This window comes from Chenggangzhangella methanolivorans, assembly GCF_019797865.1.
GTDB classification, from domain to species: Bacteria; Pseudomonadota; Alphaproteobacteria; order Rhizobiales; family Methylopilaceae; genus Methylopila; species Methylopila methanolivorans.
Genome location: NZ_CP081869.1, coordinates 3,433,211 through 3,544,982, shown reverse-complemented (window position 1 = coordinate 3,544,982; position 111,772 = coordinate 3,433,211). Strand labels below are relative to the sequence as shown.

The 111,772-nt window shown below is 70.1% G+C and carries 101 protein-coding genes, 1 tRNA gene and 18 pseudogenes (2 of these 120 cut by a window edge); 46 read left to right on the top strand and 74 right to left on the bottom strand.

Annotation, left to right across the window (positions count from 1 at the left end):
- The 8 genes and pseudogenes from K6K41_RS18600 to coxB all read right to left on the bottom strand — a co-directional run.
- Positions 1-634: the 5' portion of an SURF1 family protein gene (locus tag K6K41_RS18600; RefSeq protein WP_261401740.1), read on the bottom strand. 89 nt of this gene lie to the left of the window's left edge; the window shows 634 of its 723 coding nt (coding positions 1-634); its start codon is at positions 632-634; its stop codon lies off the left edge, out of view.
- The gene (locus tag K6K41_RS18595; RefSeq protein WP_315855233.1) at positions 631-903 is read right to left on the bottom strand and encodes a DUF983 domain-containing protein; all 273 of its coding nucleotides are present in this window, start codon (positions 901-903) and stop codon (positions 631-633) included. The genes K6K41_RS18600 and K6K41_RS18595 overlap by 4 nt, the downstream gene beginning before the upstream one ends.
- A 200-nt stretch (positions 904-1,103) precedes the next feature.
- Positions 1,104-1,924 (bottom strand): annotated as a pseudogene (locus K6K41_RS18590) (cytochrome c oxidase subunit 3); the annotation flags it as partial.
- Positions 1,925-1,998: 74 nt separating this feature from the next.
- On the bottom strand, positions 1,999-2,592 hold the full coding sequence (locus K6K41_RS18585; protein ID WP_378145187.1) for a cytochrome c oxidase assembly protein: 594 nt from the start codon (positions 2,590-2,592) through the stop codon (positions 1,999-2,001).
- A complete protein-coding gene (locus K6K41_RS18580) occupies positions 2,589-2,759 on the bottom strand; it encodes a hypothetical protein (RefSeq protein ID WP_261401738.1) in 171 nt (56 codons plus the stop codon). The genes K6K41_RS18585 and K6K41_RS18580 overlap by 4 nt, the downstream gene beginning before the upstream one ends.
- 5 nt (positions 2,760-2,764) lie before the next feature.
- Positions 2,765-3,727, bottom strand: a complete 963-nt coding sequence (locus K6K41_RS18575; RefSeq protein WP_378145189.1) for a heme o synthase — start codon at positions 3,725-3,727, stop codon at positions 2,765-2,767.
- Between the two features lie 101 nt (positions 3,728-3,828).
- On the bottom strand, positions 3,829-5,433 hold the full coding sequence (gene ctaD / locus K6K41_RS18570) for a cytochrome c oxidase subunit I (RefSeq protein ID WP_261401737.1): 1,605 nt from the start codon (positions 5,431-5,433) through the stop codon (positions 3,829-3,831).
- Positions 5,434-5,471: 38 nt separating this feature from the next.
- The gene (coxB, locus tag K6K41_RS18565) at positions 5,472-6,335 is read right to left on the bottom strand and encodes a cytochrome c oxidase subunit II (RefSeq protein ID WP_261401736.1); all 864 of its coding nucleotides are present in this window, start codon (positions 6,333-6,335) and stop codon (positions 5,472-5,474) included.
- Positions 6,336-6,738: 403 nt separating this feature from the next.
- On the opposite strand from coxB, the gene K6K41_RS18560 reads away from it, so the two are divergent.
- Entirely contained in the window at positions 6,739-7,242 is a 504-nt protein-coding gene (locus K6K41_RS18560; RefSeq protein WP_315855060.1) for an invasion associated locus B family protein, read from the top strand.
- On the opposite strand, the gene K6K41_RS18555 is transcribed toward K6K41_RS18560, so the two are convergent.
- The 3 genes and pseudogenes from K6K41_RS18555 to K6K41_RS18545 form a co-directional block, all read right to left on the bottom strand.
- Positions 7,239-8,057 (bottom strand): aminotransferase class IV, encoded by an 819-nt coding sequence (locus K6K41_RS18555; protein ID WP_261401735.1) that lies wholly within the window; start codon positions 8,055-8,057, stop codon positions 7,239-7,241. The two genes, K6K41_RS18560 and K6K41_RS18555, sit on opposite strands and share 4 nt — an antisense overlap.
- Complete coding sequence (locus K6K41_RS18550) at positions 8,045-8,638, bottom strand: anthranilate synthase component II (protein ID WP_261401734.1); 594 nt, start codon at positions 8,636-8,638, stop codon at positions 8,045-8,047. Before K6K41_RS18550 ends, K6K41_RS18555 begins: the two co-directional genes overlap by 13 nt.
- Positions 8,639-8,743: 105 nt before the next feature.
- Positions 8,744-10,134 (bottom strand): annotated as a pseudogene (locus tag K6K41_RS18545) (anthranilate synthase component I family protein).
- Positions 10,135-10,281: 147 nt separating this feature from the next.
- On the opposite strand from K6K41_RS18545, the gene K6K41_RS18540 reads away from it, so the two are divergent.
- The 4 genes from K6K41_RS18540 (at position 10,282) to K6K41_RS18525 (ending at position 13,032) form a co-directional block, all read left to right on the top strand.
- Positions 10,282-11,106, top strand: coding sequence for a cation:proton antiporter domain-containing protein (locus K6K41_RS18540; RefSeq protein WP_261401733.1), 825 nt, complete (start codon positions 10,282-10,284; stop codon positions 11,104-11,106).
- A gap of 14 nt (positions 11,107-11,120) precedes the next feature.
- Complete coding sequence (locus K6K41_RS18535) at positions 11,121-11,342, top strand: hypothetical protein (RefSeq protein ID WP_428978533.1); 222 nt, start codon at positions 11,121-11,123, stop codon at positions 11,340-11,342.
- Positions 11,309-12,118, top strand: a complete 810-nt coding sequence (locus tag K6K41_RS18530) for an NAD-binding protein (RefSeq protein WP_261405780.1) — start codon at positions 11,309-11,311, stop codon at positions 12,116-12,118. The genes K6K41_RS18535 and K6K41_RS18530 overlap by 34 nt, the downstream gene beginning before the upstream one ends.
- 98 nt (positions 12,119-12,216) lie before the next feature.
- On the top strand, positions 12,217-13,032 hold the full coding sequence (locus K6K41_RS18525; protein ID WP_261401732.1) for a DUF937 domain-containing protein: 816 nt from the start codon (positions 12,217-12,219) through the stop codon (positions 13,030-13,032).
- A 66-nt stretch (positions 13,033-13,098) separates the two neighbouring features.
- Here K6K41_RS18525 and K6K41_RS18520 read toward each other — a convergent pair whose 3' ends face one another.
- Positions 13,099-13,380, bottom strand: coding sequence for a DUF1127 domain-containing protein (locus K6K41_RS18520; protein WP_261401731.1), 282 nt, complete (start codon positions 13,378-13,380; stop codon positions 13,099-13,101).
- A gap of 179 nt (positions 13,381-13,559) precedes the next feature.
- Between K6K41_RS18520 and K6K41_RS18515 the strand changes: the two genes are divergently transcribed.
- Positions 13,560-14,450, top strand: coding sequence for a LysR substrate-binding domain-containing protein (locus K6K41_RS18515; RefSeq protein ID WP_261401730.1), 891 nt, complete (start codon positions 13,560-13,562; stop codon positions 14,448-14,450).
- Between the two features lie 57 nt (positions 14,451-14,507).
- On the opposite strand, the gene ilvA is transcribed toward K6K41_RS18515, so the two are convergent.
- Together ilvA and K6K41_RS18505 are read right to left on the bottom strand one after the other, a co-directional pair.
- Positions 14,508-16,022: a threonine ammonia-lyase, biosynthetic gene (gene ilvA / locus K6K41_RS18510; protein ID WP_261401729.1), complete on the bottom strand. Its 1,515-nt coding sequence runs from the start codon at positions 16,020-16,022 to the stop codon at positions 14,508-14,510.
- A gap of 101 nt (positions 16,023-16,123) precedes the next feature.
- A complete protein-coding gene (locus K6K41_RS18505) occupies positions 16,124-16,636 on the bottom strand; it encodes a hypothetical protein (protein ID WP_261401728.1) in 513 nt (170 codons plus the stop codon).
- Positions 16,637-16,761: 125 nt separating this feature from the next.
- Between K6K41_RS18505 and dmeF the strand changes: the two are divergent.
- Positions 16,762-17,732, top strand: a pseudogene (dmeF, locus tag K6K41_RS18500) (CDF family Co(II)/Ni(II) efflux transporter DmeF).
- Between the two features lie 164 nt (positions 17,733-17,896).
- Here the strand turns inward: dmeF and K6K41_RS18495 are convergent.
- The 5 genes and pseudogenes from K6K41_RS18495 to K6K41_RS18475 form a co-directional block, all read right to left on the bottom strand.
- Positions 17,897-19,267 (bottom strand): glutamate--cysteine ligase, encoded by a 1,371-nt coding sequence (locus K6K41_RS18495; RefSeq protein WP_261401727.1) that lies wholly within the window; start codon positions 19,265-19,267, stop codon positions 17,897-17,899.
- Positions 19,268-19,503: 236 nt separating this feature from the next.
- The gene (locus tag K6K41_RS18490) at positions 19,504-20,151 is read right to left on the bottom strand and encodes a L,D-transpeptidase (protein WP_261405779.1); all 648 of its coding nucleotides are present in this window, start codon (positions 20,149-20,151) and stop codon (positions 19,504-19,506) included.
- A gap of 169 nt (positions 20,152-20,320) precedes the next feature.
- Positions 20,321-21,078: pseudogene (locus K6K41_RS18485) on the bottom strand (L,D-transpeptidase).
- A 206-nt stretch (positions 21,079-21,284) separates the two neighbouring features.
- A complete protein-coding gene (locus K6K41_RS18480; protein ID WP_261401726.1) occupies positions 21,285-22,034 on the bottom strand; it encodes a 16S rRNA (uracil(1498)-N(3))-methyltransferase in 750 nt (249 codons plus the stop codon).
- A gap of 42 nt (positions 22,035-22,076) precedes the next feature.
- On the bottom strand, positions 22,077-22,256 hold the full coding sequence (locus K6K41_RS18475; protein ID WP_261401725.1) for a hypothetical protein: 180 nt from the start codon (positions 22,254-22,256) through the stop codon (positions 22,077-22,079).
- A 217-nt stretch (positions 22,257-22,473) separates the two neighbouring features.
- On the opposite strand from K6K41_RS18475, the gene K6K41_RS18470 reads away from it, so the two are divergent.
- Entirely contained in the window at positions 22,474-23,244 is a 771-nt protein-coding gene (locus K6K41_RS18470; RefSeq protein ID WP_261401724.1) for a hypothetical protein, read from the top strand.
- Positions 23,245-23,399: 155 nt separating this feature from the next.
- Here the strand turns inward: K6K41_RS18470 and K6K41_RS18465 are convergent, their stop codons facing one another.
- The 4 genes from K6K41_RS18465 to K6K41_RS18450 form a co-directional block, all read right to left on the bottom strand.
- Positions 23,400-24,215 (bottom strand): DsbA family protein, encoded by an 816-nt coding sequence (locus tag K6K41_RS18465; RefSeq protein ID WP_428978532.1) that lies wholly within the window; start codon positions 24,213-24,215, stop codon positions 23,400-23,402.
- Complete coding sequence (locus K6K41_RS18460; protein WP_261401722.1) at positions 24,212-24,802, bottom strand: hypothetical protein; 591 nt, start codon at positions 24,800-24,802, stop codon at positions 24,212-24,214. The genes K6K41_RS18465 and K6K41_RS18460 overlap by 4 nt, the downstream gene beginning before the upstream one ends.
- Positions 24,803-24,864: 62 nt before the next feature.
- Positions 24,865-25,329, bottom strand: a complete 465-nt coding sequence (locus K6K41_RS18455; RefSeq protein ID WP_261401721.1) for a hypothetical protein — start codon at positions 25,327-25,329, stop codon at positions 24,865-24,867.
- A 391-nt stretch (positions 25,330-25,720) separates the two neighbouring features.
- Positions 25,721-26,821, bottom strand: coding sequence for a response regulator (locus K6K41_RS18450; RefSeq protein ID WP_261401720.1), 1,101 nt, complete (start codon positions 26,819-26,821; stop codon positions 25,721-25,723).
- A 183-nt stretch (positions 26,822-27,004) separates the two neighbouring features.
- Here K6K41_RS18450 and K6K41_RS18445 point away from each other — a divergent pair, with 183 nt between their 5' ends.
- From K6K41_RS18445 to K6K41_RS18420, 6 genes and pseudogenes are all read left to right on the top strand, one after another.
- A complete protein-coding gene (locus K6K41_RS18445) occupies positions 27,005-27,940 on the top strand; it encodes an AEC family transporter (RefSeq protein ID WP_261401719.1) in 936 nt (311 codons plus the stop codon).
- Positions 27,941-27,960: 20 nt separating this feature from the next.
- Positions 27,961-28,722, top strand: a pseudogene (locus K6K41_RS18440) (alpha/beta hydrolase).
- 91 nt (positions 28,723-28,813) lie between these two features.
- Positions 28,814-28,951 carry a hypothetical protein gene (locus K6K41_RS18435; RefSeq protein ID WP_261401718.1) on the top strand — a complete coding sequence of 46 codons (138 nt, stop codon included), beginning with the start codon at positions 28,814-28,816 and terminating at the stop codon, positions 28,949-28,951.
- Positions 28,948-29,475, top strand: a complete 528-nt coding sequence (locus K6K41_RS18430; RefSeq protein ID WP_261401717.1) for a M48 family metallopeptidase — start codon at positions 28,948-28,950, stop codon at positions 29,473-29,475. Before K6K41_RS18435 ends, K6K41_RS18430 begins: the two co-directional genes overlap by 4 nt.
- Positions 29,472-29,582 (top strand): YgjP-like metallopeptidase domain-containing protein, encoded by a 111-nt coding sequence (locus tag K6K41_RS18425; protein ID WP_261401716.1) that lies wholly within the window; start codon positions 29,472-29,474, stop codon positions 29,580-29,582. Before K6K41_RS18430 ends, K6K41_RS18425 begins: the two co-directional genes overlap by 4 nt.
- A gap of 14 nt (positions 29,583-29,596) precedes the next feature.
- Positions 29,597-30,309 (top strand): annotated as a pseudogene (locus K6K41_RS18420) (type 1 glutamine amidotransferase).
- Between the two features lie 123 nt (positions 30,310-30,432).
- Here K6K41_RS18420 and phoB read toward each other — a convergent pair.
- The 12 genes and pseudogenes from phoB to K6K41_RS18360 all read right to left on the bottom strand — a co-directional run bounded on the left by phoB (position 30,433) and on the right by K6K41_RS18360 (position 38,604).
- Positions 30,433-31,153 (bottom strand): annotated as a pseudogene (gene phoB / locus K6K41_RS18415) (phosphate regulon transcriptional regulator PhoB).
- Positions 31,154-31,197: 44 nt separating this feature from the next.
- Positions 31,198-31,908: a phosphate signaling complex protein PhoU gene (gene phoU, locus K6K41_RS18410; RefSeq protein WP_261401715.1), complete on the bottom strand. Its 711-nt coding sequence runs from the start codon at positions 31,906-31,908 to the stop codon at positions 31,198-31,200.
- 17 nt (positions 31,909-31,925) lie between these two features.
- On the bottom strand, positions 31,926-32,708 hold the full coding sequence (gene pstB / locus K6K41_RS18405; protein WP_378146056.1) for a phosphate ABC transporter ATP-binding protein PstB: 783 nt from the start codon (positions 32,706-32,708) through the stop codon (positions 31,926-31,928).
- 63 nt (positions 32,709-32,771) lie between these two features.
- A pseudogene (gene pstA / locus K6K41_RS18400) lies at positions 32,772-33,575 on the bottom strand (phosphate ABC transporter permease PstA); the annotation flags it as partial.
- Positions 33,576-33,684: 109 nt separating this feature from the next.
- The gene (locus K6K41_RS18395) at positions 33,685-33,981 is read right to left on the bottom strand and encodes a hypothetical protein (RefSeq protein WP_261401713.1); all 297 of its coding nucleotides are present in this window, start codon (positions 33,979-33,981) and stop codon (positions 33,685-33,687) included.
- A pseudogene (locus K6K41_RS18390) lies at positions 33,978-34,568 on the bottom strand (DUF3333 domain-containing protein). Before K6K41_RS18390 ends, K6K41_RS18395 begins: the two are co-directional and overlap by 4 nt.
- A gap of 37 nt (positions 34,569-34,605) precedes the next feature.
- Complete coding sequence (gene pstC / locus K6K41_RS18385) at positions 34,606-35,988, bottom strand: phosphate ABC transporter permease subunit PstC (protein WP_261401712.1); 1,383 nt, start codon at positions 35,986-35,988, stop codon at positions 34,606-34,608.
- Between the two features lie 329 nt (positions 35,989-36,317).
- Positions 36,318-36,674, bottom strand: coding sequence for a hypothetical protein (locus K6K41_RS18380; protein WP_261401711.1), 357 nt, complete (start codon positions 36,672-36,674; stop codon positions 36,318-36,320).
- Entirely contained in the window at positions 36,620-36,916 is a 297-nt protein-coding gene (locus tag K6K41_RS18375) for a substrate-binding domain-containing protein (protein ID WP_261405778.1), read from the bottom strand. The genes K6K41_RS18380 and K6K41_RS18375 overlap by 55 nt, the downstream gene beginning before the upstream one ends.
- A complete protein-coding gene (locus K6K41_RS31020; protein WP_261401710.1) occupies positions 36,874-37,182 on the bottom strand; it encodes a substrate-binding domain-containing protein in 309 nt (102 codons plus the stop codon). The genes K6K41_RS18375 and K6K41_RS31020 overlap by 43 nt, the downstream gene beginning before the upstream one ends.
- A gap of 184 nt (positions 37,183-37,366) precedes the next feature.
- Complete coding sequence (locus K6K41_RS18365) at positions 37,367-37,948, bottom strand: ATP-binding protein (RefSeq protein WP_261401709.1); 582 nt, start codon at positions 37,946-37,948, stop codon at positions 37,367-37,369.
- Positions 37,915-38,604: a histidine kinase dimerization/phospho-acceptor domain-containing protein gene (locus tag K6K41_RS18360; RefSeq protein ID WP_261401708.1), complete on the bottom strand. Its 690-nt coding sequence runs from the start codon at positions 38,602-38,604 to the stop codon at positions 37,915-37,917. The genes K6K41_RS18365 and K6K41_RS18360 overlap by 34 nt, the downstream gene beginning before the upstream one ends.
- 147 nt (positions 38,605-38,751) lie before the next feature.
- Here K6K41_RS18360 and ppk2 point away from each other — a divergent pair, with 147 nt between their 5' ends.
- On the top strand, positions 38,752-39,771 hold the full coding sequence (ppk2, locus tag K6K41_RS18355) for a polyphosphate kinase 2 (protein ID WP_261401707.1): 1,020 nt from the start codon (positions 38,752-38,754) through the stop codon (positions 39,769-39,771).
- A 22-nt stretch (positions 39,772-39,793) separates the two neighbouring features.
- Here ppk2 and K6K41_RS29630 read toward each other — a convergent pair whose 3' ends face one another.
- From K6K41_RS29630 to K6K41_RS18320, 8 genes are all read right to left on the bottom strand, one after another.
- Positions 39,794-40,066, bottom strand: a complete 273-nt coding sequence (locus K6K41_RS29630) for an NAD-binding protein (RefSeq protein ID WP_315855058.1) — start codon at positions 40,064-40,066, stop codon at positions 39,794-39,796.
- Positions 40,063-40,674 carry an NAD(P)-dependent oxidoreductase gene (locus tag K6K41_RS18350; RefSeq protein ID WP_315855057.1) on the bottom strand — a complete coding sequence of 204 codons (612 nt, stop codon included), beginning with the start codon at positions 40,672-40,674 and terminating at the stop codon, positions 40,063-40,065. The genes K6K41_RS29630 and K6K41_RS18350 overlap by 4 nt, the downstream gene beginning before the upstream one ends.
- Positions 40,675-40,705: 31 nt before the next feature.
- On the bottom strand, positions 40,706-42,727 hold the full coding sequence (locus K6K41_RS18345; RefSeq protein WP_261401706.1) for a cation:proton antiporter domain-containing protein: 2,022 nt from the start codon (positions 42,725-42,727) through the stop codon (positions 40,706-40,708).
- A 146-nt stretch (positions 42,728-42,873) separates the two neighbouring features.
- Positions 42,874-43,572, bottom strand: a complete 699-nt coding sequence (locus K6K41_RS18340; RefSeq protein ID WP_261401705.1) for a hypothetical protein — start codon at positions 43,570-43,572, stop codon at positions 42,874-42,876.
- Positions 43,491-44,231, bottom strand: a complete 741-nt coding sequence (locus tag K6K41_RS18335) for a M48 family metalloprotease (RefSeq protein ID WP_261401704.1) — start codon at positions 44,229-44,231, stop codon at positions 43,491-43,493. The genes K6K41_RS18340 and K6K41_RS18335 overlap by 82 nt, the downstream gene beginning before the upstream one ends.
- A gap of 118 nt (positions 44,232-44,349) precedes the next feature.
- Entirely contained in the window at positions 44,350-44,550 is a 201-nt protein-coding gene (locus K6K41_RS18330; protein WP_261401703.1) for a hypothetical protein, read from the bottom strand.
- The gene (locus K6K41_RS18325; protein WP_261401702.1) at positions 44,529-45,017 is read right to left on the bottom strand and encodes a thermonuclease family protein; all 489 of its coding nucleotides are present in this window, start codon (positions 45,015-45,017) and stop codon (positions 44,529-44,531) included. Before K6K41_RS18325 ends, K6K41_RS18330 begins: the two co-directional genes overlap by 22 nt.
- A 262-nt stretch (positions 45,018-45,279) precedes the next feature.
- The gene (locus K6K41_RS18320) at positions 45,280-46,167 is read right to left on the bottom strand and encodes a cation diffusion facilitator family transporter (RefSeq protein WP_261401701.1); all 888 of its coding nucleotides are present in this window, start codon (positions 46,165-46,167) and stop codon (positions 45,280-45,282) included.
- Between the two features lie 212 nt (positions 46,168-46,379).
- On the opposite strand from K6K41_RS18320, the gene K6K41_RS18315 reads away from it, so the two are divergent.
- Positions 46,380-46,456: transfer RNA gene (locus K6K41_RS18315), tRNA-Arg, on the top strand.
- A 42-nt stretch (positions 46,457-46,498) separates the two neighbouring features.
- Here K6K41_RS18315 and K6K41_RS18310 read toward each other — a convergent pair.
- The 5 genes from K6K41_RS18310 to K6K41_RS18290 form a co-directional block, all read right to left on the bottom strand.
- Positions 46,499-47,347, bottom strand: a complete 849-nt coding sequence (locus K6K41_RS18310; RefSeq protein WP_261401700.1) for a sugar phosphate isomerase/epimerase family protein — start codon at positions 47,345-47,347, stop codon at positions 46,499-46,501.
- The gene (locus tag K6K41_RS18305; protein WP_261401699.1) at positions 47,344-48,645 is read right to left on the bottom strand and encodes a DUF6005 family protein; all 1,302 of its coding nucleotides are present in this window, start codon (positions 48,643-48,645) and stop codon (positions 47,344-47,346) included. The genes K6K41_RS18310 and K6K41_RS18305 overlap by 4 nt, the downstream gene beginning before the upstream one ends.
- The gene (locus tag K6K41_RS18300) at positions 48,642-50,216 is read right to left on the bottom strand and encodes an AMP-binding protein (protein WP_261401698.1); all 1,575 of its coding nucleotides are present in this window, start codon (positions 50,214-50,216) and stop codon (positions 48,642-48,644) included. The genes K6K41_RS18305 and K6K41_RS18300 overlap by 4 nt, the downstream gene beginning before the upstream one ends.
- 121 nt (positions 50,217-50,337) lie before the next feature.
- The gene (locus K6K41_RS18295) at positions 50,338-51,606 is read right to left on the bottom strand and encodes an IucA/IucC family protein (RefSeq protein WP_261401697.1); all 1,269 of its coding nucleotides are present in this window, start codon (positions 51,604-51,606) and stop codon (positions 50,338-50,340) included.
- 1 nt (position 51,607) lies between these two features.
- Entirely contained in the window at positions 51,608-53,428 is a 1,821-nt protein-coding gene (locus K6K41_RS18290; RefSeq protein WP_261401696.1) for an IucA/IucC family protein, read from the bottom strand.
- Positions 53,429-53,838: 410 nt separating this feature from the next.
- Between K6K41_RS18290 and K6K41_RS18285 the strand changes: the two genes are divergently transcribed.
- From K6K41_RS18285 to K6K41_RS18275, 3 genes are read left to right on the top strand one after another with little or no spacing between them, the layout of a single operon-like run.
- A complete protein-coding gene (locus tag K6K41_RS18285) occupies positions 53,839-54,432 on the top strand; it encodes a TetR/AcrR family transcriptional regulator (protein ID WP_261401695.1) in 594 nt (197 codons plus the stop codon).
- The gene (locus tag K6K41_RS18280; protein ID WP_261401694.1) at positions 54,429-55,637 is read left to right on the top strand and encodes an efflux RND transporter periplasmic adaptor subunit; all 1,209 of its coding nucleotides are present in this window, start codon (positions 54,429-54,431) and stop codon (positions 55,635-55,637) included. Before K6K41_RS18285 ends, K6K41_RS18280 begins: the two co-directional genes overlap by 4 nt.
- 10 nt (positions 55,638-55,647) lie before the next feature.
- On the top strand, positions 55,648-58,779 hold the full coding sequence (locus K6K41_RS18275) for an efflux RND transporter permease subunit (RefSeq protein WP_261401693.1): 3,132 nt from the start codon (positions 55,648-55,650) through the stop codon (positions 58,777-58,779).
- 16 nt (positions 58,780-58,795) lie between these two features.
- Here K6K41_RS18275 and K6K41_RS18270 read toward each other — a convergent pair.
- Positions 58,796-59,889: pseudogene (locus tag K6K41_RS18270) on the bottom strand (NAD(P)/FAD-dependent oxidoreductase).
- A 191-nt stretch (positions 59,890-60,080) separates the two neighbouring features.
- On the opposite strand from K6K41_RS18270, the gene K6K41_RS18265 reads away from it, so the two are divergent.
- From K6K41_RS18265 to K6K41_RS18235, 7 genes and pseudogenes are all read left to right on the top strand, one after another.
- Positions 60,081-61,247 carry a transporter substrate-binding domain-containing protein gene (locus K6K41_RS18265; protein ID WP_261401692.1) on the top strand — a complete coding sequence of 389 codons (1,167 nt, stop codon included), beginning with the start codon at positions 60,081-60,083 and terminating at the stop codon, positions 61,245-61,247.
- Positions 61,244-61,860: pseudogene (locus K6K41_RS18260) on the top strand (ANTAR domain-containing response regulator). Before K6K41_RS18265 ends, K6K41_RS18260 begins: the two are co-directional and overlap by 4 nt.
- Before the next feature lie 241 nt (positions 61,861-62,101).
- Positions 62,102-62,698: pseudogene (locus K6K41_RS18255) on the top strand (nitrilase-related carbon-nitrogen hydrolase); the annotation flags it as partial.
- A 225-nt stretch (positions 62,699-62,923) separates the two neighbouring features.
- Positions 62,924-64,077, top strand: a pseudogene (locus K6K41_RS18250) (substrate-binding protein).
- 183 nt (positions 64,078-64,260) lie between these two features.
- Positions 64,261-65,094 (top strand): branched-chain amino acid ABC transporter permease, encoded by an 834-nt coding sequence (locus tag K6K41_RS18245; protein ID WP_261401691.1) that lies wholly within the window; start codon positions 64,261-64,263, stop codon positions 65,092-65,094.
- A complete protein-coding gene (locus tag K6K41_RS18240) occupies positions 65,087-66,892 on the top strand; it encodes a branched-chain amino acid ABC transporter ATP-binding protein/permease (protein WP_261401690.1) in 1,806 nt (601 codons plus the stop codon). Before K6K41_RS18245 ends, K6K41_RS18240 begins: the two co-directional genes overlap by 8 nt.
- Positions 66,885-67,619 carry an ABC transporter ATP-binding protein gene (locus tag K6K41_RS18235; protein ID WP_261401689.1) on the top strand — a complete coding sequence of 245 codons (735 nt, stop codon included), beginning with the start codon at positions 66,885-66,887 and terminating at the stop codon, positions 67,617-67,619. The genes K6K41_RS18240 and K6K41_RS18235 overlap by 8 nt, the downstream gene beginning before the upstream one ends.
- Before the next feature lie 18 nt (positions 67,620-67,637).
- Here K6K41_RS18235 and K6K41_RS18230 read toward each other — a convergent pair whose 3' ends face one another.
- On the bottom strand, positions 67,638-68,102 hold the full coding sequence (locus K6K41_RS18230) for a hypothetical protein (RefSeq protein WP_261401688.1): 465 nt from the start codon (positions 68,100-68,102) through the stop codon (positions 67,638-67,640).
- 225 nt (positions 68,103-68,327) lie between these two features.
- Between K6K41_RS18230 and K6K41_RS18225 the strand changes: the two genes are divergently transcribed.
- From K6K41_RS18225 to K6K41_RS18215, 3 genes are all read left to right on the top strand, one after another.
- Entirely contained in the window at positions 68,328-68,573 is a 246-nt protein-coding gene (locus K6K41_RS18225) for a hypothetical protein (RefSeq protein ID WP_261401687.1), read from the top strand.
- A 171-nt stretch (positions 68,574-68,744) separates the two neighbouring features.
- Positions 68,745-69,314 carry a TetR/AcrR family transcriptional regulator gene (locus K6K41_RS18220; RefSeq protein WP_261401686.1) on the top strand — a complete coding sequence of 190 codons (570 nt, stop codon included), beginning with the start codon at positions 68,745-68,747 and terminating at the stop codon, positions 69,312-69,314.
- The gene (locus K6K41_RS18215) at positions 69,304-70,734 is read left to right on the top strand and encodes an MATE family efflux transporter (RefSeq protein WP_261401685.1); all 1,431 of its coding nucleotides are present in this window, start codon (positions 69,304-69,306) and stop codon (positions 70,732-70,734) included. Before K6K41_RS18220 ends, K6K41_RS18215 begins: the two co-directional genes overlap by 11 nt.
- Before the next feature lie 120 nt (positions 70,735-70,854).
- On the opposite strand, the gene K6K41_RS18210 is transcribed toward K6K41_RS18215, so the two are convergent.
- The 6 genes and pseudogenes from K6K41_RS18210 to K6K41_RS18185 form a co-directional block, all read right to left on the bottom strand.
- Positions 70,855-72,351, bottom strand: coding sequence for a metallophosphoesterase family protein (locus tag K6K41_RS18210; RefSeq protein ID WP_261401684.1), 1,497 nt, complete (start codon positions 72,349-72,351; stop codon positions 70,855-70,857).
- A 418-nt stretch (positions 72,352-72,769) separates the two neighbouring features.
- Positions 72,770-73,795: pseudogene (locus K6K41_RS18205) on the bottom strand (LLM class flavin-dependent oxidoreductase).
- Positions 73,796-73,956: 161 nt separating this feature from the next.
- Positions 73,957-74,707 (bottom strand): annotated as a pseudogene (locus K6K41_RS18200) (SDR family NAD(P)-dependent oxidoreductase).
- Positions 74,708-74,764: 57 nt separating this feature from the next.
- Positions 74,765-76,141: an amidase gene (locus tag K6K41_RS18195; RefSeq protein WP_261401683.1), complete on the bottom strand. Its 1,377-nt coding sequence runs from the start codon at positions 76,139-76,141 to the stop codon at positions 74,765-74,767.
- Positions 76,142-76,219: 78 nt separating this feature from the next.
- On the bottom strand, positions 76,220-76,615 hold the full coding sequence (locus K6K41_RS18190; RefSeq protein ID WP_261401682.1) for a (R)-mandelonitrile lyase: 396 nt from the start codon (positions 76,613-76,615) through the stop codon (positions 76,220-76,222).
- Between the two features lie 134 nt (positions 76,616-76,749).
- Positions 76,750-77,582: pseudogene (locus K6K41_RS18185) on the bottom strand (alpha/beta fold hydrolase).
- A 125-nt stretch (positions 77,583-77,707) separates the two neighbouring features.
- On the opposite strand from K6K41_RS18185, the pseudogene K6K41_RS18180 reads away from it, so the two are divergent.
- Positions 77,708-78,698, top strand: a pseudogene (locus K6K41_RS18180) (GlxA family transcriptional regulator).
- A 9-nt stretch (positions 78,699-78,707) separates the two neighbouring features.
- On the opposite strand, the pseudogene K6K41_RS18175 reads toward K6K41_RS18180, so the two are convergent.
- Positions 78,708-79,602, bottom strand: a pseudogene (locus tag K6K41_RS18175) (LysR family transcriptional regulator).
- A 136-nt stretch (positions 79,603-79,738) separates the two neighbouring features.
- Here K6K41_RS18175 and K6K41_RS18170 point away from each other — a divergent pair.
- On the top strand, positions 79,739-80,350 hold the full coding sequence (locus K6K41_RS18170) for a glutathione S-transferase family protein (RefSeq protein ID WP_261401681.1): 612 nt from the start codon (positions 79,739-79,741) through the stop codon (positions 80,348-80,350).
- 89 nt (positions 80,351-80,439) lie between these two features.
- The gene (locus tag K6K41_RS18165) at positions 80,440-82,485 is read left to right on the top strand and encodes a 2Fe-2S iron-sulfur cluster-binding protein (protein ID WP_261401680.1); all 2,046 of its coding nucleotides are present in this window, start codon (positions 80,440-80,442) and stop codon (positions 82,483-82,485) included.
- Here the strand turns inward: K6K41_RS18165 and K6K41_RS18160 are convergent.
- Entirely contained in the window at positions 82,377-82,931 is a 555-nt protein-coding gene (locus tag K6K41_RS18160; RefSeq protein ID WP_315855056.1) for a winged helix-turn-helix transcriptional regulator, read from the bottom strand. The genes K6K41_RS18165 and K6K41_RS18160 overlap by 109 nt on opposite strands.
- A gap of 352 nt (positions 82,932-83,283) precedes the next feature.
- On the opposite strand from K6K41_RS18160, the gene K6K41_RS18155 reads away from it, so the two are divergent.
- From K6K41_RS18155 to K6K41_RS18145, 3 genes are read left to right on the top strand one after another with little or no spacing between them, the layout of a single operon-like run.
- Complete coding sequence (locus K6K41_RS18155) at positions 83,284-83,784, top strand: (2Fe-2S)-binding protein (protein ID WP_261401679.1); 501 nt, start codon at positions 83,284-83,286, stop codon at positions 83,782-83,784.
- Positions 83,781-86,066 carry a xanthine dehydrogenase family protein molybdopterin-binding subunit gene (locus K6K41_RS18150; RefSeq protein WP_261401678.1) on the top strand — a complete coding sequence of 762 codons (2,286 nt, stop codon included), beginning with the start codon at positions 83,781-83,783 and terminating at the stop codon, positions 86,064-86,066. Before K6K41_RS18155 ends, K6K41_RS18150 begins: the two co-directional genes overlap by 4 nt.
- The gene (locus tag K6K41_RS18145) at positions 86,063-87,370 is read left to right on the top strand and encodes a cytochrome c (RefSeq protein WP_261401677.1); all 1,308 of its coding nucleotides are present in this window, start codon (positions 86,063-86,065) and stop codon (positions 87,368-87,370) included. Before K6K41_RS18150 ends, K6K41_RS18145 begins: the two co-directional genes overlap by 4 nt.
- A 67-nt stretch (positions 87,371-87,437) precedes the next feature.
- On the opposite strand, the gene K6K41_RS18140 is transcribed toward K6K41_RS18145, so the two are convergent.
- Complete coding sequence (locus K6K41_RS18140; RefSeq protein ID WP_261401676.1) at positions 87,438-88,325, bottom strand: LysR family transcriptional regulator; 888 nt, start codon at positions 88,323-88,325, stop codon at positions 87,438-87,440.
- Between the two features lie 98 nt (positions 88,326-88,423).
- On the opposite strand from K6K41_RS18140, the gene K6K41_RS18135 reads away from it, so the two are divergent.
- Both K6K41_RS18135 and K6K41_RS18130 read left to right on the top strand, forming a co-directional pair.
- On the top strand, positions 88,424-89,164 hold the full coding sequence (locus K6K41_RS18135) for an SDR family oxidoreductase (protein WP_261401675.1): 741 nt from the start codon (positions 88,424-88,426) through the stop codon (positions 89,162-89,164).
- Positions 89,165-89,205: 41 nt separating this feature from the next.
- Entirely contained in the window at positions 89,206-89,424 is a 219-nt protein-coding gene (locus K6K41_RS18130) for a tautomerase family protein (protein ID WP_261401674.1), read from the top strand.
- Positions 89,425-89,443: 19 nt separating this feature from the next.
- Here the strand turns inward: K6K41_RS18130 and K6K41_RS18125 are convergent, their stop codons facing one another.
- Complete coding sequence (locus K6K41_RS18125) at positions 89,444-89,764, bottom strand: response regulator (protein ID WP_261405777.1); 321 nt, start codon at positions 89,762-89,764, stop codon at positions 89,444-89,446.
- 71 nt (positions 89,765-89,835) lie between these two features.
- A complete protein-coding gene (locus K6K41_RS18120; RefSeq protein WP_261401673.1) occupies positions 89,836-91,455 on the bottom strand; it encodes a sensor histidine kinase in 1,620 nt (539 codons plus the stop codon).
- Positions 91,456-91,594: 139 nt separating this feature from the next.
- On the opposite strand from K6K41_RS18120, the gene K6K41_RS18115 reads away from it, so the two are divergent.
- The 3 genes from K6K41_RS18115 to K6K41_RS18105 all read left to right on the top strand — a co-directional run bounded on the left by K6K41_RS18115 (position 91,595) and on the right by K6K41_RS18105 (position 94,078).
- Positions 91,595-91,882, top strand: a complete 288-nt coding sequence (locus K6K41_RS18115) for a hypothetical protein (RefSeq protein ID WP_261401672.1) — start codon at positions 91,595-91,597, stop codon at positions 91,880-91,882.
- A gap of 127 nt (positions 91,883-92,009) precedes the next feature.
- Entirely contained in the window at positions 92,010-93,689 is a 1,680-nt protein-coding gene (locus tag K6K41_RS18110) for a caspase family protein (RefSeq protein WP_261401671.1), read from the top strand.
- A gap of 32 nt (positions 93,690-93,721) precedes the next feature.
- Complete coding sequence (locus K6K41_RS18105; protein WP_261401670.1) at positions 93,722-94,078, top strand: hypothetical protein; 357 nt, start codon at positions 93,722-93,724, stop codon at positions 94,076-94,078.
- Positions 94,079-94,094: 16 nt separating this feature from the next.
- Here the strand turns inward: K6K41_RS18105 and K6K41_RS18100 are convergent, their stop codons facing one another.
- Both K6K41_RS18100 and K6K41_RS18095 read right to left on the bottom strand, forming a co-directional pair.
- Positions 94,095-95,264 carry an alpha/beta fold hydrolase gene (locus K6K41_RS18100; protein WP_261401669.1) on the bottom strand — a complete coding sequence of 390 codons (1,170 nt, stop codon included), beginning with the start codon at positions 95,262-95,264 and terminating at the stop codon, positions 94,095-94,097.
- A 105-nt stretch (positions 95,265-95,369) separates the two neighbouring features.
- Entirely contained in the window at positions 95,370-95,921 is a 552-nt protein-coding gene (locus K6K41_RS18095) for a hypothetical protein (RefSeq protein ID WP_261401668.1), read from the bottom strand.
- Between the two features lie 80 nt (positions 95,922-96,001).
- Between K6K41_RS18095 and K6K41_RS18090 the strand changes: the two genes are divergently transcribed.
- Both K6K41_RS18090 and K6K41_RS18085 read left to right on the top strand, forming a co-directional pair.
- On the top strand, positions 96,002-97,270 hold the full coding sequence (locus tag K6K41_RS18090) for a hypothetical protein (protein ID WP_261401667.1): 1,269 nt from the start codon (positions 96,002-96,004) through the stop codon (positions 97,268-97,270).
- A gap of 179 nt (positions 97,271-97,449) precedes the next feature.
- Complete coding sequence (locus tag K6K41_RS18085; protein WP_261401666.1) at positions 97,450-99,225, top strand: sugar-transfer associated ATP-grasp domain-containing protein; 1,776 nt, start codon at positions 97,450-97,452, stop codon at positions 99,223-99,225.
- A gap of 19 nt (positions 99,226-99,244) precedes the next feature.
- On the opposite strand, the gene K6K41_RS18080 is transcribed toward K6K41_RS18085, so the two are convergent.
- From K6K41_RS18080 to K6K41_RS18055, 6 genes are all read right to left on the bottom strand, one after another.
- Positions 99,245-99,541: a hypothetical protein gene (locus tag K6K41_RS18080; RefSeq protein ID WP_261401665.1), complete on the bottom strand. Its 297-nt coding sequence runs from the start codon at positions 99,539-99,541 to the stop codon at positions 99,245-99,247.
- Positions 99,542-99,658: 117 nt separating this feature from the next.
- Entirely contained in the window at positions 99,659-100,600 is a 942-nt protein-coding gene (locus tag K6K41_RS18075; protein ID WP_261401664.1) for a hypothetical protein, read from the bottom strand.
- 32 nt (positions 100,601-100,632) lie between these two features.
- Positions 100,633-101,490, bottom strand: coding sequence for an OmpA family protein (locus K6K41_RS18070; RefSeq protein ID WP_261401663.1), 858 nt, complete (start codon positions 101,488-101,490; stop codon positions 100,633-100,635).
- A 286-nt stretch (positions 101,491-101,776) separates the two neighbouring features.
- A complete protein-coding gene (locus K6K41_RS18065) occupies positions 101,777-102,493 on the bottom strand; it encodes a trypsin-like serine peptidase (protein ID WP_261401662.1) in 717 nt (238 codons plus the stop codon).
- Between the two features lie 323 nt (positions 102,494-102,816).
- Complete coding sequence (locus tag K6K41_RS18060) at positions 102,817-103,251, bottom strand: hypothetical protein (protein ID WP_261401661.1); 435 nt, start codon at positions 103,249-103,251, stop codon at positions 102,817-102,819.
- 586 nt (positions 103,252-103,837) lie between these two features.
- Positions 103,838-104,041 carry a hypothetical protein gene (locus K6K41_RS18055; protein ID WP_261401660.1) on the bottom strand — a complete coding sequence of 68 codons (204 nt, stop codon included), beginning with the start codon at positions 104,039-104,041 and terminating at the stop codon, positions 103,838-103,840.
- A 214-nt stretch (positions 104,042-104,255) separates the two neighbouring features.
- Between K6K41_RS18055 and K6K41_RS18050 the strand changes: the two genes are divergently transcribed.
- Positions 104,256-104,441, top strand: a complete 186-nt coding sequence (locus K6K41_RS18050) for a hypothetical protein (RefSeq protein ID WP_261401659.1) — start codon at positions 104,256-104,258, stop codon at positions 104,439-104,441.
- Between the two features lie 19 nt (positions 104,442-104,460).
- Here K6K41_RS18050 and K6K41_RS18045 read toward each other — a convergent pair whose 3' ends face one another.
- Positions 104,461-104,733: a hypothetical protein gene (locus K6K41_RS18045; RefSeq protein ID WP_261401658.1), complete on the bottom strand. Its 273-nt coding sequence runs from the start codon at positions 104,731-104,733 to the stop codon at positions 104,461-104,463.
- Positions 104,730-105,545 carry a hypothetical protein gene (locus K6K41_RS18040; protein WP_261401657.1) on the bottom strand — a complete coding sequence of 272 codons (816 nt, stop codon included), beginning with the start codon at positions 105,543-105,545 and terminating at the stop codon, positions 104,730-104,732. The genes K6K41_RS18045 and K6K41_RS18040 overlap by 4 nt, the downstream gene beginning before the upstream one ends.
- 768 nt (positions 105,546-106,313) lie before the next feature.
- Between K6K41_RS18040 and K6K41_RS18035 the strand changes: the two genes are divergently transcribed.
- Positions 106,314-106,538, top strand: coding sequence for a hypothetical protein (locus K6K41_RS18035; RefSeq protein ID WP_261401656.1), 225 nt, complete (start codon positions 106,314-106,316; stop codon positions 106,536-106,538).
- The gene (locus K6K41_RS18030) at positions 106,535-108,016 is read left to right on the top strand and encodes a S8 family peptidase (protein ID WP_261401655.1); all 1,482 of its coding nucleotides are present in this window, start codon (positions 106,535-106,537) and stop codon (positions 108,014-108,016) included. The genes K6K41_RS18035 and K6K41_RS18030 overlap by 4 nt, the downstream gene beginning before the upstream one ends.
- A 291-nt stretch (positions 108,017-108,307) precedes the next feature.
- Here K6K41_RS18030 and K6K41_RS18025 read toward each other — a convergent pair whose 3' ends face one another.
- The gene (locus K6K41_RS18025) at positions 108,308-109,006 is read right to left on the bottom strand and encodes a hypothetical protein (protein WP_261401654.1); all 699 of its coding nucleotides are present in this window, start codon (positions 109,004-109,006) and stop codon (positions 108,308-108,310) included.
- Positions 109,007-109,010: 4 nt separating this feature from the next.
- Between K6K41_RS18025 and K6K41_RS18020 the strand changes: the two genes are divergently transcribed.
- A complete protein-coding gene (locus K6K41_RS18020) occupies positions 109,011-109,391 on the top strand; it encodes a hypothetical protein (protein WP_261401653.1) in 381 nt (126 codons plus the stop codon).
- Between the two features lie 458 nt (positions 109,392-109,849).
- Here K6K41_RS18020 and K6K41_RS18015 read toward each other — a convergent pair whose 3' ends face one another.
- Together K6K41_RS18015 and K6K41_RS18010 are read right to left on the bottom strand one after the other, a co-directional pair.
- Positions 109,850-110,668: a tetratricopeptide repeat protein gene (locus tag K6K41_RS18015; RefSeq protein WP_261401652.1), complete on the bottom strand. Its 819-nt coding sequence runs from the start codon at positions 110,666-110,668 to the stop codon at positions 109,850-109,852.
- A 178-nt stretch (positions 110,669-110,846) separates the two neighbouring features.
- Positions 110,847-111,772: the 3' portion of a caspase family protein gene (locus tag K6K41_RS18010; protein ID WP_261401651.1), read on the bottom strand. Its footprint extends 166 nt past the window's final position; the window shows 926 of its 1,092 coding nt (coding positions 167-1,092); its start codon lies beyond the right edge, outside the window — the gene reads right to left on this strand; it ends in the stop codon at positions 110,847-110,849.

Sequence of the window (111,772 nt, the reverse complement as noted above, 5' to 3'; positions counted from 1 at the left end):
CCATGTGCCGGTTCGGGAACGACACCCGCGTCTCGCCGGCCTGCGGCAGCGGACCTGCGCCGGCCGTCGCCTCGGCGTCGACGGTGAAGGGCGCGACGTTGTCGAGATGGAGCCCCGCGGCGATCGCCTTCGGGTCGCGCGCGAAGAACATGTCGCGCCCGGGATCGTCGGCGGGCGTGAACATGTTGCGGTCCTCCGCCTCACGGAGCGGCCCAGACACCTCGACCTCGCCCTCGGGTCGCGCCGCGCGGCCGACCGCGCCCTCGGGCGCGAAGCCGCGATTGACGATCACCAGCCCGCCGCCGGAAAGCCGCAGCGGCGTCATGAGGAAATAGCCCGGGCCCTTCAGCGGCCCGCGCGGCTCCGAGAGGTTCACGAACACCCGCGCCTCGCGCTCGTGGTCGAACGTTCCCTTGGCGCGGACGCGCCGATAGCTCCAGGCGGCGAGATCGAGCGAGGGCCAGTCGGCCGGGGGCGGCAAGGCGACGGGCTCGGCCGCCATGCGCTCGCTGACGCGCGCCACGAGTTCGGTCTTCCACGACAGCCGCGCGAGCTGCCACGAGCCGAGCCCGACCAGCAGCGCGACCGCGATCGCGGTCGCGGCGGCCGCCTTCCAGAGCCCTGCCCGCCTCATCGGTCGAGCCGCCCCTCGGCGGCGCCGTGGGCGTGCTGGAGCGCGATCAGGACGCCCTTGATGACGCGCAGAAGCGTGAGGCAGATGACGGCGACCACGGGCAACGACACGACGAGATGGGCCCAGAACGGCGGCTCATAGGCGAATTCGAACCACAGCACGAAGCCGAGCGCCAGGAAACCGGCGATCAGCATGACGAACACCGCGGGCCCGTCGCCGGAGTCGGCGAAGCCGTAGTCGAGCCCGCAGGCCTCGCAGGCCGGCGGCAGCGCGATGTAGCCGCGGAACAGCCTTCCTTTCCCGCAGGCGGGGCGCGGCGAGCGCGCCGGACAAAGCCGCCTCGCCGGCGGTGCGGTTCGGCGCGGGCTCGTTCATGCAGGCTCCGGGCTTTCAGAAACGAGACGGGGCCGCCGGCGCTGTCGCCGACGGCCCCGCCCGAAGGGTGGGGAACTCTTCGCCTCAGTGCGCGCTCGCGCCCGCGCCCCCAGACGTAGATGGCGGCGAACAGGAACAGCCACACCACGTCGACGAAGTGCCAGTACCAGGCCGCCGCCTCGAAGCGAAGTGCTGCTTGGGCGTGAAATGGCCCTTGTAGACGCGGGCGAGGCACACGATCAGGAAGATGGTGCCGACGATGACGTGGAAGCCGTGGAAGCCGGTCGCCATGTAGAACGCCGCGCCGTAGACGTGGCCCGCGAAGCCGAACGCCGCGTGGCTGTACTCGTAAGCCTGGCAGATCGAGAACAGCACGCCGAGGATGATGGTGAGCCACAGGCCCATCTTCAGCCCCTTGCGGTCGCCATGGATCAGCGCGTGATGCGCCCAGGTGATCGTGGTGCCGGAGGTCAGCAGGATCAGCGTGTTGAGCAGCGGCAGGTGCCATGGGTCGAAGGTCTGGATGCCCTTGGGGGGCCAGACGCCGCCCGTCACCTCGGTGCGCTGGAACTGGTGCACGTCGCTCGGAAACAGCGCGACGTCGAAATAGGCCCAGAACCAGGCGACGAAGAACATCACCTCGGAGGCGATGAACAGGATCATGCCGTAGCGCAGATGGATGGCGACGACCCGCGTGTGGTCGCCGCGATGCGCCTCGTTGATGACGTCGCGCCACCAGGCGATCATCGTGTAGAGCACGCCCGCGAAGCCGACGAGCGCGATGTAGGGCATGCCGCCCTTCATCCACTGAACGGCGCCGACCGCAAGCACGAAGGCCGCGATCGAGCCGACGAAGGGCCACGGGCTCGGATCGACGAGATGGTAGTCGTGGTTCTTAGCGTGGGCGTCCGCCATCGGGGCTCCCCTTCCCTCTTGTGACTTCCGCTCTCGGCCGTTTCGGCCGTGGCGGCGCGCGCGTTTCCTGTTGTTTAGCTCTTAGGGCGTTCCGGTCCCGCCGCGGAAGCCGACTTTTGGCTCTTGGCGGGGAAGAATGTGTAGGACAGCGTGATCTCGTCGACGTCGTCGAGGTCGCGGTTCTCGGCGATCGAGGGGTCGACGAAGAAGGCGACCGGCATCTCGATCTCCTCGCCCGGCTGCAGCGTCTGCTCGGTGAAGCAGAAGCACTGGAGCTTGGAGAAGTAGGCGCCGGTCTGGTTGGGCGTGACGTTGTAGGTCGCGGTGCCGGTGATCGGCTTGTCCGAGACGTTCTTGGCCTTGTACATCGCGAGCTTGGTCTCGCCGACACTGACGCTCATCGAGATCGTCTCGGGCGAGAACTTCCAGCCGAGGCCGGGCGCGACGTTGCCGTCGAAGCGCACCGTCACTTTGCGGTCGATCGCGGCGGAAGGCGCGGCGCTCGCCACCTGAGTGGTGCCGCCATAGCCGGTCACCCGGCAGAACATGTCGTAGAGCGGCACCGCGGCGAACGACAGCCCGGTCATGCCGGCGACGATGCCGACGCAGACGAGCACGACGCGCCCGTTGCGGGCTGGCCTGGGGGACACGTCCGGCCCCGCGCTCAAAGCGGCCGGTTGGCGACGTTGCCGCCCATCTTGAACACGGTCACCAGATAGAACAGCACGACGAGCACGAACAGCGCGACGGCGATCGCGACGTTGCGGGCCTTGCGGCGGCGCAGCTGCTCCTCGGTGAGGACCAGCCCCTTGTCTTCGTCGTGCGGCTCAACCATCGCCATCACATCCAGCCCGGAACGGGGCCGGTCAGCGGCGCGATCCCGACGAGCTTCTCGGCGATCAGCACGAAGAACAGCGCGAAGAGGTGGATGAGCGAGAAGCCGAACAGGCCGCCCGCGGCCTTGCGCGCGGCGTCGCCCTCGCGGACGCGATAGACTTTCACGGCGCGGCGCAGGAACTCCAGTCCGACCACGATCGCCACGGCGAGATAAAGCGGCCCGCCGAGGCCGACGAAGGCCGGCGCGACGCCAAGCGGCGCAAGCGCGATCGAATAGAGCAGGATCTGGCGACGGGTCTCGTCAGGGCCGGCCGTGATGGTGAGCATTGGCACGCCGGCGCGGGCGTAGTCGTCCGACTTGATGAGGCAGAGCGCCCAGAAGTGCGGCGGCGTCCACATGAAGATCAGCGCGACGAGCACGGCGCTCTCGAGGCCCACGGTCCCGGTCGCGGCCGCCCAGGCGACCATCGGGGGCATGGCTCCGGCGAGGCCGCCGATGACGATGTTCTGCGGCGTCCAGCGCTTCAGCCACATCGTGTAGACGACCACGTAGAAGAAGATCGTGAAGGCGAGCAGCCCGGCGGCGAGCCAGTTGGCGGTCAGGCCGAGCATCAGCACCGAGCCGACCGAGAGCGTCATGCCGAAGGCGAGCGCTTCGCCCGGCGTCACGCGGCCCGCGGGCACCGGACGGTTGGCGGTGCGGGACATGACCGCGTCGATGTCGGCGTCCCACCACATGTTGAGCGCGCCGGACGCGCCCGCGCCGACCGCGATGCACAGCAGCGCGACGGCGGCGAGCACCGGGTGGAGCCCCGCAGGCGCGGCCACGAAGCTCGTCAGCGCCGTGATGACGACGAGCGACATCACGCGCGGCTTCAGCAGCGCCAGGAAGTCCTCGACGCCAGCGAGGCTCGGGCCCGGAAGGGCCGCGGAGGCCTGCGCGCGGTTCTCTTCGATCATCGACATGGGTTTAGGACACGCTCAGTTCGGAACTGCGGCCGGCGACCTTGAGGTCAAGGTCGCCGGAATGAACCGGCGGCCGGGAGACCCGGCCGCCGCAAGCCGCCTTACTTGATGCGCGGCAGCGTCGAGAACTGGTGGAACGGCGGGGGCGAGGACAGCGTCCACTCGAGCGTGGTCGCGCCGGGGCCCCAGGGGTTGTCGCCCGCGACCCGCTTCTTCGCGAAAGCCTCAAACACGCCGTAGAGGAAGATCAGCACCGCAAAGCCCGAGATGTAGGAGCCGAACGACGAGATCATGTTCCAGCCGGCGAACGCTTCCGGATAGTCGACGTAGCGGCGCGGCATGCCCGCAAGACCAAGGAAGTGCTGCGGGAAGAACACCATGTTGACGCCGACGAAGGTGACCCAGAAGTGCAGCTTGCCGATGGTCTCGTTGTACATGTAGCCGAACATCTTCGGGAACCAGTAATACCAGCCCGAGAAGATGGCGAACACGGCGCCCAGCGACAGCACGTAGTGGAAGTGCGCCACCACGTAATAGGTGTCCTGCAGCGAGCGGTCGATGCCGGCGTTCGACAGCACGACGCCGGTGACGCCGCCGAGCGTGAACAGGAAGATGAAGCCGATCGCCCAGATCATCGGGGTGCGGAGCTGGATCGAGCCGCCCCACATGGTCGCGATCCAGGAGAAGATCTTCACGCCGGTCGGCACCGCGATCACCATCGTGGCGAACACGAAGTAGGCCTGCGTGTTCACCGAAATGCCGGTCGTGTACATGTGGTGGGCCCACACCACGAAGCCGACGACGCCGATCGCGACCATCGCGTAGGCCATGCCGAGATAGCCGAAGATCGGCTTCTTCGAGAAGGTCGAGATCACGTGGGAGATCATGCCGAAGCCCGGCAGGATCAGGATGTAGACCTCGGGGTGGCCGAAGAACCAGAACAGGTGCTGGAACAGGATCGGGTCGCCGCCGCCCTGCGGGTCGAAGAACGTCGTCCCGAAGTTGCGGTCGGTCAGCAGCATGGTGATGGCGCCGGCGAGAACCGGCAGCGACAGCAGCAGCAGGAAGGCGGTCACGAGCACCGACCAGGCGAAGAGCGGCATCTTGTGCAGCGTCATGCCCGGGGCGCGCATGTTGAAGATCGTCGTGATGAAGTTGATCGCGCCGAGGATCGACGAGGCGCCGGCGATGTGAAGCGCGAGGATCGCGTAGTCCATCGCGGGGCCGGGCTGACCGGCCTTAGAGGAGTACGGCGGATAGATGGTCCAGCCGCCCGAGACGCCGTGCGAGCCGGGCGCGCCGGGCACGAACAGCGAGATGATCAGGAGCGCGAGCGCCGGCGGCAGCAGCCAGAACGAGATGTTGTTCATGCGCGGGAACGCCATGTCGGGCGCGCCGATCATGAGGGGCACGAACCAGTTGCCGAAGCCGCCGATCATCGCCGGCATCACCATGAAGAAGATCATGATGAGGCCGTGGGAGGTGGTGAAGGCGTTGAAGGTGTTCGGGTTGGTGAAGATCTGCATGCCCGGGCTCTGCAGCTCGAGCCGGATGCCGATCGACAGCGCGCCGCCGATGATCCCCGCGCAGATCGCGAAGATCAGGTACATCGTGCCGATGTCCTTGTGGTTCGTCGAATAGACGTAGCGCCGCCAACCCGTGGGATGGTCGTGGTGGTCGTGTCCGTGAGCTGCCGCCGTGGCCATGCCGCCCTCTCCCGATCTCTGTTCTTTTTACCCGTGGCTCAGCGCGAGGCGACCGAGGCCGGCGAAGCGTCCAAGACCTTCGCAGAATCCTTGGCCTTCTCGGCCGCGGCCTGCTTCAGCACGTCCTTGGCCTTCTCGACGTCGCCCTTCGCAGCTTCGAGCCACTTCTTGTACGTCTCCTCGCTGACCACTTGGATCGCGATCGGCATGAAGGCGTGGGCGAAGCCGCAGAGCTCCGAGCACTGACCGTAATAGACGCCCTCGCGCTCGGCCTTGAACCAGGTCTGGTTCAGGCGGCCCGGGATCGCGTCCACCTTCACGCCGAAGGAGGGAATGGTGAAGGCGTGGATTACGTCCTCGGCCGTGACGTCGACCTTGACCACCTTGTTGACCGGCACGACCGCTACGTTGTCGACCGCGAGCGTGTAGGGCTGGCCGTCCTCGATCTCGTCCTTCTGCAGCATCATCTGGGTGACCGTGACCGCGTTCGCGTCCGGATAGACGACGTCCCAGTTCCACTGGCGGCCCACGACCTTGATGGTCAGGTCGGCCGGCGGCGGCGAATACTGGGCGTAGAGCAGACGGAAGGACGGCACCGCGATCACGACGAGGATCAGCACCGGAATGACGGTCCAGGCGACCTCGAGCAGGGTGTGGTGCGTGGTCTTTGACGGGACCGGGTTCTTGTCCTCGCGGAAGCGGACGACGCAATAGACGAGCAGCGCGAGCACGAAGAGCGTGATGACCGTGATGATGATCAGCACGAAATTGTGGAACGCATGCGCCTGGTGGAACACCGGCGTCACGGCCTCCTGCAGGCCGAGCTGCCACGGCGAGGGCTGACCGTAGCCGGCGAGCGCCGGAGCGGCGGCCGCGATGGTCGCCGCGGCGGCGGCGGTCATGAGCGTCAAGCGTCCGGGTCGGAACATGCTTTCAGAGCCTCTCGTCGCTTCCCCGGGGCTCGTGAGCCGGCCCCTTCCGCCGTCCCGGCGGCGTTTTCGCCGACCGTCAGGCTGTTCTTAACCGCTTGGAGCCGGCGCGCAAAACGGTTCGCGCGGCGCACCGACCCCACCCTCGGCGAAGCCTTGAAACCATAACGGTTACAAAACCACAACTTGGCCCTTCGGCTTGATCCATGCGGCATTTGCGCGCGAAAAAACCGTTCCGCGGACGCATGATCGCCGTGATTTGTGACAGGCTCGCGCGCGCCCGCCGCCAGCGGGTCCCAAGCTTGACACGGCCTTGGGCTCTGTTACGCCCGTCGCCGTCGACCGGACCTGTCGACGGAGCAGGAGACCCCCGATCTTGCGCTCATACTCTCTCGCCGCAGCCTGTCTCGCGGCCCTTGCGACCGCTTTCGCCCCGGTCGCGGCCCTCGCGCAGGGGGCCGTGAAGTCGACCCATGGCGACTGGCAGATGCGCTGCGACACGCCTCCCGGCGCCCAAGGGGAGCAGTGCGCGATCGTCCAGAGCGTCACCGCGGACGACCGGCCGAACGTCGGGCTGACTGTCATCGTGCTGAAGACCGCCGACAAGAAGAGCCGCCTTTTGCGCGTTCTCGCGCCGCTCGGCGTGCTGCTGCCGTCCGGGCTCGGCCTGCGCATCGACCAGGCCGAAGTCGGCCGCGCGGGCTTCGTCCGCTGCCTGCCGAACGGCTGCGTGGCCGAGGTCGTGCTCGAGGACCAGCTGATCAACCAGCTGAAAACCGGCAAGCAGGCGACCTTCATCATCTTCCAGACGCCCGAGGAGGGCATCGGCGTGCCGGTGTCGCTGAACGGCTTCGGCCCGGGCTTCGACGCGCTGCCCTAGTCCGGCTGCGGCGCCCCGCAGATGCGGGCGACCGCGGCCGCGACCATGCCGAAGATCGGATGGTCGGGCATGGGCCGTCCGTCGAGCTCGATCACGGGCATGACCAGCCTGACGCTGTTGGTCGAGAAGACCGCGGAAGCGCCGGCGAGCTCATCCTGCGAAAGCGGCCGCTCGACCGCGCCGAAGTCCTCGCTCAGCACGACGCCTCGGACGATTCCCGGCAGCACGCCTTCGGAGACCGGCGGCGTCACGAGCTCGCCCTCCACCACCGCGAACAGGTTCGCCATCGCGGTCGAGGCGACGCGGCCGTCGGTGTTGAGCATCAGCGCGTCGTCGGCGCCCGCGCGCCTCGCCTCGGCGAAGGCCAGAACGCTGTCAAGATAACTGAGCGTCTTGGCCCGCGAGGCGAAGGACGTCGGATTGCGGCGGACCGACGAGGTCGCGAGCCGGACGGGCGCATAGAGCGCGTCGGCCGGATAGGGCGAGGCGGCGGCGACGACGTTGGGGCGCGGGTCGGCAGGCGGCGCAAGGCCGCGCGCGCCTCCGCCGCGCGTGACCGTGTAGCGGATCACCGCATCGGAGCGGCCGATGGCGTTGAGCAGCGCCTCGATCTCCGCCACGAAGAGCGCGCGGTCGACCGGCAGGCGGATCTCCGCCGCGGCCGTCTCGAGCCGCCGCCAATGCTGGCCGAGCGCGGCCGGCCGTCCGCCGAACACCGCGATGGTCTCGAACAGCCCGTCGCCGAGCGTCAGCCCACGGTCCCCGAGATCGAAGAGCGCTGGACCCTCGACCGGCGCGCCGTTCAGACGGAGCATGTCGCCCGCGCCTCCGCGGCCGAAAGGAAGTTCTGAAGCAGGCGATGGCCGCCTTCGGTCAGGATCGATTCGGGATGGAACTGAACCCCGAAGGTCGGGTGCTCGCGATGTTCGAGCGCCATCACCTCGCCCTCCTCCGAACGCCCCGTGACGACCAGCGGCCCGTCGTAGCCCGCGTCGAAATCGACGATCAGCGAATGGTAGCGGCCGACGGAGAGTGGATTGGGCAGGCCTTCGAAGAGGCCGGCGTCGTCATGCTCGACCCTCGAGGCTCGGCCGTGCAGAGGCCGGCGGGCCCGCATGACCTGGCCGCCGAAGGCCTCGCCGATCGCCTGATGGCCAAGGCAGATCCCGAGAATCGGGATGCGGCCCGACAGCCGCCGGATGACTTCGAGCGACACGCCGGCCTGGGCCGGCGCGCAGGGGCCGGGCGAAACCACGATGGCCTCGGGCGACATCGCCTCGATCTCCTCGACCGTCGCGGCGTCGTTGCGCACCACTTCGGTCGGTCGGCCGATCTCCTCGAAATAGCGGGCGACGTTGAAGACGAAGCTGTCGTAGTTGTCGACGACGAGGATCATCGAAGCCCCCCGGCCTGCGCGAGGCGCGCCGCCGTCTCCTCGCTGTCGGCGGCGAGCGTTCCGCCGAAGGCTTCGAAGACCGCGCGGGCCTTGGTGAGGGTCTCGTCATATTCGGCGGCCGGATCGTTCGAGACCGCGCCTGGTGGTCTCGTTATTCGGCGCGCGCGTGACCGGCCTGGAACTGCGCTTGCCGTCCGCGATCGTCGCGGTGCGGATCGCGATGTTGAAGTCGGCGTCGCCCGAAAAGCCCATCCAGCCGATCGAGCCGCAATAGACCCCGCGGGCGTGGCCCTCGAGCTCTGTGATGATCTCCATCGCGCGGAGCTTCGGGGCGCCGGTGATCGATCCGCCGGGGAAGCTGGCGTTCAGAAGGTCGGCGACGCCGAGCCTGTCGCGCAGTCGGCCCGTCACCACGGAGACGAGGTGGTGCACCGAGGCGTAGGTCTCGAGCCCGCAGAGCATCGGCGCCTCCACGGTTCCCGGCCGGCACACGCGGCTGAGATCGTTGCGCAGAAGGTCCACGATCATGACGTTCTCGGCGCGGTCCTTCTCGCTGTCGAGCAGCGCCCGCGAGGCCGAGCCGTCGGCGTGCGGAATGGACCAACGCTTCGCCGTGCCCTTGATCGGCCTCGCCTCGACGCGGTCGCCGTCGACCCTGACGAAGCGCTCGGGCGAGCTCGAGCAGACCGTCATGTCGCCGAACGCGAGTAGGCCGCGAAGGGCGCGGCGTTGCGGGTTCGAAGACGCCGGTAGAACGCCCACGGATCGAAGTCCTGTGCCAGGTCGGCGAGGAACCGCTGGGCGACGTTGGCCTGGAAGATGTCGCCCGCGAGCACGTAGTCGACCGTCCGGGCGATCGCCTCGACATAGGCCGAGCGGGTGAAGTTCGAGCGGAAGACCGGCCCTGCGGGGCCGGCCGCGGCCGGCTTCGCCTCGACGGGACGGGACAACAGGTCCAGCGCCGCCGCGCGGGCCTTCGCGCGGGCATCGCGCTCGGGGCCGGCGGGCGCCGGCGCGCCGGTCGAGATCAGCCAGGCCCTTTCGGCCGCATGGTCGCAGGCCACGACCCAGTCGTAGAGCGGCAGCAGGGCGTCGGGCACGCCGAGATCGTCGACCCGGGGGGCGGGCAGCCGCTCGAGCCGCCGGCCGTACTCATAGGCGATATAGCCGATCGCGCCGCCCTGGAACGGCGGCAGATCGGGATGCCGTTCGCCGCGCTGGGCTTCGAGCGCGCCGGCGAGCGCGGCAAGCGGATCGTCCTCGACCGCGCCCCTCCGAGCGTCGCGCCGCCGGCGCCGACGTGCAGGACGTCGTACGGGTCGGCGGCGAGATAGGAGAACCGGCCAAGCGAGGCGTGCGGCATCGCGCTGTCGAGGAAGGCGACGTAGGGCAGGCCCGCGAGGCGCTCGGCGAGCGCCGCCATGTCGACGGTCGGCAGTTCCTGGACGTACATCGGTCGCAACGCGCTTGCCGCCGAACGCGGCGGCTTCATCCAGCCTACATAATCAGCCCGGGGCCCGCCGTCATGCGCGCTGGAGCCGCGGGCGCGGACGCATGGCCGCATTGGCCGCCGCGCCCTTGCGTCGCCGAGCCCCGATGGGCCAGATGCCCGCTCTCGAAATCGCGAGGCGCGCGCGAGGACCATGGAACACGGCTCTACCGGAATGTTGCTCGGCGCCCTTGTGTTTCTCGGCGCCGCCGTCCTCTCGGGGCCGCTCGCGCGGCGGCTCGGGCTCGGGGTCGCGGTCGGCTATCTGGCGGCCGGCGTCGTCATCGGGCCGTCGGGGCTGAAGCTCATCGGCGACGCGTCCTCGGTGCTGCACGTCGCCGAAATCGGCGTCGTGATGCTGCTGTTCCTGATCGGCCTCGAGCTTCGGGTGGAGCGCCTCATCGCGCTGAAGAAGCTCGTCGTCGGCTTGGGCGGGCTGCAGATCGCGCTGTCGACCGCGGCCTTCGCCGCGGCCGCATGGGCGCTCGGCGCGGAGCCGCCGGCCGCGATCGCGATCGGCGTCGCGCTCGCCTTTTCGGGCACCGCCATGGCGATCCAGATCCTGGAGGAGCGCGGCCACCTCAACCGCACCTACGGCGAGAAGACGTTCTCGACGCTGCTCGCGCAGGACATCGTGGTGGTGCCGGCGCTCGCGCTCGTGCCGATGCTGGGCGGCGGCGGCGACCACGCTGGCGGCTGGGCGGAGGCGCTCGCCGCCGCGGTCGGCGGCGCGGCCGCGATCGGCGCGATCGTGGTGGCGGGCCGCTGGCTGCTCGACCCGGTGTTCCGCCTGCTCGCCGGCGTCGGCGCCCGGGAGGTGATGACGGCGGCCGCCCTCCTTGTGGTGCTCGGCGCGGCGGAGATCGCGGCGGCGGGGCTTTCGATGGCGATGGGCGCCTTCCTCGCCGGCGTTCTGCTCGCCTCTCCTCCTATCGCCACGAGCTCGAGGCCGACGTCGAGCCGTTCCGCGGGCTCCTGATCGCGCTGTTCTTCATGGGCATCGGCATGGCGATCGACGTCGGCGTCATCGTCGACAACGTCTGGCGGCTGCTCGCCGGCGTCGTGCTCTACCTCACGATCAAGGTGGCGGTGCGGCGGCGCTCGCGCGCGCCTTCGGGGCGACGAGCGGCGACGCGCTCCGGGTCGGCGCGCTTTTGGGCGCCGCGGGCGAGTTCGCCTTCGTGCTGTTCCCGCTCGCCCAGACCAACGGACTGATCTCGGCCGAGGTCGCCAGCATGCTCTCGGCGCTCGCCGCGCTCAGCCTCGTGGCGGCGCCCGGCGTCGCGCTTCTGGCGGAACGCGTCGCCAACCGCCTTGCGCCGGCCGCCGAGACGCCGGACGAGGATTTCTCCGACGCCAAGGGCCAGGTGCTCGTCGTCGGCTTCGGCCGTGTCGGCCAGATCGCCGCGCAGGTCCTGCTCGCCGAGGGCGTCGAGACCACGCTGATCGACGCCAATCCGAGCCGCGTGGAGCAGGCCTCGCGCTTCGGTTTCAAGGTCTATTACGGCGACGGCTCGCGGCTCGACGTGCTGCGCGCGGCCGGCGCCAAGGAGGCGCGCGCCATCCTCGTCTGCGTCGACGACCGCGAGGCCACCAAACGCATCGTCGAGATGGCGAGGCAGAGCTTCCCGCTGACCGAACTCGTGGTGAAGGCCTATGACCGCGGCCATGCGCTCGAACTGATGGGCGCCGGCGTCGAGCGCGTGGTGCGCGAGACCTTCGAGAGCGCGCTCGTGCTCGGGCGTCAGGCGCTCGAGGCCGTCGGCGTCGATCCGGAGCGCGCGGCCGAGATCGAGGAGGACGTGCGCCGCCGCGACGCGCAGAAGCTCGAGATCCAGATGGTCGAGGGCGTCTACGCCGGCCGCGAGCTCACCTACACCAACAAGCCGGTCCCCGAGCCGCTGTCGCTGCCCAAGCGCAAGGGCGGCAAGATCGAGGAGCGCGTCGAGGACGACGGCCCTGCGGGGACGGCGGCCGCGCCGGCCGAGTGACGCCGTTCGTCGCGTCGGCGGTCCCGACCTTGGGCCGGGTGGCGGAGCGGCCGCGGCGCGCCTAACATCGCGTTCGGGTTCGAGCCGGGATGTTCGCGATGTTCAACATGTTCGACGTCTTCCGACAGGCGCAGGGCGGCGCGGCGTTCGACAATCTGTCGCGCGCCTACGGCGTCTCGCCCGACCAGCTGCGCGCCATGACGGCGGCGCTCACCCCCGCCTTCGCGCAGGGGTTCATGCGGCAGGCCGCGACCGACGAGGGCGCGCGGCGCTTCGCCGAGCTGTTCCGCACCGAAGACTACGCCCGGGCCTTCGAGGCGCAGGCGGCCGCGCTCGACTCCTCGACGCGCGGCGCGGGCGAGAACGCGCTCGACGCGCTGTTCGGATCGAAGGAGGTGTCGCGCGCCGTGGCCGCCCAGGCGGCGGCGGCCTCGGGCGTCCAGGCGCAGATCATCCGGCAGGTGCTCCCCGTCTTGGCCAGCATCCTGATGGGCGGCTTCATGAAAGCGGCTCAAGGAGCGGGCGCTCCGACGTCAGCCTTCGACACGCTGTTCGGCGGCGGCAAAGAGCAGGCGCAGAGCCCCTTCCCGGCCAACCCGTTCCAGGGCTGGATCGACGCCTTCAACCGCAGCGCGGAGGGCGCAGGGGGATCGGCGGCCGGATCGGGCCAGATCCCCAATCCGCTCGGCGACATGATGGGCGAAATGATGAAGTCGATGTTCGGCGCGCCTGCTCAGCCGGAAGAGCCAGAGGCGCCGCCTTACGAAGAGCCGGCCGAGCCGAAGTCCGAGACCGCGGCCGAAAATCCGTTCGACGACTTCGTCGCGACAGGCCGCGAGCTGTCGCAGCAGAACGCCGAGGCCATGAGCCAGATCTTCGACGCCTTCTTCAGCGACAAGCCGAAAAAGGCGTAAGGGGCGCGCCTCCTTCTGAAACGCGCCCCACCCTGCCTTTCCCTGCCCCAGGGAAGGACAGTCGCCTCAGCCCAAGCGGCTGCGCGCGGCCCGGCGCTCTTCAGAAATCGCCGTGAGGCGTTCTCCGGGATCGCCCCAGAGCGACCAGCGCGCCGCCTCCTCGAGATCGGCGCGGGTCACGCCGATGTCTGCGAGCATGCGGTCGTCGAGACCGCCGAGCGCCTCGATCTGCTTGCGACGGGTCATCGACACGGCGAGAGCCTTGAAGCGGCTGGCGAACCCGGCGCCCACGGCGCGGGCGACGCTCAAAAGTCCGGATTGCGTCTGGCGTTCGATCAGGACGGACATGTTCGCCTCCTTCGGCTCTCGCTTCCGCCACACCTCCAGCGCGGCGGCCGTCTGAGGGCGAACCACCGCGGCCCGCCTTCACGAAACGAGATAGATCCAGCCGATTGATCAGTGAAACGAATGTTTATAATGTCGTCCATCACCATACGTGATGCCGCCTGATCCAGGAGCCGTCGCCCATGTCCGCTCTGTTCGACGTCGACCAGCTCAAGACCTTCATCGCCATCGTGGACACCGGCTCGTTCACCCGCGCGGCCGACGCGGTGCACAAGACCCAGTCGGCCGTCTCGATGCAGATGAAGCGGCTGGAGGAGCGGGTCGGCCGCTCGATCTTCGCCCGAGACGGGCGCGGGGCGCGGCTGACCGAGGACGGCGAGCGTCTGCTCGATTACGCCCGCCGCATCGTGCACATTTCGCGCGAGGCGGTGTCGGCCTTCTCCAACGACGCGCTGACGGGCCGGGTGCGGCTCGGCGTGCCGGACGACTACGCCGAGCGCTATCTGCCGGAGATCCTCGCGCGGTTCTCGCGCTCAAACCCGCTGGTCGAGGTGACGGTCGAGTGCGAGCCCTCCGACACGCTGACCCAGTCGATCATGCGCGACGAAATCGACCTCGCGATCATCACCCATGCGAGTCGCAAGCCCGTGGGCGAGGTCATCCGTCAGGAGCCGCTGCTGTGGGTCACCTCGCAGCGCTCGCTCGCCCATGAGCAGGCGACGCTGCCGCTTGCGCTCAGCCACCCCGCCTGCGTCTGGCGCGAGGCCGCGATCTCGAAGCTCGAGGAGCTGAAGCGGCCCCACCGCGTGCTCTATTCGAGCCGCAACTTCGCGGCGGTGGGCGCGGCGGTGATGGCCGGGCTCGCCGTCACCGTTCTGCCGGAGAGCGCCATCCGTTCCGGCATGCGGGTGCTCGGACCCGCCGACGGCTTTCCGCCGCTGCCGAGCTGCAAGATCGCGCTTTTGCGCAATCCGGGCTCGGTCACCGACACGGTCGAGGCGCTCGCCGACCACATCGTGGCGAGCCTCGACAACATGACCGGCGGCTTCGAAGGCGCGCAGGCGGCGGAGTAGCGCCGCCCTTGTCCCGGGTTCGACCCGGGACCCAGAACCGACGCCGAGGCGTATTCCTCACCCCGCCCGCAAGAACGTCGCGTAAGCGGGGTTCTGGGTCTCGTCCTCATAGGGATAGCCGAGACCCTCGAGGCTCGTCTGGAAGCGCGCCCGGTCGGCGGGCGGCACCTGCAGGCCCACCAGCACGCGGCCATAGTCGGCGCCGTGATTCCGGTAGTGGAACAGCGTGATGCTCCAATCGGTCCCGACCGCCTCGAGGAAACGCAACAGCGCGCCGGGCCGCTCCGGGAACTCGCAGCGCAGGACGATCTCGTCGTCGAGCGTGATCGGCCGCCCCCCGACCATGTAGCGGACATGGAGCTTGGCCGCCTCGTTCGCGCTCATGTCGACGACGCCGTATCCGGCCGCCTCGATCGAGGCGATGAGCTCGGGCTTGTCGCGCGCGGCGTCGGCGAGCTTCACGCCGACGAACACATGGGCGGCGTCGGCGCCGGCGTAGCGGTAGTTGAACTCGGTGATGGTGCGCTGGCCGATCAGCTCGATGAAGCGGCGATAGCTGCCGCGGCGCTCGGGGATGGTGACGCCGAGCAGCACTTCGCGATCCTCGCCCACCTCGGCGCGCTCGGCGACATGGCGCAGCCGGTCGAAATTGAGGTTCGCGCCGCTGTTGATCGCGATCAGCGCGCCGGCGTCCGTTCCGCCGCGTGCCGCATAGGCCTTGAGGCCGGCGAGCGAGAGCGCGCCGGCGGGCTCGGAGAGCACGCGCGTCTCCTCGAAGATGTCCTTTACGGCCGCGCACATCGCGTCGGTGTCGACGGTGATGACCTCGTCGAGAAGTTCGCGGCAGAGGCGGAACGTCTCCTCGCCCGCCTGCCGCACCGCGACGCCGTCGGCGAAGAGGCCGACGCGCGGCAGCGTCACCCGTTCCCCGGCCTCGATCGCGGCCTTCATGGAGGCGGCGTCTTCCGGCTCGACGCCGATGACCTTCACGGAAGGCCGCAGGTATTTCACATAGGCCGCGACGCCCGCCGCAAGGCCGCCGCCGCCGATCGGCACGAACACGGCCTCGATCGGGTCCGGGTGCTGCTGAAGCGTCTCGACCGCCACCGTGCCCTGTCCGGCGATGACGTGCGGATCGTCATAGGGGTGGACGAACGTCAGCCCTTCGGCGTCCGCCATGGCGCGCGCATGCGCATAGGCGTCGTCGAAGGCGTCGCCGTGGAGCACGACCTCGCCGCCGAGCCGGCGCACGGCGTCGACCTTGATCGGCGGGGTGGTGACCGGCATCACGATCACGGCCCTCAGCCCCAGCCGAGCGGCCGAAAGCGCGACGCCTTGCGCGTGGTTGCCCGCGGAGGCGCAGATCGCGCCGGCGGCGCGCTCGGCCGCGCTCATCTGCGCCATGCGGTTGTAGGCGCCGCGGATCTTGAACGAGAAGATCGGCTGCAGGTCCTCGCGTTTCAGCAGAACCTGCCGGCCGAGCCTCGCCCCGAGCTTGACCATCGGGTCGAGGGGCGTGCGCGCCGCGACGTCGTAGACGCGGGCGTCGAGGATGTCTCGCACATAGTCCATGGGCAAAAGGCTCCGCGCGCGGCCGGGAGGACGGCGGCCGGCGCATAGCCGTTAGCCTCTCGGCGCCCGGAACTGAAGCCTTCTCGGCGCGGGGCAGCCCTTTAGGGCAGGTCGCCGACCTTGTTGACGCGCCGGTACTGCGCGCCTGCGGCGGTCGTCCAGATGGAGTTGTTGTCCGACAAGGCGCCGTCGAGCAGCTGGCAGAAATGGTCGCGCTCGAGGTCGGAGACGATCCGCATGCCCGAGAACCTGCGGACCGTGCCCTGCACCGCCCAGAGCCCCGTTCCCTGATACCAGCGCGAGCAACCGATCTGGTCGCAGACCGTGTTCCAGTAGGAGTAGAGGCCGGCCTGCGCGCCGCGCCCCTCATAGACCTCCCACAGATAGCTCACCTGGCCGGTGAAGGGATTGCGGGTCTGGCTGAACCAGATCCCGTTGATCCGCTTCATCGTTCCCGCGCTGCGGTTGTCCTCGATCTTGCGATAGCCCTTGGTGGCCGTCTTGTTGATCGAGCCGTCGGAGTTCAGGCAGAAGTCCTCGCGGGCGAGAGCCGGCGTGGACGCCACGACCGCGACGAGCGCCGCCGCGAGTCCCTTCATGATGCTGAAGCGCATGCCAAGCTCCCTTAGCGAACGGAACCGCGCCTTCTGCAGTTAGACTCGTCGAAAGACGGCGCCGAGTCCGGTAAACTGCTTACGCGCCCAGTCGTCGCCGCCCGAGACCGACCCAAAGAGCCGCCATGCACACCTCCGCCGCCGGAGCCGCGCGCTTTTCCCATCAGCACCGCTTCCTCGGGAGCGACCACGCCCGCAACGCCCGCCGCACCACGCTGGTGGTGGCGATCACCGCGGCCGCGATGGTGGTCGAAATCGTGGCCGGCTGGGCCTACGGCTCGATGGCGCTCCTCGCCGACGGCTTCCACATGGCGACCCATGCGGGCGCGATCGGGATCGCGGCGCTCGCCTACCGCATCGCCTCGCGCCGCGCCGCCGATCCGCGGCTCGCGATGGGCGCGGGCAAGGTCGGCGACCTCGCGGGCTTCGGCAACGCGGTGGTGCTGGGCGTCGTGGCGCTGATGATCGGCTGGGAGTCGCTCTCCCGCCTCGCCTCCCCGCAGCCGGTCGCCTATGGCGAGGCCATGGTGGTGGCGGTTCTGGCCTTGCGGTGAACGTCGTCTGCGCGCTTCTGCTCGGCGGACACGGGCACGGGCATGACCATTCCCACCACGGCCACGCCGGCCACGACCATGGGCATGACCACGGTCACGGCCACGCCGACCACAATCTCCGCGGGGCCTATCTCCACGTGCTCGCCGACGCGCTCACCTCGGTGGTGGCGATCGCAGGCCTTGCGGCAGGCTGGTTCCTGGGCTGGACGTGGATGGACCCCGCGGTCGGCGCGCTGGGCGCCGTGATGATCGCCTCGTGGTCCGTCTCGCTCGCTCGCGAGACCGGCCGCACGCTGGTCGACGCGCCGGCCGACGAGAGCCTCGAACTGGAAATCCGCAAGCGGCTCGAGGTCGGCGACGTCGTCGTCAGCGACCTGCACATCTGGCGCGTCGGCCCGGGCCATCTCGCAGCGATCGTGTCGCTCGTGACGCACGAGCCGCAGGAGCCCGCCGCCTACAAGGCGAAGCTCGACGGACTTTCTGGGCTTAGCCACGTCACCGTCGAGGTGAACCGCTGCCCGGGAACCGCCGCGGCCGCCTGAGGGGCGCGAGGCCCTTTGTCCCGGACTTGATCCGGGACCCAGAGCCGACGCGGTTTTCAGAAAAATCTCGCGGGCGCCGCCCGGAGCAGTCGATACGCGCCTTCCAGAACCGTCAGACGTCTCGGTTCTGGGTCCCGGATCAAGTCCGGACAAGAGAGCGGCGCTCAATAAGCCATCTTGGCGAACACGCGATCCACGTCGCGGTCCCACGAGCGCTCGTATTCGTCGAGCAGGGCCTCGGCGAGGGTGCGGCGCTCGTCCAGCACCTGCACGAGCGGGCGCAGATGGATGCGCTCGTCCTCGCCGAGCCAGTTCAGCCGGTTGCGGCGCTTGAGGCCGAGCTGGGCGAGCGACAGCGCGTCCCTGGCGACGTCGAGGACGCTGCGGCCCGCGATCGTGGCGCGCAGGCCCTCGCTGGGGACGGCGTCGCGAAGCGCCTGGCGCTCCTCCGCGGTCCAGCCCTTCACAAGGTCCCAGGCGCCGTCGAGGCTGGTCTGGTCGTAATAGATCCCGCCCCAGAAGGACGGCAGCGCGCAGATGCGGTTGGTCGGACCGCCGTCCGCGCCGCGCATTTCGAGGAAGCGCTTCAGCCGCACCTCGGGGAAGATCGTCGAGAGGTGGTTGGCCCAGTCGGAGACGGTCGGAAGTTCTCCGGGAAGCTGTTCGAGCTTGCCCGCCATCAGGTCGCGGAAAGAGGCGCCGGCGACGTCGTGATAGGTCTCCCCGCGCTTGACGAAATACATCGGCACGTCGAGCGCGTAGTCGACGTAAGCCTCGAAGCCGAACCCGTCCTCGAAGGCGAAGGGCAGCATGCCGGCGCGGTCGTTGTCGGTGTCGCGCCAGATCTCGGACCGCGCCGAGAGGAAGCCGTTGGGCTTTCCTTCGGTGAAGGGCGAGTTGGCGAAGAGCGCGGTGGCGATCGGCTGGAGAGCCAGCCCCACGCGCATCTTCCGGACCATGTCGGCTTCGGAGGAGAAGTCGAGGTTCGCCTGAACGGTGCAGGTCCGGTACATCATGTCGAGCCCGCGCGAGCCGACCTTCGGCATGTAGCGCGTCATGATCCCGTAGCGGCCCTTCGGCATCACGGGCGTCTCGGCGAGCGTCCATGTCGGGCTCATGCCGAGGCCGAGGAAGCCGATCCCGAGCGGCTCGGCGATCTCGCGCACCTGAGCGAGATGGGCGTGCAGCTCCGAGCAGGTCTGGTGGACGTTGTCGAGCGGCGCGCCGGACAGCTCGAACTGCCCGCCCGGCTCGAGGCTGATCGCCCCGCCGCCGGTGACGTCGTAGAGCCCGATGATCTTGTCGCGGTCGTGTATCGGCTCCCAGCCGAGCAGCGCCTGCATGCCTTCGAGCAGCGCGCGGATGCCGTCCGGGCCCTCATAGGGAACCGGCGAGAGGTCGGCGCGTCGGAACGGAAACTTCTCGTGCTCGGTGCCGATCTTGAACTCGGAGGCCGAGCGGCAGCCCGCCTCGATCCACGCGACGAGTTCGTCCCGCGTCGTGAGCGCGGTCGTGTCTGTCTGGTCGCGGGCCATGAGGATCGGTCTCGGCGGGAAATCAGCCGCCGTCAGTTAGGCGGTCACGGGCGAAGCGTAAAGGGCGGCCGCTGAGAGCAGGGTAGCTCTCAGCACGATCACCACCCTCTCCGCGTCATCCCCCGGCTTGTCCGGGGGATCCACAGACCGTCAAAGGACGCCGCAAGCGGATGAGCGGATGCCCCGGACGAGCCGGGGCATGACGAACTGGAGCAGCGGCGGCGCCCCTCAGCCCCTCACGCCTCGATGATCACCGTCGCGCCGACGTCGGCGCGGTCGTAGAGGTCGATGACGTCGTGGTTGAACATGCGCACGCAGCCCGACGACATCGCGAGGCCGATCGACTTCGGATAGTTGGTGCCGTGGATGCGGTAGGACGAATCCCGGCCACCCTGGAACAGGTACATGGCGCGCGCGCCGAGCGGGTTCTTGAGGCCGCCCGGCATGCCCCCGGCCCAGGGGCCGTTGGTCTTCGGGTCGCGCTTGATCATCGAGGCGGTCGGGGTCCAGCGCGGCCACTTGGCCTTGTGGGCGATCTTCGCCCGGCCCTTCCACTCCATGCCTTCCTTGCCGACGCCGATGCCGTAGCGCACCGCGGTGCCGCCCTTCTCGACGATGTAGAGCCGGCGCTGCGAGGTCAGCACCACGATGGTGCCGGGCTTCTCGCCGGTCGGATCCTTCACCCGGCGGCGCAGCACGGCGTCGTCGACATTGGCGTAGTTCATCGCGGGCAGCGGATGGGCCTCGTCGTCCTGCGCGCCGTAGATCCTGGAATAGCTGAACCCTGAGTCGCCGAAGTCGTCGAACATGCCGCGGGGCATAGCCGCGCAGGCCCCGAGCGCAAGCGGCAGACCAGCCACAAGGGCGCGGCGCGACAGCCCGATCAGGGCGGGTTTGGGGAAAGCGTCGTCGGTCATCGGCTCGTCATCGGCTGAAGGGGATCCAGAAACGACGAGGCCGGGCCGTCCGAAGACGACCCGGCCATCGCATGCCGGCGCTCAAAAAGCGCCCGGCGGTGGGCCCGCTCTCCCCCGAGGCGGGCCCGAACCTCGATCACGAACGAACCACGACCTTGGTGCCGAGCGGCACGCGATCGTAGAGGTCGATCACGTCCTGGTTCATCATGCGGATGCATCCCGACGAGACGGCCTTGCCGATCGAATAGGGCTCGACCGTGCCGTGGATGCGGAACAGCGTGTCCTTGTCGCCCTGCCACAGCGTCATGGAGCGGGCGCCGAGCGGATTGCCGGGGCCGCCCGGCATGCCGTTGGCGTAAGGACGGGCGTGCGGGTCGCGCGCCACCATCTCCGCCGGCGGATGCCAGTCCGGCCATTCCAGCTTGCGGCGATATAGGCCTGGCCGGACCAGGCGAAGCCCTCGCGGCCGACGCCCACGCCGTAGCGGATCGCGGTGCCGTCGCTCTGGACGAGATAGAGATGACGCTCGCTCGGGTCGATCACGATGGTGCCGGGCGCCTCGCCCGTCGTGTTCGGCACGGTCTGCTTGAGGAAGCGTGGGTCGACCTTCTCGAGGTTGACCGACTTCACCGGATAAGGCTCGGAGGCCGTCAGCTGGTCGCCGTAGCGGCTCGACGAGTCGAGGTCGCCGACGATCGGGCCGGCGGTCACCGGCGGCACGGGGGCCGGGGCGAAGGCCGGCGCCGGGGTCTGCACCGCCGCTTGGTTCGGCAGCGGCCGCGAGCCCGCGCAGGCGGCGAGCGCCAGCGGCAGGGCGGCGATCAGGACGAGACGTCCCAGCGAAGACAGATGCGGCATGCGATCACGAAGACGGAAATTGGACGCTGTCGACATGGGACGTGTTCGCGCTACTCGAGTTGAGCGCCCGCATCCGCGAACGCCTGTCTAAAGGCTATACGCCGCTCCGCGCGGCCCCGGGATGGCAAGTTGATGACGCGGCGGCGTTCCTGCCGCAGTGCGGCATTTCGGCAACGGGTCTGTCGCGGGCCCCGAACGCCCTCGAGCCCTGACACTCTCGGGGCCGCATGGTTAACCAAAGGTCAACGGCCCGAAGACCAGTCGCCGACTGTGGCCTGGAGGACGGCGAGCGCGGCCACCGCCGCGGTGTCGGCCCGCAGGATGCGCGGTCCGAGCCCGATCCGCACCGTCTGGGGGAGCGCCGACAGCGCCTTGCGCTCCGCCGGATCGAAGCCGCCCTCGGGGCCGATCAGCAGCGCGAGCGGCTTGCCCGCGAGGGCGCGAAGCGGCGCGAGCGGATCCGCGCCGGCGGCGTCCTCGTCGCAGAACACCAGCGGCTCGCCCTCCGGCCAGCGCGCGAGAATCGCCTCGAGCGTCTCCGGCTCGTTGATCTCGGGGACGGCGAGCACCCCGCATTGCTCGGCGGCCTCGACGGCGTTCGCCCGCATCCGGTCGAGATTGACGCGCGAGACCTGCGTGCGCCGCGTGATCGCGGGCGAGATGCGCGAGACGCCCATCTCCACCGCCTTCTGCACCATGTAGTCGAGCCGCGCGTGCTTCAGCGGCGCGAACAGCCAGCGCAGCCTGCCGGACGGAGTCTGCGGCCGCGTGAGGCCGACGAGCTCGGCGCGCGCGCGCTTCTTGGCGACCTCGACGAGCCGGGCGCTCCACTCGCCGTCCCGGCCGTTGAACAGCAGCAGGCCGTCGCCCTCGCCCATGCGCAGAACGTTGCGCAGGTAGTTCGCCTGCCCGTCGTCGAAGTCGATCTGCGCCCCCTCGGACATCGGGGCGTCGACGAACAGGCGCGTCGAGGAGAAATCATATGCCGTCATGGAATGCCGTCGTCGGGATCCTCGGCCCTGACGCCGCCGGGCCTAATCCCTGTGCAGCACCAGGAGGATGATCATGGTGTAGGAGATGCCGGCCGCGCCGTAGAACCAGCCGACGTTGATCGTCGGGTTCGAGTTGCCGAGCAGGAACGCCGCGAAGCCGAGCGCGGCCATCAAGGCGAGGGCGGCGACGACGCCGAACAGGTTGCGAACGATACGGAACATAGGTCGTGCTTGCGGCGAATCCGAAAGGGGGAGCCGGCAGGCCCACCGGGCGCTTCTAGCATGGCGCAGCGCGCGCGGTTAGGCGACGCTCCATTTCGACGATGCGCGGACCCTCGCCTCGCGGACCCTTGTCTCGCGGACCCTTGCGAAATGCTCAGCGACTCGGCCGCGGGCGTCGGTTAAACAGGACCAAAGACGTTCTCCGCCCCGGACTTCCGTGCTGCGCCATCTGCTGATCGCCGCCCTCATCTTCGCCGCGCTGGCCGCGACAGGCCTGCGCGAGCGCGCCGGCCGCGCGCTCTACGCGGCGGGCTTCGCCTCGGCGGGCGCGGCGCTCGTCGGCGGCGAGGCTTTCGCGGCGGCGGCGCTCTATCACGACAAGCGCTACGACGAGGCCGCGCAGGCTTTCCGCGCCGCGGACTTTCCGGCCCAGCATTACGACGTCGGCCTCTCGCTCGCCCGCGCCGGGCGCCTCAAGGAGGCGGCCGACGCTTTCGACTACGCGCTCGTGGTCGACCCGAACGACGAGGACGCCCGCTTCAACCTCGCGCTGATCGAGGCGCTGATGCGCGTCGAGCGCGCCGACGGCCCGAAGGCGAGCGGCGCGGCCGGCGCGAGCGCGGACGAGAACAAGCGCTCGAACTCCTCGGCCGACCTCGACAGCGGCGTGAACTCGACGGGCGCGGGGAGCGGGCGATCGCGACAGCGGAGAGCGCGCCGTGAACGCCGGGCCGAGCCGCGTGCTGCGCGAGGGAAGCGGCGGCCCGTCGGACCGCGCCGACGAACCCGGCAAGGCGAGCGGCTCGGTCGGCTCCGGCGCGGGCGCTGGCCGCACCGGCGAGGCCAATCGCAACGTCGCGCGGCCGCCCGAGCAGCTCGCCCACCGCCTTGCGCCGATGTCGCTCAAGACCATGGCGGCCTCGCAGCGCTGGCTCGAGACCTTGCCGGACGATCCGGGTCTCTATCTGAAGCGCCGCATCGTCCATGAGCGCGACGGACGTCAGGAACGCGGGGTCGCGGCCCCGCAGCAGACCGACGCCTGGTGAGTTCGGCTTGGCCCGCAGGTTCGGCGCGAACGGCTCGACGCCCCGCCCCGGCTCGCCTTGGGGCGTCTGATCCGATGGACAAGGATCCGGCGCTGGGTCAGCACGCAGCCGCTGAGCAGGATTTCCGGATCGCGTCGATCCGCTGCAGCAGATCTCCCTCCTGAAGGGAGCTTTGGATCAAGCTGTCGCCGAGAATAAGCGCCGGCGTTCCGGTGACCCCCAGGCCTCGAGCAAGCTCCGCATTGGCGTCCAGCTCGGCCTTGATCGCCGGATCCGCCATGTCCTTGCGCAACTGCTCGCCGTCGAGGCCAAGGCGGGTAGCGGCGGCGACGACGCTTGCTTCCGACAGGTCGTTTGTCTCGAACAGCGCGCGATGCAGGTCGAGATAGCGCTCCGGTCGTTGCCTGCGCGCGGCGATCGACGCCGTGGCCGCGACGCGCGAGCCCGGCCCCAGGATCGGCAGGTCCCTGAATATGACGCGAACGTCGGAACTGTCCGCCACGACCTTATGGAGCGTCGGCAGCATCTTTTTGCAATAGCCGCAACGGAAGTCGAAGAATTCGACGATCGTGACCTTCGCGGTCTCCGGACCGATGGACGCGGCTTTCGGATCGAAGATCGCGGCGCGCTGCTCGGCGATCTTCGCTCTCGCCTGAGCCGCCGCCTTCTCCTGCTGCTGCTTCTTGTAGTTCTGCGCCGCTTCGGCCAGCACTTCGGGATTGCTGATCAGATAGTCGCGAACGATCTGCCGGACCTGGTCCGCCGTCAGGACCGGCTGCCGGTCTTCGGCATACGCCTGGGCCGTCGCGAAGAACAGCCCCAGACATGCCGCCAAGCCGAGCCGGATCGGCCAAATCTTGATCAGCGACGTCTTGATCAGCTGCGTCTTGATCGGCGGAGTCTTGCGCCTCATTCAGGCTTGCCGGCGCCAGACGACGCCTCGCAGCTGAAGCAGGTCGTGACGAAGAGGGCTTGCGAGCAGAAGTAGTTGGTGACCGTGTCGCCGTTGACGCACTGCTCGTTCCAGGTCACCCAGCAATTGTCCGCCGGCTGGCACTCCGTCTGCCTGTTCGATTCCGGGCAGCCCGGATCGCTGACTTCCTTGCTCGCCCCGTTGCAGGAGCCGTTTGGATTGATCGGCGAGCACGCGATCGAGATCGACCACCTGTTCGAATGGACCGAGGTGTTGCTAAGCAGAAAGTCGAGACTGTTTAAGTTATCGCCGATGGGGTTGCGCGTAATGATATGCCAGCTGCTTGACCAGCTGTCGCTCCACCCGCCCCAGGCATACATGCCGGCGGGGCAGTACACGTTCATATATTCGCTTCGATCGGCCTTGAGCTCGCCGGTGTCGGTCTGCACGTAGCATTGCGGGATGTTGCTGTTATCGCAGACGTCGGCCTTTGCGGACCTGGCGTCGAGCATCAGCGCCATCAAAGCGAACGCCGCGAGGCCGCAGCACCGAAAAAACGACCGGCCGGTCATCCTGATCTTGCTCACGACTTTGTCTCCCCAGTCACGCAAATGAGCCGACACGCCATTTCAGAGCAGCGAACGAGCCGCTAGCTCCTCTCATGCGGGTTCCACCCGTAGCCCACCCGACGGTGCTGAAGGCCCCCTTTGGAGAACGACCTCTTGGAACAGGCCAGGTAAACCTTCGCTTTGCCTGACCCGTTTCCCGACTGCGCGAAGTATTCGAAGGTCGCGCCGATCTCGCGGTTCTTCTTGTCCAGCTTCGTGCTTTTCAACGTGACGAACACGTGCTTCCCGACGATCGCCGACGACCAGTTCCAGAAGTACGTTCCGGAAGGACACGAGAAATCGGCGAGCATAGGCTGGCCCATCTTCAGTTTCTGGACCGGGGTCGGCTCGGTGTTGCACGCCGGAACCTTGCGGCACTCCGGGGCCCCCACGCGATCCTCCAGACCCGAAGTGGGCTCGGCCGCGGCCTCGCGCGCGCCGAAAGGCCCCAGGCCCGCCCCGAGAGCCAAAAGCACGCATGACGTGAGTGTGCTGAACCGACGCATCAAATCCCCGCCTTCGAAGACGCCGCGTTAATGGAAACCTTGCACCTGCAATAGAGTCTGTCAACGAGATCCGAGAAAAACAATACGCGTTGCTTACGATTACATGGCATCTCAAGACACATTCGCGTGATATTGATTCGTTATATTTAAATTTGATATGTTTGCGTCATCTTTCTTCACTCGGGACGTCGACTCGGCCGCGAAGGGCGAGGCCGCCGTCAGCGGGCGGCCGCCCTCGCACGCGCTTCGATGTGACTTTCCAGCTTATTGAAGCTGCGGCGCGATGATCCGCCGCTCCTCACGCGTCAGCTCGGGCCGCAGCGCGCCCATCTCAGAAAGGATGGAGCGAGCTCGGCGCCACAGCGGACCCGTTCTCGATGGGAACGCCGCCTCAGCCCGTCGCCTGGCGCTCGCCGACGTCGATCGCCCGCCAGAGCTCGGCGACCGAGATCGGCTTGGTGACGACGGCGTCGGCGCCGGCTTCCAGAAAGGCCGCGATGTCCTCGTCGAAGGCGCGGGCCGTCAGCCCGACGATCCGGATCGCTCCGACCGGACCTTCCATCGCGCGGATCGCGCGCGTCGCCGCGAGGCCGTCGAGGGTCGGCATCACGGCGTCCATCAGAACGAGATCGTAGTCCCCGCCCCCGACCGCCGCGACCGCGGCCGCGCCGTTCTCGACCACGTCGAAGCCATGGCCGAAATGCTCGAGCAGCGTGCCCACCACGCGCTGGTTGATGGCGTTGTCCTCGGCCACCAGCACGCGGATCGGGCCGTTGGCGGCGCGCACGTCGAGCGCGCCGAGGCGCAGCGTCACCGCGACCTCCGCCCCGCCCGAGGGACGATCGAAGGCCTGCGCCTCGCCGCCCATGCCGCGCGCGAGATCGGCGACCACCGCGAGCCCGAGGCCCGCCGCGCCCTGCGCGCCGTCCCCTTGCGCGAAGGGCGCGAATAGCAGCTCCGGCCGCGGCCCGACGCCGGGGCCGGTGTCGCGGAGCGCGATCCGCAGCGTCACGGTCTCGGCGTCGCCCGAGACCCGCTCGATCGCGAGCTCGACCGAACCGGACTCGGTCGCGCGGAGCGCATTGTCGGCGAGATTGTCGACGATCTGGCGCAGCGCCGCCTCGTCGGCGAGCACGCGGTCCGGCGCGCCCGGCGCGCGGACGGCGCGGAAGGCGAGCCCCTTTACGGCCGCGCGCGCGGCGAGCGGCGGCGAGACGCGAGCGAGAAACAGGTCGACGTCGAGCGCCTTCGGCGCGGTCGGGACCGCGCCGCCGAGCAGGCTGGTGGACAGGCCGAACAGATGCTCGGCCGCCGCCTTCAGCGCGTTGGCGTGGCCGCGCGCGCCCTCCGACAGGTCTTCGGCGAGCAGCAGGTCGGCGAGCGCCAGGATCCCGCCGAGCGGCGTGCGGATCTCGTGCGCCGCGACCGCGATGCGCCGATCCGCCGATTGCGGGGCGGGCATGTCGTCCACGGGGATCGCCTTGGCGCTCATCTGGCGCATGCTCCGTCGCGAGGGCGTGAGTGAGAGTGCCGCGACGATGACTTCCAGGACTTTAAGGATGGGCTAAACCGATCGCGTAAAACACGGTTGTACGACAGCAATCCACAACCTTTCCGTCAGCGCCCCGCATGCGTTGACCGCTCGATTTCGAGACGTTACGCCTCGGTCCATCCCATGAACGATCTTATCTCCATCGTCCTCCCCACCTTTGGCCTGATCGCGATCGGCTACGGGACCGGCCGGCTGAAGCTGCTCGGCGACCGGGCGGGCGACGGCCTGTCGGACTATGTCTTCCTTCTCGCCATCCCCTCGCTGATCTTCAGGACGCTCTCGACCAGCACCTCGCCGGCCGAAAACCCCTGGGGCTACTGGATCGCGTATTTCGGCGGCGTGATCGTGGTCTGGACCGTCGCCATGATTCTGGCGCGCCGGGTGTTCAAGCGCGACAAGGCGGAGGCCGCGGTCCACGGCTTCTCGGCGGGCCAGGCCAACACTGTGCTGGTCGGCGTGCCGCTGATCCTGAAGGTCTACGGCGACGACGGCGCGGTGCCGCTGTTCCTTCTGCTCGCCATCCACCTGCCGATCATGATGACGGCGGTGACGGTTCTGATCGAGGCGGCCGAAGGCGGCCGCCCGCCGCTCGTCATGGCCAAAGGGCTCATCAAGACGATCGTGACCCACCCGATCGTCATCGCGCTCGTCGCGGGCGTCGCGGCGCAGCACTTCCAGGTGCAGGCGACGGGCGCCGCCAGGGCGCTGATCGACCAGCTCGCCGCGACGGCGAGCCCCTGCGCGCTCGTCGCCATGGGCCTCGCGCTCGCCAAGTTCGGCTTCGTGAGCGACATGAAGGCGGTGGCCGCCATCTCGGCCCTGAAGCTCGTCGTGCACCCGTTTCTCGTGTGGCTGCTCGCCTTCCACGTGCTCGACGTGCCGCCGGTCTGGGCGGGCGTCGCGGTGCTGTTCGCCGCCATGCCCTGCGGCGTGAACGCCTATCTGATCGCCGCTCGCTACAAGGTCGGCCAGCCGACCGCGTCCGCGGCGGTCGCGGTCTCGACAGGCTTCTCGGTGATCTCGGTGTCCGGCTGGCTCTGGGTCATCGGCGCGATCTGAACGGCAAGGAGCCTCGAAGTTTGACCGACCCGATCTCCGACCGCTTCTCCCACGGCTCGCCGCCCCGCGAGATCGCGGTTCTCAGGCGCGAGGGCCAGGGCCCCTGCGTGGTCTGGCTCGGCGGGTTCCTGTCGGAAATGACCGCGACCAAGGCGAGCGCGCTCGACGTCTGGGCGGCGAAGACGGGTCGGGCGTTCCTGCGCTTCGACTATTCGGGCCACGGCGCCTCCGGCGGCGCCTTTCGCGACGGGACCATCGGCGACTGGCTCGAGGACGCCCTTGCGGCGATCGCCCGACACGCCGGCGAGGCCCCGGTGCTGGTCGGCTCGTCGATGGGCGGCTGGATCGCGCTGCTGGCCGCGCGCAAGATGCCGAGGCCGCCTTCCGGCCTCGTGCTGATCGCGCCGGCGGCCGACTTCACCGAGACGCTGATGTGGGAGCGGTTCCCGGACGCCCAGCGCCCCGCCGATCCTCGAGGACGGCGTCTACGAGCGGCCGAGCGAATACTCGCCCGACCCGACCCCGATCACCCGCCGCCTGATCGAGGAGGGGCGCAACCATCTTCTGCTCGGCGGGCCGGTGCGCACCGGCTGCCCCGTCCACATTGTGCAGGGGATGGCGGACCCGGACGTGCCGTGGGAGCATGCGCTGAAGCTCGTCGAGCGGCTCGCCGAGGACGACGTGACCACCACGCTCATCAAGGACGGCGACCATCGTCTCTCCCGCCCCGAAGACGCGCGCGCATCGTGGAAGCCGTGGACGGCGTCGCAGAGCGGGGCTGAGGGGGCTCGCCTCGAAGGAATCGGGATGGCTAAAGTCGGCTCGCCGCCGATTCGCGCGGTTGATTTGACGATCGCGAGCGCCCGCCGCCTCATGTCGCTGTTTCGCGTGCTCAGGCCCCGACCTCTCCTCGTGCAGGACACGGCGGCCGACGGCGCCTCGTTCCTGATCAACACGCGGCTCGGGAAGGTCGCGGTCACCGTGCGCCGCTCGAGTCAGGCCGCCGCATGACGTTGCGCGTGCGCTCCGCCACCCGCGACGTCACCCTTACGTTGCCCTCGCGCACCGCCGAGGCGGCCGCGCGCGACTTCGTCGAGCGCCATGTCGGCTGGATCGAGCAGCGGCTGGCGCGGCTTCCCGAACGGGTGCCGCTCGCCCCGGGCGAGATCGTGCCGTTGCGCGGCGTCGCGCATCGCATCTCGCTTCGCCCCGGCATGCGCGGCCTCGTCCGGATCGAGCCCGGCCAGCGCGGCCGCGAGCCCGAGATCGCGGTCTACGGCCTGCCCGAGCACGCCCCGCGCCGCGTCGCCGACTTTCTCAAGCGCGAGGCGCGCCAGGCCTTCGTCGAGGCGGCGGGCCGCCACGCGGCGGCGCTCGGAGTCACGATCGGCAAGATCGTCATCAAGGACACGACCAGCCGCTGGGGCTCGTGCTCGGCGGCCGGCGACCTCGCCTTTTCCTGGCGCCTGATCCTCGCGCCGACCTATGTCCTCGACTATCTCGCCGCCATGAGGTGGCGCACCGCCGCGAGATGAACCACGGGCCGCGCTACTGGGCCAATGTCGAGCGGCTCTTCCCCGACTATGAGCGGGCCGAGGCGTGGCTGCGCGCGCACGGCGCCGCGCTGCACCGCTACGGCTGAAGGAAGCGACCGGCATGCGCGTCCTCGTCTTCCAGCACCTTGAGGTCGAGCATCCGGGCTCCTTCCGGGAATTCTGGCGCGACCGGAACGTCGAGTGGACCACGGTCGAGCTCGACGCCGGCGACGAGATCCCGCCGCTCAAGGGCTTCGACCTGCTCGCCGTCATGGGCGGCCCGATGGACGTCTGGGAGGAAGACCAGCACCCCTGGCTCGTCGCCGAGAAGGCCGCGATCCGGCGCTGGGTGGCGGAGCTGAAGCGGCCCTATTTCGGCATCTGCCTCGGCCACCAGCTCCTCGCCGTCTCGCTCGGCGGCGAAGCGAAGATGATGGCCTCGCCCGAAGTGGGGCTCGGCGACGTCAGCCTGACCGATGAGGGGCGCGCCGACCCGCTGTTCGCCGGCCTGCCCGAGCGCGTCCAGACGTTCCAGTGGCATGGCGTCGAGGTGACGCGCCTCCCGGAAGACGCGGTCGCGCTCGCCTCGAACGATGCGGCGGCGGTGCAGGCGATGCGGTCGGGGCGAACGCCTACGGGGTCCAGTTCCATCCCGAGATCGTCGCCGAGACGGTGGCGGACTGGCGGCGCATTCCCGAATATTGGGCGAGCCTGCAGAAGGCGCTTGGTCCGGACGGCGCGGAGAATCTCGCGGGGGAAGTCACGCCGCTACTTCCGGCATTTCGCGAAACCGCGGCTGCGCTCGACCGCAATCTGACAAAAATCGCCGGCTAACAACAATTGTTTCGCGCCGGCGGGAGCCGTCTTCTCGCGCCTTCGCGCGGGTATGCGGCTGGGCGTGGCGCTCGCTTAGAACGCCACGCATTCCCGGCTGTCGCCGACGTGACGACCGGCGCTTCAGGGACGATCGAAGACCCTCAGCTCGCGCGAGAGAACGTTTCGTCGAAACGAGTAGCCCGCGCCGCGCACCGTGCGGATCGGATCGGGCTTGCGGCCGCGGTTCAGCGCCTTGCGCAGCCGCCCGACATGGACGTCCACGGTGCGCTCGTCGATATAGACGTCCCGGCCCCACACGCCGTCGAGCAGCTGCTCGCGCGTGAAGACGCGGCCGGAGGACTGCATCAGGAACTCGAGCAGACGGAACTCGGTCGGCCCGAGATGGACCTCCCGCAGCTGCCGACGCACGCGCCGGTTCTCACGGTCAAGCTCGATGTCGCCGGCCTTCAGCGTCCGCGACACGTGCTCGGGCTTGGTGCGCCGGAGCAGCGACTTCACCCGCGCCACGAGCTCGGGAACCGAGAAGGGCTTCACCACATAGTCGTCCGCGCCGGTGGCCAGGCCCCGGATGCGTTCGCCCTCCTCGCCGCGCGCGGTGAGCATGATGATCGGCAGACGTTCGGTCTCGCGCTTGGCGCGCAGGCGCCGGCAGAGCTCGATCCGAGACCCCCGGCAACATCCAGTCGAGCAGGATGAGGTCGGGGGTCGCCTCGGAAAGGCGCACCTCGGCCTCGTCCCCGCGCGCAACGCTGTCGACCTCGTAGCCTTCGGCTTCGAGGTTGTAGCGGAGCAGCATGGTGAGCGGCTCTTCGTCTTCGACGATCATCACGCGCGGGTTCATGCGGCCAGGCCTCTCCTGAGGTCAGTCGGTCGAAGTCGCGAGGGTCAGTCGAAGTCCGCGCTGACGAGGTCGGCCTTGGGCCGGTCTTCGGTCAACGGGACGCCGTGCACGACGTAATACACCGTCTCGGCGACGTTGGTGGCGTGGTCGCCGATGCGCTCGATGTTCTTGGCGCAGAACAGCAGATGCGCGCAGAAGCCGATGTTGCGCGGATCCTCCATCATATAGGTGAGGAGTTCGCGGAACAGCGAGTTATAGAGCGCGTCGATCTCGCCGTCATGCGTCCACACCTCGAGCGCGCGCTTGTCGTCGCGGCGGGTGTAGGCGTCAAGCACCTCCTTGAGCTGCGCGAGCGTGAGGTCGGCGATGTGCGCAACCCCGCCGGCGAGCTTGGGCGGCTGGAACTGGCCGTCGAGCGCGACCACGCGCTTGGCGATGTTCTTGGCGAGGTCGCCGATGCGCTCGAGATCGTTGGCGATGCGCAGCGCCCCCACCACCTGGCGGAGGTCGATCGCGACCGGCGCGCGGCGCGCGATCGTCATGATGCCGCGCTCCTCGATCTCATGCTGGAGGCGATCGATCGCGCGGTCCCACTCGATGACGCGGCGGGCGAGCGGGATGTCGCGGCGAACGAGCGCGTCGACGGACTCGCCGACGAGCTTCTCGCAGAGCCCGCCCATCTCGGCGAGCTTGTCGGCGAGCTGGTTGAGGTCGTCGTCGAACGACGAGACGATGTGGTTGTCGGCGAGCGACATGGCTCTCCTCCTGAAACTCAGCCGAACCGGCCGGTGATGTAGTCCTGGGTGCGCTTGTCGTTCGGGCTCGTGAAGATCTTCTCCGTCTCGCCCGTCTCGACCAGAATGCCCAGATGGAAGAAGGCGACGCGCTGGGAGACGCGCGCGGCCTGCTGCATCGAATGCGTCACGATCACGATGGTGTAGTTGCGTCGGATCTCCTCGATCAGCTCCTCGACGCGCGCGGTCGCGATCGGGTCGAGCGCCGAGCAGGGCTCGTCCATGAGGATGATCTCGGGGCTCACCGCGATCGCGCGGGCGATGCACAGACGCTGCTGCTGGCCGCCCGAAAGGCCGGTGCCGGTGTCGTTAAGGCGGTCCTTCACCTCGTTCCACAGGCTCGCCTTCTTGAGCGAGGACTCGACGATCTCGTCGAGCTCCGCCTTGTTCCTGGCGAGGCCATGGATGCGCGGGCCGTAGGCGACGTTCTCGTAGATCGACTTCGGGAACGGGTTCGGCTTCTGGAACACCATGCCGACGCGGGCGCGCAGCTGAACGACGTCCAGGCTCGGATCGTAGATGTTCTGGTCGTCGATCTGGATGAGGCCGGAGACCTTGGCGCTCGCGACCGTGTCGTTCATGCGGTTGATGCAGCGCAGGAAGGTCGACTTGCCGCAGCCCGACGGTCCGATGAAGGCCATGACGGCCTTCTCGGGAACGTCGAGCGTGACGTTCTTCAGCGCGTGCTTCTCGCCGTAATGCACGTTGACGTCACGGGCGATGATCTTGGGCTCGCCCAGAGGCTGCGGGCGGGCGCCGATGTTGGCGGGGGCGGATTTGGCGACGGCGGTAGCGTCCATGAGAAAAACTCCTTCAGAAACCGGTCACCAGCGCCGCTCGAAGCGCTTGCGCAGGAGAATGGCGAGCCCGTTCATCGCGAACAGGAAGAGCAGAAGAACGAGGATCGCGGCCGAGGTCTTGGCCTGGAATGCGACTTCCGGCAGGTCCGACCAGAGATAGATCTGGACCGGGAGCGCCGTGGTGGCGGAGGTGAAGCTCGTCGGAACGTCGACGATGAACGCCACCATGCCGATGAGGAGCAACGGCGCGGTCTCGCCGAGCGCGTGGGCCATGCCGATGATGGTGCCGGTCATGATGCCCGGCATCGCGAGCGGCAGGGTGTGGTGGAACACCGCCTGCTGATGCGAGGCGCCGACGCCGAGCGCGGCCTCGCGGATCGACGGCGGCACCGCCTTCAGCGCGGCGCGCGACGCGATGATGATGGTCGGCAGCACCAGAAGCGCCAGCACGAAGCCGCCCACCACCGCCGAAGACCGCGGCATGCCGAAGAAGTTCAGGAAGATCGCGAGGCCGAGCAGGCCGTAGACGATCGAGGGCACGGCCGCCAGATTGTTGATGTTGATCTCGATGATGTCGGTCCAGCGGTTCTTGGCGCGAACTCCTCGAGATAGATCGCCGCGCCCGACGCCGACCGGCAGGCAGAACACGAGCGTCACGAACATCGTCATCAGCGAGCCGACGAGCGCGCCGAGGATGCCGGCCTGCTCGGCCTCGCGACTGTCGCCGCTCGTGAAGAAGCCGGTGTTAAAGCCGCTGTCGACGAGGCCCTTGGCCTTGAGCGTCTCGAGCCAGGCGATCTGCTGGTCGCCGACGCGGCGCTCGTTCTCGGGCGTCTCGAAGGTCAGCACCTTCCACTGGCCCGCCTGGGCGGCGTTTGGTTGGTGAGCGGGGTCAGCGCCACGCCCTCGATGCGGTTCGCCGAGAGGCTGTTGACCTTCACGAGGCCGCCGTTGATCGAGACCAGCAGGCTCGGGAGCTTCGGATCGAGCTTCTCGGCGCCGCTTCCGTCCTTGAAGCGGTTTCGAAGTCGGCCGCCTCGCCGGCGAGCGTCTCCATCTGAGCTTGGAGGCTGGAGGCGTCGCTGTCGATCTTGCCGAGCGCCGCGGTCGCGACGTCGATCTTGGACTGGTCGCCAGTGGAGCGCGCGCCCGCGAGGTTGGCCTCGGCGGCGGGACGATCCGCCACGACGCCGTCGCGCAGGCTTTTGAGACGCGACCGTGAAGCGGCGCTCACGGGCCTTCTCGGAGAGATCGGTCTTGATCTCTTCGAGATCGCTCTGGAAGGCAGGGTTCGAGGTCTCGATGACGACGTCGCCGGTGACGGCGCTCGGCGTCGACGCCCTTGCCCTCTTCCTCTTCGATCTTGGTGACGGCGCCCTTCAGATAGAGGTCGGCGTCGTCGGAGAACAGCGCGCGGGTCGAGACCTCACGGCCGATCAGCGCGGGGTCCGCCATCACGGCGGCGCGAAGGTCGTCGCTCGCGCCGTTCGACAGCAGGCCGTTCAGCTGGCGGCGTTCGGCGCGCCCCTTAACCTCGGGGAACAGCGCCTGATACGACGCGCGCACCGCCTTGTTGTAGTCGCCGCGGGCGAGCGAGGCCGCCGATCGGTCGCCCGACGGGTCGACGTCGGAGGCTTCCGGGGTCGCCGAGAGCGAGAGATGCGTGGTGGTGAAGGCCGGCCACGCGTTTGCTGACGATGTCGGTCATCAGGATCACGGGAAGGCGGCCGCGAAGGCGATCGCCCCGATGCCGTAGGCCTTGAAGCGGGCTTCGGCGCGGTAGCGCTTGCGGACGCGGGCGCGCGCCTCGTCGGAGTCCATCGCGTGTCGCATGGTCCGGTTCGTCGTCGCGGTGACGTCAGTCATACTGTTCCCGATACTTCTGGACGATGCGCAGCGCGATGAAATTCAGCACGAGGGTGAAGAAGAAGAGCACGAAGCCGAGCGCGAAGGCCGAGAGCGTCTTGGCGCTGTCGAACTCCTGGTCGCCCACGAGCAGCGTCTTGATCTGCACCGTGACGGTGGTGACCGCCTCGAGCGGGTTGAAGGTGAGGTTGCCGGCGAGGCCGGCCGCCATCACCACGATCATGGTCTCGCCGACCGCGCGGGAGATCGCCAGCATGAAGGCCGAGACGATGCCCGGGAGCGCCGCGGGAAGGATGACCCGCTTGATGGTCTCGGACTTGGTCGCGCCCATGCCGTAGGAGCCGTCGCGCAGCGACTGCGGCACCGCGTTGATGACGTCGTCGGAGAGCGACGAGACGAACGGGATGATCATCACGCCCATCACGAGGCCCGCCGCGAGCGCGCTTTCGGACGCGACGTTCAGGCCGAAATATTCGCCCGTGGAGCGGATGAACGGCGCGACGGTGAGCGCGGCGAAGAAGCCGAACACCACGGTCGGAACGCCCGCCAGCACCTCGAGGATCGGCTTGGCGACCGCGCGGACCTTGGGCGAGGCGTACTCGGCCATGTAGATCGCCGCGAAGAGACCGACGGGACCGGCCACCAGCATCGCGATCAGCATGATGAGGGTGGTGCCGGCGAAGAGCGGAACCGCGCCGAACGCGCCCGACGAACCGACCTGGTCGGAGCGGATCGCCGTCTGGGGCGACCACTGCGTGCCGAACAGGAACTCGTACCACGGCACCTTGGAGAAGAAGCGCAGCGTCTCGAACAGCACCGAGAACACGATGCCGACGGTGGTCAGCACCGCGACCGAGGCGCAGGCGACCAGCATCCAGGTGACCCAGCGCTCGACGCCGTTGCGGGCGCGGAACTCGGCCGAAAGCTGGCGGGCGCCCCAGTAGAAGCCGAGGATCGCGAGCGCGAGGCCGACGACCAGCAGGCTCCAGTCGGTGACCGTGCGCCAGAAGTTCAGCATGTCGGCGCCCGCGGAGATCGCCGGGTCGACGCCCTCCATGCGGATGCCGGAGGCGATCTGGTAGATCTCGCGCAGACGCGCGCCGTAGGTGAGCTCGTCGGTGGGCTTCAGGCCCGGGGGCAGCGCCGCGATGGCCTGCGCGTCGACGATGCGGTGGGCGACCATCAGCCAGACGATCAGCCAGACCAGCATCGGGGCGACGGCGGCGAGCGCCACGTATCCGCCGTGATAGCTCGGGAGCGAGTGAAGCCGGGCGACGCCGCCGCCGGCGATCGCGAAGCTCGCGCCTTTCTGGCGACCCGTGACATAGGCGCCGGCCGCCACCAGCAGCATCGCGGCGATGTAGATCAGCATCATGAAGATGCGCGCTCCCCGTGGGCGCTCGGAAACTCTGGGATCAGGACATGCGGCGGAGGCGGCTCCGCGGAGCGCTCCCGCCGGCCCCCGGCGAACTGTCCGCCGGGCCGAAAGGCCGACCGGCCCGGAAAGCGACGCTCCGGGCCGGCGGTCGAGACGTCGGACCTTACGAGGCCGGAGCGCCGATGGTCTTCAGAGCCTTGGCGGCGTCCTCAGAGGACTTGGCGAGCTCGGCCGGGAGCGGGACGAGGCCCTTCTCGCCGAGATAGCCTTCCTCGCCCATCGCCTTGTCGGAGGCGTACTCGGCCAGAACTCCTTGAGGCCCGGGATCACGCCGATGTGCTGCTTCTTCTAGCGTACCGGACGCGACACCTTGTAGGGCCGTCGGCCCCCCTGAAGGTTCCTTCGATCGAGGCGCCCTGGATCTGCGGCGTTCTCTTCGAGGAACGAGTAGCCGAAGATGCGACGGCCTTCGGGTTCGCCTCCAGCTTCTGGACGATCAGGTTGTCGTTCTCGCCGGCGTCGATGTAGGCGCCGTCCTCGCGGACCGTCTTCCAGACCTTGTCGAAGGCCTTGCTGTCGGACTTCTTAAGGGCCGCGAGCGCGTCGATCTTCTCGGCGCCCTTCTCCATCACGAGCTCGAGGAACGCGTCACGGGTGCCCGAGGTCGGAGGGGGACCGAGCACTTCGATCTTCTCGGCCGCGAGCGAGGGTCGATGTCGTTCCAGTTCTTGGCGGTGTTGGCGGCGAGCTTGCCGTCGGCGCCCGGAACTTCCTTGGCGAGCGCGAGGAAGAGCTGCTGGCGGGTCAGCTTGAAGGCCGGGCCCTTCTTGGAGTTGGCGATGACGATGCCGTCAAAGCCGATCTTGAGCTCGATGATGTCGGTCACGCCGTTCTTGGCGCAGTCTTCGAACTCGGACTTCTTGATGGCGCGCGAGGCGTTCGCGGCGTCCGGATGGCCGGCGCCGACGCCGGCGCAGAAAGCTTGAGGCCGCCGCCCGTGCCGGTCGACTCGACCACCGGGGTCTTGAACTGGCCGCCCTTGCCGAACTGCTCGGCCGCCGCGGTGGTGAACGGATACACGGTCGACGAGCCGACGATGCGGATCTGGTCGCGCGACTGCGCGTTGGCGGCGCCGGCGGCCAAGAGGCTGCAGCCGAGCGCGAGCGCGCTGGTGAGCGTGAGGAGTTTCACGTGTCTCTCCTGTTTGAGACTGGCTGTTCTGTCATCCGCGCCGCCACGCTTTCGCAGGCGGCGCAAAACCTTCGACGGGCCGCTTTGGAACCCTGCCGACCGGGACCGTATGGCCCCTCGCTGCTCTTCTATGACCTTCACATGACAGTTGGATGACGCGCCGGAATCCCTCAAAACTGAGGGGTCAGCTCGCGCGCTTCAGATCCTGCCCGACATTGGCGGGCGCATCCGCGGGCTCCAGCAGCGCGGTGAAGGTCGCGCCGTCGCCGGCCGCGCTCTCGATGGTCAGGCGACCACCATGGCGCTGGAGGATGTGCTTGACGAGCGCCAGGCCAAGGCCCGTGCCGCCCTTGTCGCGGCTGTCGCCGACATCGACGCGGTAGAAGCGTTCGGTCAGGCGCGGCAGGTGCTCGGGCGCGACGCCCGGCCCGTAGTCGCGGACCACGAGGCGGGCGCCTTCCGCCCCCAGATCGACCCCCACGTCGACCCGTCCGCCGGACTGGCCGTATTTCACGGCGTTCTCGATGAGGTTCTCGGCGACGCGGATGAGTTCGTCGCGGTCCCCGCGCACGCTGGCCTGAGCGAGCGTGAGCGCGATCTCCACGCCGCGCTCGCGGGCGAGCGGCTGCAGGCTGTCGGCGACGCCGCGCACCAGCTCGGCGAGATCGACGACGCTGCGGGGCTTCACATGGGCCTTGAGCTCGATCCGCGACAGCGACAGAAGGTCGTCGATCAGCCGCGACATGCGGTTGGCCTGGGCGCGCATGATCTCGAGGAATTTTTCGCGCGCCGCGACGTCGTTCTTCGCCGGGCCCTGAAGGGTCTCGATGAGCCGAGCAGCGAGGCGAGCGGGGTCCGCAGCTCATGGCTGGCGTTGGCGACGAAATCGCCGCGCATCCGCTCGGAACGGCGCTGCTCGGTGAGGTCGCGCAGCGCGACGACGGTCAGCACGCCGGCGCCGGGGCTGAGCCGCGTCTGCGCCACATGGGCCTCGCGCCAGCGCTCCACCGGCGCGCGTTCGACATAGAGCACCGTCTGGGGCGCGCTCGACGCGGCGCGCACGGCCTCGAGCACCTCGGGCGCCCGAAGCGCGAAGGAGACCGGCTCGCCGATGCGGATTTCGCCGAGCGCGGCGCGGGCGCGCTCGTTGAAGACGGTCACGAAGCCGCGACGATCGAGCACAAGAACGGGGTCGGGAAGTCCCGACAGGATCGCGGAGAGCTCCTCGCGCAGCGCCTTGACGCCGCCGCCGACTTCGCGCGGCGCGGGCGCCGATGCGCGCGGCGCGACCGCGGTCGCCAACAGGACCACGGCGAAAGCGAGCAGCCCCTCCCAGGGCCCGAGCCGCCCCGCGGCCACAACGCTTGCGAGCACGAAGGCCGTGGCGAGCAGGGGCCACCGGGCGGACGCGAGCCACGCCAAGCGCCGCTCGGGCGCGATCAGCCGTCTTGCCCTCTGGAGTCGTTCCGCCATTTTGCGACGCGACGCGCTTTCCGTCCGGTTGTTCGAGTCAGGGTTAGACACTCGACACCAGGTCGGTGACAACCCCGCGACACGGAGCCGCCGATCATGACTGAAAAAGACGCCGCCTCAACCGCCAAGGCCGCGGGCGACGCCAAGGGCGTCGGCGAGAAAGCCGACAAGGTCGAAGCGGCGCCGGCCACGGAGGCGGTCGCCGCCCCCGATCCGACCGACGCGGTCGCGCCGGAAGGGATGGAGGATGCGCCGGCGGTCACGATCGACGGCGTGACGGTCGATCTGGACGACCGGAAGCTGCCCAAGGAAGTCGACAAGCAGGCGTTTGCGAGCGGCGGCTATCCGTATGAGGACAAGCTCGACGACGCCGCCTACGAGGCCGAGCTCCGCAATCTGCAGATCGAGCTGTTGAAGCTGCAGGCCTGGGTGAAGAAGACCGGCGAGCGCGTCGCCATTCTGTTCGAGGGGCGGGACTCCGCCGGCAAGGGCGGCACCATCGCGCGCATCACCCAGCACATGCCGCCCCGCAGCGTGCGCGTCGTCGCGCTGTCGAAGCCCTCTCCGTCCGAGGCCGGCCAGTGGTACTTCCAGCGCTACATCCAGCAGATGCCGACCGCGGGCGAGATCGTGCTGTTCGACCGCTCCTGGTACAACCGGGCGGGCGTCGAGCCGGTGATGGGCTTTTCGAGCCCGACCGAGACCGCCCGCTTCCTCGAGGAGGCGCCCCAGATCGAGAAGCTGCTCGTGGGCGACGGGCTGCGCCTCTTCAAGTTCTGGCTGACCGTCGGCCGGGAGATGCAGATCAAGCGCCTGCACGAGCGCCGGCACGATCCGCTGAAGCGCTGGAAGCTGTCGCCGATCGACTACGCCGGGCTCAATCTCTGGGACGCCTATTCCGAGGCCGCCGACCGCATGCTGCGCGCCAGCGACTCGCCCGAAGCGCCGTGGACGGTGGTCAAGGCCAACGACAAGAAGCGCCTGCGCCTTGCGGTGATGCGCAAGATCCTGCTCGCGATCCCCTACAAGGGCCGCGACCTGCAGATCGTCGGCGGGCTCGACGGGCGGCTCGTCATGGGCGCGGAGGCGTTTCTGGCCGAGGGCGGCGAGCGCTGATCAGGCGCCGACGCGCAAGGAGCTAGCCGAGCGGCCGGCCGGCGCGGCGGAACGCGCCGGCGCCGAGCGCGCTCCAGTCCTTTTCGGAGTCGCCCGCCGCGATCGCCTCGATGAAGGCGTCGCGCAGCAGCGAGGCGATGGGCAGCGGCGTCGCGGCCGTCTCCCCGGCCTGAAGCGCGAGGCGCACGTCCTTCAGCCCGAGCGGCAGCTTGAAGCCCGCGGGCTCGAACGCCCGGTCGGCGATCAGGCCGGAATAGATCTTGTAGGCGGGCGAGGCGAACACGGTGCCGGTCATGACGTCGTAGAGGTCGGCCGCCGGAACGTCGTGTCCCTCGACCAGCCCCCGGCCTCGCCGAGCGTCTCGATCATGCTGGCGAGCGCGAAATTGCAGGCGATCTTGACCACGCTCGCCCGCGCGGCCCGGTCGCCGAGCGGCCAGACCTTCTTGGCGAAGAGTTCGAGCACGGGCGTCGCTTTGGCGACGGCCTCGGGCGCGCCCGCGCACAGCACGTTGAGCTGGCCGGCCGCCGCGACGTCGGGGCGGCCGAGCACCGGGGCCGACACGTAGGACAGGCCCCGCTCGCGATGAAGCGCCTCCATGCGCTCGGCGAAAGCGACAGAAACCGTCGACAGGTTCACATGCACGAGGCCGGGCCGCGCCTTCTCGAGCGCCCCCGAGGCGACGAGCACCTGGTCAATCACCTCATCCTGGCTCAGCATCGAAAGGCAGAGGTCGGCGTCGAGCGCGCCGGCCGGCCCGGCCACGGCTTCAGCGCCTTCGGCCGCCAGAGCTTCGGCGGGGCCGGGAGAGCGGTTCCAGACCCTGAGGTCGTGTCCGCCCTGCATGATGCGGCGGGCGACGCCCTGCCCCATGCCTCCAAGGCCGATGAAGCCGACGATCATTGGCTGTCCTTTCCCGCTGGCCGAACGGCCCTTAACGCGCGGGATCGGTCTCGGTTCTTGCGCCGGCGCCTTCGGTCGGCGGCGTCGGCGCCGGTTCGACAGGGTCTGGCGTCGCCGGCGCGGGCCCGGCGGCGGCGGGCGCGGCCGTTTCGGCCTGCTCGGCCGGCGCGCGCTCGGGCGTCGGCTTGGCGTCCAGAGGCTTGGACTCCAGAGGCTTGGACTCCACGTAGGCCGCCATGCCGCGCGCGATCTCGCGCTCGCCCATGATGACCTCGTTCGCGCCGAGCTTGCCGAGATGCTCGACCTCGGCGTCGGAATGAGCGCGGGCGACGATGACGAGGCCGGGGTTCTCCTCGCGCGCCTGCTCGACAACCTGACCGGCCTCGAACGCCTCGGGGATCGCGACGACCAGCGCGCGCGCGCCCCTGAGATTGGCGAGCGCCAGCACCGCGGAGCTCGCGGCGTTGCCCACGATCGTCTCGACGCCCGCCTCCCGCAGCTCCGAGATGCGCGTCTCGGCGTCCTCGATCACCAGGAAGGCGTCGCCGCGGGCCTTGAGCTCGGCTCCGAGCGCGCTGCCGACGCGGCCGTAGCCGACCACGACCACATGGCCGGTGAGCTCGGTCGGGCGCGCCTCGACTTCTTCGTCTTCCGGCGCGGGCTTTTCGGCGGCCTCCTTGGCGGGCGTGGGCTTCGTCTCTTCCTTGGCGACGGCGGCCGGCGGATGCGTCCGGTCGATCGCGAGTTCGTCGGCCTTCTCCTCCTCGGCGGGCGCCGGCGGCGCCGCGGCTTCGGGCTTCTTGCGCACGAGGCGCGCCTCAAGCCGCGGCTTCAGCCGCTCGGCGGCGAAGAACACCAGCGGGTTGAGGATGATGGAGAGCAGCGCGCCGGCCAGGATCAAGTCGCGGCCGGCCTCCGGCAGCAGCTTCAGGCCGACGCCGAGCTCGGCGAGGATGAACGAGAACTCGCCGATCTGCGCGAGGCTCGCCGAAATGGTGAGCGCGGTTCCCACCGTTCGTCGGAACGCGATCACCAGCAGGAACGCCGCGACCGACTTGCCGATCACGATGATGAAGACGACGCCGAGCACCGGCCAGGGGTCGCGGATGATGATCGTCGGGTCGAACAGCATGCCGACCGAGACGAAGAACAGCACCGCGAAGGCGTCGCGAAGCGGCAGGCTTTCCTGCGCGGCGCGATGGGAAAGTTCGCTCTCCGAGAGGATCATGCCGGCGAAGAAGGCGCCGAGCGCGAGCGAGACGCCGAAGAGCTTCGCCGAGCCGAACGCGACGCCGAGCGCGATCGCCAGCACGCCCAGGCGGAACAGCTCCCGCGAGCCGGTGTGCGCGATGAAGTGCAGCAGCATCGGGATGAGCCGGCGGCCGACCACGAACATCAGCGCGACGAAGATCGCCACCTTCAGCAGCGTGACGCCGATGAGAGCGGGCACGCCGAGCTCCATGCCGAGCGCCTCTCCGATCGCGACCGCGACCGGGTCGGAGCCGCCATGCGATCCGCCGCCGCCCGCCGCCGCGCCCGCCACCGCCGGGATCAGCACAAGCGCCAGCACCATCGCCAGGTCTTCGACGATGAGCCAGCCGACCGCGATCTTGCCGCGCTCGCTCTCCATCATGCGCCGCTCCTGCAGCGCCTTCAGCAGAACGACCGTGGAGGCGACCGAGAGCGCGAGGCCGAACACAAGCCCGCCGCCGTCCGACCAGCCCATGAGGCGCGCAAGGCCCCAGCCGAGAATGGTGGCGCAGCCCATCTGCACGATCGCGCCCGGGATCGCGACGCCGCGGACGGAAAGGAGGTCCTTGACCGAGAAGTGCAGGCCGACGCCGAACATCAGCAGGATGACGCCGATCTCGGCGAGTTCGGGCGCGAGCGCCTGGTCGGCGACGTATCCGGGCGTGTGCGGGCCGACCAGGATGCCGGCCACCAGATAGCCGACGAGCGGCGGCATCTTCAGGCGGTTGGCGATCGCCCCTAGAATGAACGCCAGCACCAATCCCGCGACGATGGTCGAGATCAGCGGTGTGGCGTGCGGCATCCAGGGCTCTTTCCATGTGGAGGGCGGTCGGGAGGAGCCGCATTAAAGCCCGTCCGCGCCGCCACGGAAACGTGAAAGGGCGTCGCGGCCGGTCAAGCTTTCGGCGCCGGGAGGATTTTTCGCCCGAGGCGCTCGGCGGCCGAGCGCTATTCGTCGATGACCTTCACGCGCTCCCTGCCCTCAGCGTCTCGCCGGGCGCGAGGCCGTTCAGCACCGCGAAGCGCTCCACCGCGCGGTCCGACACCGCCATGCGGCCCGCGATTGTCGCCTCCGTGTCGCCTTCGCGCACCCGCCGCGACGTCGAGGCGCAAGGGGCGCGCGGCGTCGATCTCGGCCTGGGCGAGGCGGCGGAACGTCATCAGCGACTCGCGGAACCCGCCGTCGATCGCAGGCGTCAGGTCGCGCGCGGCGAAGATCAGGCGGTAGACGTCCGGGCCTAAGCGGATGGCGGCGAAGCGGAACGTCCACTCGCGGCCCTTGGCCAGCACCGTCACGGCCTCCATGCCGTTGAGGTCGAGCCGCTCCACCGGACCAGGCTCGGTGCCGTCGATCCAGTTCTCCTGCACGTAGCCGTCGAGCGACTGGCCGATGGCGAGCTTGGCGGCGTCCATCCGCAGCGCCCGGCCGTCGGGCGAGACGCCGAGCAGCGCCTCCGCGCCGTTGTCGAAGGCGAAACCCTCCGGCGCGACGAAGGAGAAGCCGAGCCGCGGATGCAGGAACGTGCGCCCGCGCGCGAAGCCCTGGGACGGATCGTCCCCGTAGGTCATGCCGTCGATCGCGGTGAGGTAGCCGTCGCGGTCGCGCTCGCCGATCCCGGGCGCGCCGATCTGGCGGGCCGACGACACGGCGAGCTGCACGCGCTCGGGCGTCGAGGGATGGGTCGCGGTGAAGTCGAGCCCCGGCTGCGACGGCTTCTGCCGAGCGCCGCGATCCGCAGGTCCGCCTGGCGGCCCATCGAGAGCAGGAAGCGCGAGGCGCCGTAGGGATCGAAGCCCGCGCGGGCGATGTTCTGCACGCCGATGCGGTCGGCCTCGAGCTCCTGGGAGCGCGAGAAGCTCGCGAGCGACAGCTTGCCCTTGGCGAGCGCCACCTGCCCCGCCTGCTGGTCCTGCAGCACGTCAGAGACCACGCGGCTGACCAGCAGCGCCTTGCGCTCCTCGTCGGCGCGCTGCAGCGCGTGCCGGGCGGTGACGTGCGCCATCTCATGGGCCAGCACGGCCGCGACTTCCGAGCTGTCGTTCGCGACCGCGAGCAGGCCGCGGGTGACGTAGAGGTTCCCGTTCGGCAGCGCGAAGGCGTTGATCAGCGGCGAATTGAGCAGCGTCACCTTGTAACGCAGGTCCGGCCGCTCGGAGGTCGCGGCCAGCCGGTCGGCGATCGCGTTGAGATGGGCCTCGAGGCGACCGTTCTGATAGACGCCGCCATAGGCCGAGGCGATGCGGGCCTGCTCCTGGGTGACGGCGCTCGGCGGCGGCGGCGCGACCTTCGGGGCGGCGGCCGGCACGGCGGTCGCCTGGGGGCGGCGCGCTCCGAATTCATCGAGCTGCAGCCCGCAAGCGCGAGCGCGCCTGCGAGAATCGCGAAGCGGGACGGCCGTGAAAGGATGTCGACGAAGCCCGGCATCAGCGCGTCCGACCGTCCGCACGTCCGGCGTCGAGGCGCTCGACCTGCGCGAGTTCGCTCACGCGGATCGTCGGCCCGGCGCGCATCTCCAGGACGCCCCGCGCCCGCACGCGCGCGCCAGCCGCGACGCCCAAACCATCGAACCCGCCGAACCTGCGCAGGGCCGCCTCCGACAGGGTCAGCGAGAGCCCCCGCGCCACCGCCGCCCGAAATTGACGTAGGCCCTTCCGGCCAACGTCCTCACGCTCGCGACGCGGCCCTCCGCGACGACGAACCGCCCGTCGAGGGCGGCCAGAGCCGCGCCGTCAGAGGCGTCCTGAACCTCGTAATATGGTTCGGACCACAAACCAAGGCGCGAGCGGACGGCGGCGGCTTCGGCTTCGGCGAGCGTTGCGCGACAGTCACGCCCGGCCGGATCGGCGGCAACGCGAAGCGTCCCGGATCGCAAGAGCGCGGCCGTAAGTCCGGCATGGTCGGCGTCGCCGATCTCCGTGAGATATCCGAGAGCCCGGCCCCTGCGGTCCGGCGAGACGCGGGCAGGACGAAGCTCCAGCACCTTGCCCGCGGCCGCCGCGCCAAGCGCCTCGCGGGCCGCCGCCTCGAGCGGCCAGTCGGAGGGCTTCGTCCCGAGCGGCGCCTTCGGCGCCTCGACGCCTGCGAGCCGCACGAGCCGGCCGTCGTCGAGGCCAGCGTGTCGCCGTCGATCACGCGCTCGACCGCGACCGTCTCGTGCGCGGACGCAAGCGCGCAGGCGCCGGCGGCCTGCGGCGTCATCTGCGCTCCGGCCAAGGCGGCGAGCGCGACGATGGAACGGGCGGAACCCATGGGTCTGCAGGCGGTCTCGGCGGTCCTCGGAAACCGCGCCCCCGGTCGTCCGAGAGCGCTCTCCAGAGTGGCGCCGTCATGGTGGACGAGCGGTTAAACCGTCCTCACAGCACCACGATGCCGGCGTGCTTGGCCTTGTCGTCCGGTTCGACATGGATGGTCACCACCATGTCGTCATCGATCTCATGCAGCGCCCGCTCGATGCGATCGCAGATTTCGTGGGCGTCGGTGACCTTCATGTCGCCCGGCACGACGAGATGGAAGTCGAGGAAGGTGAGCCGCCCGGCGTGGCGGGTGCGAAGGTCGTGGGCCTCGATCGCGCCGTCGCCGTTGGCCGCGATGACGGCTCGGATGCGCTCGACCGTCTGCGGGTCGGCCGCCTCGTCCATCAGCCCGCCGACCGACGTCCGAACGAGTTGCGCGCCGGACCACAAAACGTTGAGCGCCACCAGACAGGCGAGCGCGGGGTCGAGCCAGTGCAGGCCGGTCAGCGCCACGAGCCCGACGCCGACCAGAACGCCGGCCGAGGAGACGACGTCGGTGAGGAGATGTTTGCCGTCCGCCACGAGCGCCGGCGAGCGCAGCGCCCTGCCCCGCCGGAACAGGACGAGGCACCACAGGCCGTTGACCACGCTCGCCGCAACGTTGGCGCCGACGCCGAGCGGCGTGAGGTCGATCTCGCGCGGATTGCGGAACGCGCCCCAGGCCTCGTTGAGGATCGCGACCGCGGCCACGATGATGAGCGCGCCCTCGACGACCGCGGAGATGTACTCGGCCTTGTGGTGGCCGTAGGGATGCTCGCGGTCCGGCGGAACGGCCGACAGCCGCACCGCGAGAAACGCCGCGATCGCGGCCGCGACGTTCACCACGCTTTCGACCGCGTCCGAATAGAGCGCGACGGAGCCGGTGAGCCAGAAGGCCGCCGCCTTCAGCCCGAGCACGAGCAGGCCGACGGCGATGCTGCCGAGCGCGATGCGCTGCGCGCTGTCCATGCGGCCCTCCCGATAACGCCCACGCGAGCGAACGCGCAGCCGTTAGCGGGCCCGAACCTCAAGAGCAACAACGATCTTCGCAGTTGCGACGCGCTAGCGTTCTCATTCGCCGCCGCCCGTCTGCGGCTCTCGAACGCGCGCCACCCGGCTTTGCCCCGCCCGCCGTCGTGATAGATCGGCCGGGAAGATGCGGGGGCCTCCCGCTCTTCAGCGTCCCGGTAGCTCAGCAGGATAGAGCAACGGTTTCCTAAACCGTAGGTCAGGGGTTCGAATCCCTTCCGGGACGCCAAGATCCATCGCCGGAAACGTCAGAGAGAGCGTGTCGGCGCCGTCACGCCGCCGGCTGGCGGCGCTCGACGGATGGTTTTGCGCCGGCCAGAGCGCGCGCCATGCGCGCGTCATGGGCGAGCGTGTCGAAACAATCGTCGCCGAACCATTCGAGCGAGGCCTCCGCCGACGGATCCTCGGCGAGCGCGGCGAGCACGGGGCCGAAGTCGAGCGCGCCTTCGGTCAGCCGGGTCATGCCCTCTCGGCGGCCGGCCGCCGCGTAGACGTTGGCCGGGTCGAACACTCTGAGATCCTCTCGCGACCGCACGTTCTTCAGATGAAAATGCCTGACCACGGGCTTGAGCGCGGCGAGCGCTTCGAGCGGGTCGTCGCCGCCCTCCCAGACGTGCAGAACGTCGAAGTTCAACCCGAAGGCCGGGTGGGACACGTCCTCCACGAGCCGTATGGTCGAGGCGAGGCGATCGGCGAGCGTGCGCGGATGGGTCTCGACCAGCAGCGTGACGCCGTGGTCGGCCGCGATCGCGGAAAGCTCCCGCAGGCGGACGGCGAGTCGCGCCCACTCCGACGCGCTCGTCTCCAGACTGCCCTTCGTCCCGGCGAAGGTGCGGATCTTGGCCGCCCCCCAGCGCCGGGCGCGCTGACAAAGCGCCACGCCGCGCGCCCGCATCACGGCGGTGTCGCCCTCGGTCGGCAGATAGTCGCTGATCATCGGCGCATAGAGGCCGAAGCTCGCGAGCCACTCCTCGCCATGGATCAGGCTCGCCTCGAGATTGCGGGCGTGCGCCCCCCAAAGCTCGATGCCGTCAAAGCCGTTGGCGCGCGCGAAGGCCGCGATCTCCTTCATGGAGAGCAGGTGATGCCGGAACGTGATGGTGCAGAGCGAGAGCCTCATGCGCTCGCCCTCCGGGCTTCCGGCGCAAGCCCCGGCAGGCCGCGCGCCAGACGCCACTCCTCGAAGGCTTCGAGCAGCCGGGCCTTGATGCGCGTCTCCAACTGATCGAGCCGCTCGACCTCGGCGAAGACGTCCGCGGCGAGGCGCCGGTCGCCGGTCTCGGCGAGCTTCAGCGCGGTGAAGTGCAGGGTCTTGAGACCCTTGAAGAGCGCGTCGATCTCATCGCACCAGCGCTCGAACTCGTCATGGGGAGCCTTCAAAGCTCGCCAGAAGAACGCGAAGCCGTGCTCATAGGCGTACTTTCTGATCGCGATGACGGGGAGCTGCCGGATCGCCAGCGGAAGCTCGGCCAGCGTTAGGCCGTCGCGGGCGGAGAGATGCGCCTCGACGATGGCCCGGACCGACCGCTGCAACGGGTTGTCGGGTCGGTGGCAGGCCTCGAAGTAGTCCCGCACCGCCGTGTCCGACGCAGGCTGCGCGGCGTCGCCGTCGAAAAGGTAGCCGCCAGCGACCGAGGGCTGGCTGAAGGCGTTCAGCATCGCCTCGCGCGCGATTTCGCCCTCCCAGCGGAAATCGGGGTCGCGCACCATGAACATCGCGGGATCTTTGGCGCTCTCCAGCATCAGGTAATGCGGGAACGGGTTCTGGTTGAACTTGTTCTCGCGCTCCGGGAGATGGTGGAGATCGACCATCGCCATCACGCTCTGGCCCGGCCGCCGCCCTGCGACGAGCCGCAGCAGCGTCGCGGCGTTGTCCTCCTTCGGTCTCGAGTGGTCGTACCACTCGGCCATGGCGACGCCGTAGAGCGCGCGGAACCAGCTGCGGAACGCCTCGTGGTTCACCGCCGGGTCGTGATAGCGCAGCGCCCAGCGGTCGGTGACGGCGAAGTCCGCGTCCCAGACGCCGAAATAGAACGCTCGGTGATCGATGCCGCGGGCCTTCAGAGCCGCGCACACGCAGCTGACGAAGCAGTGGACCTTGATGTCGTAGTACTCTTCACCGTGCACCCCCTCCCCGGCGTCGACGGGTTCAGCGGCGGCGGGCGCGGCCTCCACGTCGCGGGCGAACAGGTCGACGAGGTCGCTGACGCGCTCGATCTCTGCGCCCGCGATCGCCTCCTCGGGCGCGGCGAGGCCGTGGCGCAGCTCCAGATGCAGGAAGAGCTGCAGCGTCTGGATGCTGTCGAGGTGAAGATCGGCGTTGAGCCGCGCCTCCGGGGAAAAGGCTGCGAGCTTCGGGATGTCGAGCGGGTCAGCGAGCGTCGCGCGGATGGCGGCCAGAATGTCGTCGCGGGTCATCGCGCGGCCTCCGTAAGCGTGGCGAGCTTTCGTTCGGCGTAGAGCGCCGCGACCTCGCGGCGGCTGACCTTGCCGTTCGCCTGACGGGGCGCGGCCTCGACCTGAAGGATCGCCGCGGGGGTCTGGTGGCCGGCGAGGTTCGCGCGGCACCAGTCGCGAAGCGCGCTCTCGTCGATGCGGCGCTCGCCGACCACGATGAGGCCGACGCGCTCGCCCGCGAAGGGATCGGCGATGCGGAACGCGACGGCGTCGGAGACGTCGGGATGGGCCATCGCGGCGTCCTCGACCTCGCCCGGATAGACGTTGAGGCCCGAGACGTTGATCGTGTCGTCGAGGCGCGAAACGAAGACGAGCGTCCCGTCGGTCTTCAGGTATCCAAGGTCGTGCGTCTCGACGCGTCGGCCCGCGACGTCGACGAGGATTTCGCCCGGCGCCTCGCGTGATCCGCCAGCCGAGAGCCGCAGATGCGGCAGCGCGCGGCCCATCTCGTCTGCGGCCGTCACCTCGCGGTTCACCGCCACCACGCCGGCTTCCGAGCAGCCATATTGCTGGAACATGTGGTCCGAGCGCTCGCGGATCTTCGCGAACCACGGCGCGGGCAGCAGCGCGCCAGAGGTCATCACGCCATGGATCGTCTCGCCCGCCGGCATCAGCTGCGCGAGCGTGTGCAGCACGGCGGGGGAGGAATAGAGCAGAGGCTTCTCGGTCTCTTTCAGGATCCGGATCAGGCTCTTGGGGTTCTGGGCGTTGACGATCTTCGGGGCTCGCCCGCGCTTCAGGCCCGCGAGCACCCCGCAGATCAGGCCGTAGGAATGGGTCGTCGGGCAGGCCACCACCGGCGTCATGTCGTCGGGCTCGGGGAAGCCGGCGACGTAAGCCGAGAGCTCCGCCTCGATCTCGGCCCAGGGCCGGCTCGCGCATTTCGGCGCGCCGGTGGTTCCGGAGCTCATCTGCAGCAGAACGCCGCTTTGCGGCTCCTCGGACGGCTCCAGGATCTCGACCTCGCCGTCGGCGAGCAGCAGCCGGTCGCAGCCGGCGCGCTCGGCCAGGCGCCGGGCGGCGGTGCGGGGCGTCGCCGGATGGATCGGCAGCACGCCGCCGCCGGCCTCGCGGATGGCGAGGAACAGCGCCAGCCAGTCGGCGGTCTCGGGCAGCAGCACCGCGTAGCGCCGCCCGCCGCCTGCCCGGCCAAGGCGGACCCGCTCGGCCCAGCGGCCGGAGAGCGCTCCAAAAGCGTCGCGGTCAAAACCGCGCTCGTCGATCTCGATCATCGGCATGCGGGCTCCCTTTGCGCGCTGGGCGAAGACGTTGGGGACCTCGACGAAGCGCGCGGCCTCGCCGGAGAATTTCGGGGCGACCAGCCGTTCGACCGCGACGCACTCGGCGCGCCAGCCGAGCCGGGCGGCCCGCAGCGGCGGGACAGTCTCGCGGGACAGGCGCTCGTCGATCAGCGCCCAGAGCTGCGTCTCGGCGAGCGCGCCATGGCGTTCCAGCGCCTCGGCGAGGTCGGAAAGGCAGAAGACGAAGAGGCAGTCGGCGACGAGCGCGCGAAGCTCCTCGACGCGGTCCATGCGATGGAATTGGTTCGGGGGCGTCGGCGTAGACCGGGTCGATCGCAGCGAGATCCGGCGCGGCGGCGGGCTTGGCGAGAAAGTCGGGCGCGTATTCGAGGCTGTCGTGGAAGTCGCAGGATCAGCCGTTCGGGCCAGCCGTCGCGATGGACCAGGACCATGTCTGCCCATGAGCCTCGAGCGCGATCCCGTGGACCGCAAGCAGTCGCCAGACGGGCCCGGCCACGACCTCGGCGAGGCGTTCGGCCCAGGCTTCCGCGCCATGCCGATCGAGCCAGGGCGCGCAGAACAGCCGCCCGTCGGCCTCCTCCGCCATCAAGGCGTTGAACGGGACCGCCGCCTCGCCGGGCTTCAGGAGCGAGGCGACGCTTTCGCGCCAGATGGCGGCGACATGGCCGGCGAGCGCCCCCTCGCGATCGACCACCATCCCGGCATATTCGGACAGGATCGCAATGCGCTCGCGCAGCTCCGGATCGCGCTCGACGATCTGGCCAAGCCACATCGAGATCGCGGGAGCGACGCAGACCGAGTGCGGCTCGATGGTTCTGAGCGACGAGGTGTTGGCCATCGTCATGGCGAGCTTCACGCTCGGCCGCGTGGCCTCGTCGGCGTTGTGAAGCGTGCGGACCGACTGGCTCGCGAGGTAGAGCGGGCCGGCCTCTCCAAGCGCATGGACCGCTCCCTGTTCGATGAGTTCGGCGAGCGGCCCGTCGGCGAGCTTGCGCAACTGCCAAGGATGGACGGGCACGAGCGCGAAAGCCTTGGCGTCGAGCCCGGCGGCGGCGCGGCGGGCGATGAGGTCGGCGGCCTCCGCCTCGCCGAGCTCTGCGCGCCAGAAGGCGTCTTCGTCGGCGGGGAGCGTCTGCGCGACGAGGTCGCGTCGCACGGCGAGGAAGGCGAGCCGGAACGTCGCGCCCGCCTCCGGACCGAAGTCCGCGTGGTCCTCCAGGCTGAAGCCGGTGCGGGCCTTGAAGCTCGGATGGTAGGCGTGGCCCTCGTCGATCGCGGCGTCCAGCTCCCGAAAGGCGAGCGAGCGCCGGTCCCCGCGGGGAGCGTGCAGCGCGTTCCAGCGGCAGAGTTCGACCGTTCGCTCAAGCTCCGCGAGAAACGTCGCGGCTCTTTCGGGACTGTCCGCGGCGCTCTCGACGACGTCGCGCAGGCCGGCCCGGAGCCAGCCGCCCTTCCCGTCTTCGGTCTCGATCGTGGCGGGATCGACCCGCACCCGCCCGAAACCGCGGCGGCGGCCGAGGCAGCGGAAGGCGCGGCCCCCGGCCGTCCAGCTGAAGCGGCGTCCCTGCGGTCCGTCTGTCTCTTCAGCGCGCACGACGCCTTCGAACAGCATCGCCTCGACGAGCTGGCGCAGCGTCCGGTCTTGCGGCTCCTCGGCCATCTCAGACCGCCACCGCTTGTCCGCCGCGGGCTTCCCCGGCGGCGAAGCCTGCGATCGGGTTCGGCAGGCGCTGGTATCTCGCGGTCTCGTCTCCGGACGCGAGCTCGTCGATGTTGAGCAGCCGCGTCATGAGGTTCGACTTCGCGGCGATCACCGAGCGGCGCAGCAGCCCGTCGACGAACACCCGGCCGGCGCCGCTCAGGCGCAGCGACAACGCCTCGAGGCGCTCACGCAGCAGCCCTACAAGTTCGGCTTCATGCACGAGCCCGTCATGGCCCATGCGCGAGACGACCGAAAAGATCTGGTTGACCACGAGATAGTAGGCGAACGGATCCTGGATCGCCGCGTCGTCGTAGAAGAGATGCGCCACGCCCTCGGTCTCGGGCGCGATCGCGCGCAGCGTCTCGCGATAGGCGTTGGAGAGGTAATAGCCCTGGCTGTCGCGATACCACGAGACGGCCGGCCAGCCGTCGCGCAGGCCGATCAGCGCGTTCTGCTGGTGGGCCTCGAGCGCGACGCCGAGCTCGTCATAGAGCGCGACCAGCGGATCGAGCGCGCAGTCGAGATAGGCGGCGAACCACTCGCGGGCGACGACGGACGCATCCCGGCCTTCGCGGGCGGCGATCTCGCCGACGATCCGCTCGAGGCGCGACGTCTCGCCCGGCCGCGGATCGGCGCTCAGCGCCGCGATGGTGGCGACGCCTGACGCCGCCTCTCCCCTGAACGGGTTTTCGCGGAAGATCGTCTCGAAGCCGCTTTCGCTGAGGCCGGGAACGTCCACGGTGACGTAAGCCGGGTCGCGCAGCACGCGGAAGCGCGGATGTCGGACGAGGAAATCCGAGCGCTCGAACAGGCCCGCCATCGCCACGCCCGCGTCGAGCTCGTGGCGGCGGTTGCGACGCACCGAATTGGTGATGCGCACCGGAAGCGAGAACTTCAGCATCCAGTCCGCGTCGCGGCGATAGACGGTGCGCACGGAGGCGGTCGCCGAGAACTCCGGACCCGCAGGGCCGAGATGGCGAAGAGCCCCGCCGGCGAACTCCCCCGCGAGCTCGGGGTCGAGCAGCAGCGCCTGCGCCTGCAGCGGATGCATCGGGATCAGCGCCTCGCCGTCCCGCGCTCCGAGGCGATCAAAATCCTCGCCCGCGATCCCGGCGACGATCTCGGCGACGCTTTCGCGCGCGGCGGATTTTGTCGAGACGCGTTCAAGAGGCGCGGCGAACCAGTCGAGCTGGAACGCGCCGCGAAGTTCCGGCGAATAGGCGGGCTGTTGCCACGTGGTCATGCCCTGCCGGCTCTTCGGCGTCGGGTGCAGCCAGTGGCCGAAGGTCAGCGACTGCTCGGAGGCGAGGAAGTCGTCCTCGTCCTCGGCGCGCGGCGCATCGAGATAGCGCTCGGTCGCGCGGTAGCTGTCGAGCACGCGCGACAACAGTTCGAGCTCGCAGCCGCGTTGCTCGTCGGAGGCCTCCTTGCCGGGCCGGCGATAGGCCTCGTGCAGCAGCGCCTGAAGGGCCGCCAGCGGCTCGACCTCGCGCCAGGCGGGCTCGAGCGCGCGCTTGAGAAACGCGCGGCCGAGCCGGTGCGGGCCGCAGAGCGAAGCGCCCAGGAGCTCGATCCGAAGCGACGCGCGCTGGGCCGGCAGGGCGAGCTCGACGGCGTCGACCGCGTGTCCGAAGTTCAGCGTGTGACGCGTGGCGACGCCCGGGTCGATTTCGCGCAGATAGCAGTTGGCGAAGCTCTGGAAGGTCGCCTGCTCCGCCGCCTGCCGGGACGAGCGGACCGGGACGGCGCTTTCGCGCCGCGTCTTCGCCTGAGGATCCATGGTCCGCCCGTCAACAGATCGCGTCCGCTTGATGCGGCTTTTCGTTTGTTGAACGGACGAGGCGGCCTCTCCCCTGAAAATAAATCTGTCTCCCAAGAAGCCGAGGACTTTGGAGGAGGTCCAGTTTTCGCAGAGCCGGCTTATGGTCTGCTCAGGTCGGCGTCCCGCATCCTTACCGCCTGTGAGGCGTCAACTCGGCTGGCGCGTTCAGGGAGCAGGACATTCCTTTCGGTTGCAGACGTGGCGGCCGGAATACTGCCACGCCAATGCCGCTCAACGTCTCGTGATATCACACAAAAATCATAGATACCGGACGAATGGTATGTTTAGAAATGCGTGAGATCTCGACCATTCCGGACCGGGCGAAGCAAGGCGTTTCGCGACCGGTTCCGGACGCGCGGCGAACGAAAATGTCCGAAGCCCACACCCGACGAAAGCAACCCGACGTCGTGCGTCGCGCCCTGCTCCAGGAAGCTGCGCGCATCGCCGCGAACGAGGGCCTGGCCGCGGTGACGATCGACTCCGTGGCGAAGGCCGCGGGCGTCACCAAGGGCGGGCTGTTCCATCATTTCCAGAGCAAGCAGGCGCTGATCGACGGGGTGATGGCCGAGGCCATCGCCTTGCTTGAGGAAGACGTCGAGCGGCGGATGGAGGGCGATCCAGAGCCCTATGGTCGCTTCACCCGCGCCTATGTCGACTGCATGTTCGCCGATCTCGAGCGCGAGGACGCCCGGCTCTGGGCCGCGATCTGCGCCTCGCTGATGGCCGACGCCTCGCTGCGCAAGACCTGGAGCGACTGGTTCACGGCCCGCCTCGCGCGGCACGCCGAAACCGACGGCGCGCTCGAGCACGCCATCGCGCGGCTCGCCGCCGACGGCGTCTGGCATGCGAGCCTCTACGGCATGGAGGCCGAATGCGGCCCGGACCGCAACGCTTTGCGCGGCCGGTTGATCGAGATGACCCGGCGACCCGCCATGTCCGAGAACACGAGCGAAGACCGATGACCGAGGGCGCCGCCATGGGTTTGCAAAGACTCGGTTCCAGACAGCTCGCTGCGATCGCAAGCGGCGTCTCGCTCGCGCTGCTGCTCGCGGCCTGCGACCAGAAAGCCGCGGACGCGCCGGCCGGCGCTCCGCCGGTCGCGGTCTCGTTCGTGACCGTCAATCCGCAAACGCTGCCGATCGCCAACGAGCTCCCCGGCCGCATCGCCCCGACCCGGATCGCGGAAGTGCGGCCGCGCGTCTCCGGCATCCTGATCGAGCGCGTGTTCGAGCAGGGCAGCGTCGTAAAACAGGGCGACGTGCTCTACCGCATCGACCCTGCGCCGTTCCGCGTGCGTGTCGAGAGCGCCAAGGCCGTGCTTCAGCGCGCCGAGGCGACGCGCACCCTCGCCCGCCAGCAGGCCGAGCGCCAGACGCAGCTGAAAGAGCGGCAGATCAACAGCGCCCAGAGCTACGACACGGCTGTCGCCGAGCTCGCGCAGGCCGAGGCCGACATCGCCTCGGCGAAGGCGAGCCTCGACGCCGCCGCGCTCGATCTCGAATATACGGACGTGCGCGCGCCCATCACCGGGCGGATCGGCCGCGCGATGATCACAGAGGGCGCGCTCGTCTCCTCGACCGACGCCCAAAGCCTCGCCACGATCCAGCAGCTCGACCCGATCTACGCCGACTTCACCCAGTCGGCGAACCAGCTGCTCGCGCTGAAGAGGGCGGCGGCCGCGAGCGCGAAGGCGGAAGGCTCCGACGCCAATCGCGCCGAGGTCGCGCTGAAGTTCGACGACGGGAGCCGCTACGCCCATCCGGGCAAGTTCCTGTTCTCCGAAGCCGCGGTGGACGCAACAACCGGCCAGATCACGCTGCGCGGCGAGTTCCCGAACCCGGACGGCGACCTCCTGCCGGGCATGTATGTCCGCGTCCAGATCGTCCAGGGCGAGCAGCCGAACGCGCTTGCGGTGCCCGAACGCGCGATCCAGCGCGATCCGGGCGGCGCGGCCGAGGTCTATGTCGTGGGCCAGGACAACAAGGCGGCGCTGCGCAAGGTCCGCACCGGCCGCGTCGTCGACAACCGCTGGGTCATCGAGAACGGGCTCGTCGCCGGCGACCGCGTGGTCGTGGAAGGCTTCCAGGCGCTCTCGAACGGCGCGGCGGTCGATCCGCAGCCCTGGACGCAGAACGTGACCGACGCGTCCGCGGCCGAGAAGCGCTGAGGCACGAGAGATGGCGAACTTCTTCATCGCCCGGCCAATCTTCGCCTGGGTGGTCGCGATCTTCATCGCGATCGGCGGCGCGATCGCGATCCCGATGCTGCCGATCTCGCAGTATCCGACCATCGCCCCGCCGCAGATCTCGGTGACGGCGACCTATCCGGGCGCGTCCTCCGAAGAACTCTATCAAGGCGTCACCAAGCTCATCGAGGAGGAGCTGAACGGCATCAAGGGGCTCATGTATTACGAGTCCACCTCCGAAGCCTCCGGCCTCGCCACCATCACCGCGACCTTCGCGCCCGGAACGCCGGTGGAGCAGGCCTCCGTCGACGTCCAGAACCGGGTGCGCCGCGTCGAGGCGCGGTTGCCGCGCGCGGTGACGCAGCAGGGCGTCGTGGTCGACGAGGCCTCGAGCTCGTTCCTGATGGTCGTGTCGCTGACCTCGACCGACGGCCAGATCGACGACATCGGGCTTGGCGACTATCTCGCGCGCAACGTCATGGGCGAGCTGCGACGTTTGCCCGGCGTCGGCAAGGCGCAGCTGTTCGCGACCGAGCGCGCCATGCGGGTCTGGGTCGACCCGGACAAGATGCTCGGCCTCGGGCTCACGGCCGAGGACGTCACCGCGGCGATCACCGCCCAAAATGCGCAGGTCGCGGCCGGCCGCATCGGCGCGCTGCCGAACCCGATCAGCCAGGAGACTTCCGCGCCTGTGCTGGTGAAGGGCCAGCTCGGTTCGCCCGACGAGTTCGCCGCCATCGTGCTGCGCGCCAACCCCAACGGCTCGACGGTGCGCCTGCGCGACGTCGCCCGCGTCGAGATCGGCGGCCAGGACTACAATTTCACGAGCCGCCTCAACGCGCAGGCGAGCGCCTCCGCCGGCGTGCAGCTTTCCGCCACCGGCAACGCGCTCGAGACCGCGAAGGCCGTGCGCGCCAAGATGAAGGAGCTCGAGCGGTTCTTTCCGCCGGGCGTCAAGCAGACCATCCCCTATGACACGACGCCCTTCGTCGAGGCGTCGATCAAGAAGGTGCTGATGACGCTCGCCGAAGCCGTCGGGCTCGTCTTCGTCGTGATGTTCCTGTTCCTCCAGAACATCCGCTACACGCTCATCCCGACCATCGTGGTGCCGGTGGCGCTGCTCGGCACCTGCGCCGTGATGATGGCGGCGGGCTTCTCGATCAACGTGCTCACCATGTTCGCCATGGTGCTGGCGATCGGCATTCTGGTCGACGACGCCATCGTCGTGGTCGAGAACGTCGAGCGCCTGATGGCGCAGGAAGGGCTCTCGCCCCGCGAGGCGACCAGGAAAGCAATGGGCCAGATCAGCGGCGCGATCATCGGCATCACGCTGGTGCTGACCGCCGTGTTCGTGCCGATGGCGTTCTTCCCCGGCGCGACCGGCATCATCTACCGCCAGTTCTCGCTCACCATGGTCGTCTCGATCCTGTTCTCGGGGTTCTTGGCGCTCTCGCTCACGCCCGCGATGTGCGCGACCTTCCTTAAGCCGATCCCGCAGGGCCATCACGAAAAGCGCGGCTTCTTCGGCTGGTTCAACCGGAAGTTCGACCGCACCGCGAGCGGGTACAGGTCGATCGTATCCAAGCTCACGGCCAGGGCCGGGCGGATGATGATCGTCTATCTGGCGCTGCTCGTCGGCCTCGGTTGGGCCTTCATGCGCCTGCCCTCCTCGTTCCTGCCGACCGAGGACCAGGGCTACCTCATCGTCGACGTCCAGGCGCCGTCGGAGGCGACCGGCACTCGCACCATCGAGGCGATCAAAAAGGTCGAGGAGATCTTCATGAAGGAGAAGGCGGTCGCGGACATGTTCGCGATCCAGGGTTTCTCCTTCTCGGGCAACGGCCAGAACGCCGCGATCGGCTTCCCCGTGCTGAAGGACTGGAGCGAGCGCGGACCGGAGGACAGCGCCGACGCCATTTCGGCGCGCGCCAACGCGCAGCTCTTCGGCATCAAGGACGCGCAGAGCTTCTCGCTGTCGCCGCCGCCGATCGAGGGGCTCGGCACCTCCGCGGGCTTCACATTCCGCCTGCAGGACCGTTCGGGCCGCGGCCATGACGCGCTGGGCGCGGCGGGCCAGCAGCTGCTCGCGCTCGCAGGCGCGAGCCCGAACCTCGCCGCGCCCCGCATCGAAGGACTGGCGAACGCCGTCCAGCTCGACATCGTGGTCGATCGCGAGAAGGCCAACGCCTTCGGGGTCGCGTTCGCGGACATCAACGCGACCATCTCGGCCAATCTCGGCTCGGCCTATGTGAACGACTTCCCGAATTCGAGCCGCATGCAGCAGGTCACCGTCCAGGCCGACGCCCGCAACCGCATGCAGGCCGACGACATCCTGAAGCTCAACGTGCGCAACGCCAGCGGCGGCATGGTGCCGCTCTCGGCCTTCGCGCGCGTCGAATGGTCCAAGGGCCCGACCCAGATCGTCGGCTTCAACGGATATCCGGCGCTGCGCTTCGGCGGCGAGGCTGCGCCGGGCCTCTCCTCGGGCGACGCCATCGCCGAGATGCAGAAGCTCGCGGCGAAGCTCCCCGCGGGCTTCGGCTACGAATGGTCCGGCCAGTCGCTGCAGGAGATCGCGTCGGGCACGCAGGCGCCGTTCCTGCTGGGCCTGAGCATCCTCTTCGTGTTCCTCCTGCTCGCCGCGCTTTACGAGAGCTGGAAGATCCCGCTGTCGGTCATGCTCGTCGTGCCGCTCGGCGTGATCGGTTCGGTGCTCGCCGTGATGGCCCGCGACATGCCGAACGACATCTATTTCAAGGTCGGCCTGATCGCGATCATCGGCCTCTCGGCCAAGAACGCCATCCTGATCGTCGAATTCGCCAAGGACCTGCACGCGGAAGGCAAGTCGGTCCGAGACGCCGCCATCGAGGCCGCGTTCCTGCGTTTCCGGCCGATCATCATGACGTCCTTCGCGTTCATGCTGGGCGTCACCCCGCTCGCGATCGCAAGCGGCGCGAGCGCCGCCAGCCAGAACGCGATCGGCACCGGCGTTCTCGGCGGCATGGCGACCGCCACCGTGCTGGCGGTGTTCTTCGTGCCCGTCTTCTACGTCTTCGTGCTGCGCGTGTTCTCGCGGAAGCCGAAGGACGCGCCCGCTCCGAGCGCAGGCGAGGCGCACGCATGATCTGCGGCGGCCGACGCTAGTCCCGGAGCATCTCAGCGACGGTCTCCGCGATCGACAGGCTCGAGGTCAGGCCCGGACTGTCGATGCCGAAGAGATGCACGAGGCGGTCCATGCCGTGGTCGGCCGGACCGTCGATCCGGAAGTCGACCGCAGGCTCACCCGGCCCGCTGAGCTTCGGCCTGACGCCGGAATAGTCCGGCGTCAGACTGTCGTCGGGCAGGCCCGGCCAGAAGCGCCGGATCGAACCGTAGAACGCGTCCGCGCGCCAAGGATCGACCGCATAGTCGAGCGCGTCGATCCATTCGGCGTCCGGCCCGAAGCGGACCCGGCCGGCGAGATCCAGCGTCAGATGCACGCCGAGCCAGCCCCCTTCCGCGGGCGCTGGATAGATAAGCCTTTGGAAGACCGGGCGGCCGGCGAAGGAGAAGTAACTGCCCTTGGAGAGAAAGAGCCGGGGATCCGGTCGGCCGGATAGCCTTCGGTGACCGCGGCGACCTGCTGCGCCCCAAGGCCCGCGGCGTTGACGACGGCGTCGAACGCGATCTCGCCGGCGTCCTCGCCGACCGTGACGAGCCAGCGCCCCCGGTCGAATCTCAGGCGAAGCGCCGGCGACATCAAAGCGAGCGAGCCGCCGCGGTCCTCGATGTCGCCGAGCAGCGCGAGCATCAGCGCGTGGCTGTCGATGATCCCGGTCCGGGGCGACAGCACGGCGGCATGGCATCGCAGATGCGGCTCGAGCCGCGCCGCCTGCCCGGCGTCGATCAGCTCCAGCCTCTCGACGCCGTTCTCGGCGCCGCGCCGCCGGATCGCCTCGATGGCCGGGACTTCCTCCTGCGACGTCGCGACGATCAGCTTGCCGCAGGCGCGGTGCGCGACGCCGTGGCTTTCGCAGAACTCGTAGAGCAGCCGCGCGCCCCTCACGCAGTGACGCGCGCGCAGCGACCCCGCCGGATAGTACATCCCGGCATGGATGACCTCGGAGTTGCGCGACGAAATCCCCATGCCGAAAGCGTCGGACGCTTCGGCGACGACGACGTCATGTCCGTCGAGAGCAAGCGCGCGCGCCGCCGCAAGGCCGACGACGCCGGCGCCGATGACGAGAATTTCCAAGCGGCCGCTCCCTGCTGTTCTCGGCCCGTGGCCATCCGCCCCGTAAGGCGTGCTTACCCCGAATTCTCGCCGAAGTTCAGCGGGGCCCGGATCGAACCCGCATCGGCTCGGCGGCGCGCCACAGCCGCGGCGCTTCTGCTATTGAAGCTTAAGGCGACAAGTGACTGGACGGGCATCTCGAATGGCGCAGCGTGGATAAGATCGACAGGACGTCACGCGACCAGGGCTGGCGGGTCGGCATCCTGTTCTCGCGCAGCGGCGTGAGCGGGGTCACCGAGAGCGAGCACTTCTTCGGGACCGCGCTTGCGATCGACGAGATCAACACCGCGGGCGGCGTGCTTGGACGGCCGATCGAGCCGATCTGCTACGACCCCGGCGGCGAGAACGAGGGCTACCGCGCCTTCGCCCGCAGGCTTCTGGCGGAAGACGGCGTCGAGGTGATCTTCGGCTGTTCGCTGTCGGCGAGCCGGAAAGCCGTGCTCTCCACCATCGAGCGGCACAACGGACTGCTCTGGTATCCGTCGATCTACGAGGGCTTCGAGTATTCCGAGAACGTCCTCTACACGAGCGCGACGCTGAACCAGAACGTGTTCGCGCTCGCCGACTTCCTGCTGCAGGAATACGGGCCGCGCATCTTCATCGTCGGCTCGGATTACATCTATCCGCGCGAGTCGAACCGCGTGATGCGCGACCTCGTCGAGGCCAAGGGCGGCGAGATCGTGGGCGAGCTCTACGCCCCGCTCGACGGCGACGAGGACGTGCACCGCGAGATGGTGGCCGAGATCCGTCGCGCGGACCCCGACGCGGTGTTCTCCACTGTGGTCGGGCGCGGCGCCGAGCGCCTCTACCGGCTCTACGCCGACGCAGGGATCGACAGGCGGCGCCAGCCGATCGCGAGCCTCACCATGTCGGAAGGGCAGATCCGGGCGATCGGGCCGCAGCTCTGTTCGGGCCACGTGCTCGCCTCGCATTATTTCCAGCGCATCGAGAGCGAGGAGAACCGGCGGTTCGTCTCGGCCTTCCGGCAGCGCTTCGGCGAGGAGCGGCCGACCAGCATGTGGTCGGAGACCGCTTATGCGCAGGTCCATCTCTTCGCGCAGGCGCTCGAAGAGGCCGGGACGCTCGACTCCGAACGCCTCGGGGCGGCGGCGATGCGCCAGCGGGTGGCGGCGCCGGGCGGCGAACTCGCTTTCGACGGCGACACCCGTCACGTCTGGCTGACGCCCGGCGTCGGTGTGGCCCGCGACGACGGTCAGTTCGACGTCGCCTGGCGGTCGCGCCGCCCGGTCAGGCCCGATCCCTATCTCGCGGCGACGCGCTTCGAGGCCAACTGGCTCGAGGAGGGCCTCGCCAGTTGAGCGCCCCGGCCCGCAGGATCTTGGACGAGCTCCGCCGCGCCCGGGCGCTGATCGTGCATCCGCGCGACGAGGAGGGCGTGTCGCTGCTCGACCAGCTTCGGCGCCTCGGCTGCGAGGTCTCGCTCGCCTGGCCGCCGCCGGCGACGCTGCCGCCCGAGATCGACACGCTGTTCATCCAGCTCGACGACGCCGAGGTCGCCCATCTCCTGCCCTCGATCGAGGAGCAGGAGCCCGCCGTCATCGCGATCGTGGCCTATGAGAGCCCGATCGGATCGTGGACTTCAACGCCCATGGCGTTCTGGCCAAGCCGCTGCGGCCGCGCGGCGTTCTCACCCAGTTCGCGCTCGCCCGCTACCGGCGCGGCTATGAGGGGCGGCTGACGTCCAAGATCAACAAGCTCGAGGACACGATGAAGGGCCGCCGCACCGTCGAGAAGGCGGTGCGGCTCCTCACCGAGCTCAACGGCCTCGACGAGGACGCCGCCTACAAGCTGCTCCGCGACCGGGCGACCGCGACGCGGGCGCCGATGACCAGCGTGGCGGAGGGCCTCGTCACGGCGCATGAGGCCATGAGCGGGCTCGGATTGCATATCTCGTTGGCTGAAAGGCGATGAGTTGGGCAGGATTTGCCGTCATTATCGGCTTGCGCCGACTGACGATCGGGCTATCGTGACCCCATAGGGCAAGATTGCCCTGCAGCAGGATTGCTGCCTTACATCTTGGCTTTGAAGCCTCTGGTCTGCGGATGACTTCCGCGTCCAGGGGCTTTTTGCGTTTTGGAGCTGAAATGATCCAGGCGAACGCCTCCGCACGCCCACCGTTTACAGGTGTCGTGCATCCAGTTTCGAACCGCTGATGGGCGACGTCGAGGGCAATGTCGCGCGCTGCGCGGCGGTTCGCGCGGCGGCGGCCGCCGGCAGCCGCCTCCTCGTCCTGCCAGAACTCGCCAACACCGGCTACGTGTTCGAGACCATGGAGGAGGCGGCGGCGCTGGCGGAGGCCGTGCCCGGCGGTCCCTCCACGCAGGCCTGGGCGGCGCTCGCGGCCGAACTCGGCGTCCATATCGTGGCCGGCGTCGCCGAGAAGGCCGGCGACGCTTTGTTCAACTCCGCCGTGGTCGTCGGTCCCGAGGGCTATGTCGGGACCTATCGCAAGTCGCATCTCTGGTTCCGGGAGAACGTGTTCTTCCAGAAGGGCGACCTCGGCTTCCCGGTGTTCGAGACCGCGCTCGGCAAGATCGGCGTCGCCATCTGCTACGACGGCTGGTTCCCCGAAACCTTCCGGCAGCTCGCGCTCGGCGGCGCCGAGATCGTCTGCATCCCCACCAACTGGGTGCCGATGCCCAACCAGCCGGCCGGCGAGGCCGCCATGGCCAACACGCTGCATCGGGCGGCCGCGCATTCGAACGGGATCTTCATCGCCTGCGCGGACCGGGTCGGCGTCGAGCGCGGCCAGCCCTTCGAGGGCCAGAGCCTGATCATCGACACCAAGGGCTGGACGATCGCCGGCCCCGCGAGCCGCGACGCGCCGGACCATCACGGCCGTCATCGACCTCGACGACGCCAGCCGCAAAGACCTCAACGAATTCAATTCGGTGCTCGGCGACCGCCGCACCGACGTCTACGGCTGACGCCGCCCCGTCCTCCAGCGCCCGTTTTTCCAGGAGCCAGCTTCCCCATGTCCAAGCGCCACGTCATCGGACTCGCCGCCGCTCTCGCTCTCGCCGCGCCGCCGGCCTTCGCGGATGAAAAGCCCATCGTCATCGGCGTGCCGGTCGGCCTCTCCGGCGCGAACAGCGTCGTGGCGCCCTCGGTCGTCCAGTCGGCCGAACTCGCGGTCGAGGAGATCAACGCCAAGGGCGGCGTGCTCGGCCGCCAGCTCAAGCTCGAGATCGCCGACGACGCCTCGGGAGCGGCTGGCGCGCAGAAGGCGTTCGACTCGCTCATCTACCAGAAGAAGGTCGACGTCCTGATCTCGATGGAGACGAGCGCGGCGCGCAACGCCGGCCTTCCGGCCGTCACCAAGGGCCGGGTGCCGTACATCTACACCTCGTTCTACGAGGGCAAATCCTGCAACAAGAACATGTTCGTCAATGCCTGGGTGCCCGAGCAGCAGGTGCCGCCGGTGGTCGACGCCTTCAAGCTCAAAGGCGCTCAAACTACTTCCTGATCGGCAGCGACTACGCCTTCGGGCGCGGCATGCTGGCCTTCACCAAGGAATATATCGGCAAGATCGGCGGCAAGGTCGTGGGCGAGGAATACCTGCCGATGGACGGCAGCGACTGGACCGCGATCATCTCCAAGCTGAAGGACTCCAAGGCCGACGCGCTGATCACCTCCACGGCCGGCGGCGCGCCGAACGTGACGCTGACCAAGCAGCTGCGCGGCGCGGGCGTCTCCCTGCCCTACGCCAATCTCGCGGTCGACGAGGGCACGGCGAAAAGCATGGGGGCGGACGCGGAAGGCATCTACCTCTCGGCCTCTTACGTCACCGGCATCGACAGCCCGGAGAACAAGACCTTCCTCGCCGCCATGGAGAAGAAGTTCGGCTCCGGCCTGAAGACCCCGAACGACCTTTCGGTGCCGCAATATGAGGCGGTCTATCTCTACAAGGCCGCGGTCGAAAAGGCCGGCGGCACCGAGACCGCCAAGGTGCTGGAGGCGCTTCCGCAGGTGAGCGTCACGGGCCCGCGCGGCGTCATCAAGATGGACAAGCAGCACCATGCGGCGCTGACCATGTATCTCGGCCAGGTGCAGGGCGACGGCTCGGTGAAGGTCGTCGGCACCTTCAAGGACGTCGATCCCGGCGAGCAGTGCCCGAAGCTGAAGTGAGGCGCCTTCTCCCCTCCCCCTTGCGGGGAGGGGCCGGGGGTGGGGGCGGCTCCGAATGAGGCGGAACAGGCGCCGCAGCGCTCTCCGCCGAGCCACAGCGATCGTCCTTGACCACCCCCGCGCTTACCCTCCCCGCAAGGGCGAGGGGCCGGATACGTCGCGTACAAACACCGGAGGACCTCCATGCTCCTCATCCTCGACGTCCTGACCACCGCCGGCATCCTGTTCGTGGTGTCGATCGGCCTGCTCGCGGTCTTCGGCGTGCTGAAGATCATCAATTTTGCGCACGGCGCCTGGCTCACCATCGGGGCCTATTGCGCGGTGATCGCGGCCGAGCTCGGCCTCAACCCATGGGCCGCGCTGCCGCTCGCCTTCGTGATCGGCGCGGCGCTCGGGGGCCTGGCCGAGCTCTTCATCATCCGACCGCTCTACCGGCGCCCGCTCGACGCGATCCTCGCGACCTGGGGCCTCGGCATCGTGATCGGCCAGCTCATCACGCTCGGCTTCGGCCGCGACGTGCAGATGACCCCGAATCTCTTCTCCGGCACGGTCGAGATCCTCGGCGTCGACTACTCGGCCTATCGCCTCGTCGCGCTCGGCGCGGCGCTCGTCATCGGCGTCGTGTTCGCGGCCGCGATGGAGGGCACCCGGCTCGGCCTCTCGGCGCGCGCCGTCATCATGAACGAGACGCTGGCGCGCGGGCTCGGCATCGACACGGTGCGGGTGCGCCTCGTCACCTTCATGGCGGGAGCGGGCCTTGCGGCGCTCGCAGGCGTGCTGCTGACGCCGCTCACCAGCGTCGACCCGAACATGGGCGTCGGCTGGCTGATCGGCGCCTTCATGCTGGTCATGGTGGCCGACGCCTCGCTCGTGGCGCTCGCCGTCGCCTGCCTCGTCTTCGGCGCGGCCCAGGTGCTGATCAGCACCTTCGTCAGCCCCATCCTCGGCAGCATCGCGATCGCGGTCCTCGCGGCGCTCGTGCTGCGCGTCAGCCCGAAAGGTTTTTCGCGTGCCTGACACGTCCGCACTCGCAACCGCCGCTCCGGCGGCCCGCAGCAGCCCACGGCTCTCGCGCGCCGCGCCCTTCGTGGTCGCGGGCCTCGCCGCCGTCGCGCTCTGGATCGCGCCGCTCGCGCTCGACACCTTCGCGGTCAACGTGCTCACGCGCTCGATGATCTACGCAATGCTCGCCGTGACGGTCGACCTGCTCTGGGGCTTCGCCGGCGTCCTCACCTTCGGGCAGGCCGCGTTCTTCGGCGTCGGCGCCTACGCCGCCGCCATGGCGCTGACCTATCTCGGCGCCGATCCCGTCTGGATGGTCGCCGCGCTCGGCCTTGCGGTCTTGGCGCCCGCCGTTCTCGGCCTCGCTGTCGGGTGGCTCTCCTTCTACCACCGCTCCACCGCGCTCTACGCTTCGGTGATCTCCCTCGTCGTCCCGATCGTCGTCGTGCAGCTCATCTATTCGGGCGGCGAGTGGACCGGCTCCTCGAGCGGGCTCGTGGGCTTCGACGTGCTGCCGCTGGAGCTCGAGGGCTTCTTCCGGCTGGCGGCGCTGGCGCTCGTCGCGCTCACGCTCGCGGCCTGGATCTTCGTGCGCTCCGACGCCGGCCGCGCGCTCGTCGCGGTGCGGGACAACGACGCGCGCTGCGCCTATCTTGGCCTCAGCCCCAAGCGCATCCAGATCGCGCTCACCACCGCGCTCGCCGGCGTCGCGGGCCTCGCCGGCTTCCTGTTCGCCAACGCCTCCTCGGTGGTCGCGCCCGAAAACGCCGGCTTCCTGTTCGGCACCGAGCTCGTGATCTGGGTCGCGCTCGGCGGGCGCGGGACGCTGCTCGGGCCGATCCTCGGGACGATCGCGATCGACTATCTGGCGGCCAATCTCTCGGGCGACCTGCCGTTCCTCTGGCAGCTTCTGCTCGGCGCGACCTTCGTGGCCGTCATCATCCTGCTTCCCGGAGGGTTGGCCGACCTTGCGCGGCGGGCCTGGGGCGCGACGCCGTTCAGCGGCCGCGCGGCCTTCGCGCCGGCGCTCGCGGCGCTTCCCGCCCGCCCGGCGCCCGACGCCTCCGGCGCGCCGCTGCTCAAGATCGAGGGGCTCGCCAAGTCCTATGGCGCGCTGACGGTGCTCGAGAACATCGACCTCGAGATCCGCGCCGGGGAGCTCGTCAGCCTCGTCGGCCCGAACGGCGCCGGCAAGACCACGCTGATGCGCTGCCTCTCGGACGGGACGGAGGACTTCCGGGGACAGGTCTCGATCGGCGGCGCCTCGACCGCGGGGCTGACGCCGAACCGCATCGTCGCGCTCGGCGTCGGTCGCAAGTTCCAGGTCGCGAGCGTGTTCGAGAGCCTCAGCGTCGCCGACTGCCTGCTGCTCGCGCGCGCCTCGAATGACGGCCTGAGCCCCTTTGGACGCGCCGAGACGCTCGCCCTCCCGCAGGCGGCGCTCGACGTGATGCGCATGACCGGGCTCGACCAGATGCTGGCGCTGCCGACGCGCCTGCTCTCCCACGGCCAGAAGCAGGCGCTCGAGCTCGCCATGGTGGTGGCGCTCGAGCCGCGGCTGATCCTGCTCGACGAGCCGACCGCGGGCCTCACCAAGGCCGAGCGCTCGACCATCGGCGCGGTGCTGAAGACGCTGACGGGCGAGCTCGGCATCGCCGCGGTCCTCGTCGAGCACGACCTCGACTTCGTGCGGCAGATCTCGTCGCGCATCGTGGTGCTGCATCAGGGCCGCCTCGTGCTCGACGGCGGCGTCGACGAGGTGGTCGGCTCCGAACTCGTCCGCACGATCTATTCGGGAGGCTCCCATGGCTGAGGCGGCGCGAGAGCTCGAAGCGGCGGCCGGCGCCGCGCTCGCCCTCGACGGGGTGACGAGCGGCTACGGCGCGGTCTCGATCGTGCGGGACGTGTCGCTCAAGGTCGCGCCCGGCGAGATCGTCGCGCTGCTCGGCAAGAACGGCATGGGCAAGACCACGCTGCTCAAGACGATCATGGGGCTGATCCCGTCGCGCGGCGGATCGGTCGCGATCGACGGGCAGGCGGTCGCGGGCATGTCGCCGGCGAGGCTCGTCGCGCTCGGGGTCGGCTACGCGCCGCAGGAGCAGCCGCTGTTCCAGGACCTGTCCATCCGCGACAATCTCCGCCTCGCGCTGCCGAGCGACCGCCTGCTGCCCGGCGCGCTCGACGTGGTCGCGGGCCACTTCCCGTTCCTGAAGGACCGGCTGGCGCAGAAGGCCGGCACGCTGTCGGGCGGCGAGCAGAAGATGCTGATCCTCGCCCGCGCCCTGATGCTCCGGCCGCGGCTGCTGCTGATCGACGAGATCTCCGAGGGGCTCCAGCCTTCCGTGATCGACCGCATCGCCGCCGCGCTCGCGGCGGTGCGCGGCGAGAGCGGCGCGAGCATGCTGATCGTCGAGCAGAACCTCGACTTCGCGCTGCGCGTCGCCGATCGCTGGGCGGTGCTCAAGCTCGGGGAGATCGACGACGAAGGTCCGGCCGATCCGGGCGCGCGCGAGCGCGTGCTTTCGCATCTGAGCGTCTGAACCGGCGGTCCGGGCGCTTCAGACGCCGCGGGTCAGCTTCAGCCATTTCCGGTAGCGCGAGGCCTTGGGCGCCGGCAGGCCGGCCTCCCGGCAGCGCCTGACCGTCTCGCGATGGGCCGCGGCGATCGCGCCGTGCGGCGGAGGCCGGACCGCCAGCATCTCGTCGGCGACCGCGTCCAGGATCGCGCTGCGGAGCGTCCCCTCCCCGGCCTTGAGCCGGCTGGTCCCGGCCTGCCAGCGCCCGATCTTTGCGAGCTGCCGCGGCGTCGGCCCTGGCGCGACCGGATCCGGCCGCGCGCGATCCCAGCCGGCGAGCCATCGTCTTTCCTCCGCCCGATGCGCCAGATCTTCGGGCGCGGCCCGGTCGTCGCCGGCCATGCGCGCGACGCGGCCCGCCTCGCCGAGCGCCGCCAGATGCGCGCGCAGCCGCCGCGCCCGCCAGGCGGGCACCGAGATCTCGAAATCGGGCGCGTCGTCGCTCAAGCCGCAGCTGTAGCGGCTCGCGCGGCGCCGCGCCACCGACGGCGAAACCGGCTGCGGGCGCCCGCAAATTCGCACGCTGAGTTTGCGCCGGGCCATGCGCGAAGCAGGCCGCGCGTCCCTTGCGGGCGACGCCACCCCTTTTTAGATGATAATCATAATACAAAGACGGCGACGCGCCGCTTCCTCCCAACCGCGACCGGCCAGGCCGGATCACAGGAGCATGTCATGACCCTCAATTACGCCGCCGGCGCCCTCGCCTTCGCGCTTCTCGCCTCGCCGACCTTGGCCGACACGCCGCCGCTCGGCGCTCCCAGCGAACCGACCGTCTGGGGCCACCGCGTCCATGCGCCGGAGCCCGCGCAGGAGATCGAGGCCGTCGGCCTCAAGCGCTCGACCGCGCCCGAAGCGCGGCCGGGCTTCGTCCCGAGCGAGCCGACGATCTGGGGCCATCGCCCCGAAGGCGGCCGCTGACGCCGGCGGGCATGGCCCGGACCCGGCCTTGCGCCGGATCCGGGCCGTGCGCCCGATCAGCCGGGCGGGCGCTTTGAAAGTTCAATCGTCAGATGATATGACATTCGTCATGATCTGATCGCCCGCGCGTTGAAAACGACGACCTGCGAGGCGACGCCGAGGACCACGACCATGCCGCTGAGCAAGGAGCACAAGGCCCAGACCCGCGAGCGCATCCTCAAGGAGGCGGGCGCGCTGTTTCGGCGCGACGGCGTCGAGGCGGTCAGCGTGCCGGCGCTGATGAAGCAGGCGGGCCTGACCCATGGCGGGTTCTACGCCCATTTCGCCTCGAAGGACGCGCTCGTCGCCGAGGCGCTCGCCGAGGCGCAGGAGCGGTCCTCGGAGTTTCTCCAGGGCGTCGCGAGGCACGCCAAGGATCCGGTCGCGGCCGTCGTCGACACCTATGTCAGCGCCGTCCATCGAGACCGGCCCGAGGGCGGCTGCGCGGTCGCCACGCTCGGATCGGAGGCGGCCCGCGGCGAGACCGAGACGAAACGGTCGATGGGCCGCGAGGTCCGCAGGACGGTCGAGCGCCTCGCCGAAACCCTGAAGCTTCCGGAAAGCCGGCACGACGACGCGATCGCGCTCTTCGCCGGCATGGTGGGCGCGCTGGTGCTGGCGCGCGCGAGCGCCGGCGACGCCGCGTTCTCCGACCACGTCCTCGAGGTCTGCCGCGACCGGATGAAGTCGCTTGCGCGCTGAGGCCGCCGCCGCCGGCTCCGAGACGCCCGTCGTCGACGGTCTGCCCGGCGCGGACCTCGATCCGCGCACCCGCGCGCTGCTCACCGCTCCGGTCGGCCCGCTCATCGCGCGCATGGCCTGGCCGAACCTCGTGGTCATGCTGCTGCAGGCCTCGACCGGCCTCATCGAGACCTATTGGGTCGGGCGTCTCGGCTCGGACGCGCTCGCCGGCATGGCGCTGGTGTTCCCGCCCTTCATGCTGATGCAGATGCTCTCCGTCGGGGCGATGGGCGGGGGCGTCTCCTCGGCGATCGCCCGCGCGCTGGGCGCCGGCCGGCGCGACGACGCCGACCGCCTCGCCTTTCACGGCGTCGTGCTGCTCGGCGCGATCGGGCTCGTCTTCTCCGTGCTGATGCTCGCCTTCGGCCGCCCGTTCTACCGGCTGCTCGGCGCAGATGGCGGCGCGCTCGAGGCCGCGCTCGCCTATTCCAACGTCGTCTTCGCCGGCAACGTGCTGCTGTGGGTCATGAACGCGCTGGCGAGCGCCATGCGCGGCACCGGCGACATGGTGGTCCCGGCGCTCGTCACCTGCTTCGGCGTCGCGTTGCTGATCCCGCTGTCGCCGCTGCTGATCTACGGCTACGGGCCGCTTCCCGGCTTCGGCGTGGCGGGCGCCGGCATGGCCATCGTCGCCTTCAACGCGCTCGGCTGCGCCTATCTCGCCTGGCGCCTCGCCTCCGGCCGCGCCGTGGTCCGGCCGACACGGGTCCCGATCGAGACACGCTTCTTCGCCGACATCTTCAAGGTCGGGGCGCTCGCCTCGCTGACCTCGATCCAGACCAACCTGATCTTCATCGTGGTGACGGCGCTCTCGGGCAAGATCGCGGGCGCGCCGGCGCTTGCGGGCTACGGCGTCGGCGCGCGGCTCGAATATCTGCTGATCCCGCTGTCGTTCGGCTTCGGCGCGCCGCTGGTCTCGCTCGTCGGAACCCATGTCGGCGCCGGGGAGATCGAACGCGCCAAGCGCATCGCCTTCACGGGCGCGGTCTTCGCCTTCGCGGCGGCCGAGACCATCGGGCTCGCGGCGGCCGCGTTCCCCGCGGCTTGGCTCGGAATCTTCGGCTCCGATCCGGCGATGATCGAGGCGGGGTCGGCCTATCTCAGGATCGCCGGCCCGGCCTACGGCTTCTTCGCCTTCGGCATGGCGCTCTATTTCGCGAGCCAGGGCGCGGGCCGGCTCGGCAAGCCGCTCGCCGTCACCGTGGTCAGGACCGCGATCGCGATCGGCGGCGCGGCGCTCGCCGCACATATGGGCGCGCCGCTCTGGACCATGTTCGCGGCGGTGACGCTCGCGATCCTGGTCTACGGCTCCGCCATGGGTTGGGTGACCTGGCGGGCCGACTGGAGCCGCGCGGCCGCAGCGTCGCGGGGAAGGCCATAACGCGGAACCTCCACGTCATGCCCGCGCCTTCGCGCGGGTATCCACGACTTGGACCTAGAGCTCGACGATCCCAGAAAGTCGTGGATACCCGGCTCCGCCGGGCATGACGGCTGCGGATCTTCAGACCGTCTCGGCCAAGGCCGGCTCCGCCATCTTCGCCTCGCTCCCCCCAAGCTCCACCCGCTGCGGCTCGAGCAGCGCGAGCCCCTGGTCGCGGATCGCGAAGCGCTGGATCCAGAAATAGGGCTCGCCCATCACGGGCGACGGCGCCGAGACGATGCGCAGATCTCCGCAGCGTCCCGTCCAGTCGATGTGGCGGTGGCCGTGCATGACGACGAGGCGCTTGGCGGCGGGCTTCAGCTGGCGCAGGAACCAGCTCCCGTTGATGAGCGCGGTGCCGATCCGCTCCGAGAGCGAGCGCGTCGCCCGCGGATATTCGACGAGATGGTGGTGGAGCGCGACGAGCCAACAGGCCTTCGGCGAAGCCTTGAGGATGGCGGTGAGCCGCCGCTCCTGCTCGGCCGGCATCAGGCCGAGCGCGTTGGTGAAGGAGAAATGGGTGTCGGCGTTCGAGTTCAGCAGGATGACGCCGAGCCCGTCCGGCGTCTGCGGCTCGAACGCCATCGGAAAGGCCTCGTCCCAGAGCGTGCGGATGTCGTAGGCGCGCTTTCCCCGACCGGTTCGCACGAAGGTCTCGACCGCCTCGGCGTGCGGCGCGAGCCAGTCGGTCAGCGTCAGCGGCCGCCGCTTACGCCGGCCGACCGACACCCGGTCGCCCTGAAGGCCGGCGAGCAGCGCGAGCGCCCGCATCTCCCGCAGCCTCTTGCCCGGCGAGAACGGCAGGTCGAGGCGCGCGGGATTGGAGCGGTCCACGACGTTGACGTCGTGATTGCCCGGCAGGAACAGCATGCGCTCGCGCAGGTCGGGGTCGAGCCGCTCGAGCGCCTCCAGGAACTCGGCCCATTCGGCCGAGCGGCCGGCGTCCGTCATGTCGCCGGTGACGAGGACGAGGTCGAGCGGCTCGGCGGCGTGCGCCCGCGCAAGCGCCTCGAAGGTCCGGGTCAGCCGCCCGTTGCCCTGCGGCCCGCTGCGCCCGCTCTCGATGCGGAAGCCGAAGCGCTCTCCGACGGCGTGGAGGTCCGACAGATGCGCGACGCGCCAGACCTTGCCGTCGCCCTCCTCGTCATAGGCGTCGAGATTGCTCGGCTGCGCCATGGCGGCGTCCGCCGCGCCCCAGGCGAGTGAGCCGACCGCGACATAGACGCCGAACAGCACCACGCTGTTGGCGAGCGAGGCGCCGAGCAGCGAGAGCGGAGACGCGAAGTCGATCCATGCGCCGATCCAGCTCGAAGCCGGCCAGGCGAGCCACGCCGCGACGCCGGCCGCGATCGACATCAGAACCGCGGCCGCGATCGCGGTGCCCTGCGCCACGCGCGCGCCGTCGCGCCGCAGCCGCCGCGACATCCGCTGGCCGATGAAATGCCGCATCGCCTCGCGGCAGAGCACGAAGCTCGGCTGCACCGCGAGCGCGTTGAGCGACCAGAAGCTGCGCTCGGCGAGCCGGAACGCCGGGCGGACGCCGAACCAGACCACGGCGAGCGAGGCGCCCACCACCATCAGCGGCGCGACGCCGCGCGACGATGTCCGTGACGCTCGTCGACACGCTCGAGAACCAGGCGGTCGCCACGATCGGGGCCGCGCCGAGCAGGAGGCACGGCAGCCCGATCAGCATCATCCATGAGAGCGCGAGCTTCGGCAGGCTGATCTCGACCAGCACCCAGCCGGCGAGCGAGGCGAGCGACCAGAGCTTGGTGCTCGACGCGTCGTCCTCGATATCGCCTTGGCGCGGGTCGATCAGCGGCATGTCGGCGAGCTATCCGCCCCAAGCGGCCTTGTCCATCGGAACGCGCATGGCCTCAGCCGTCATAACGCGCGTCGGTGACCTTCTCCATGCAGTCGGCGACCTCGCCGTCGACTTTGCTGCAATGCGACATGGGCCGCCGACGGCCGGCGGAAAGCCGCCGGCCGCAGTCGTTCACGCAGTCGTCAGCGCCAGCCCGAGCTCCGGCGCCACATGGGCGAGCAGGGCCTCGATCACATGCGCGTTGTAGGCGACGCCGAGCTGGTTCGGCACGGTGAGCAGCAGCGTGTCGGCCTCGGCGATCGCTTCGTCGGCCTTGAGCTGCGCGATGAGCTTCTCCGGCTCGGCCGCGTAGGTGCGGCCGAACACCGCCCGCATGTTGTCGATGACGCCGACCTGGTCGCTGTCCTGTCCGCGGCCGAAATAGGCGCGGTCCTCGTCGTTCACGATCGCGAAGATCGAGCGCGAGACGGAGACGCGCGGCGCGCGCGTGTGGCCGGCCTCCTTCCAGGCCTCGCGATAGAGCCGGATTTGCTTGGCCTGCTGGACGTGGAACGGCTCGCCGGTCTCGTCCTTCTTGAGCGTCGAGCTCTGCAGGTTCATGCCCTGCCTGGCCGCCCAGACAGCCGTGTCGTTCGAGGCCGAGCCCCACCAGATCCGCTCCCGCAGGCCTTCAGAATGCGGCTCGATCCGCAGCAGGCCGGGCGGGTTCGGGAACATCGGCCGCGGATGCGGCTCGGCGAAGCCCTCGCCCTTGATGACGTTGAGGAACACCTCGGCGTGGCGGCGGCCCATGTCGGCATCGCTCTCGCCTTCGGCCGGCGCGTATCCGAAGTGGCGCCAGCCGTCGATCACCTGCTCGGCGAGCCGCGGCTGATGCCGAGCTGCAGCCGGCCGCCGGCGATGAGGTCCGCCGATCCGGCGTCCTCCGCCATGTAGAGCGGGTTCTCGTAGCGCATCGATGACGCCGGTGCCGATCTCGATCCGGCTGGTCCTCGCGCCGACGGCGGCGAGCAGCGGGAACGGCGAGGCGAGCTGGCGCGCGAAATGGTGGACGCGGAAATAGGCCCCGTCCGCGCCGAGCTCCTCGGCCGCGACCGCGAGGTCGATCGACTGGAGCAGCGTGTCGCCGGCCGAGCGCGTGCCGGAATGCTGCGAGGGCGACCAGTGGCCGAAGGACAGGAACCCGATCTTCTTCATCGCGACGCCGCCGCCGGCGAGATGAACCGGCGACGTCTCCTTGTTGGGTGAGGCGCCGGAACTCGGCGCGACCGCAATGTCGTGTCGGCGCGCCTCCATCGCCAATGCGCCGGCGAAATCGAACGATCTCGCCAGCGCATGACTGTCTCAGGTTTCTCTCGTCAGAACTGGACCCCGCGCGTCAGGCCGCCGTCGACCAGCATGTCGGCGCCGGTGGTGAAGCTCGAGGCGGGGCTGGCGATGAACACGACGGCCTTGGCGATCTCGTCCGGGCGCGCCATGCGGCCGAACGGGTTCGTTGCGAGGCACGTCGCGAAGGTCTCGGGCTGCTCGCGCTCGATCTGGCCCCAGACGCCGTCGGAGAAATAGACGTTGCCGGGCGAGACCGTGTTGACGCGGATCCGGTCGGCGGCGTGGCGGTTCGACAACGTCTTGCCGTAGTGGATGAGCGCGGCCTTCAGCGCGCCGTAGGGCTCGCCGAACATGTCGCTCTCGCGCCCCGAGACGCTCGAGATCAGCACCACGGAGGCCGCGTCCGAGCGCTTGAGGTAGGGCAGCGCCGCCGACCATGCTGACCGTGCCGAGCAGATCGATGTCGAAGGCCTTGCGCCAGGTCTCGAGTTCGCCGCCGACCGCGAGCGCGCTGACGTTCGGCACCACGATGTCGACGCCGCCCATGCGCTCGGCGCAAGCCTCGATCCAGTCCTTCACGGCCGCGGGGTCGGCGACGTCGACGGCGGAGCCGAAGGCCTTGTCGCCGAGCGCCTGTTCGGCGCTGCGGACGCCCTCCTCGCCGCGGGCGCAGAACGCGACCGTCGCGCCTTCGACGAGAAAGCACTCGACGATGGCGCGGCCGATGCCGCGCGAGCCGCCGCTGACGATGACTTTTCGGCCGCTGAGCCCGAGATCCATGCTGAGTCCTCGATCAAATACATTGCAGGAGATGCGCCGAACGGCGCCCGCGCGCCGTCAAGCAAGTTTTGTGCAGCGTTCGGAAAGGCTTAAATCGCGGTCGCGTCTCAGTCGCCTCAGGCCGGTTCGGCGAGCCGCATGGCCGGCCGACCACCCGTTCGCACCAGGCGGCCGTGCGCAGCAGATTGGCGTCGTCGAGGTCGCGGCCGACGAGCTGGACGGCGAGCGGCAGGCCGCCCGAACCGTCGCCCGCCGGAAGCGCGAGCGCCGGCAGGCCGAGATAGGTCCACGGCACGCAGAACCGCGGATCGCCGGTGAAGGCCAGCCCCTTCGGCGCGACGCCGGTCGCGGCGAGGGTGAGAACCGCGTCCCGATCGCCGATCCACGCGGCGGCCGCGCGCCGCAACCGGCTGCGCCGCCGCTTCTCCTCGACATAACGCTGCGCCGGGATCCTCGCCCCGTCGGCGACCAGCTCCCTGATGGCGGGGCCGACCGCCCCGGGCGCTCGGCGATCAGCCGCGAGAACACGTCGGCGGCCTCCGCGGCGAGCAGGACGCGGGCGCCGGCGGGAATCTCGGCGAACGCGTCCGGCGGGGTCAGCTCGTCGACGCGCGCCCCGGCCGCCGCGAGGTCCGCCGCGACTTTCTCCAAGAGGTCGCGCTGCTCGCGGTCGGCGAGGTCCCAGTCCGCTGTGCGCAGAAGGCCGATCGACGGCGGCCCGTCGCGCTCGGCGAGCGCCTGCGGCAGCCCCGGAATGTCGCGGCCGTCCTCGTCCTCGTCCGAGACCGCCGCGAGACGCCCGATCGCGAAGGCGGCGTCCCCGACGTTCCGGGCGAAGACGCCGATATGGTCGAGCGAGGGGCTGAGCGGATGCGCGCCGGTCCGCGGGATCGCGCCGAAGCTCGGCTTGAAGCCGACCACGCCGCAATAGGCCGCGGGCCTCACCACCGAGCCGAACGTCTGGGTGCCGAGCGCGAGCGGAACGAAGCCCGCCGCGACCGCGGCCGCCGAGCCGCTCGACGAGCCGCCGGGCGTGTGGCCGAGGCTCCAGGGATTTCGCGTCGCGCCGGGATCGCGCCAGGCGAACTCCGTCGTCACGGTCTTGCCGAAGACGGACGCGCCCAGAGACTTGAGCCGCGCGACCGCCCAGGCGTCGCGCTCGGGACGATGGTCGGCGAAGCCCGCCGAGCCGTAGGTCGTGGGCACGCCGCCGACGTCGATGAGGTCCTTGATCCCGACAGGGACGCCGGCGAACGGGCCCGCCGCGGGCGACGCCTCGCCGGCGCCCCCGGCCTCGGGCAGCCAGCCGAACGCCTTCACCTCGCCGTCGAGGCGCCGTGCGCGGTCGTAGAGCGCCCCGACGTAATCGGAGAGCGCGAACCGGCCCTCGTTCAGTCCGGAGACCGCCTCGCGCAGCCCGAGCTTCGCCAACATCGCCGGTCCTTTCGCAGTCTCGCCGCCGGCCGCGACTTTGGCCGCAGCCCCGCCGGGCGTCCACCGACGGGCGCGCGATCAGCCGCCATATTGCGCGTCGGCGACGTGTTCGAGCCAGTCGACCGGCGAGCCGTTCAGCTTCTCCTGGATCGCGACGTGGCTCATCGCGGTGGTCGCGGTCGCGCCGTGCCAGTGCTTCTCGCCCGGCTCGAACCAAACGACGTCGCCGGGCCGGATCTCCTCGATCGGGCCGCCCTCGCGCTGCGCCCAGCCGAGGCCCGAGACGACGAGCAGCGTCTGGCCGAGCGGATGGGTGTGCCAGGCGGTGCGCGCGCCGGGCTCGAACGTCACGAGCGCGCCCGCGACACGGGCGGGTTCGGGCGGGCTGAACAGCGGGTCGATCCGCACGCGCCCGGTGAAATACTCCGAAGGGCCCGCGCCGGACGGCTGCGACCCGCTTCTCCTGATGTCCATGATGCGACCTCACGCTCGCCGGCGACGCGGAAAGCGGGCCGGACGCCCCGGACCTAGCGCGGCGCCGCGCCAAACGAAGACGGCCCGCCTGAACGAACAGGCGGGCCGCGGCGTCTTGGTAAGCGCGGAGGGCGTCAGCCCTTCACGAACGCCAGCAGGTCGGCGTTGAGCACGTCGGCGTTGACCGTCAGCATGCCGTGGCCGAAGCCCGGATAGGTCTTGAGCTCGCCGTTCTTCAGCAGCGGGGCCGAGAGCTTCGCGCTGTCGTCGATCGGAACGATCTGGTCGTCCTCGCCGTGCAGCACCAGCGTCGGCACGGTGATGGCCTTGAGATCCTCGGTCTGGTCGGTCTCCGAGAAGGCCTTGATCCCGTCATAGTGGGCCTTGGCCCCGCCCATCATGCCCTGCCGCCACCAGTTCCAGATCACGCCCTGGTCGACCTTCGCGCCCGGCCGGTTGTAGCCGTAGAAAGGACCGCTCGGAACGTCGAGGAAGAACTGCGCGCGGTTGGCCGCGAGGCCCGAGCGGAAGCCGTCGAACACCTCGATGGGCAGGCCGCCGGGATTGCTCTCGGTCTTCAGCATCAGCGGCGGAACGGCGCTCCAGAACCGCCTTGGCGACGCGGCCGTTCGGCTCGCCGTGCTTGGCGACATAGCGGGCGACCTCGCCGCCGCCGGTCGAATGTCCGATGTGGACCGCGTTCCTGAGGTCGAGATGGTCAGCCACCGCGGCGGCGTCGGCCGCGTAGTGGTCCATGTCGTGGCCCTCCGAGCCTTGCGCCGAGCGGCCGTGGCCGCGCCGGTCATGGGCGACGACGCGATAGCCGTTGTTCAAAGAACAGGACCTGCGCGTCCCAGTCGTCCGACGAGAGCGGCCAGCCGTGATGGAACACGATCGGCTGCGCGTCCTTGGGCCCGAGGTCCTTGTAGAAGATCTCGACGCCGTCCTGCGTGGTGACATAGGCCATGATGTCTCTCCTTGAGTGGCCGGGCTCTTGGCTACCGGCGTTTCGTTTCGATGGAGAGACAGATAGATGGCGGCCGGCCACATTCGGATTGGCGCGATCGACAGACTTCGGGCCATAACTGACAAATGACCCAGAAAGCTCCGATCGCCGAGATCGCCGTGCTGATCTATCCGGGCGCGCTCGGCGCGGCGCACGGACTGACCGACCTGTTCTCGGTCGCAAACTTGATGGCGAGCCGCAGGCTCGGCGAGGCTGCGCCGAGGCTTCGCTACAGCCACTGGCGGGCACGCGAGGACGGAAGTGGCGCGGAACGCGTCTTCGACAGCGACCCGGGGATGGCCGGAGAGCCGGACTTCGTGATCATGCCGCCCGCGGTCGTGGCGCCCATCACCGCCGAGGAGGCGGCCCCGCTCGCGCTCTGGCTTCGCGACCGTCACGAACGCGGGGCGACGCTCGCCTCGGTGTGCGCCGGCGCGTTCCTGCTCGGCGAGACCGGCCTGCTTGAGGGTCGCGCCGCCACCACCCACTGGTTCTACGCCGAGGACTTCGCGGAGCGCTTCCCGAGCGCGCGGATGGACGTCGACAAGCTCGTCATCGACGACGGCGACCTCATCACCGCGGGCGGCATCATGGCCTGGACGGATCTCGGGCTGAAGCTCGTCGACCGCCTGCTCGGGCCCACCACGATGCTGGAGACCGCGCGCTTCCTGCTCGTCGACCCGCCGGGCCGCGAGCAGCGGCACTACAGCCTGTTCTCGCCGAAGCTCAGGCATGGCGACGAGGCGGTGCTCAAGGTCCAGCACTGGCTGCAGGCGACCGGCGGCCGCGACGCCTCGCTCACGGCCATGGCCGAGAAGGCGGGGCTGGAGCCGCGCACCTTCCTGCGCCGCTTCCACAAGGCCACGGGGCTGAAGCCGACCGAATATTGCCAGCACCTGCGCGTGGGGAAAGCGCGCGAGACGCTTGAGACCAGCACCCGACCCGTCGAGCAGATCGCCTGGGACGTCGGCTACGAGGATCCGGGCGCGTTTCCGGAAGGTCTTCCTCAAGGTCACGGGCCTTGGCCCACGCGAGTACCGCCAGCGCTTTGGACTGGCGGCCGTGCGGGAGGCCTGAGCCGCCGGGTCAGTTGATCAGCGGGTCGGCCCGCAGCCGCTCGACCGCGAAATCCACGAAGGAGCGCACCTTCGCGGCCGCGCCTCGGCCCTCGACATGCACGACGTGGATCGGCAGCGGCGCGGGCTCGAAATCTTCGAGCAGCACGACGAGCCGGCCGTCGCGCAGCGCCTCGGCCACCTGATAGGACAGGACGCGCGTCACCCCCCAGCCGTCGATCGCGGCCGAGATCGCGGCCTCGTTGACGTTGCAGGCGAGGCGCGGCGTCACCGTGACGGCGACGTCGCGGTCGCGCCCGAACCGCCATTCGGACGCGCCGGAATGGGGAACCGCCACGACCCGATGCTCGGCGAGGTCGGCGGGCGCGCGCGGCGCGCCGTGCTCGGCGACGTAAGCCGGCGACGCGCACACCACCCGGCGTACGGTTCCGCAGCGGATCGCCGCGTGTCCGGAATCCGCCATCCGCCCGATGCGCACCGCCACGTCGACGCCTTCGTCGACGATGTTGACCACCCGGTCGAGGAACAGCGCCCTGCCCTCCACCGCCGGGTTTCTCGTCGAGATAGCGGGTGAGGATCGGCAGCACGTAGATGCGCCCGAACAGCACCGGCGCGGTCACGGTCAGCAGGCCGGTCGGCCGGGCGTAGGAGCCGCCCGCCGCGGCGTCGGCGTCGGCGAGGTCGGCGAGGATGCGGCGGCAGTCCTCGAGATAGCGCGCTCCGACGTCGGTCAGCTTCACCAGACGTGTGGTGCGCGTCAGCAGCCGCGCGCCGATCGCGTCCTCGAGCGCCGCGATCGCACGCGTCACGGCCGGAGGGCTGAGCGCGAGCCGCCGCGCGGCCTCCGCGAAGCCGCCGGTCTCGGCCACCTTCACAAACACGCCCATCGCCTGAAGCCGGTCCACGAGCGCCCCTCACAATTCCAATTATCGGAACAGTGCCTTTCCCATTATGGCGCTTATCACCCCAGACCGAAACGCTCATCTTCGTACCGTCAGGCGGACGATGGTCCGTCGGAAACTGCCGAGGGAAGGCAAAGCCATGAAGCTCCACCACCATCCGCTGTCGGGCCATTCGCACCGGGCGCGCCTGTTCCTGTCGCTCGCCGGGATCCCGCACGAGCTCGTGCAGGTCGATCTCGCCAAGGCCGCGCACAAGTCGCCGGAGTTCCTGAAGCTCAACTCGTTCGGGCAGGTGCCGGTGCTGGTCGACGGCGACGTGGTGGTGCCGGACTCGATCGCCATCATGGTCTATGCGGCCAAGAAGTTCGGGAAGACCGAGTGGCTGCCCGAGGATCCCGCCGAGGCCGCCGCGGTGCAGCGCTGGCTCTCGGTCTCGACCGGCCAGATCTTCAACGGACCCTGCGTCGCCCGCCTCGTCACCGTGTTCGGGATGAAGTTCGACGCCGCAGAGGCGATCGAGCGCGCGCACGCGATCCTCAAGCTGATCGACGCCGAGCTCGAGGGCCGGGACTGGATCGCGACCGCGCGGCCGACCGCCGCCGACGCCGCGCTCTACAGCTACATCGCCAACGCGCCCGAGGGGAACGTCGACCTCTCGGCTTACGCCAACATCCGCGCCTGGCTGTCGCGCGTCGAGGCGCTGCCCGGCTTCACGCCCTTCCAGAAGACGCCCGTGGGCCTTGCGGCCTGAGGGGTCTCCTCGTCGTGCCCGAGCCTGTCTCGGGCATGACGGCGGCGGCGATCAAAGCCAGACAGCTACGGAAAACAAGGGAGACAGCTATGGACGGCTTCGCCCCGACCGACATCGGCTCGCCCTGGCATAAGGGCGAGATCGAGATCCAGCGCAGCGCCGGCGTCGTCGAGCAGATGGCGGCGGTCGGCCGCCGCCATCTGCTCGACCACCTGATCGACCAGCACCGGGCCTTCTACCCGCAGCTGCCCTTCGTCGCGGCGGGCGCGGTCAATCCGCAGGGCGACGTCTGGGCGACGCTCCTCGCCGGCGAACCGGGCTTCCTGCGCTCGCCCGATCCTTTGACGCTCGCCGTCTCGACGGCGCGCGACCCCTCCGACCCCGCTGACGCCGGGCTCGAGGACGGCGACGCCGTCGGCTTGCTCGGGATCGAGCTCCACACCCGCCGGCGCAATCGCCTGAACGGGATCGTCGGGCGCCGCTTGCCCGAGGGCTTCGTCGTCGAGGCGCGCGAGAGCTTCGGCAACTGCCCGCAATATATCCGCCTGCGCGACTTCCGCTTCGTCCGCGATCCTGCGGCGCGGAGCGGCGTCACGGCGCAGACGCTCGACACGCTCGACGACGAGGCGCGCGCGATGATCGCGGGCGCCGAGACGCTGTTCGTCGCCTCCTTCGCGGACGATCCCGACGCCGGGCGGCGCGTCGACGTCTCCCATCGCGGCGGCAAGGCCGGCTTCGTGCGGGTCGACGCCGACGGAACGCTCACGATCCCGGATTTTGCCGGCAACAACTTCTTCAACACGCTCGGCAACATCCGCGCGACGGGGACGGCCGGGCTCGCCTTCGTCGATTTCGAGACCGGCGACATGCTGCAGCTTTCCGGCGACGCCGAGGTCGTGCTGGACGCGCCCGAGATCGCGGCCTTCACGGGCGCCGAGCGGCTGCTGCGCGTCCGCCCGCGCCGCATCGTCCGCCGCCTTGACGCGCTGCCGCTGCGCTGGACATCGCGCACGGACGGCGCCTCGCCCAACGTCGCCCTCACGGGCGACTGGGCCGAGACGGCGCGGCGCGTCGAGGCTTCCGGGCGGCCCAACGAGTGGCGCAGGCTCAAGGTCGCGCGCATCGTCGAGGAAAGCGCGACGATCCGCTCGCTCCATCTGGAGCCTGCCGACGGCGGCGCGGCGCTCCCGCACCTGGCGGGCCAGCACCTGCCGGTGCGGCTCGGCGCGCCCGGCGACGCCAAGAAGCTGAGGCGCGCCTACACGATCTCGACCGCGCCCTCGGACGGCGTCCTGCGCATCAGCGTGCGGGCGCAGGGGCCGGGCTCGCGGCGCCTGCACGCGCTCGAAGTCGGCGACGAGATCGAGGCGCTCGCCCCGGCCGGCGACTTCACGATCGACGCGCGCGAGCGGCGGCCGGCGGTCATGCTCGCGGCCGGCGTCGGCGTCACCCCCATGATCGCGATGCTGCGCCATCTCGTGTTCGAGGGATTGCGGACGCGGCGCACGCGGCCCACGACGCTGTTCTACGCCGCCCGCTCGCGCGCCGAACGCGCCTTCGACCGCGAGATCGCGCGCCTCGTCGAGGTCGCGGGCGGCGCGATCGAGGTCGTGCGGCTGCTGAGCGACGTTTCCGACGCGGTGGAAGGCCGCGACTACGAGGTCGCGGGGCGGCTCGATCTTTCGGTCGTGGCCTCGTACGCCCCGCTCGCCGACGCCGACGTCTATCTCTGCGGCCCGGCAGGCTTCATGCAGGAAATCCGCGCGGGGCTCGAAAAGCTCGGCGTCGCCCAAGACCGCGTCCATGCGGAGGCCTTCGGGCCCGCGCCGGCCGTCGGCGTCCCGACGGAGTCGGTCGCCGAGGGTCCGGTCGAGGTGTCGTTCTCGCGCGCCGCCGCCGCGCGCTGGACGCCGGGCGCGGGGTCGCTGCTGGAGCTCGCCGAAAGCGCAGGGCTCGCGCCGCCCTTCAGCTGCCGGTCGGGCGCCTGCGGCTCATGCCGCGCGCGGGTCGTCTCCGGCGCGGTCGCCTATTCCGCGCCGCCGCTCGCGCCGCTCGGGCCCGGCGAGGCGCTGCTCTGCGTCGGCGAGCCGGCCGCGTCCGGCGGAGATCGCCTCGAGATCGAACTCGAGGCCTGAGACAGGCCTGCAGCGCAGAGCGCGACCTCGACGTCGCTTTCGCCGAGGCCGCGGCCGTCCTGGGCCCGAAGCTCCAGTTTCGCGAGCGGACGCCGGTCGCGCGCGTCTACCACCGAATAGCGCGGCTCGTCGGCCTCGAAGAGATGCTCGGCGCTCCATTGCCCGAGCGCGACGAGCACCGGGCGCAACGCAAGGCCCTTCTCGGTCGGCGCATAGTCCTTCTGGCCGCCCGGCGCGACCGAGACCTCGAGGATCCCGTCGGCGACGAGGCGTTTCAGCCTCGCCGCCAGAATGTTCTTGGCGGCGCCGAGGCTCTTCTGCAGCTCGCCGAAGCGGCGCTTTCCCGACAGCACGTCGCGCACGATCAGCAGCGACCACCAGTCGCCGATGACGTCGAGGGCCCGCGCGACCGTGCAGGCGTCGTCGCAAAAACTCTTCCGCTTCATGCCTCACGCTCTGCGGATCCGCGCGTCGCCGCGCCGCCGCTCCCCTCTTCGTTGCGGCGCGGCCGGAATTTCAAGCTTCCGAGAACGACGACCCCGCATTGCGAGATCGCATGATGCGGATCGAACTTATCTTGTTCTAAGGTAGCATCATTAAACCGCGCTGGACGCAGCGGCGCAAAGCGCCGCGACGTCGCCCCGCTGAAGGGGCGCGCGGGGCGCGACGCTCGCGCCGTGCGGCAAGCTTCCGACGTTCGCGCGAACGTCCGGGAGCGCTCCGCAAGGACAGGGCGCCGCGTTTGACTGCGGCGCTCAGGGCGGCGGCCCGGGCGCCCCGACAGCGGGAGCGCTATCGATGATCTCCATCAACGTGAATGGCGAGGACCGTCAGGTCGACGGGCCGGAGGACATGCCGCTCCTCTGGGCGCTCCGCGACGTGCTCGGCATGACGGGCACCAAGTTCGGCTGCGGCGTCGCCCAGTGCGGGGCGTGCACCGTGCATGTGAACGGCCAGGCGGTGCGCTCCTGCGTGCTGCCGATCGGCACGCTCAAGGACGCCAAGGTCACGACCGTCGAGGCGGTCGGCCAGTCCGAGCAGGGCAAGAAGATCCAGCAGGCCTGGCTCGACGTCGAGGTCGTGCAGTGCGGCTACTGCCAGTCCGGCCAGATCATGAGCGCCGCGGCGCTGCTCCAGCACAATCCGAACCCGTCCGACGCCGACATCGACGCGGCCATGTCGGGCAACATCTGCCGCTGCGGCACCTATGTGCGCGTGCGCCAGGCCATCAAGCAGGCGGCGACCGGCGAGAAGGTCGCGATGCAGACCATTCCGAACGACGCGGAGGCCGTGCGATGAGCGCCCCCGTGCTCGCCTCCCCCTCCCGCCGCCTCGTGCTTCAGGCCGGCGGCGGCCTCTCCCTCGCGTTCCTGTTCGGCGGCCGCGTAAGCGCGCAGGACGCGAGCCCCCAGGCCAAGCTCGAAGCCGCCGCCGCCGGCGACGCGGCCTTCGCGCCCAACGCCTTCATCCGCATCGACAAGACCGGGCCCATCCGCCTCGTCATCCCGAACGTCGACATGGGCCAGGGCATCTACGCCACCGAGGCCGCGATGATGGCCGAGGAGCTCGAGGTCGGGCTCGGCCAGGTGGTCGTCGAGCACGCCCCGCCGATCGAGCCGCTCTACCAGACGCCGCTGTTCAAGAGCCAGATCACCGGCGGCTCGACCAGCGTTCGCGCCTTCTACAAGGGCCTGCGCCAGGTCGGCGCCGCGGCCCGCACCATGCTTGTCGGCGCGGCCGCCGAGCAGTGGGGCGTGCCCGCCGAGAGCCTCAAGGCCGAGAACGGCAAGGTCGTCGACCCTGCCAACAATCGCTCGGCCACCTATGGCGAGCTCGCGGAAGCCGCGGCCAAGCAGCCGGTGCCGGATCTCGAGAAGGTCGCGCTCAAGGAGCCGAAGGACTTCAAGCTTCTCGGCACGCCGTTCCGGCGCGTCGACACCGCCGACAAGACCAACGGCAAGCTCGAGTTCGGCATCGACTCCAAGGTCGAGGGCATGCAGGTCGCTACCCTTGCGCTCTGCCCGCATGTCGGCGGCAAGGTGAAGTCGCTCAAGATCGACGAGGCCAAGAAGGTCCCGGGCGTCCGGGACGTCATCCAGATCGAGGGCGGCGTCGCGGTTTCGGGCAAGCATTTCTGGGCCGCCAAGATGGGCCTCGAGGCGCTCGAGATCGAATGGGACGAAGGCCCGCACGCCGACTTCTCGACCGAAAGCCACTTCAAGGCGCTCGACGAGACCTCGCGGACCGGCAAGGCGCTGGTCGCGGCGTCAGAGGGCGACGTGACCAAAGTCACCGGCAAGAAGGTCGAGGCGATCTACCGGCTGCCGATGCTGGCGCACGCGGCGCTCGAGCCGCTCAACGCCACCGTGCATGTGCGCCCCGACGCCTGCGAGATCTGGGTTGGCACGCAGGTGCCGGTCCGCGCCGTGCAGATCGCCGCCAAGGTCGCGGGGCTGCGCGAGGACCAGGTGATCCTCCACCAGCACTATCTCGGCGGCGGATTCGGGCGCCGGCTCGAGGTCGATTCGATCGAGACCGCGGTGAAGTTCGCCAAGCAGGTTCCGTACCCGCTGAAGCTGGTCTGGACCCGCGAGGAGGACATGCAGCACGACGTGCCGCGGCCGGCCTATCTCGACCGCATGTCGGCGACGCTCGGGGACGACGGCTTCCCGCTCGCCTTCACCGACCGCGTGACGGGCGCCTCGGTCGCGGCGCGCTGGGCGCCGGTGATCCTGCGCAAGGACGGCTTCGACAGCGACACGACCGAATGCGCGGCCGAGATGGTCTACCACGTGCCCAACACCCACGTGGAATGGGCGCCGTTCCAGATGCCGGAGGCGCTGCCGATCGGCTGGTGGCGCGGCGTCGGGCCGACCCACAATCTCTTCACGGTGGAAAGCTTCTTCGACGAGCTGGCGCACGCCGCCGGCAAGGACCCGGTCGAGTACCGGCTGAAGCTGCTCTCCAAGAACCCGCGCGCCGCCGCGACGCTGAAAGACGCGGCGGGCAAGATCGGCTGGGGCGAGAAGATCGGTCCCCGCCGCGGCCGCGGGATCGCGACCGGCGCGCCCTTCGGCGCGTTCACGACGGCCGCCGTCGAGGTCGAGGTGTCGCCGCAGGGCGAGATCAGAATCGTGAAGGCGGTCTGTTCGGTCGACTGCGGCGTGGTGATGAACCCCAACACCGTCGAGGCCCAGATCCAGGGCGGCCTCGTGTTCGGCTGGACCATGGCGCTCTACGGCGCGCTCACCTACGAGAACGGCGCGGCGCAGCAGTCGAACTTCCACGACTACCGCATGATGCGCATGAACGAGACGCCGCACATCGACGTCTCGATCCTGAAGTCCGGCGAGGCGCCGGGCGGCATCGGCGAGGTCGGCACGGCGATCGCCGCGCCCGCCCTCACCAACGCGATCTTCGCGGCGACCGGCGTGCGCATCCGTGAGCTCCCGATCGACAGAAAGCTGCTGATCGAGAACGGCGACGCCAAGAAGAAGAACGTCACCGAGCGCGAGGCGCCCGATCGCAAGGCGCCCAAGCGTGACCTCGCCGAAGCGACCGCCGCGGGCGGCGCGTCATGATCCGGGTCTATCTCAAGCTCGTCGTGTTCCTCGGCCTCGTCGCGCTCGTGGGCGCGGCGGGGTTCGCTGGGTGGCGCTTCGCGACTTCGGACGCGGAGGTCTCGGCCGCCGACGTCACGCCGACGCCGGAGCTCATCGAAAAGGGCCGCTACCTCACGGCGGCCGCCGACTGCGCGGCCTGCCACACCACGCCGGGCGGCAAGCCGTTTGCGGGCGGGGTCGCGTTCGACCTGCCGTTCGGCACGATCTACTCGACCAACATCACGGCCGACGACTCCACCGGCATCGGCCTGTGGAGCGACGACGAGTTCGTGCGCGCGCTCCACAAGGGCGTGGGCAAGGACGGCCGCAACCTCTACCCGGCCTTCCCCTACACCTCCTACACCGGCCTCACGCGCGACGACGCGGTGGCGATCAAGGCCTATCTGTTCAGCCTGCCCAAGGAGCGCGTCGCGGAGAAGGAGAACACCCTCGCCTTCCCGTTCAACCAGCGCTGGGCGATGACGTTCTGGAACGTCGCCTTCCTTGACCAGAAGCGGTTCCGCCCCGATCCCGGCCTCGACCACGTGGCCAACCGCGGCGCCTATCTCGCGACCGCGCTCGGCCATTGCGGCGAGTGCCACACGCCCCGCAACCTCGCTTTCGCGCTCTCGGGCAAGGAGTTCGCCGGCGCCGAGATCCGCGGCTGGCATGCGTACAACATCACGCCCGACCGCGACGAGGGCGTCGGCGCCTGGACCGACTCGCAGCTCGCGAGCTACCTCTCGACCGGCCATGCGGAAGGGCGCGGCGCGGCCTCGGGGCCGATGGCCGAGGTCATCGTCAACTCGACCAAGCTCCTGACCAAACCCGACATCGACGCGCTCGTCGCCTACATGCGCACGGTCGAGCCGCGGAAGGGCGACGGCGGGGTCCGCGTGGCGGAGTCGCCGAAGTCCATGACGACCTCGACCGCATGGGCGGCCGCGCCCTCGGGCGCGGAGAACGGGCTCGGAGCCAAGGTCTTCCAGGGCGCCTGCGCGAGCTGCCACCAGTGGAACGGCAAGGGCCAGCAGACGCCCTACGCCGCCCTCGCCGGAACCCGCGCGGTGAGCGATCCTGAGGGCGTCAACCTCGTGCACGTCATGCTCGAGGGCACGGATCTCCGGTCCGTTCACCAGGCCGCCTGGATGCCGAAGTTCGCCGAGGCCTACACCGACGCCGAGCTCGCGGCGGTGGCGAACTACGTCATCGGGCATTTCGGCGGCAAGGAAGGCAAGGTCACGCCCGAGATGGTGTCGGAGCGGCGGGCGACCGCCAAGTAACGGCCTCAGAAAACGCCCGGCAAGCAGCGCCTGCCGGGCGGCGGCCCGAAAGGACCTTCGATCGGGGTCAGGCGCCCCTGAACAGGCCCGCGACCCAGTCGAGAAAGACCCGCAGCCGCGGCGTCACCTGGCGGGTCTGGGGAAACAGCGCCGACAGCGCCGTGGGCGACGGCGGGAACTGCGGCAGCACCTCGACGAGCGTCCCGTCGGCGAGCTCGGGTTCGAAACGATAGCGCGGCGCCTGCACCAGGCCGAAGCCGAGCCGCGCGAGGTCGGCGTTGGTGTCGGCGTCGTTCGACGCCGTGCGGCTTAGCAAAACGATGCGCCGGGTCTCGCCCTCGATCACGAATTCAAGCGGCAGGATCTCGCCGGTCCGCGACGAGACGAAGCCGACCATCTCATGTCCGTCGAGATCGCCGATCGCGCCCGGCGTCCCGCGCCGGTCGAGATAGGCCGGGCTCGCGACCGTGACCTCGGGCAAGGCGCCCAGCCGACGCATCGCAAGCGCGCTGTCGGCCGGTTCGCCCACGCGGATGGCGCAGTCGACGCCCTCGCGCACGAGGTCGACCAGACGCTCGCTCTGGCCGAACTGCACGTCGACCTTCGGGTGCCGCTCGAGAAACGCTGGCAGTTCGGGAAGCAGGAACGTGCGCGTCAGCAGTCCGGGCGCGTCGACGCGCAGCAGGCCGTGCGGCTCGCCGGACCGCAGCGTCGCCTCCGCGTCCTCGATATCCGCGAGGATCGCGACGCAGCGCTCGTAGAAGTGCCGTCCGTCGAGCGTCGGCGTCACGACGCGGGTCGTGCGCTCAAGCAGCCTTGCTCCGAGCCGCGCCTCGAGCCGGCGGATCGCCTCGGTCGCCGTCGAGCGCGGCAAAGCGAGATCGGACGCGGCGGCCGTAAAGCTCCTCCGCTCCACGATCCTGGCGAACAGGCGGAGTCCGTCGAGATGGTCCATGACCATTGTTCGCCATAAACGAAAAGTATTGGCAAGCGGCGACCGATTATCCGGACGTTGTGTGGATCCATGTTCTCCTTCGAAACAGGAGACGGACCATGACCGACACGCCCAATCGCACCGCCATCGTGACAGGAGCCTCGCGCGGCATCGGAGCCGCGATCGCGCGGCGTCTTGCGGCCGACGGCTTCTCCGTGATCGTCAACTACGCCCGCGGCCGCGACGCGGCCGAGGGCGTCGTCGCGGAGATCTCGGCCGGCGGCGGCCGCGCCACAGCGGTCCAGGCCGACCTCGCCGATCCGAAGGGCGCCGCCACGCTGTTCGATGCGGCCGAGGCCGAGTTCGGCGGCGTCGACGTGCTCGTCAACAACGCCGGCGTCATGAAGCTCGCGCCGATCGCCAAAACCGACGACGCGCTGTTCGAGGCCCATATGGCGGTCAATCTCGGCGGCGTGTTCCGCGGCATGCGCGAGGCCGCCAACCGGCTCCGCGACGGCGGGCGCATCGTCAATTTCTCGACCAGCGTCGTCGGGCTGAAGCTGCCGGGCTACGGCGTCTACGCCGCCGCCAAAGCGGCCGTCGAGACCATGACCCACATCCTCGCCAAGGAGCTCGGGCCCCGCGGCGTCACCGTGAACGCCGTCGCGCCGGGACCGGTCGCGACCGAGCTGTTCCTCTCCGACAAGTCCGACGAGCAGGTCGCCGGGATCACCCGGATGATCCCGGCCGGACGCCTCGGCGAGACGGACGACATCGCCCGCGTCGTCTCGTTCCTCGCCGGACCGGACGGCGGCTGGGTCAACGGCCAGGTCATCCGCGCCAATGGCGGCATGGTCTGAGCCCGCCGTCGCCCCCCAAACGCCCGATCGAGGAGAAACCAATGCCGTTCGTGAACATGAAGGTGCCGGAAGCCGCCCTGTCGCGCGCCCAGAAGGAGGAGATCATCCACCGGGTGACGGACCTTGTGGTCGAGTATTTCAGCGAGGCTGCGCGCCCGCACACCATGGTGCTGATCGAGGAGGTCAAGGACGGAGGCTACGCGCGCGCCGACGAGGTGTTCGTGATCCCCGAGGCCTATCGGGCCGTCGACGGCGCATGAGCGCCGGGGACGCGCGGCCTCAGCCGGCCATGCGGCGCAGGGCGGCGACGACCGCCGCCGGCTCGTAGGGCTTGGAGAAATACTCCGCGCGCTCGGGCAAGCGGACCTCCGCCAGAGCCCGGAATCCCGAGATCACGATGATCTCGATCGGCGGCCAGCGCTCGCGGATGAGGGCCGCGAGACGCACGCCGTCGAGCCCGCGCGGCATGTCGATGTCGGTGACCACGATCCGGATGTCGGCCCGCGCCTCGAGGACCGACACCGCTTCCGTGGCGTCGGCGACCTCGAGCGCCTCGAAGCCCGCCTCCTCCACGAGGTCGACCGCCATCATCCGCTGCATCGGCTCGTCCTCCACGACGAGCACGACCTGGCGGACCCCGGAGCGCCGCAAAGGTTCGCTTTCCCTGCCGGTCATGACTGGCGCACCTGATGGAGCGGGGCCCGGAAGTCTCCCTCCAGCCCGCTCGGCAGAAACCGCAGATCGACGCCGCCCGACCCGACGAGGCCCATATTGATGAGCCGCGAGCCGAAGCCCCGCGCCGCGGGTTCGCGCGCCGGCGGCCCTCCTGTCTCGCGCCACTCCAGAACGAGTTCGGGCTCGCCGCCATCCTGCTCCACGCGCCAGAACGCCGACGCCTTGCCGGCCTCGACCGAGAGCGCGCCGTGCTTGACCGCGTTGGTGGCGAGCTCATGCGCCAGCATGGCGAGAGAGAGCGTCGCCCGGGGCCCGAGCTGCACCTCGGGGCCGCCCATCGCGAAGCGTCCGTCGTCGAGGCCGAAGCGCGCGATCACGGAGGCGACCGTCGCGCCGATCGGCGCCGAGGTCCAGTCGGCGGTGAGCAGCGCGTCATGCGCGGAGGCGAGCGCCAGCAACCGCTTCAACAGCGCGTCGACGGGCGCGCGGTCGGGCACGCCTTTCAGCGTCTGGGTCGCGATCGCCTGCACCATCGCCATCATGTTCTTCATGCGATGGCTGAGCTCGTGGTTGAGGATGCGCTGGTCGGCCTCCGCGCGCAGACGCCCGACGCCGACCTCCAGTCGATCGGCGACGTTCCTCAGGAACACGAGCTCCTCGGCCGACCACGCCCTCGGGCGGTCGTCCTGCGCGATCAGCATCGCGACGGTCCGGCCGCGGTCGCGGACCGGAACGTTGACCAGCGAGCCGATCTGCAGCGCGAGCATCGGCTCCGGATCGGCCGCCGTGCGCGGATCGGCGCGCACGTCGTGGATCACGAGCGGATCGCCGCGCAGGATGTCGGGCAGCAGGTCGCCGTAATCCTCGAAGCGATGGCGGCCCGCGATGCTCGCGATCCCCTCGCGGGTCCAGTCCTGCACGATGTCGATGTGCTCCGTGCGCGCGTCGAGATGGCCGAACCCGGCGCGCGAGGCGTCGAGCGCGCGCCCGACGAGCCTGGACGCGATCCGGATCATCTCCTTCTCGGTCTCAGCCTCGCGCAGGTCGTCGCCGAGCTTCAACAGGTCCTCGCGTCTCGCGACCGCCTGAGCGCGCTGGCGGAGCAATGCGTCGCGGTCGGCGAGCGCGCGCCGCAGCTCGAGCTGGGCCATGACCTGCGCGGCGAGGTTCCGGAGCGCGCTCGCCTGTTTGGGCGACAGGCCCGCGGGCCGCGGCGCGACGTCGATGACGCAGAGGCTTCCCAGCACCTCGCCGGCCGGCGTGCGCAGCGGCGCGCCGGCGTAGAAGCGGATGCGCGGCTCGCCCGTCACGAGGGGATTTGCGAGCGTCCTCGGATCGGCGGCGAGGTCGCCGATGACGAGCAGGTCGGGCTCGAGAAGCGCATGCGCGCAGACCGAACTCGCGAGATCCGTCTCGCTCGGCGCGAAGCCGTCGCGCGCCTTGAACCATTGCCGGTCCTGCCCGACGAGGCTGACGAGCGCGACCGGCGCGTCGCACAGCACGCGCGCGATGTGCACGACCTCGTCGAAGCCCGGCTCGGGCGGCGTGTCGAGAATGTCGTAGCTTGCGAGCGCGGCCAGTCGTTGCGCGTCGTTCACGATGTCGGGCGGCGTCACTGAGGCACTCGGGGCTACGCGGTCTCCGCAACATGTAGGGCGCGCAACCGGAACGCAATCGGCGCAGGCTTCGCGGACGAATCCCGCTCTGCGGAGCGCAAGGACCGACGACCGACGCGAGAGACGGAAAGACCCCGCCATGGCCACGAACCCGCCTTCCGACGAGACCGCCGCCCCGCGCTTCGTGGACTGCTGGGTGAGCCGCGAATGGCGCTTCACGCTCGGGCTCGATCGACGGACCGGCGGACGCTTCCTCAGCACGCCGGTCAGCGGCGCGATGTCGGCCGCCGAGTTCGAGGCCTATTTCGCGATCAGCGCCGAGGAGTACGACCGCTTCCGCGCCGACCCGGCCGCCGCCGGACCCCTGCTCGAACTCTGCCGCCTCGGGCGCGCCGACGACCGGCGCATTCCCGAAAACGTGACCTGAGGAGGCTGGAGGCGTGACCGCGTCTTGCGGAAAGTTCGGACCGCGCCGCAACGGACCGGCGCGCGCTTTCAGGGCGGGACGGCTTGGAGCCGCGGGCGATGCGGCTTCTCGGGGAGGAGAACGCGCGATGGTCAGGCTTCTGGCGGTTCTCGCCTTGCTGTTCGCCGCCGTTCCGCTCGCCTTCGCGGAGGCCCCCCGCGCCTTCGACGACAATGCGGACTCGATCGCGATCGTGGTCGGCAACCGGAACTACAAGCAGACCACGCCGGTCGACTACGCCCACAACGACGCCGGCGCAATCCGCGAGTTCCTCGTCCGCGGCCTGCGGTTTCGCGACGAGAACGTCTTCGTGCTGCAGGACGCGACGCTCAACGAGCTGAACCAGGCGTTCGGCAGCGAGGCGAACCCGCAGGGCGGGCGGCTGTGGCGCAGCGTCGTGGCCGGGCGCTCGAACGTCTTCGTCTATTATTCCGGCCACGGCGCGCCGGATCTGAGGACGCGCCAGCCCTTCCTGCTGCCGCAGGACGGCGATCCCAACTTCCCCGAGAGCGGCTATGCGCTGGAAACGCTCTACCGCAACCTCGAGCTCGTGAAGCAGAAGGTCGGACCCGCCCGGCAGGTCGTCGTGATGGTCGACGCCTGCTTCACCGGCGAGACCGGCCGCAAGGGCGAGAACATGCTGGCGGTCTCCGCGCCCGGCTTCACGCCCGCGAAGCCGAAGGCCGCCGGCGGCGTCGTGCGGCTCGCCGCGACGTCCGGAGCGACCCCCGCGAACTGGGACGAGGGCGCGAAGCTCGGCCTCTTCACCAGCCGCTTCCTGATGGGAGCGGCCGGTCTTGCGGCGCCCAAAGGCGCGGGCGCGGGCGACGCCCGGCGCGTCGAATGGGCCGACCTGCAGGCCTATGTGGCGCGCGAGGTGCAGGCGACGGCCCGGCGCGAGGTCGGCCGCGAGCAGGCGCCCGAGATCGACGTCGCCGCGCTTTCGCTGCCGATGGTCGAGCCGGCGCCCGCGATCCGCCGCAGCTTCGACCGCGCCCGCGACGAGGCCGCGTGGCGCTCCGCCGAGATCGACGGCTCGCGCGAGGCGCTCGAAGCCTATGTCGGCCAATGCGCCGAGCCCTGCGCCTATCGCGACCAGGCGATGGACCGGCTGCTAAAGCGCCGACGCGCCGCCGAGGCGACGGCCGACGACGAGACCTGGCGGCGGCTCTCCGCCGAGGGCAAGTACCAGGCCTATCTCGACGGTTGCGGCAAGGTCTGCGCCTATCGCCGGCTCGCGCTCGGATATCTCGGCAAGGACGGCGAGGCCGCCGCGCCGCCGCCGCTCGCTGAGCCCGAAAAGCCCGCCGCGCCCGCCGAAGCGCGCGATCCGGCCAAGGAACTTCAGGCGGCCAAGGCCGCCGGAACGGTCGAGGCGCTCGACGCCTTCCTGAAAGCCAATCCGAAGGGCAGGCTCGCGACCGAGGCCCGCGCCGCGCGCGCGGCGCTCGTCAAACGGACGCCCTCCTCGGCGCCCGCGGCCGCTGCGACCCGGACGAAGCCTTATGAGCCGACCGCCGCGGAGCTTCGCGCCTTCAAGGCCACCGAGGCCGAAATGGCGCGCTATCGGCCGACCGCAGCCCAGCAGCGCGCGCTCGGCGAACGCTACCGCCCGGAGTACAATCGCCGCGCGGCACGCGACGGCAGAGCGGCGGCCGACGCCTGGCTCAAGTCGGTGGCCTTCGAGGTCGGGCGACGGCAGGGCGAACAGGCCAAGCGCCAGATCCTGATCGACCGACGCCGCGCGGCCGAGGCCGCCGGACGCTGAGCCGACCGCTCGTACGATCAAGGAGAACGCGCATGGCGGGACGTCTGTGGATCGCCCTCGCGCTTGGCTCCCTCGCCGCGGCGCCGGCGGCTTCCGACGAGCGATCTTTCGAAGGCCGCCTCAAGATCGGCTCGACCGGCGTCATGTGCGTGAAGGAGCCCTGCCCGCGCATCGGCGTCCTCGCCGCATCCGAGCCCGGAAAGCCGCGTTTCGGGCGGCCGATGTTCGCCGGCGACGCGCCGCCGCCGATGTCCGGCGCGACAGCCGACCAGGAGGCGGTGGCGGCGGCCTGGCGCGCCGACGGCTGCCTCGTGATCGAGGGCCGGTTCAGCAGGCCGCCCCTGCTGGAGATCGATCGCGTCGAAGGCCCGTGCGGGCCGCACGATTGACCGCGTCGCGCCGTCGCTACGGCGTCGCGGCGGCGCAGTCGTTGGGCGGCGCAAGCCCTGCGAAGCGGTCGCCGATCCATGCGACCGCCTGCGCGGCGCTGTCGCGCGCGGCGTAGAGATGGCCGCCCTTCGGCAGCCAGACCATCCGGACGGCCCGCCCCGCGCGGCAGGCGCGATCGGCGTAGTCCTGCGTGACCTGCGGCCTGACGAGATCGTCCGCCGTCCCCTGCGCGAGGAACAGCGGCGCGCCCTTTGGCGGCAGGCCGGGCGAATTGCGGGCGAGCAGCCCGCGCCACGGCTCGGTCTCGTAGAAGGTCTGCGACTTCAGGAACTCCTTCGCGAGCGCCCTCGAGGGAGCCATGCGGGCGAAGATGTCGAAGACGCTCTCGATGCAGTCGCCCGCGAGCCTCTGGACGACCGGCAGCGCCTCGGCCTTCACCACGTCGTCGATCGGCGCGCGATAGACCTGCGCCCAGGACCAGAGCGTCATGGCGGTGAGGTTGCGCCCGCCCAAGGTCGCGATGTCGTCGGCGAGCAGCGTCGCGAGCTCGGTGGCGGGCGCGGCCGCCGCGACGCCCGCCAGGTCGAGCTCGGGCGCGTAAGTCGCGGCCAGAACGCCGGCGAACAGCGCGGCGTGACCGCCTTGCGAATGGCCCCAGACGGCGAAGCGGCGGCTCGCGCCGGCCTCGGGCAGCGCGTGGGCGGCCCGAACCGAGTCGAGCACCGCCCGTCCTTCGCTGACGCCGACGAGATAGGGATGGGGACCGGGCATGCCGAGGCCCGGATAGTCGGTCGCCGCGACCACGTAGCCGGCCTTCAGCATCGCGCCGAGGCCTTGCACGAAGCCGAAGAAGCCCCGCGCCCGCGACGGCGCGCACTGGTCCTCGACGCCCGAGGTCGGATGCGCCCAGACGACCACGGGCCTGCCGCCGGCCGGCGCCGGCCCGCTCGGCGCGACGATCACGCCCGAGACCGGGATCGCGCCGCCGTCGAAGGCTGTGGACCGGTAGATGACGCGGTAGGCCGTCGCCCCTTCGGGCGCGCCCTCGAGCACGGCGACCCGCAGGATCGCTCCCGGACGCCCCGACGCGAGATCGAGACCGCCGGGATCGTAGAAGTCGGCGCTCTCGGCGGCGCTCGCCGCCGCCGCGACCATCGCCGCCACGAGGATCAGGAGAACGCGCATCCGGGGCTCCGCTCGTGGGTCCGCTGCGGGAGCCGCGATCATAGCGGAAGCCGGAGGGCGCCGGGAGCCTGGACAGAGGCCGCGCGGATCAGGATCGCGCCGCGCCTATCGCAGCCGTCGCAGCGCCGTCGCGATCCGCCGGCGGGCGAGCCAGGCGGCCGTCAGCGCGCTTCCGACCGCCGCGACGCCGAACAGCCCGACCTGGCGGTCATGGCGCGCCGCCGCAGCCTCGTAGCGGCCGAGCGTGTCGGCGTGGTCGAGCAGCCTGCGGTCGCCGAGCTCGACGCCCACGACCTCGATGACGGGCCTGTCCATCGGGCGCCGGTCGCGCTGCGCCGCGGCGGGGTCGCCGACCATCGTGAGCCGCGCCTGCGCGCCCGCAAGCCCCGTCGCGTCGATCGCGGCGTCGAGCGGAAAGACGACGTCGGGGTAGTCCGGCAGCATGAGGGTCTGGCTCAGCCCGCGCGAGGGCCGCGACGGAGTTCCGGTCGAGACGGTCTCCGAGGAGACCTCCGCCACCACGGTCTCGACCGTCACCAGCCGGCCGCTGTCGAACGGCTTTGTCAGGCGCGACGCCTGATCGGCGTGGAACAGCGCGAAGCCCGCCCAGATCAGCGCGAGGAGACCCGCGGTCGCGATCCGTCGCGTCTCCGTCACCCGTCCGCCTCTACCGTCTCTTGACCTTGCGCCGCCTTCATGGTCGCTCGACCACCCCGGCGTCAATCCGAAGGTTCGCCATGAAGCTGTCGCGCGCCGCCGTCGTCCTCGCCGCCCTCGGCTGCTGGCCCGCGGGAGCCGCGACGGCCGCACAGGAGACCATCGAGGGCGTGACGTTCGAGGCGCCGGAGGCCGGCGCAGGCTGGGAGCGGAAGGCGGGGACGTCATTCACCGTGTTCCAGAAGACCATCGTGTCCGACAAGGGCCGCAAGTCGAGCGCGATGATCCAGGTGGCGGCGCCGCTCTCGGTGGGGCCGGAGCAATTCGACGCCAACTTCACGCAGTTCTCCACGTCGGTGACGGAGCTGACGAAGGAGAAGCCTTCGCTCAAGGCCGACGGGCTGACGCCGGCGGGACGGCGCATCCGCACCGAATGGCGCTGCTGCGCGCGGGTGCAAGGGGTGTCGGTCGGCCAGCGCACGGCGGGCATCGCCTCCGACGACCGGCAGGTCTTCGTCGTGCTGCTGACCTTCAACCTCCGCGGCGACGAGGGCAAAGCCGCCGAGGCCGCGTTCGCCGGCCTCGTGCGCTCGCTGAAGCTCGATCCGTCGGACGGGACCGCGCTCGTCCCCGCCAAGGGCAACGGCGGGCTCGAGGGCGCGTTCACGCATCTCGACACGGGACTGCGGCTCAACGCCTTCGGCGGCACGGATTTCTATTCGCAAAGCCGGATCAAGGTGTTCGACAAGTCCGGCCTCTATTCGAACCGCCTCCCCGAGGACGGCGACCTCGCCGCCCATTGCGCGAAGACGCCGGCCGATTGCGGGCTCTATGCGCTGAAAGGCGGCGGCTGGTTCTCGGGCGCGAGCGAGATCGAGCTCCGCGACGTCGTCAACCAGTACGGGGTGATCGAGACCAGGACGCGGGCCTTCGAGACCGACGGCGACGACGTCAAGATCGGCAAGGACCGCCACGTCCGCCTGAAACCGCTGGAAGACGGGACGCCGCTTCAGGGAAGCTGGCGTTACTTCTTCGCCTCCACGGGCAGCACCGCGTTTTCGAGCAACAGCGTGTCGTCGGAGCGGACGCTCACCTTCGACACTGGCGGCCGCTTCGCCCGCACAGGCTTCACCAGCGCGAGCTCGACCTCGGACATGGGCGGCGGGACGACCGGCTTCACCGCCGGCGGCAGGCGTCCGGAGGCGAGCGGGACCTACCGGATCGACGGCTTCACGCTCACGCTGACCGACGAGGCGGGAAAGGTCGAGAAGCTCTCCGTCTTCGCACCCGACAAGGGCTCGGACGGGCTGCTGGTCATCAACGGATCGAACTACCTGAAAAAGAAATGAGGAGCGGCGCTCGCGCCAACGCCTCACGCCATCATTGCGCCCTCAAGCGGACGCACTTGCGCGGCTGGCTGGGCGTCGCCGGAGACGTCGGCGCCATGACGTCCCGAACCGCCGTCGCGAACGGATCGCCCCATGCAGACTGACGCCGCGCTCCATCCGCTTTTTCGTCTGCGCGCCGCATGGCGGCCGGCGGGTTCCTCGTCCTCTGCGCCGTGCTAGCGATCCAGGAGGCGAGCGGCGTCTCGCCCTGGCGCGCCTTCGCGCCGATCGAGCTCGGCAGCAACGCGGTCGCCACCATGGGCTTCGCCTGGTCGCTGCTGCAGCTGCGGAGCTACTGGCGGGCCGAGCAGGCGCGGCGCGCCTGGTTCGCGGCCACGCTCGGCATGGGCCTCCTGTCGGTCGAGGGCAATGTCGGCGAACTGCTGTTGTTGAAGACCCACGGACCGAGCGAGATGGCGCTTTCGATCGCCATGTGGTTCGTCGCCGCCTATTTCCTCTTCAAGGCGTGCCGGCGCTACGCGATGCGGCGCTCGGTGATGACGGTGCTCGCGGTCGGCTTCGCGGCGCAGGTCGCGGCCCAATATGTCGGCTGGCTGGCGGCGATCGAGCCGGACCCTGCGGGCCGGGCCGAGGCGCTCGAATATCTCAACGACAGCGGCGAGCTCGCGGCGGTTCTCGCCTATGTGGTCGCGTTGCTGCTCGCTGAATTCGCGCCGCTCAAGAGCTACGCGTTCTCGCCCTCCGAGGTCGGGCGCAAGGGGCGCGCGCTCTACCGCGACTTCAGCCTGCGCAACGGCGGCCGCTACCCGACCCGCATCCCCTTCCTGCAGGAGGCGGGCGCCCGCCACGTGGTGCTCGCCGTCATGGCGCTGATGTTCGGCGCGCGCGTCGGCCCCTCGGTCAGGCGCGCCGGCGGCCCCGGCCTGCTGCGGCAGGCGCTCGATCTGGCGCGGCTCGGCGCTCAGGGGATCGACGCGTTCAGCTACTACGTGCTGTCGCTCTACAAGGCGTCCGGCCCGCGCGACGTCGACGGCTACATCTCCCGCGTCGAGACCAAGAACGGCCTGATGGCGGCGATCAACCGGAGCGCGCCCGCATGGGGCGGCGCCCGCGACATGAGCGACAAGATCGCCTTCACGCAGGTCTGCGAGGAGAACCGCGTGCCCGTCGCGCCGATCCTCGGCTACGCGTCCGACGGCGCCTTTCAGCCATGGGCCGGACCGGAAGCGTTCGACCGCGACCTGTTCGTGAAGGACCGCAAGGGCTGCGGCGGCAAGTTCACGCTCAATTTCGAGCGCATCGCGCCACTCTTCTGGCGCGACGACGCGGGCGGGACGCTCGGCTACGCCGAGCTCGCGGAGCGCCTCGCCAAGCTCGACCGGCCCCACGGGCTGATCGTCCAGCCCAAGCTCGCGAACCATCCCTCGGTCGCGCTTCTGGCCGAGACGTCGCTCGTGGTGTTCCGCGTGGTCACCTGCCTCGACGACCTCGGCCGGCCGAGCCTCACCCACGGGCTCGTCCGCATCCTGCGGCGTTTCGAGAAGGGCTGGCCGCGCTTCGCCGAGAAGGAATGGGGCGCGGCGATCGACATCGAGACGGGCGTTCTCGGCCCTCTGCTCGGCGACGTGGCGAGCACCTGCGTCGAGCGCTATCCGGTCCATCCGGTGACGGGCGCGCCGGTCGCGGGCGTGCGGATCGCCGAATGGGATCAGGTCGCGCAGGCCGCGATCGAGGCGCATCGCGTGTTCTCGGCGCGCCCGATCGTCGGCTGGGACATCGGACTGACGCCGGACGGCCCGCGCGTCCTCGAAGGCAACTCCAATATGGACGTCGCCTTCATCCAGCGCTGCTACGAGACCCCGATCGGGCGGTCTCCGCTCGGGCCCCTGCTCGATCGCCATCTGGACCGCGTGCTGTCCGTCGAATGGGACCGCCTCGCCCGCGAACGGTCCTGACGCGGAGAGGTGGTCAGGGTCACGAGCCGCAGCGGATCCAGTTGCGCTGGTAGCCAGCGTCTCCGGGGCGGCCGTAGCACCAGCCGCCCTTTTTGAGCCTCGCGCCGATCGTCTCGCGCTCGTCGCAGGCCTTCATCGTCTTCGGGTCGTCGCCGCTTCCGCCGCGACAGGCGGAGTTGAGGTCGGTCCATTGGGCGATCAGCGCTTCGAAGGCGTCGCTGCGGGCGGAGGCGTCGGCGGGCGCGAGCAGCGCGATCGCGAAGCAGGCGGCGGCGACGAGGCTTGGGCTTTGAGCGCGACGGCTCGGCTTGGTCACGCCCGCGTCTTCGCGGCGTGACCAAGCCCCTCGGCGCGATGGATGTCTTTCGAGGCATAGTCGTCATCTCCCTCGCCGGCGCCGCCCGAAGACGACGACGGCCGCCGAGCCTCCTGGTCAGCGCGTCGCGACCTTGGCGATGGTGAAGGTGTTGCCCGTGAAGGTGACCTGGCCGGCCGAGCCCATATGGTCGAGCATCAGGCGCAGGTTCCGGTTGAGGCGGGCGCTGTCGGAGCGGGTCTCGTACCAGTATTCGGCCATGCCGCCCGAGGCGCGCACCGGGCGATGGCTCGCATAGCAGCTGAACGCGGCCGAATACTCCTCCATGCGCTGCATCTCTTCCGCCGAAAAGCCCTGCACCTTGATCACATAGGCGGTCGGCATGCCGCCGCAGGCGTCGCCCGCCGGGGCAGGCGCGCCGACGGAGCCGCCGCCGGCCGGCGCCACGTCGGTCACCGCACCGCCGCCCGCGGACGGGGCCGAGCCGATGAAGCCGTCAAGCTTGGCGCCGAGCGCGTTGGAAAGGTCGTTGGCCAGAGTCTTGGCCTCGGCGCCGACCTTTTCGAGCAGGCATTCACGGTCGCAGCCCTGCGGCAGCGGCGGCAGCTGCTGGCCCGTGGTCTCGAACGAGCCCAGGCCCTGGCCGGTGCGCACGTTCAAGAGCCGGCCCGCGACCCGCACCTCGGGACGCACGATGTCGGAATACATCGACTTCTGCGCCGAGGCGTAGATCTGGAACACCACCACCACGTCGAGCGGCGGCTGCTGCACGGCGCGGGCGACGTCGATGAGCTCCGCGTCGCGGCGGCGCACGCGGCCGGGCTGGGTGACCGACATGGCGACCGCGGTCTCGTCATAGACGTTGTAGCCGCGCAGGTTCATGGTCTCGCCGAGCTCGGCGATGACGCGCTGGAAGATGCGGTTGCCGCGCGGCACCGAGTCCTGGGCGTCCTCGCCCATCACCACGATGTTGGGCTTGGTCTGGGCGCCGGCGGGCGCGGCGAGAGCGATCGACGCGAACGCAAGTCCCGCGATCGCCGAAAGAGTCCTGATGAGCATCGGGGCAGTCTCCGGTGTTTTGGCGCGCGGGTTCAGCGGCGCGGGGCGAGTTCGAGATCGTCCATGTTCAGGGTCTCGGCGCAGACCGCGGCGGGCGCGGCGCCGAAATCGTCGAGGTCCAGCGGCTTGCGCAGCCGCGGATCGGTCATCTCCTCGAGCCCGCAGCCGTCGTCGCCGGAAACGTCGTGGCGCAGGCCTTGCGGTCCCTCGTAGCCGAGCCTCGACCGCTCGAGCGACGAGGAGCGGCGCGGCGGCGCGATGAGCGCGACCTCGACGCGGCGATTGACGCGCGACAGCGGGTTGCCCCGATCCTTGAGCCGGCTTTCGCCCCAGCCATAGGCCACGAGCCGCGACGGCTCGATGTCGAAGGCCTCGACGAGATAGCGCTTCACCGCCGCGGCGCGCCGGGCGGAGAGGCCGCGATTGTAGGCGTCGCTGCCGGCGGCGTCGGTGTGGCCGGCGATCAGGAAGCGGAAGCCAGCGAGCTTTTCGGATTGCAGCGCGCGACCGAGCGGCTCGAGCTGGATGCGGGCCTCGGGCGTCAGCTGGAAGCTGTCGTAGAGGAAGAAGACCGTGAGATCGACGGCGCGGCCGTAGTCGACCCGCACCGTGCGCCCGCCGGCGTCGACGTCGCGATACTGGCGCGGCGCGTTCGGGTTGCCGTCCGCGAAGGGAGCGAGCGAGCGGATGATCTCGGTCGCGCTCGGATTGACGGTCGCGCGCTCCTCGGCGGCGCCCTGCGGCTCCATGGCGACGCCGGCCTCGGGCTCCGGTCCGTGGCCGGGCTGGTCGGTCAGAGGGTTCGACTGCGCGAAGGCCGCGGCGACCAGCAGCGTGAGCGCTGCGGCCGAGGCCGCGGATCGAAGAGCGAGGCGGGTCGCGAACATCATGACGTCGGTTCCTTCAGCGTCGGGGAGCCGACCGGCTCCGTCTCTCCGATGCGTGGGACGGCGAGAGCGGTTTTTGCGCAGGAGCTGATTTCAGAAAGCGAGGCGGGCGCTTCTCCCCTCCCCCTTGCGGGGAGGGGTCGGGGGTGGGGGTGGTTCCGGAAGAGGCTCAGGGGCTGACGTCGCTCCACGCGCAACCGTGGCGATCTATCCTGAGCCACGCCCACCCCAACCCTCCCCACAAGGGGGAGGGAGGCGGAGAGGTCGCGCTCTGCGATCCCCCCTGCCCTCATTGGCCCCTCAGGATCGAGTTCATCTGGCCCGTATCCAACCCGCCCGACGAGCCGAGCGGCGTCGACTTCATCGGGTCGTCGCCGCCGCGGTCGGCGGCCTTGGGCGCGGGCGGCGCGTCGGCGCCTGCCGTCGCGACCGCGGCCTGGAGAACCTTGCTTTCGGCGAGGATCGCCGACATCCGCGTCGCGGTGTTGAAGCTCGTCGTGTCGGCGGGATCGAGCCCGCCCTCCTTGTGGAGCGCGACGCCCTCGGACCCCATCGCGTAGAGCAGCGAGCCAGAGCTGCCGCCGAGCGTGTCGCAACGGTGGCGGAGCTCCGCGCCTTCAGCCTGCTCCTTCAGCGCGAGGCAGCGGAAACGGCTCATCACCTTCGGCCGCCCGAGCGGATGGTGGATGACGAGCAGCGAGCGCGCGCCCTCGGGCGAGGCTGCGACGAGCCTCACCGAGCCGAATTCGGCGACCGCCCCGCCCGACACCTTGGCGACCGCGAAATCGAGCTTGGCGCTGAACTCTTGGGGGCTCGGCTCGACGTCGAACCGCTTCGAGCCCTTTCCGTCGAGCGTCAGGTAGTCCATCAGCAGCGAGGCCTTCACCGGCCTCAGATCGCCGGACTGCGGCAGGCAGTGATGGTTGGTGAGCACGTAGTCGCCGGCGATCAGCTCGCCGGTGCAGGACGAACCGACCTCCTGGCCGGTCTTCTGGTTGCGCAGCACGACGTCGAGCCGCCCGACCGGCCGCGCGAGCGCGTAGAGCGGGTCCCTCGGATCAAGCTCCGCGACGGGCTCGAACGCCCCGCGATTGCTGTCAATGAATTTCGCGGCGTCGCCGGTGCTCTGGCGGACGGAAGTTGCGCCTTGCCGTAGTCGGCGGGGTCGAATCCCGCGACCTGCGCGCCCGCCGGGCCCGCAAACGCGACCGCCATCGCCAGTCCGGCCAGAATGCCCTGCCTGCGTCGCCGCCGCATTCGCCCCTCCGCTCGTGATCACCTATTAACTGACGCCGCGGCGCCGGCAAATGACGAACGACGCCATGAGGCTCACGGCGCAAGCTCGTGGCGCACGGGATCGCCGATCGCGCCGCCGTCCTTCGAAAGGGCTTGGACCTCGTAGACGAGCTTTTGGCGGGCCCCGTCCTTCAGCCAGTAGATCTGGCCGCCGGCGTCCGGCCGCGGGGCCGAAGAGGCGCCGGCGAGCGCGCCCGTCACCCGCACCGACGCCGCCGCGGGATCGGAAGCGCGAACCGCAACGCCGCAGAGCGCGCCGTCGAGGCGGCTCGGCTCCAGCCTCCCGTCCGTGACCGCGACCGGCCGGCGTTCGGGCGCCGCCGAACCGAACAGCGCCTGCGCGCAGGTCTTTCCGGCCGTCGCGCGGAGTTCGTCGACGGCGATTTTGGCGAAGGTTTTGGAGGCGCGGGCGGAGGCGTCTCGTCGCCTCTCACTGCCTGATTGTCTCGACGGGATCGGGGTCGGCACAGGTTCGGGCCGCCGAACCGCCAAATCGCCGCGCCGCCGCCGAGAACCGAAAGGCAGGCGAGCGCGAAGAAAAAGCGGAGGACGTTGCCGCCCCCTTCCCCCTTGCGGGGAGGGGTGAGGGATGGGGCGGCTCCGGAAGAGGCTGAGCGGCGCCGATACTCGATGCGCAACGGCGGCGCTTTGTTCTGGACCACCCCCACCCTCACCCTCCCCGCAGGGGGGAGGGAGTCGAGACGCGGCGTGCTGTCCAACAGCGGCGACGATATCCTGCGCCGACGTCGGCCGGACGATCCGGGCGCTCGGCCGGGCTCCGGGCTCTCCCGCCGTCCCCGGCGGCAGCGCCACGACGACCACCGCGCCCTTCGCCGCCTCGAACAGGGCGGCCGACAGCTCGATCTTCTCCGCGACCGCATAGTCGCCGGAGATCAGCGCCAGATCGAGATCGACCGCGCCGGTGGCCCACAGCAGGACGTCGGCCGCCGCCGGATCGTCGGTCAGTTCAAATCCTCGTGCGATCAGCAGATGCGCGGCCGCGACCGGCGCCTCCCAGCTTCGGCCGGCGTCGAAGGAGCGGTCGAGGCGCAGTTCATGCGGCGCCGGCGCCTCGCCGAGCGCGCGGGCGATCGGACCGCCCGGGGCCGCCAGCCGGGCGTAGTCGGCCGACCCAGGCGAGCGGCCGGTAGTCGCCGTCGGCGAAGGCGGCCGAGACCGGCAGCCCCGCGCGGGGGCCGAGCCGCCGCAAGACAGCGGGGCCGCCGGTGGTCGGGACGACGACGAGAAGACGCCTCATTCTGGGCCGCTCGAGCACGGAGGTTTCAGGATGAACCACACCGTCATGCCCGCGTCTTCGCGGGTATCCACGACTTCGGCGTAAAGCTCCATGCTCCTGGAAAGTCGTGGATGCCCGGCTCCGCCGGGCATGACGGTGTGAGCGCGTCAGATCGCAGCATGATCTAGAAGAGGAAGATTTCGGCGGCGCGATCCTGGAAGGCTTCAGCCGCTCCTTGCGCCTCGGGATCGGCCGGATCGAGCGCGAGCACCTGCGCGCCCTCGACGGCCTCGGGCAGCGCGAGGCGGACCCTCGTGTCCCCGGACGCGATCTCGATCGCCTTCGGGCCGGCGCGCCCTCCGAGGCGATCACCAGCAAGGGCGGCGCGCCGTCGGACGCCGCGACGAGCGAAAGCCGGTAAGGCCCGACCCGACGCTCGGTCATCGCGCCGTCCGAGGCCGCGACGGCGAAGGGCGCATGCGCGACCGCGACGCCGAGAGCAGCGCCCGATAGCGCGCCGCGGTCTCAGGATCGTCCCGCAGCGCGCGGACGACGGCGAAATCGACGGGCGCGCCGGCCTTGCGACTTGCGTGCGCCCAGAGCGCGCGGATGGGGACGGCAGGCGCGGCGGCCTCGCCAGCGTCGCGGCCGCGCGCGCGCGCGTGGGCCTCGGCGAGAAGCCGCCCTGCCTCGGGTCCGGACAGCGCGCTCATGCGGCGGTCTCCTGCGCGAGATAGGCGCGGGCGAAAACGGCGGCGAACGCCTCGCGGTCCTCGTCGAAAGCTTCGGGAAGCGGGCTCCAGCCCGTCAGAGCGCGGGTCGCCGCAAGAAAGTCGGAGAGCGCCGCGCGGGCGTCGGCCAGAACGCCGTCGGCGGTCGCAAAGCCTGCCGCCAGCGTCTCGCGGTCGGCGTCGAAGCCTGCGCGGCGCACGCGCTTCAGGTCGGCCTCGGCCTGGGCGACGACGGCCTCGAGGCGCGCGTCGCGCGTCGCGGAAGCGCCGAGGCGAAGCGCGGCGGCGATCCGGACCATGCGCTCGACATGCTCGTCCAGAACCTGCGCGCGCCCGATGACCGCCTCATAGCTTTCGGCCTCGCCGCAGGAGCGCGTTCGGCGACGTCCGGCCCGCCGGTCCCGCGGCGAAGCCGGTTGGCGATGCCGGACTGCACGCCCGAAGCTGATCGAGCGCAGCACGGTCAGCGGCCGGTCGCGGTGGAAGGGCGCAAGCGCCACGATGTCGGCGACCTCGTCGCGCTCGGCCTTGGTGAGGATCTTGGGTCCGTCCGGCAGCGCCTTGAGGCGCAGGGCGAGCGGCTCCTGCTCGTCCGCCTCGCCCACGAGGTCCGCGAGCGCCCCGTCGAGCCGGTCGCTCCAGCCCTCGATCTCCTCGACCGACGCCGCGCCGGTGAGCTTCGCCAGCCCGCCGAAGGCCTCGAAAGCCTTGGAATAGGTGACGAAATGCTCCGCCACGGTGCGGAACTGGGTGCGCTCGCCGCTCTCGACCTCCGCGCGCCAGAACGCCAGCACGTCGCCGTCGCCGAACGCGCCCCCGCCCGCGGCGTTCGCCGAGGAAGGAGAGGATCGCGCGGAACCGCTTCTCGACCGGTGCGATCGGCATGTGGGCCTCGCGATAGGCGGTCGCGATCCGCACGAGACGTCGGGAGAACTGGTCGACCGCCTCGCGGTCCGGCGCCGCCGAGGTCGCTGACAAAGCCGCGGACGGCGGCGAATTGCGCCAGCCCGTCGGCGGTCAGCACGAATTCGGCGAGCGCCAGCAGCCGCGCCGTCCCGCTCCAGCCCATGCACCAGTCGCGGCCGTCGAGAGCGAGAAGAGGACCGTGGTCGTCGGTCGCAACGCCGGCGTCCGCGAGCCCGCCGCGAACCGCATCCCCGCGCGACAGCCGCGGGTCGAGCGCGAGGTCGATCACGCCGTCGGGGCCGGCGGCGCGGGCGATCACGGCGAGGAGATGGGCGAGATCCCAGAACGGCTTGTCGCGGTTGGGGCGTACGGCCCCCGTCACCGCGCGGGCGAGCCAGGCGCGATCGCCGAAAGCGAGGCCGCGGCCTTCCGCGACATTGGCCACGTCGCCCATCAGCGTTTCGTCGACGCCCGAAAGCCGCTCCGTCCCGTCCACTCTCGTCTCCGCCCGGTTCTGGCGCGCCGCCGCTTCTCATGTCGTATTGTCGTGCGACAACGTCGCCCGCAGGCAGGTCGCCTTGCAAGCGAAACGGCCTCTCGACGCTCCAAGCATGGGTCATCGAGAGCCCGATCCGGGCGATATGGGAGGGGAATGGATGAAGGCGACGGTTCGACCGCTCATCGCCGCCGCGGCGCTCATCGCGCTCGGAGGTCCGGCGCTCGCGCAAAGCCCAAACAAGGTGCCGGAGTCGCTGATGACCGCGGCGCGGAGCGGGGCCTCCCAGCGCGTTATCGTGCTGATGGCCCCCAACCGGCAGGAGAGCGCCCGCGAGCCCGAGAGTACATCGCTTCGACCTACGGCGCCTCGGCGCAAGCGGTGAGCCGCATCGGCGACACGCCCTTCGTGGTGGCGGAGGTCTCGCGCGACGGGCTCGGGGGCCTCGCCCGCGACCAGAACGTCCAGCGCGTGGCGCCGGACCGGCTGATGCAGGCCTTCCTTCCGCAATCGACCGCGATGCTGAAGGTTCCGGACGCCTGGGCGACGGCTGGCGAAAAGGGCGACGGCGTCTCGGTCGCCGTGCTGGACACGGGCGTCGAGACCGAGCACCCGTTCCTTGCCGGCCGCATCGCGGCGGAGGCCTGCTTCTCCTCGAATTCGCCCGCCACGGGCGCGAAATCGCTCTGCCCGAACGGGCAGGACCAGCAGGTCGGCCCGGGCTCCGGCCGCGCTTGCGACATCCGCGCCGTGACGCCGAACTGCGTGCACGGCACGCATGTCGCCGGCATCGCCGCGGGCGCGAACGGGCAATCGGCCGAAGGGCTTTTGAACGGCGTCGCCCCGGCGGCGCGCATCGTCGCCGTTCAGGTGTTCTCGCGCTTCGACGGCGAGAAGGTCTGCGGAAAGGGCCAGAAGACCTGCATCTCGGCCTTCACCTCAGACGTGCTGAAGGGGCTGCTCTACGTCGAGAAGATCCGCGCCGAGGCCAAGGTCGCGGCGGTCAACCTGAGCCTCGGCGGCGGCAAGGCCGCGGAGGCCTGCGACCTGCAGTCGGCCTACGCCCAGGTGATCGACCGGCTCACCGCCGCAGGGCTCCCCGTCGTCGCGGCGTCGGGCAACAACGGCTTTTCGGACGCAGTGACCGAGCCCGCCTGCATCCGCTCGGCCGTGACGGTCGGGTCGGTCGGCAAGGACGGCAAGATCGCGGTGGCCTATTCCAACGCCTCGCCGCTGGTCGATCTCGTCGCGCCCGGCAGCCAGATCCTCTCCTCGGCCGCGCACGCCTATTACAAGCTCGACGGCACCTCGATGGCGGCCCCGCATGTCACAGGGCTGTTCGCGCTGATGAAGGCCAAGGTCCCGGAGGCCTCCGTCGACCAGCTAGTGAAGATCCTGGCCTCAACCGGGACCAAGGTGACCGACCCGCGCGGCGGCCGCGCCTTCGTGATGCCGAACGCCGCCGCGGCGGTCGCGGCGCTCGGGCAGGCCGGCGGCGAGACGCCGGGGCCGACGCCCGACCCCGGAAAGTCCGAGGATCCGAAGCCGTCGCAGCCCGACCCCCGGCTCGCCGGCTGCGGTCCGGTCTGCGTCGAGCTCGGAAAGGAGAACCGCCGCGTGATCTTCGTGCTCGCCGGCCGCGACCGGGTGCCGCCCGAGACGCTCGTCTCGCTCCGCACGATCTTCGGGCAAGGGGTCAAGGTCGAGGACATCGGCGACGGCAAGCTGGTGGTGGAGCTTCCCGCCGGAACCTCGCCCGACGACGTCGACCGCGCGCGGCGGAACGTCGGCGGGGACACGCGGGTGCTGCCCGACCGCCCGATGGACGCGCTGCAGCCCGGCGGGCGGATCGAGATCCGGTGAGGGGCATTGCGTGCTTCGAGACGCGGCCTGACGGCCGCTCCTCAGCATGAGGATCGTTGTGGCTCTGAATCAGATCCTCCGACCTTTCTCATGCTGAGGAGGCTCGAAGAGCCGTCTCGAAGCACGCAGTTCGTCTTGGCGCGTCATGCCCGGCGCATTCGGCGCATCCACCTTTCCGGCTCCGCGGCGCTTTTGTCCCGGACTTGATCCGGGACCCAGAACCGAGACGGGTGACAAGTGAACTGAGGCGTCGAGGATCTGCCTGAACCGCCGTCGGTTCTGGGTCCCGGATCAAGTCCGGGACGAGAAAGAGATCACCGCACCACGATCCGCGTCGTCGCTTCCCGAACTCCCGGCGTCGCGCGGATCTGCTCCATGAGGTCGAGGATTTCGGCCCGAGACAGCAGCTTGGCGTCGCCATCGGCGCCCGGCGAGGCGGCCATCCAGCGCGCCTCCAGCGCCTGCGGCAGGCCGTTCTCGGCGGCGAAGCACGAGAACAGGTTTTCGAAACGGCTCCTGAAGCACGATCTCCGCGAGGCCGAAGCCGCGCGGGTAGCGCCGGTCGCCCGGCGCATCCGTCGCCTTGCCGCCTCGGACAGGCAGCGCCACGAAGCCGGTCTCGTCGGGGGCCAGCACCCAGCAGTAGAGCTTCTGGCGCGCGCTCGACGCGATGCGGACGTCGAGCCGCTGGCCTCTCGAAAACGGGTTCTGGAGCGCCGCGATGTCGAGCTTGGCGCGATCGGTGGCCGCGGTCGCCGCCACATGGTCGAGAAACGGCCGCATCGCCGGGTCGCAGCCGAGCGCCTCGATCGAGATCTTCCGCCGGCCGACCGGCGCCAGCACCGCGCCGCCGCGGCGGAATTCGAGGCTCATCCAGGACTGGCCCTGCCGGTCGTGGTCGAAGCCCCCCAGCGCGACGAGATTTTCGCCGCCGGCCTCGCAGGCCCCTTCCGCGGCGCGCTTCACCTCGAGCGTCCCGCCCCTCAGCACGCGATTGGCCGAGCGCGCCTCGGCGTCGAGCGCGATGGTGAGCCGCTCGGCGAGCGCCGCCCCGCAGGTGGAATGGCCCGACGCCGCGCGGAACGGGCAGACGGTGACGCTCGCAGCCTCCGCCGCCGCCTGCCCCAGCGCGCGGACCGCGCCCGAAAAACAGCTGGTCGATGTCGGCGAGGCCCGGCCCCTCGCGGACGGGCACCTCGATCGGCTCGCTCGTCGCCTTGCAGTCGGCGCGCGCGCCGATGGCGAGCAGACGGACGCTCGCCTTGGCGCCCTCGCGCTGGGGATCGGCGAAGAACACCGTGGCGTCGCCCGAAAACGCCGCGCGGATCTGCGCCTCGGCCTCGTCCGCGGTCAGGCCCGTGGTTCCCTCGCGTAGGCCCTTGATCCGGACGACATCGGACGCCGCCGCGAGCTTGGCGCGGCCGGTGGCCTGAAGCCGGGACTCGATGGCGAGCCTCACCTCCTCGGCCTGCTCGCGCGAAAGCGCGGTCTGGCTCGGCTCGACCCCGACCACCGCGAGCGTCAGCGGGCGAGCCGGCGCGCAGGTCTCGACGGCGTCGAGCCATTTGGCGAGCGGATCGGCGGAAGCGGGGGAGGCGGAGAGGAGGAGAGCGGTGGCCACCCCGGCCGCAAGGCGGGACGCGGTCTTGAACGAGCGCGACGTCTCCGCTCCCTCCCCCTTGCGGGGAGGGTAAGAGTGGGGGTGGTTCAAGATGGAGCGGCGGCGTTGCGCGTGGAGCAGCGTCGCCCTCTGCCCCTCATCCGGAACCACCCCCTCCCCCGACCCCTCCCCGCAAGGGGGAGGGGAGAATGGCGCCGCGTTGTCCCTGTCCCTCACTCCGCGGCCTTCGCCTGGGCGCCTGGATCCTGCTGCTCCTGGTATTTCGCGTAAGTGTCGAGCGCCCGCACGAACACCGGATTGAACTTGCCGTCCTGCGGGCCGGTGTAGAACTCGTCCTTGCCGAGCTCCTTCTGCAGCGCCTTGACGGTGGCGGGCTTCAGCTTCTGGGCGTTGCCGTCGAGCGCGGAGATTGAGGCCGAGCCCGCGATCCCCTTGGCCAGCGCGCGCTTCAGGAGCACGACCGGCTTCTCGCCGGGGAAGAACGAGCCGAAGCCGTTGTCGATCAGCACCGCCATGGTGGCGAGCGCGCTCGGGTCGCCCTTATCGGCGGCCTGACGGAAGAGATCGAAGCCCTTCTGCGGGTCTCGCGGCAGGCCCGCCGTGCCGGCGTTGTAGTGCGGCACGAGCTTGACGATCGACGGCACGTCTCCGGCCTCGGCCGCCATCCGGTACCAGCGGACCGCGCCCTCGACGCTCTTCTGCGTCCCCCGGCCATATTCGGTCATGCGGCCGGCGTTCGACATGCCGAGCACGTTTCCGGCCTCGCCGGCCTTCGAATAGAGCCGATAGGCCTCGGGCAGCGAGACCTTCACGCCCTCGCCGTTCTCGTAGAGCGTCGCGAGATTGTTCATCGCCGCGACCGAACCGGCGTCGACCGCGGCCTTGTAGGAGGCGAAGGCGTCGCGATAGCGCTCCGCCTTGTCGTAGGCGCGGCCGAGCTGATAGGCGAAGCGCCGCTCGGCGGGTTGGCTCTCCGCGGCCTTCTTGCAAGCCGCGATCGCAGGCCGCGCCTCGATCCGCGACAGCGGCACGCCCTTGGCGTCCGCCGGCTTGTCGGGATCGTTCGGGGCGGCGGCGAGGTCGTCGCACTCGGTCGCGCCCGCGCGCCCTCCGCCGCCACGGGACGGCCGAGATAGCCCTCGGCAAGCGAGCGATAGGCACAGATCGGCGAGCAGGTCTTGAGGTAGTCCTCATATTTGCCGGCGGCGCTCAAGCTCCGCCAGTTCTCGGCGTCGCGCAGCGCCTGGGTCGAGCGCTGGCCCTCGAACAGTTTGGCCATCGCGTCCTGCCGGTAGGCGCAGACCTCGCCGCACTGGCCCACATAGGCCTCGAGCGCCTCGCGCGTGCCGGCCTGGCTCGCGCGCTTCCACGCCGCCTCGTCGCGCGCGGCCGAGAGAAGCTCGGCGCGATCGCGGGCACGGGGGCCGCGACCTTCAGGATGATGTTCGACGGATCGACCTCCGGGATCTGCTCGCGTCCGGAATCCCGCCGCGCGTCCGCCTCCACCGTGTCGTCGAGATATTTCTGGAGCTCGCTCCACGCCACGAGCCCGTCGGGCTTGGCGCCGTCCGCGCCGTCGGCGAGGCCAGCCGCCCCCATCAGCATGCGGCTGGTGAAGAGGCCGAGCTTGGCGCGCGAATCCCAGTTGGCGGGCGTCGCGCCGGACGTGGCGGCCAGGCGTATGACCCCGCCTCCGGTCTTGGGCTTGGCCGGCGCGAAGCCCGGCGCGGAGACCGCGAGCAGGGATTCGCCCGATCGCCCGGTCTCGCCGGTGAAGCACGCGTCGACCATGACGACGACGTTGCGGTCGGCGCCGACCTTCTGCTTCACGAGGTCGAGATTGCGGTAGAGCGTCTCGAGCGGATAGCCGCTTTCGGGGCTGTTCGGGTCGCCGTCCTGCGGCAGCAGGAAGGGCTGGCGCGTCTTGAAGTCGGGCGCGCCGTGGCCGGAATAATAGACGAAGACGTTGGACTTGCCTTCCACGGCGCTGCGCCAGAGCCGGCCGCCCTGCGGGTTCTTCTCGGTGCCGAACGCCTGGTTGAATTCGTTCAGCGTCGCGTTCTTCAGGACGAAGACGTTCTGCTCGCGAAAGCCGAGCGAGCCGACGAGGAACGCCTTGATGGCGTCGGCGTCGT

Excerpts from the sequence above, each read along its gene's own strand:
- K6K41_RS18580 (WP_261401738.1), bottom strand. The coding sequence starts at position 2,759 with ATGGTTGAGCCGCACGACGAAGACAAGGGGCTGGTCCTCACCGAGGAG.
- K6K41_RS18575 (WP_378145189.1), bottom strand. The coding sequence starts at position 3,727 with ATGTCGATGATCGAAGAGAACCGCGCGCAGGCCTCCGCGGCCCTTCCG.
- ctaD (WP_261401737.1), bottom strand. The coding sequence starts at position 5,433 with ATGGCCACGGCGGCAGCTCACGGACACGACCACCACGACCATCCCACG.
- coxB (WP_261401736.1), bottom strand. The coding sequence starts at position 6,335 with ATGACCGCCGCCGCCGCGGCGACCATCGCGGCCGCCGCTCCGGCGCTC.
- K6K41_RS18555 (WP_261401735.1), bottom strand. The coding sequence starts at position 8,057 with ATGCTCCGTCTGAACGGCGCGCCGGTCGAGGGTCCAGCGCTCTTCGAT.
- K6K41_RS18550 (WP_261401734.1), bottom strand. The coding sequence starts at position 8,638 with ATGATCCTCGTCGTCGACAACTACGACAGCTTCGTCTTCAACGTCGCC.
- K6K41_RS18540 (WP_261401733.1), top strand. The coding sequence starts at position 10,282 with ATGGAACACGGCTCTACCGGAATGTTGCTCGGCGCCCTTGTGTTTCTC.
- K6K41_RS18535 (WP_428978533.1), top strand. The coding sequence starts at position 11,121 with ATGGGCATCGGCATGGCGATCGACGTCGGCGTCATCGTCGACAACGTC.
- K6K41_RS18525 (WP_261401732.1), top strand. The coding sequence starts at position 12,217 with ATGTTCAACATGTTCGACGTCTTCCGACAGGCGCAGGGCGGCGCGGCG.
- K6K41_RS18520 (WP_261401731.1), bottom strand. The coding sequence starts at position 13,380 with ATGTCCGTCCTGATCGAACGCCAGACGCAATCCGGACTTTTGAGCGTC.
- K6K41_RS18515 (WP_261401730.1), top strand. The coding sequence starts at position 13,560 with ATGTCCGCTCTGTTCGACGTCGACCAGCTCAAGACCTTCATCGCCATC.
- ilvA (WP_261401729.1), bottom strand. The coding sequence starts at position 16,022 with ATGGACTATGTGCGAGACATCCTCGACGCCCGCGTCTACGACGTCGCG.
- K6K41_RS18505 (WP_261401728.1), bottom strand. The coding sequence starts at position 16,636 with ATGCGCTTCAGCATCATGAAGGGACTCGCGGCGGCGCTCGTCGCGGTC.
- K6K41_RS18495 (WP_261401727.1), bottom strand. The coding sequence starts at position 19,267 with ATGGCCCGCGACCAGACAGACACGACCGCGCTCACGACGCGGGACGAA.
- K6K41_RS18480 (WP_261401726.1), bottom strand. The coding sequence starts at position 22,034 with ATGACGGCATATGATTTCTCCTCGACGCGCCTGTTCGTCGACGCCCCG.
- K6K41_RS18475 (WP_261401725.1), bottom strand. The coding sequence starts at position 22,256 with ATGTTCCGTATCGTTCGCAACCTGTTCGGCGTCGTCGCCGCCCTCGCC.
- K6K41_RS18465 (WP_428978532.1), bottom strand. The coding sequence starts at position 24,215 with ATGAGGCGCAAGACTCCGCCGATCAAGACGCAGCTGATCAAGACGTCG.
- K6K41_RS18455 (WP_261401721.1), bottom strand. The coding sequence starts at position 25,329 with ATGCGTCGGTTCAGCACACTCACGTCATGCGTGCTTTTGGCTCTCGGG.
- K6K41_RS18450 (WP_261401720.1), bottom strand. The coding sequence starts at position 26,821 with ATGAGCGCCAAGGCGATCCCCGTGGACGACATGCCCGCCCCGCAATCG.
- K6K41_RS18445 (WP_261401719.1), top strand. The coding sequence starts at position 27,005 with ATGAACGATCTTATCTCCATCGTCCTCCCCACCTTTGGCCTGATCGCG.
- K6K41_RS18435 (WP_261401718.1), top strand. The coding sequence starts at position 28,814 with ATGTCGCTGTTTCGCGTGCTCAGGCCCCGACCTCTCCTCGTGCAGGAC.
- K6K41_RS18430 (WP_261401717.1), top strand. The coding sequence starts at position 28,948 with ATGACGTTGCGCGTGCGCTCCGCCACCCGCGACGTCACCCTTACGTTG.
- K6K41_RS18425 (WP_261401716.1), top strand. The coding sequence starts at position 29,472 with ATGAACCACGGGCCGCGCTACTGGGCCAATGTCGAGCGGCTCTTCCCC.
- phoU (WP_261401715.1), bottom strand. The coding sequence starts at position 31,908 with ATGTCGCTCGCCGACAACCACATCGTCTCGTCGTTCGACGACGACCTC.
- pstC (WP_261401712.1), bottom strand. The coding sequence starts at position 35,988 with ATGATGCTGATCTACATCGCCGCGATGCTGCTGGTGGCGGCCGGCGCC.
- K6K41_RS18365 (WP_261401709.1), bottom strand. The coding sequence starts at position 37,948 with ATGCGCGCCCAGGCCAACCGCATGTCGCGGCTGATCGACGACCTTCTG.
- ppk2 (WP_261401707.1), top strand. The coding sequence starts at position 38,752 with ATGACTGAAAAAGACGCCGCCTCAACCGCCAAGGCCGCGGGCGACGCC.
- K6K41_RS29630 (WP_315855058.1), bottom strand. The coding sequence starts at position 40,066 with ATGACCGGCACCGTGTTCGCCTCGCCCGCCTACAAGATCTATTCCGGC.
- K6K41_RS18350 (WP_315855057.1), bottom strand. The coding sequence starts at position 40,674 with ATGATCGTCGGCTTCATCGGCCTTGGAGGCATGGGGCAGGGCGTCGCC.
- K6K41_RS18345 (WP_261401706.1), bottom strand. The coding sequence starts at position 42,727 with ATGCCGCACGCCACACCGCTGATCTCGACCATCGTCGCGGGATTGGTG.
- K6K41_RS18320 (WP_261401701.1), bottom strand. The coding sequence starts at position 46,167 with ATGGACAGCGCGCAGCGCATCGCGCTCGGCAGCATCGCCGTCGGCCTG.
- K6K41_RS18310 (WP_261401700.1), bottom strand. The coding sequence starts at position 47,347 with ATGAGGCTCTCGCTCTGCACCATCACGTTCCGGCATCACCTGCTCTCC.
- K6K41_RS18305 (WP_261401699.1), bottom strand. The coding sequence starts at position 48,645 with ATGACCCGCGACGACATTCTGGCCGCCATCCGCGCGACGCTCGCTGAC.
- K6K41_RS18300 (WP_261401698.1), bottom strand. The coding sequence starts at position 50,216 with ATGGACCGCGTCGAGGAGCTTCGCGCGCTCGTCGCCGACTGCCTCTTC.
- K6K41_RS18295 (WP_261401697.1), bottom strand. The coding sequence starts at position 51,606 with ATGGCCGAGGAGCCGCAAGACCGGACGCTGCGCCAGCTCGTCGAGGCG.
- K6K41_RS18290 (WP_261401696.1), bottom strand. The coding sequence starts at position 53,428 with ATGGATCCTCAGGCGAAGACGCGGCGCGAAAGCGCCGTCCCGGTCCGC.
- K6K41_RS18285 (WP_261401695.1), top strand. The coding sequence starts at position 53,839 with ATGTCCGAAGCCCACACCCGACGAAAGCAACCCGACGTCGTGCGTCGC.
- K6K41_RS18280 (WP_261401694.1), top strand. The coding sequence starts at position 54,429 with ATGACCGAGGGCGCCGCCATGGGTTTGCAAAGACTCGGTTCCAGACAG.
- K6K41_RS18275 (WP_261401693.1), top strand. The coding sequence starts at position 55,648 with ATGGCGAACTTCTTCATCGCCCGGCCAATCTTCGCCTGGGTGGTCGCG.
- K6K41_RS18245 (WP_261401691.1), top strand. The coding sequence starts at position 64,261 with ATGCTCCTCATCCTCGACGTCCTGACCACCGCCGGCATCCTGTTCGTG.
- K6K41_RS18235 (WP_261401689.1), top strand. The coding sequence starts at position 66,885 with ATGGCTGAGGCGGCGCGAGAGCTCGAAGCGGCGGCCGGCGCCGCGCTC.
- K6K41_RS18225 (WP_261401687.1), top strand. The coding sequence starts at position 68,328 with ATGACCCTCAATTACGCCGCCGGCGCCCTCGCCTTCGCGCTTCTCGCC.
- K6K41_RS18220 (WP_261401686.1), top strand. The coding sequence starts at position 68,745 with ATGCCGCTGAGCAAGGAGCACAAGGCCCAGACCCGCGAGCGCATCCTC.
- K6K41_RS18210 (WP_261401684.1), bottom strand. The coding sequence starts at position 72,351 with ATGGTGGTGGGCGCCTCGCTCGCCGTGGTCTGGTTCGGCGTCCGCCCG.
- K6K41_RS18195 (WP_261401683.1), bottom strand. The coding sequence starts at position 76,141 with ATGTTGGCGAAGCTCGGGCTGCGCGAGGCGGTCTCCGGACTGAACGAG.
- K6K41_RS18190 (WP_261401682.1), bottom strand. The coding sequence starts at position 76,615 with ATGGACATCAGGAGAAGCGGGTCGCAGCCGTCCGGCGCGGGCCCTTCG.
- K6K41_RS18170 (WP_261401681.1), top strand. The coding sequence starts at position 79,739 with ATGAAGCTCCACCACCATCCGCTGTCGGGCCATTCGCACCGGGCGCGC.
- K6K41_RS18165 (WP_261401680.1), top strand. The coding sequence starts at position 80,440 with ATGGACGGCTTCGCCCCGACCGACATCGGCTCGCCCTGGCATAAGGGC.
- K6K41_RS18160 (WP_315855056.1), bottom strand. The coding sequence starts at position 82,931 with ATGAAGCGGAAGAGTTTTTGCGACGACGCCTGCACGGTCGCGCGGGCC.
- K6K41_RS18155 (WP_261401679.1), top strand. The coding sequence starts at position 83,284 with ATGATCTCCATCAACGTGAATGGCGAGGACCGTCAGGTCGACGGGCCG.
- K6K41_RS18150 (WP_261401678.1), top strand. The coding sequence starts at position 83,781 with ATGAGCGCCCCCGTGCTCGCCTCCCCCTCCCGCCGCCTCGTGCTTCAG.
- K6K41_RS18145 (WP_261401677.1), top strand. The coding sequence starts at position 86,063 with ATGATCCGGGTCTATCTCAAGCTCGTCGTGTTCCTCGGCCTCGTCGCG.
- K6K41_RS18140 (WP_261401676.1), bottom strand. The coding sequence starts at position 88,325 with ATGGACCATCTCGACGGACTCCGCCTGTTCGCCAGGATCGTGGAGCGG.
- K6K41_RS18135 (WP_261401675.1), top strand. The coding sequence starts at position 88,424 with ATGACCGACACGCCCAATCGCACCGCCATCGTGACAGGAGCCTCGCGC.
- K6K41_RS18130 (WP_261401674.1), top strand. The coding sequence starts at position 89,206 with ATGCCGTTCGTGAACATGAAGGTGCCGGAAGCCGCCCTGTCGCGCGCC.
- K6K41_RS18125 (WP_261405777.1), bottom strand. The coding sequence starts at position 89,764 with ATGCAGCGGATGATGGCGGTCGACCTCGTGGAGGAGGCGGGCTTCGAG.
- K6K41_RS18115 (WP_261401672.1), top strand. The coding sequence starts at position 91,595 with ATGGCCACGAACCCGCCTTCCGACGAGACCGCCGCCCCGCGCTTCGTG.
- K6K41_RS18110 (WP_261401671.1), top strand. The coding sequence starts at position 92,010 with ATGGTCAGGCTTCTGGCGGTTCTCGCCTTGCTGTTCGCCGCCGTTCCG.
- K6K41_RS18105 (WP_261401670.1), top strand. The coding sequence starts at position 93,722 with ATGGCGGGACGTCTGTGGATCGCCCTCGCGCTTGGCTCCCTCGCCGCG.
- K6K41_RS18100 (WP_261401669.1), bottom strand. The coding sequence starts at position 95,264 with ATGCGCGTTCTCCTGATCCTCGTGGCGGCGATGGTCGCGGCGGCGGCG.
- K6K41_RS18090 (WP_261401667.1), top strand. The coding sequence starts at position 96,002 with ATGAAGCTGTCGCGCGCCGCCGTCGTCCTCGCCGCCCTCGGCTGCTGG.
- K6K41_RS18085 (WP_261401666.1), top strand. The coding sequence starts at position 97,450 with ATGGCGGCCGGCGGGTTCCTCGTCCTCTGCGCCGTGCTAGCGATCCAG.
- K6K41_RS18075 (WP_261401664.1), bottom strand. The coding sequence starts at position 100,600 with ATGCTCATCAGGACTCTTTCGGCGATCGCGGGACTTGCGTTCGCGTCG.
- K6K41_RS18070 (WP_261401663.1), bottom strand. The coding sequence starts at position 101,490 with ATGATGTTCGCGACCCGCCTCGCTCTTCGATCCGCGGCCTCGGCCGCA.
- K6K41_RS18055 (WP_261401660.1), bottom strand. The coding sequence starts at position 104,041 with ATGAGGCGTCTTCTCGTCGTCGTCCCGACCACCGGCGGCCCCGCTGTC.
- K6K41_RS18045 (WP_261401658.1), bottom strand. The coding sequence starts at position 104,733 with ATGAGCGCGCTGTCCGGACCCGAGGCAGGGCGGCTTCTCGCCGAGGCC.
- K6K41_RS18035 (WP_261401656.1), top strand. The coding sequence starts at position 106,314 with ATGAAGGCGACGGTTCGACCGCTCATCGCCGCCGCGGCGCTCATCGCG.